This is a genomic window from Streptosporangium brasiliense (genome assembly GCF_030811595.1).
GTDB lineage: Bacteria > Actinomycetota > Actinomycetes > Streptosporangiales > Streptosporangiaceae > Streptosporangium > Streptosporangium brasiliense.
In genome coordinates this window covers 3,863,087-3,978,159 of the sequence record NZ_JAUSRB010000002.1, presented here as the reverse complement: position 1 = coordinate 3,978,159, position 115,073 = coordinate 3,863,087, and the positions used below count along the sequence as shown (strand labels likewise).

Annotated in this window: 98 protein-coding genes, 2 tRNA genes, 2 rRNA genes, 1 pseudogene and 1 riboswitch (2 of these 104 running past the window's edge); of the genes and pseudogenes, 48 read left to right on the top strand and 55 right to left on the bottom strand. The window is 71.0% G+C overall.

The window, feature by feature from the left end:
* The 8 genes from J2S55_RS26965 to J2S55_RS26930 form a co-directional block, all read right to left on the bottom strand.
* Positions 1-688 (bottom strand): 23S ribosomal RNA (locus tag J2S55_RS26965) (it extends 2,436 nt beyond the left edge of the window).
* Positions 689-1,103: 415 nt separating this feature from the next.
* Positions 1,104-2,626 (bottom strand): 16S ribosomal RNA (locus tag J2S55_RS26960).
* Together the 16S and 23S rRNA genes form the textbook arrangement of a ribosomal RNA operon.
* A 630-nt stretch (positions 2,627-3,256) precedes the next feature.
* Positions 3,257-5,842, bottom strand: a complete 2,586-nt coding sequence (locus tag J2S55_RS26955; protein ID WP_370879704.1) for a valine--tRNA ligase — start codon at positions 5,840-5,842, stop codon at positions 3,257-3,259.
* 211 nt (positions 5,843-6,053) lie between these two features.
* Positions 6,054-7,334: an ATP-dependent Clp protease ATP-binding subunit ClpX gene (gene clpX, locus J2S55_RS26950; protein ID WP_306866374.1), complete on the bottom strand. Its 1,281-nt coding sequence runs from the start codon at positions 7,332-7,334 to the stop codon at positions 6,054-6,056.
* A 193-nt stretch (positions 7,335-7,527) separates the two neighbouring features.
* On the bottom strand, positions 7,528-8,172 hold the full coding sequence (locus tag J2S55_RS26945) for an ATP-dependent Clp protease proteolytic subunit (RefSeq protein ID WP_306866373.1): 645 nt from the start codon (positions 8,170-8,172) through the stop codon (positions 7,528-7,530).
* Positions 8,173-8,183: 11 nt separating this feature from the next.
* Positions 8,184-8,828, bottom strand: a complete 645-nt coding sequence (locus tag J2S55_RS26940; protein ID WP_370879703.1) for a ClpP family protease — start codon at positions 8,826-8,828, stop codon at positions 8,184-8,186.
* A gap of 554 nt (positions 8,829-9,382) precedes the next feature.
* The gene (tig, locus tag J2S55_RS26935) at positions 9,383-10,774 is read right to left on the bottom strand and encodes a trigger factor (protein ID WP_306866372.1); all 1,392 of its coding nucleotides are present in this window, start codon (positions 10,772-10,774) and stop codon (positions 9,383-9,385) included.
* A 206-nt stretch (positions 10,775-10,980) separates the two neighbouring features.
* Complete coding sequence (locus J2S55_RS26930) at positions 10,981-11,847, bottom strand: Sco1979 family transcriptional regulator (protein ID WP_306866370.1); 867 nt, start codon at positions 11,845-11,847, stop codon at positions 10,981-10,983.
* 243 nt (positions 11,848-12,090) lie between these two features.
* Here J2S55_RS26930 and J2S55_RS26925 point away from each other — a divergent pair, with 243 nt between their 5' ends.
* Entirely contained in the window at positions 12,091-12,600 is a 510-nt protein-coding gene (locus J2S55_RS26925; RefSeq protein ID WP_306866368.1) for an ATP-binding protein, read from the top strand.
* A 198-nt stretch (positions 12,601-12,798) separates the two neighbouring features.
* Here J2S55_RS26925 and J2S55_RS26920 read toward each other — a convergent pair whose 3' ends face one another.
* Positions 12,799-13,014, bottom strand: coding sequence for a hypothetical protein (locus tag J2S55_RS26920; RefSeq protein WP_306866366.1), 216 nt, complete (start codon positions 13,012-13,014; stop codon positions 12,799-12,801).
* Between the two features lie 290 nt (positions 13,015-13,304).
* A tRNA-Pro gene (locus J2S55_RS26915) sits at positions 13,305-13,378 on the bottom strand.
* 89 nt (positions 13,379-13,467) lie between these two features.
* Here J2S55_RS26915 and J2S55_RS26910 point away from each other — a divergent pair.
* Positions 13,468-13,541: transfer RNA gene (locus tag J2S55_RS26910), tRNA-Gly, on the top strand.
* A gap of 103 nt (positions 13,542-13,644) precedes the next feature.
* Here the strand turns inward: J2S55_RS26910 and J2S55_RS26905 are convergent.
* The gene (locus J2S55_RS26905) at positions 13,645-14,469 is read right to left on the bottom strand and encodes a leucine-rich repeat domain-containing protein (RefSeq protein WP_306866365.1); all 825 of its coding nucleotides are present in this window, start codon (positions 14,467-14,469) and stop codon (positions 13,645-13,647) included.
* Between the two features lie 230 nt (positions 14,470-14,699).
* Between J2S55_RS26905 and J2S55_RS26900 the strand changes: the two genes are divergently transcribed.
* The 3 genes from J2S55_RS26900 to J2S55_RS26890 all read left to right on the top strand — a co-directional run bounded on the left by J2S55_RS26900 (position 14,700) and on the right by J2S55_RS26890 (position 19,521).
* Positions 14,700-16,085 (top strand): TrpB-like pyridoxal phosphate-dependent enzyme, encoded by a 1,386-nt coding sequence (locus tag J2S55_RS26900; RefSeq protein WP_306866363.1) that lies wholly within the window; start codon positions 14,700-14,702, stop codon positions 16,083-16,085.
* A gap of 104 nt (positions 16,086-16,189) precedes the next feature.
* A complete protein-coding gene (locus J2S55_RS26895) occupies positions 16,190-17,803 on the top strand; it encodes a phytoene desaturase family protein (protein ID WP_306866361.1) in 1,614 nt (537 codons plus the stop codon).
* Positions 17,800-19,521 (top strand): ATP-binding SpoIIE family protein phosphatase, encoded by a 1,722-nt coding sequence (locus J2S55_RS26890; protein ID WP_306866358.1) that lies wholly within the window; start codon positions 17,800-17,802, stop codon positions 19,519-19,521. The genes J2S55_RS26895 and J2S55_RS26890 overlap by 4 nt, the downstream gene beginning before the upstream one ends.
* 26 nt (positions 19,522-19,547) lie before the next feature.
* Here the strand turns inward: J2S55_RS26890 and J2S55_RS26885 are convergent, their stop codons facing one another.
* Entirely contained in the window at positions 19,548-19,697 is a 150-nt protein-coding gene (locus tag J2S55_RS26885) for a hypothetical protein (protein ID WP_306866355.1), read from the bottom strand.
* A gap of 201 nt (positions 19,698-19,898) precedes the next feature.
* Between J2S55_RS26885 and J2S55_RS26880 the strand changes: the two genes are divergently transcribed.
* Together J2S55_RS26880 and J2S55_RS26875 are read left to right on the top strand one after the other, a co-directional pair.
* Positions 19,899-20,528 carry a TetR/AcrR family transcriptional regulator gene (locus J2S55_RS26880; RefSeq protein ID WP_306866353.1) on the top strand — a complete coding sequence of 210 codons (630 nt, stop codon included), beginning with the start codon at positions 19,899-19,901 and terminating at the stop codon, positions 20,526-20,528.
* A gap of 3 nt (positions 20,529-20,531) precedes the next feature.
* On the top strand, positions 20,532-21,875 hold the full coding sequence (locus tag J2S55_RS26875; protein WP_306866351.1) for a dihydrolipoyl dehydrogenase family protein: 1,344 nt from the start codon (positions 20,532-20,534) through the stop codon (positions 21,873-21,875).
* Positions 21,876-21,911: 36 nt separating this feature from the next.
* Here J2S55_RS26875 and J2S55_RS26870 read toward each other — a convergent pair whose 3' ends face one another.
* The gene (locus tag J2S55_RS26870) at positions 21,912-22,967 is read right to left on the bottom strand and encodes an AI-2E family transporter (RefSeq protein WP_306866349.1); all 1,056 of its coding nucleotides are present in this window, start codon (positions 22,965-22,967) and stop codon (positions 21,912-21,914) included.
* A 156-nt stretch (positions 22,968-23,123) separates the two neighbouring features.
* Between J2S55_RS26870 and J2S55_RS26865 the strand changes: the two genes are divergently transcribed.
* Positions 23,124-23,696 (top strand): TIGR03086 family metal-binding protein, encoded by a 573-nt coding sequence (locus J2S55_RS26865; protein WP_306866347.1) that lies wholly within the window; start codon positions 23,124-23,126, stop codon positions 23,694-23,696.
* Here J2S55_RS26865 and J2S55_RS48375 read toward each other — a convergent pair whose 3' ends face one another.
* Together J2S55_RS48375 and J2S55_RS26860 are read right to left on the bottom strand one after the other, a co-directional pair.
* Positions 23,697-23,774 (bottom strand): 50S ribosomal protein bL37, encoded by a 78-nt coding sequence (locus J2S55_RS48375; protein WP_370879797.1) that lies wholly within the window; start codon positions 23,772-23,774, stop codon positions 23,697-23,699.
* Between the two features lie 66 nt (positions 23,775-23,840).
* Entirely contained in the window at positions 23,841-24,377 is a 537-nt protein-coding gene (locus J2S55_RS26860; RefSeq protein ID WP_306866344.1) for a PepSY domain-containing protein, read from the bottom strand.
* Between the two features lie 65 nt (positions 24,378-24,442).
* Between J2S55_RS26860 and J2S55_RS26855 the strand changes: the two genes are divergently transcribed.
* The 8 genes from J2S55_RS26855 (at position 24,443) to J2S55_RS26820 (ending at position 36,321) form a co-directional block, all read left to right on the top strand.
* The gene (locus tag J2S55_RS26855; RefSeq protein ID WP_306866341.1) at positions 24,443-25,039 is read left to right on the top strand and encodes an HD domain-containing protein; all 597 of its coding nucleotides are present in this window, start codon (positions 24,443-24,445) and stop codon (positions 25,037-25,039) included.
* An 84-nt stretch (positions 25,040-25,123) separates the two neighbouring features.
* Positions 25,124-25,924 carry a DeoR/GlpR family DNA-binding transcription regulator gene (locus J2S55_RS26850; protein ID WP_306866337.1) on the top strand — a complete coding sequence of 267 codons (801 nt, stop codon included), beginning with the start codon at positions 25,124-25,126 and terminating at the stop codon, positions 25,922-25,924.
* A complete protein-coding gene (gene galT, locus J2S55_RS26845) occupies positions 25,921-27,000 on the top strand; it encodes a galactose-1-phosphate uridylyltransferase (protein WP_306866335.1) in 1,080 nt (359 codons plus the stop codon). Before J2S55_RS26850 ends, galT begins: the two co-directional genes overlap by 4 nt.
* Before the next feature lie 71 nt (positions 27,001-27,071).
* A riboswitch (cyclic di-AMP (ydaO/yuaA leader) is annotated at positions 27,072-27,207 on the top strand.
* A 41-nt stretch (positions 27,208-27,248) separates the two neighbouring features.
* Positions 27,249-28,220: a coiled-coil domain-containing protein gene (locus J2S55_RS26840; protein ID WP_306866332.1), complete on the top strand. Its 972-nt coding sequence runs from the start codon at positions 27,249-27,251 to the stop codon at positions 28,218-28,220.
* Positions 28,221-28,954: 734 nt separating this feature from the next.
* Complete coding sequence (locus J2S55_RS26835) at positions 28,955-31,540, top strand: fibronectin type III domain-containing protein (protein ID WP_306866329.1); 2,586 nt, start codon at positions 28,955-28,957, stop codon at positions 31,538-31,540.
* Positions 31,541-31,734: 194 nt separating this feature from the next.
* A complete protein-coding gene (locus J2S55_RS26830) occupies positions 31,735-34,878 on the top strand; it encodes a hypothetical protein (protein WP_306866327.1) in 3,144 nt (1,047 codons plus the stop codon).
* Positions 34,879-34,972: 94 nt separating this feature from the next.
* Positions 34,973-35,728, top strand: a complete 756-nt coding sequence (locus tag J2S55_RS26825; RefSeq protein WP_306866324.1) for a GNAT family N-acetyltransferase — start codon at positions 34,973-34,975, stop codon at positions 35,726-35,728.
* An 86-nt stretch (positions 35,729-35,814) separates the two neighbouring features.
* Complete coding sequence (locus tag J2S55_RS26820; protein WP_306866321.1) at positions 35,815-36,321, top strand: DinB family protein; 507 nt, start codon at positions 35,815-35,817, stop codon at positions 36,319-36,321.
* On the opposite strand, the gene J2S55_RS26815 is transcribed toward J2S55_RS26820, so the two are convergent.
* Together J2S55_RS26815 and J2S55_RS26810 are read right to left on the bottom strand one after the other, a co-directional pair.
* Positions 36,308-36,829: a MarR family winged helix-turn-helix transcriptional regulator gene (locus J2S55_RS26815; RefSeq protein ID WP_306866317.1), complete on the bottom strand. Its 522-nt coding sequence runs from the start codon at positions 36,827-36,829 to the stop codon at positions 36,308-36,310. The genes J2S55_RS26820 and J2S55_RS26815 overlap by 14 nt on opposite strands.
* Positions 36,830-36,884: 55 nt before the next feature.
* A complete protein-coding gene (locus J2S55_RS26810) occupies positions 36,885-38,195 on the bottom strand; it encodes a M50 family metallopeptidase (protein WP_306866315.1) in 1,311 nt (436 codons plus the stop codon).
* Positions 38,196-38,384: 189 nt separating this feature from the next.
* On the opposite strand from J2S55_RS26810, the gene J2S55_RS26805 reads away from it, so the two are divergent.
* Positions 38,385-38,990: a response regulator transcription factor gene (locus J2S55_RS26805; protein ID WP_306866312.1), complete on the top strand. Its 606-nt coding sequence runs from the start codon at positions 38,385-38,387 to the stop codon at positions 38,988-38,990.
* Between the two features lie 129 nt (positions 38,991-39,119).
* Here J2S55_RS26805 and J2S55_RS26800 read toward each other — a convergent pair whose 3' ends face one another.
* On the bottom strand, positions 39,120-40,235 hold the full coding sequence (locus tag J2S55_RS26800; RefSeq protein ID WP_306866310.1) for a PP2C family protein-serine/threonine phosphatase: 1,116 nt from the start codon (positions 40,233-40,235) through the stop codon (positions 39,120-39,122).
* A 119-nt stretch (positions 40,236-40,354) separates the two neighbouring features.
* Between J2S55_RS26800 and J2S55_RS26795 the strand changes: the two genes are divergently transcribed.
* Together J2S55_RS26795 and J2S55_RS26790 are read left to right on the top strand one after the other, a co-directional pair.
* The gene (locus J2S55_RS26795; RefSeq protein WP_306866308.1) at positions 40,355-41,584 is read left to right on the top strand and encodes a GNAT family N-acetyltransferase; all 1,230 of its coding nucleotides are present in this window, start codon (positions 40,355-40,357) and stop codon (positions 41,582-41,584) included.
* A gap of 42 nt (positions 41,585-41,626) precedes the next feature.
* Positions 41,627-41,788, top strand: a complete 162-nt coding sequence (locus tag J2S55_RS26790) for a hypothetical protein (RefSeq protein ID WP_306866306.1) — start codon at positions 41,627-41,629, stop codon at positions 41,786-41,788.
* A gap of 129 nt (positions 41,789-41,917) precedes the next feature.
* Here J2S55_RS26790 and J2S55_RS26785 read toward each other — a convergent pair whose 3' ends face one another.
* Positions 41,918-42,385, bottom strand: coding sequence for a ribose-5-phosphate isomerase (locus J2S55_RS26785; RefSeq protein ID WP_306866304.1), 468 nt, complete (start codon positions 42,383-42,385; stop codon positions 41,918-41,920).
* 97 nt (positions 42,386-42,482) lie between these two features.
* Between J2S55_RS26785 and def the strand changes: the two genes are divergently transcribed.
* The gene (def, locus tag J2S55_RS26780) at positions 42,483-42,971 is read left to right on the top strand and encodes a peptide deformylase (protein ID WP_306866302.1); all 489 of its coding nucleotides are present in this window, start codon (positions 42,483-42,485) and stop codon (positions 42,969-42,971) included.
* A 62-nt stretch (positions 42,972-43,033) separates the two neighbouring features.
* Here def and J2S55_RS26775 read toward each other — a convergent pair whose 3' ends face one another.
* The 3 genes from J2S55_RS26775 to J2S55_RS26765 form a co-directional block, all read right to left on the bottom strand.
* A complete protein-coding gene (locus tag J2S55_RS26775; protein ID WP_306866300.1) occupies positions 43,034-43,498 on the bottom strand; it encodes a hypothetical protein in 465 nt (154 codons plus the stop codon).
* A gap of 345 nt (positions 43,499-43,843) precedes the next feature.
* The gene (locus J2S55_RS26770) at positions 43,844-45,253 is read right to left on the bottom strand and encodes an aldehyde dehydrogenase family protein (RefSeq protein WP_306866298.1); all 1,410 of its coding nucleotides are present in this window, start codon (positions 45,251-45,253) and stop codon (positions 43,844-43,846) included.
* Between the two features lie 273 nt (positions 45,254-45,526).
* Positions 45,527-46,147, bottom strand: coding sequence for a mycothiol-dependent nitroreductase Rv2466c family protein (locus tag J2S55_RS26765; RefSeq protein WP_306866296.1), 621 nt, complete (start codon positions 46,145-46,147; stop codon positions 45,527-45,529).
* A 219-nt stretch (positions 46,148-46,366) separates the two neighbouring features.
* Here J2S55_RS26765 and pepN point away from each other — a divergent pair, with 219 nt between their 5' ends.
* Positions 46,367-48,934, top strand: a complete 2,568-nt coding sequence (pepN, locus tag J2S55_RS26760; RefSeq protein WP_306866294.1) for an aminopeptidase N — start codon at positions 46,367-46,369, stop codon at positions 48,932-48,934.
* Between the two features lie 274 nt (positions 48,935-49,208).
* Positions 49,209-50,171 (top strand): hypothetical protein, encoded by a 963-nt coding sequence (locus J2S55_RS26755; protein WP_306866292.1) that lies wholly within the window; start codon positions 49,209-49,211, stop codon positions 50,169-50,171.
* Here the strand turns inward: J2S55_RS26755 and J2S55_RS26750 are convergent.
* Genes J2S55_RS26750 through J2S55_RS26735 form a run of 4 tightly spaced genes read right to left on the bottom strand, consistent with a single transcriptional unit; the run spans position 50,144 to position 53,038 of the window.
* Entirely contained in the window at positions 50,144-50,887 is a 744-nt protein-coding gene (locus J2S55_RS26750) for a Pycsar system effector family protein (protein ID WP_306866290.1), read from the bottom strand. The two genes, J2S55_RS26755 and J2S55_RS26750, sit on opposite strands and share 28 nt — an antisense overlap.
* A 20-nt stretch (positions 50,888-50,907) precedes the next feature.
* A complete protein-coding gene (locus J2S55_RS26745) occupies positions 50,908-51,282 on the bottom strand; it encodes a DUF5130 family protein (protein ID WP_306866288.1) in 375 nt (124 codons plus the stop codon).
* Positions 51,276-51,566 carry a hypothetical protein gene (locus J2S55_RS26740; RefSeq protein WP_306866286.1) on the bottom strand — a complete coding sequence of 97 codons (291 nt, stop codon included), beginning with the start codon at positions 51,564-51,566 and terminating at the stop codon, positions 51,276-51,278. The genes J2S55_RS26745 and J2S55_RS26740 overlap by 7 nt, the downstream gene beginning before the upstream one ends.
* 50 nt (positions 51,567-51,616) lie before the next feature.
* The gene (locus J2S55_RS26735; protein ID WP_306866284.1) at positions 51,617-53,038 is read right to left on the bottom strand and encodes an amidase; all 1,422 of its coding nucleotides are present in this window, start codon (positions 53,036-53,038) and stop codon (positions 51,617-51,619) included.
* A gap of 353 nt (positions 53,039-53,391) precedes the next feature.
* Between J2S55_RS26735 and J2S55_RS26730 the strand changes: the two genes are divergently transcribed.
* From J2S55_RS26730 to J2S55_RS26715, 4 genes are all read left to right on the top strand, one after another.
* Positions 53,392-54,015: a nuclease-related domain-containing protein gene (locus J2S55_RS26730; protein WP_306866282.1), complete on the top strand. Its 624-nt coding sequence runs from the start codon at positions 53,392-53,394 to the stop codon at positions 54,013-54,015.
* A gap of 533 nt (positions 54,016-54,548) precedes the next feature.
* Entirely contained in the window at positions 54,549-56,387 is a 1,839-nt protein-coding gene (gene ilvD, locus J2S55_RS26725; protein ID WP_306866279.1) for a dihydroxy-acid dehydratase, read from the top strand.
* A gap of 94 nt (positions 56,388-56,481) precedes the next feature.
* Positions 56,482-56,988 (top strand): helix-turn-helix transcriptional regulator, encoded by a 507-nt coding sequence (locus J2S55_RS26720; RefSeq protein ID WP_306866277.1) that lies wholly within the window; start codon positions 56,482-56,484, stop codon positions 56,986-56,988.
* Positions 56,989-57,045: 57 nt separating this feature from the next.
* Complete coding sequence (locus J2S55_RS26715) at positions 57,046-57,957, top strand: serine hydrolase (RefSeq protein ID WP_306866275.1); 912 nt, start codon at positions 57,046-57,048, stop codon at positions 57,955-57,957.
* On the opposite strand, the gene J2S55_RS26710 is transcribed toward J2S55_RS26715, so the two are convergent.
* The 3 genes from J2S55_RS26710 to J2S55_RS26700 are packed head-to-tail and all read right to left on the bottom strand — an operon-like array spanning position 57,954 to position 59,568.
* Positions 57,954-58,169 (bottom strand): FmdB family zinc ribbon protein, encoded by a 216-nt coding sequence (locus J2S55_RS26710; RefSeq protein ID WP_306866272.1) that lies wholly within the window; start codon positions 58,167-58,169, stop codon positions 57,954-57,956. The two genes, J2S55_RS26715 and J2S55_RS26710, sit on opposite strands and share 4 nt — an antisense overlap.
* 14 nt (positions 58,170-58,183) lie before the next feature.
* Complete coding sequence (locus J2S55_RS26705) at positions 58,184-59,005, bottom strand: GNAT family N-acetyltransferase (RefSeq protein ID WP_306866269.1); 822 nt, start codon at positions 59,003-59,005, stop codon at positions 58,184-58,186.
* A gap of 53 nt (positions 59,006-59,058) precedes the next feature.
* Positions 59,059-59,568, bottom strand: coding sequence for an HNH endonuclease (locus tag J2S55_RS26700; RefSeq protein WP_012893753.1), 510 nt, complete (start codon positions 59,566-59,568; stop codon positions 59,059-59,061).
* A gap of 333 nt (positions 59,569-59,901) precedes the next feature.
* On the opposite strand from J2S55_RS26700, the gene J2S55_RS26695 reads away from it, so the two are divergent.
* Positions 59,902-61,974, top strand: a complete 2,073-nt coding sequence (locus tag J2S55_RS26695) for a prolyl oligopeptidase family serine peptidase (RefSeq protein ID WP_306866260.1) — start codon at positions 59,902-59,904, stop codon at positions 61,972-61,974.
* 52 nt (positions 61,975-62,026) lie between these two features.
* Here J2S55_RS26695 and purU read toward each other — a convergent pair whose 3' ends face one another.
* Positions 62,027-62,881, bottom strand: a complete 855-nt coding sequence (gene purU / locus J2S55_RS26690; protein WP_306875578.1) for a formyltetrahydrofolate deformylase — start codon at positions 62,879-62,881, stop codon at positions 62,027-62,029.
* 412 nt (positions 62,882-63,293) lie between these two features.
* Here purU and J2S55_RS26685 point away from each other — a divergent pair, with 412 nt between their 5' ends.
* From J2S55_RS26685 to J2S55_RS26675, 3 genes are all read left to right on the top strand, one after another.
* On the top strand, positions 63,294-64,232 hold the full coding sequence (locus J2S55_RS26685) for an inorganic phosphate transporter (protein ID WP_306866257.1): 939 nt from the start codon (positions 63,294-63,296) through the stop codon (positions 64,230-64,232).
* Positions 64,229-64,861: a DUF47 domain-containing protein gene (locus J2S55_RS26680; RefSeq protein ID WP_306866254.1), complete on the top strand. Its 633-nt coding sequence runs from the start codon at positions 64,229-64,231 to the stop codon at positions 64,859-64,861. The genes J2S55_RS26685 and J2S55_RS26680 overlap by 4 nt, the downstream gene beginning before the upstream one ends.
* A 175-nt stretch (positions 64,862-65,036) precedes the next feature.
* The gene (locus J2S55_RS26675) at positions 65,037-65,531 is read left to right on the top strand and encodes an NUDIX hydrolase (protein WP_306866252.1); all 495 of its coding nucleotides are present in this window, start codon (positions 65,037-65,039) and stop codon (positions 65,529-65,531) included.
* Positions 65,532-65,616: 85 nt separating this feature from the next.
* Here the strand turns inward: J2S55_RS26675 and J2S55_RS26670 are convergent, their stop codons facing one another.
* Positions 65,617-65,826, bottom strand: a complete 210-nt coding sequence (locus J2S55_RS26670) for a hypothetical protein (protein ID WP_306866248.1) — start codon at positions 65,824-65,826, stop codon at positions 65,617-65,619.
* Between the two features lie 343 nt (positions 65,827-66,169).
* On the opposite strand from J2S55_RS26670, the gene J2S55_RS26665 reads away from it, so the two are divergent.
* The gene (locus J2S55_RS26665; RefSeq protein WP_306866245.1) at positions 66,170-67,045 is read left to right on the top strand and encodes a helix-turn-helix domain-containing protein; all 876 of its coding nucleotides are present in this window, start codon (positions 66,170-66,172) and stop codon (positions 67,043-67,045) included.
* 541 nt (positions 67,046-67,586) lie between these two features.
* Here J2S55_RS26665 and J2S55_RS26660 read toward each other — a convergent pair.
* The 3 genes from J2S55_RS26660 to J2S55_RS26650 all read right to left on the bottom strand — a co-directional run bounded on the left by J2S55_RS26660 (position 67,587) and on the right by J2S55_RS26650 (position 71,804).
* Positions 67,587-69,587, bottom strand: a complete 2,001-nt coding sequence (locus J2S55_RS26660) for a tetratricopeptide repeat protein (protein ID WP_306866242.1) — start codon at positions 69,585-69,587, stop codon at positions 67,587-67,589.
* A gap of 163 nt (positions 69,588-69,750) precedes the next feature.
* Positions 69,751-70,245: a GNAT family N-acetyltransferase gene (locus J2S55_RS26655; protein WP_306866240.1), complete on the bottom strand. Its 495-nt coding sequence runs from the start codon at positions 70,243-70,245 to the stop codon at positions 69,751-69,753.
* Positions 70,242-71,804: an NsdA family TPR-like regulatory protein gene (locus tag J2S55_RS26650; protein ID WP_370879702.1), complete on the bottom strand. Its 1,563-nt coding sequence runs from the start codon at positions 71,802-71,804 to the stop codon at positions 70,242-70,244. The genes J2S55_RS26655 and J2S55_RS26650 overlap by 4 nt, the downstream gene beginning before the upstream one ends.
* Positions 71,805-72,141: 337 nt before the next feature.
* Here J2S55_RS26650 and J2S55_RS26645 point away from each other — a divergent pair, with 337 nt between their 5' ends.
* From J2S55_RS26645 to J2S55_RS26630, 4 genes are all read left to right on the top strand, one after another.
* Positions 72,142-72,426 carry a hypothetical protein gene (locus J2S55_RS26645; protein WP_306866236.1) on the top strand — a complete coding sequence of 95 codons (285 nt, stop codon included), beginning with the start codon at positions 72,142-72,144 and terminating at the stop codon, positions 72,424-72,426.
* Between the two features lie 389 nt (positions 72,427-72,815).
* Entirely contained in the window at positions 72,816-73,823 is a 1,008-nt protein-coding gene (locus tag J2S55_RS26640) for a mechanosensitive ion channel family protein (protein ID WP_306866233.1), read from the top strand.
* A 46-nt stretch (positions 73,824-73,869) separates the two neighbouring features.
* Entirely contained in the window at positions 73,870-74,268 is a 399-nt protein-coding gene (locus J2S55_RS26635; RefSeq protein ID WP_306866231.1) for a globin, read from the top strand.
* Between the two features lie 23 nt (positions 74,269-74,291).
* Positions 74,292-75,827, top strand: coding sequence for a glycoside hydrolase family 13 protein (locus tag J2S55_RS26630; protein WP_306866228.1), 1,536 nt, complete (start codon positions 74,292-74,294; stop codon positions 75,825-75,827).
* Between the two features lie 159 nt (positions 75,828-75,986).
* Here J2S55_RS26630 and J2S55_RS26625 read toward each other — a convergent pair whose 3' ends face one another.
* Positions 75,987-76,568 (bottom strand): TetR/AcrR family transcriptional regulator, encoded by a 582-nt coding sequence (locus J2S55_RS26625; RefSeq protein ID WP_306866224.1) that lies wholly within the window; start codon positions 76,566-76,568, stop codon positions 75,987-75,989.
* Between the two features lie 115 nt (positions 76,569-76,683).
* Here J2S55_RS26625 and J2S55_RS26620 point away from each other — a divergent pair, with 115 nt between their 5' ends.
* On the top strand, positions 76,684-77,610 hold the full coding sequence (locus J2S55_RS26620; protein ID WP_306866221.1) for a zinc-binding dehydrogenase: 927 nt from the start codon (positions 76,684-76,686) through the stop codon (positions 77,608-77,610).
* A gap of 34 nt (positions 77,611-77,644) precedes the next feature.
* On the opposite strand, the gene J2S55_RS26615 is transcribed toward J2S55_RS26620, so the two are convergent.
* The 13 genes from J2S55_RS26615 to J2S55_RS26555 form a co-directional block, all read right to left on the bottom strand.
* Positions 77,645-78,085 carry an acyl-CoA thioesterase gene (locus J2S55_RS26615; protein ID WP_306866219.1) on the bottom strand — a complete coding sequence of 147 codons (441 nt, stop codon included), beginning with the start codon at positions 78,083-78,085 and terminating at the stop codon, positions 77,645-77,647.
* Positions 78,086-78,155: 70 nt separating this feature from the next.
* A complete protein-coding gene (gene ettA, locus J2S55_RS26610; protein ID WP_306866216.1) occupies positions 78,156-79,820 on the bottom strand; it encodes an energy-dependent translational throttle protein EttA in 1,665 nt (554 codons plus the stop codon).
* Positions 79,821-79,846: 26 nt separating this feature from the next.
* Positions 79,847-81,145 (bottom strand): GGDEF domain-containing protein, encoded by a 1,299-nt coding sequence (locus J2S55_RS26605; RefSeq protein WP_306866214.1) that lies wholly within the window; start codon positions 81,143-81,145, stop codon positions 79,847-79,849.
* Between the two features lie 505 nt (positions 81,146-81,650).
* Positions 81,651-82,352, bottom strand: coding sequence for a single-stranded DNA-binding protein (locus tag J2S55_RS26600; protein WP_306866210.1), 702 nt, complete (start codon positions 82,350-82,352; stop codon positions 81,651-81,653).
* Between the two features lie 133 nt (positions 82,353-82,485).
* The gene (locus J2S55_RS26595; protein WP_306866207.1) at positions 82,486-84,129 is read right to left on the bottom strand and encodes a GTP-binding protein; all 1,644 of its coding nucleotides are present in this window, start codon (positions 84,127-84,129) and stop codon (positions 82,486-82,488) included.
* A gap of 142 nt (positions 84,130-84,271) precedes the next feature.
* Positions 84,272-86,164: a GTPase gene (locus J2S55_RS26590; protein WP_306866204.1), complete on the bottom strand. Its 1,893-nt coding sequence runs from the start codon at positions 86,162-86,164 to the stop codon at positions 84,272-84,274.
* A gap of 1,880 nt (positions 86,165-88,044) precedes the next feature.
* Positions 88,045-89,277: a uroporphyrinogen-III C-methyltransferase gene (gene cobA, locus J2S55_RS26585; protein WP_306866202.1), complete on the bottom strand. Its 1,233-nt coding sequence runs from the start codon at positions 89,275-89,277 to the stop codon at positions 88,045-88,047.
* Positions 89,278-89,430: 153 nt separating this feature from the next.
* Positions 89,431-90,645: a nicotinate-nucleotide--dimethylbenzimidazole phosphoribosyltransferase gene (locus J2S55_RS26580; RefSeq protein ID WP_306866201.1), complete on the bottom strand. Its 1,215-nt coding sequence runs from the start codon at positions 90,643-90,645 to the stop codon at positions 89,431-89,433.
* Positions 90,646-90,685: 40 nt separating this feature from the next.
* Positions 90,686-91,513, bottom strand: coding sequence for a sirohydrochlorin chelatase (locus J2S55_RS26575; RefSeq protein ID WP_306866198.1), 828 nt, complete (start codon positions 91,511-91,513; stop codon positions 90,686-90,688).
* Between the two features lie 170 nt (positions 91,514-91,683).
* Positions 91,684-92,226, bottom strand: a complete 543-nt coding sequence (locus J2S55_RS26570) for a GNAT family N-acetyltransferase (protein WP_306866196.1) — start codon at positions 92,224-92,226, stop codon at positions 91,684-91,686.
* Positions 92,227-92,429: 203 nt separating this feature from the next.
* Positions 92,430-93,236: a LutC/YkgG family protein gene (locus J2S55_RS26565; protein ID WP_306866193.1), complete on the bottom strand. Its 807-nt coding sequence runs from the start codon at positions 93,234-93,236 to the stop codon at positions 92,430-92,432.
* Entirely contained in the window at positions 93,233-94,642 is a 1,410-nt protein-coding gene (locus J2S55_RS26560) for a lactate utilization protein B (RefSeq protein WP_306866190.1), read from the bottom strand. The genes J2S55_RS26565 and J2S55_RS26560 overlap by 4 nt, the downstream gene beginning before the upstream one ends.
* Complete coding sequence (locus tag J2S55_RS26555) at positions 94,639-95,373, bottom strand: (Fe-S)-binding protein (protein ID WP_306866189.1); 735 nt, start codon at positions 95,371-95,373, stop codon at positions 94,639-94,641. The genes J2S55_RS26560 and J2S55_RS26555 overlap by 4 nt, the downstream gene beginning before the upstream one ends.
* A gap of 69 nt (positions 95,374-95,442) precedes the next feature.
* Here J2S55_RS26555 and J2S55_RS26550 point away from each other — a divergent pair, with 69 nt between their 5' ends.
* Positions 95,443-96,279, top strand: coding sequence for a FadR/GntR family transcriptional regulator (locus J2S55_RS26550; RefSeq protein WP_306866186.1), 837 nt, complete (start codon positions 95,443-95,445; stop codon positions 96,277-96,279).
* An 84-nt stretch (positions 96,280-96,363) separates the two neighbouring features.
* Here J2S55_RS26550 and J2S55_RS26545 read toward each other — a convergent pair.
* Positions 96,364-97,707 (bottom strand): annotated as a pseudogene (locus J2S55_RS26545) (sulfatase family protein); the annotation flags it as partial.
* Positions 97,708-97,842: 135 nt separating this feature from the next.
* Here J2S55_RS26545 and J2S55_RS26540 point away from each other — a divergent pair.
* Complete coding sequence (locus J2S55_RS26540; protein ID WP_306866183.1) at positions 97,843-98,862, top strand: LLM class F420-dependent oxidoreductase; 1,020 nt, start codon at positions 97,843-97,845, stop codon at positions 98,860-98,862.
* Between the two features lie 5 nt (positions 98,863-98,867).
* Here J2S55_RS26540 and J2S55_RS26535 read toward each other — a convergent pair whose 3' ends face one another.
* From J2S55_RS26535 to J2S55_RS26525, 3 genes are all read right to left on the bottom strand, one after another.
* The gene (locus J2S55_RS26535) at positions 98,868-99,746 is read right to left on the bottom strand and encodes an ABC transporter substrate-binding protein (RefSeq protein WP_306866182.1); all 879 of its coding nucleotides are present in this window, start codon (positions 99,744-99,746) and stop codon (positions 98,868-98,870) included.
* A 261-nt stretch (positions 99,747-100,007) separates the two neighbouring features.
* Positions 100,008-101,963: an FtsX-like permease family protein gene (locus tag J2S55_RS26530; protein WP_306866177.1), complete on the bottom strand. Its 1,956-nt coding sequence runs from the start codon at positions 101,961-101,963 to the stop codon at positions 100,008-100,010.
* On the bottom strand, positions 101,960-102,691 hold the full coding sequence (locus J2S55_RS26525; protein ID WP_306866174.1) for an ABC transporter ATP-binding protein: 732 nt from the start codon (positions 102,689-102,691) through the stop codon (positions 101,960-101,962). Before J2S55_RS26525 ends, J2S55_RS26530 begins: the two co-directional genes overlap by 4 nt.
* Before the next feature lie 115 nt (positions 102,692-102,806).
* Between J2S55_RS26525 and J2S55_RS26520 the strand changes: the two genes are divergently transcribed.
* Positions 102,807-103,457, top strand: a complete 651-nt coding sequence (locus tag J2S55_RS26520) for a response regulator (protein WP_306866172.1) — start codon at positions 102,807-102,809, stop codon at positions 103,455-103,457.
* Between the two features lie 171 nt (positions 103,458-103,628).
* A complete protein-coding gene (locus J2S55_RS26515; protein WP_306866169.1) occupies positions 103,629-104,288 on the top strand; it encodes a DUF4328 domain-containing protein in 660 nt (219 codons plus the stop codon).
* 199 nt (positions 104,289-104,487) lie between these two features.
* On the opposite strand, the gene J2S55_RS26510 is transcribed toward J2S55_RS26515, so the two are convergent.
* Positions 104,488-104,754, bottom strand: coding sequence for a DUF6504 family protein (locus J2S55_RS26510; protein ID WP_306866166.1), 267 nt, complete (start codon positions 104,752-104,754; stop codon positions 104,488-104,490).
* 72 nt (positions 104,755-104,826) lie between these two features.
* Positions 104,827-105,582: a GntR family transcriptional regulator gene (locus J2S55_RS26505; RefSeq protein WP_306866164.1), complete on the bottom strand. Its 756-nt coding sequence runs from the start codon at positions 105,580-105,582 to the stop codon at positions 104,827-104,829.
* Between the two features lie 351 nt (positions 105,583-105,933).
* On the opposite strand from J2S55_RS26505, the gene J2S55_RS26500 reads away from it, so the two are divergent.
* From J2S55_RS26500 to J2S55_RS26470, 7 genes are all read left to right on the top strand, one after another.
* Positions 105,934-107,091 carry an ABC transporter substrate-binding protein gene (locus tag J2S55_RS26500; protein ID WP_306866162.1) on the top strand — a complete coding sequence of 386 codons (1,158 nt, stop codon included), beginning with the start codon at positions 105,934-105,936 and terminating at the stop codon, positions 107,089-107,091.
* Positions 107,092-107,094: 3 nt separating this feature from the next.
* Positions 107,095-107,973, top strand: coding sequence for an ABC transporter permease (locus J2S55_RS26495; RefSeq protein ID WP_306866160.1), 879 nt, complete (start codon positions 107,095-107,097; stop codon positions 107,971-107,973).
* A complete protein-coding gene (locus J2S55_RS26490) occupies positions 107,961-108,812 on the top strand; it encodes an ABC transporter permease (RefSeq protein WP_306866157.1) in 852 nt (283 codons plus the stop codon). Before J2S55_RS26495 ends, J2S55_RS26490 begins: the two co-directional genes overlap by 13 nt.
* Positions 108,809-109,891, top strand: coding sequence for an ABC transporter ATP-binding protein (locus tag J2S55_RS26485; RefSeq protein ID WP_306866156.1), 1,083 nt, complete (start codon positions 108,809-108,811; stop codon positions 109,889-109,891). The genes J2S55_RS26490 and J2S55_RS26485 overlap by 4 nt, the downstream gene beginning before the upstream one ends.
* Positions 109,881-110,753 (top strand): HAD family hydrolase, encoded by an 873-nt coding sequence (locus J2S55_RS26480; RefSeq protein WP_306866153.1) that lies wholly within the window; start codon positions 109,881-109,883, stop codon positions 110,751-110,753. The genes J2S55_RS26485 and J2S55_RS26480 overlap by 11 nt, the downstream gene beginning before the upstream one ends.
* A gap of 19 nt (positions 110,754-110,772) precedes the next feature.
* The gene (locus J2S55_RS26475) at positions 110,773-112,608 is read left to right on the top strand and encodes a serine/threonine-protein kinase (protein ID WP_306866151.1); all 1,836 of its coding nucleotides are present in this window, start codon (positions 110,773-110,775) and stop codon (positions 112,606-112,608) included.
* Between the two features lie 87 nt (positions 112,609-112,695).
* Positions 112,696-113,655: a quinone oxidoreductase family protein gene (locus tag J2S55_RS26470; RefSeq protein WP_306866148.1), complete on the top strand. Its 960-nt coding sequence runs from the start codon at positions 112,696-112,698 to the stop codon at positions 113,653-113,655.
* 127 nt (positions 113,656-113,782) lie between these two features.
* Here J2S55_RS26470 and J2S55_RS26465 read toward each other — a convergent pair whose 3' ends face one another.
* Complete coding sequence (locus J2S55_RS26465) at positions 113,783-114,385, bottom strand: helix-turn-helix domain-containing protein (RefSeq protein ID WP_306866146.1); 603 nt, start codon at positions 114,383-114,385, stop codon at positions 113,783-113,785.
* A gap of 67 nt (positions 114,386-114,452) precedes the next feature.
* On the opposite strand from J2S55_RS26465, the gene J2S55_RS26460 reads away from it, so the two are divergent.
* Positions 114,453-115,073 carry the 5' portion of an MFS transporter gene (locus tag J2S55_RS26460; RefSeq protein ID WP_306866143.1) on the top strand. It continues 615 nt past the right edge of the window, so 621 of the gene's 1,236 nt are visible here — the first part of the coding sequence; its start codon is at positions 114,453-114,455; its stop codon lies beyond the right edge, outside the window.

The window sequence follows — 115,073 nt, the reverse complement described above, 5'->3', positions numbered from 1 at the left end:
CTCGCAGGCTCATTCTTCAAAAGGCACGCAGTCACATCACAAACAGGCAAGCCTGTTTACGCTCCTACGGCTTGTAGGCACACGGTTTCAGGTACTATTTCACGACCCCTCACCGGGGCGCTTTTCACCTTTCCCTCACGGTACTTGTTCACTATCGGTCATCAGGGAGTATTTAGGCTTACCAGGTGGTCCTGGCAGATTCACACAGGATTTCTCGGGCCCCGTGCTACTTGGGATCCCCTCAAACAGTCGACAAGATTTCGCCTACCCGGCTCTCACGGTCTCCGGCGCAACTTCCCAGAAGCTTCGACTATCCCATCGATTTCTCACTGTTTGGAGGAGCGGCAGCTCCTCCCAGAGGGTCCCACAACCCCGCACACGCAACGCCTGCCGGCTATCACACGCATACGGTTTAGCCTCTTCCGCTTTCGCTCACCACTACTCACGGAATCACTAATTTGTTTTCTCTTCCTACGGGTACTGAGATGTTTCACTTCCCCGCGTTACCACCAACCGCCCTATACATTCAGGCGGAGGCAACACCACATGACTGGTGCTAGGTTTCCCCATTCGGACATCCCCGGATCAAAGTCAGGTTGGCGACTCCCCGGGGCTTAACGCAGCCTCCCACGTCCTTCATCGGCTCCTGATGCCAAGGCATCCACCGTGTGCCCTAAAAAACTTGGCCACAAAGATGCTCGCGTCCACTATGCAAATCTCAAACAACAAACAGCGACCGCACCCACCCCACCACCAAACACCCACACCAGAAGCTGAGGCAAAACCCCAACCCCGGCCAGGCCGGTATGACAGGAGGACGGTCCCGCACGAGGTCACACAGACCACGAAGCCCGCCACAGGCAGGCTCCGCATCCGGTCCGTTTCCTCAGGACCCAACAGTGTGTCCGGAACCCCGGAACCCCTCGACCCGCGTTCCCACTCCCGACCCCCGTGAGGAGGATGGGCGGTACTAGCCGGTCAGCGATCCCGCTGAACCGAGTAGCCAGTGCTCCACTAATGAGCGTGCCGAGCGTGAGACGTACGCTCACGGACCCGGCCTGGACCAGACCCTCAAAGCTGAGGATGTGGCCGATGCTCCTTAGAAAGGAGGTGATCCAGCCGCACCTTCCGGTACGGCTACCTTGTTACGACTTCGTCCCAATCGCCAGCCCCACCTTCGACCGCTCCCCCCACAAGTGGTTGGGCCACGGGCTTCGGGTGTTGCCGACTTTCGTGACGTGACGGGCGGTGTGTACAAGGCCCGGGAACGTATTCACCGCAGCGTTGCTGATCTGCGATTACTAGCGACTCCGACTTCATGGGGTCGAGTTGCAGACCCCAATCCGAACTGAGACCGGCTTTTTGGGATTCGCTCCACCTCACGGTATCGCAACCCTCTGTACCGGCCATTGTAGCATGTTTGCAGCCCAAGACATAAGGGGCATGATGACTTGACGTCATCCCCACCTTCCTCCGAGTTGACCCCGGCAGTCTCCAATGAGTCCCCACCACCCCACAAGGGAGCGTGCTGGCAACATTGAACAAGGGTTGCGCTCGTTGCGGGACTTAACCCAACATCTCACGACACGAGCTGACGACAGCCATGCACCACCTGTCACCCGATCCGAAGAGGCACCCATCTCTGAGTGTTTCCGGGCGATGTCAAGCCTTGGTAAGGTTCTTCGCGTTGCGTCGAATTAAGCAACATGCTCCGCCGCTTGTGCGGGCCCCCGTCAATTCCTTTGAGTTTTAGCCTTGCGGCCGTACTCCCCAGGCGGGGCGCTTAATGCGTTAGCTACGGCGCGGAAACCGTGGAAGGTCCCCACACCTAGCGCCCAACGTTTACAGCGTGGACTACCAGGGTATCTAATCCTGTTCGCTCCCCACGCTTTCGCTCCTCAGCGTCAGGTAAGGCCCAGAGAACCGCCTTCGCCACCGGTGTTCCTCCTGATATCTGCGCATTTCACCGCTACACCAGGAATTCCGTTCTCCCCTACCTACCTCTAGCCAGCCCGTATCGAATGCAGACCTGGAGTTAAGCCCCAAGCTTTCACACCCGACGTGACAAGCCACCTACGAGCTCTTTACGCCCAATAATTCCGGACAACGCTTGCGCCCTACGTATTACCGCGGCTGCTGGCACGTAGTTAGCCGGCGCTTCTTCTGCAGGTACACGTCAACTTCGTCCCTGCTGAAAGAGGTTTACAACCCGAAGGCCGTCATCCCCCACGCGGCGTCGCTGCGTCAGGCTTCCGCCCATTGCGCAATATTCCCCACTGCTGCCTCCCGTAGGAGTCTGGGCCGTGTCTCAGTCCCAGTGTGGCCGGTCGCCCTCTCAGGCCGGCTACCCGTCGTCGCCTTGGTAGGCCGTTACCCCACCAACAAGCTGATAGGCCGCGAGTCCATCCCCAACCGAAAAAACTTTCCACCACCATCCCATGCGGGAAGTGGTCGTATCCGGTATTAGACCCAGTTTCCCGGGCTTATCCCAGAGTCAGGGGCAGGTTACTCACGTGTTACTCACCCGTTCGCCGCTCGAGTACCCCGAAGGGCCTTTCCGCTCGACTTGCATGTGTTAAGCACGCCGCCAGCGTTCGTCCTGAGCCAGGATCAAACTCTCCAAACAATGTCTACAGAGTTGCTCCCGGCTGAAAGCACCCACCACCGGCAAAGGTGGCGGTGTCATCAACCAAAGGAATCCGTCCTCCCACACACGTGGGTGGGACGGGGTTGTGCTTCATGCACTGGCTTTTAACACACTGTTGAGTTCTCAAGAAACGGACGCGTTCTCCGTCACCGTGACCATGGTCCCGGCTCCGGGGCGTTCCATTCCGCTTTTCCATCTTATCAGGCCCGCCCGGTCTGTGTCAAACTGTCGCTTTCCGCGTCAGCCGTTCCAGACCCGCCGAACCCGCTAGGATGTCGACCACTCCGCTTCCGGAGCAACCCTTCTAACTTACTCCGACATCCAGCTCTTGTCCAATCGTGCGGACAGGTCCGGATTATCGGTTTCAGTTCAGAGGGGGGTGCAGGAGCTCGCCCTGCCTGAAGAACTCTAGCAGTCCGCCTGGGTTCTCATGACCCACATCGCGGTAACAACTAGGTCTTCCCTGGGTCAGGGACCTTCAAACGCGTGAGCCCGGAGCCACCGGCTCCGGGCTCACTGGTCCGACCCTGCGCCCGCGATGCGGCTCAGACGCACTTCAGATGCCTGCTCAGCCGTGCGGACGCCCCCGCCGCGTCGCAGGCGACCTGTTCAGCCGGCGGGGAGCGCCGCCAGCTGCGCGGCCAACCGCGTGATGTCCTGGTCGGCCTGGGCCGCCCGGGCCCGGACCTTGGCCACCACGTCGTCAGGCGCCTTCGACATGAACTGCTCGTTGCCGAGTTTGGCCGCCACCTGCGCGGCCTCCTTCTGCGCCACGGCGAGATCCTTCTCCAGGCGCTTGCGCTCGGCGGCAACGTCGATCGTGCCCGCGGTGTCGATCTCCACGACGATCCCGCCGACGTCGAGGCGGGCCGTGGCCGCGAAGGACTCCGACGGCTGGTCGAGCCGGAGGAGCGACCGGACCGCCCCCTCGTGCGGGGCGAGAGCCGTACCGGCGAGCGACAGGCGGGCGGCGACCCGCTGACCAGGCTTGAGGCCCTGGTCGGAACGGAACCTGCGGACCTCGGTCACCAGGCCCTGGACCGCGAGGATCTCCTCCTCGGCGGCGGCGTCGCGCAGCGACTCCTGGACCACCGGCCACGGCGCGACCACGATCGACTCGCCTCCCGTGACCGCCCGCCACAGCTCTTCGGTGACGAACGGCACCAGCGGGTGGAGCAGCCGCAGGAGAGAGTCGAAGACGTGGCCCAGCACGAGCCGGGTGTGCTCCTGCCCCGAGGCTATCTGGATCTTGGCGAGCTCCACGTACCAGTCGCAGACCTCGTCCCAGGCGAAGTGGTAGAGCAGGTCTGAGATCTTGGCGAACTCGAACTCCTCGAAGGCCGCGTCCACCGACGCGACGATCTCCTGGAGCCGGGAGAGGATCCACCGGTCGGCCGCGGTCAGTTCCTCGACCGGGAGCTCGCCGACCGCCGCGCCGTTCATCAGCGCGAACCGGGTGGCGTTCCAGATCTTGTTGCAGAAGTTGCGGGAGCCTCCGGCCCACTCCTCACTGATCGCCACGTCGGAGCCGGGGTTGGCACCGCGCAGCAGCGTGAAGCGGGTCGCGTCGGCGCCGAAGCGCTCGACCCAGTCGAGCGGGTCCACCACGTTGCCGAACGACTTCGACATCTTCTTGCCGTACTGGTCGCGGACCATGCCGTGCAGGGCCACGGTCCGGAAGGGAGGCCGGCCGTCCATGGCGTAGAGGCCGAACATCATCATCCGGGCCACCCAGAAGAACAGGATGTCGTAGCCGGTGACCAGGACGGAGGTCGGGTAGAACTTGGCCAGCTCGGGCGTCTCGTCCGGCCAGCCCAGGGTGGAGAACGGCCACAGTCCGGAGGAGAACCAGGTGTCGAGGACGTCCGGGTCCTGGACGTAGCCGGCGGGCGGCTCCTCGTCCGGGCCGACGCAGACGACCTCGCCGGCCGGGCCGTACCAGACCGGGATCCGGTGACCCCACCACAGCTGCCGCGAGATGCACCAGTCGTGCATGTCGTCGACCCAGTCGAAGTAGCGCTTGGCCAGCTCCGGCGGATGGATCTTCGTCTGGCCGTCGCGGACCGCGTCACCGGCGGCCTTGGCCAGCGGGGAGACGTTGACGAACCACTGGAGCGACAGGCGGGGCTCCACCACGGTCTTGCAGCGCGAGCAGTGGCCGACCGAGTGGAGGTAGGGCCGCTTCTCGGCGACGATGCGGCCCTGCTGGCGCAGGGCGGCCACGACCGCGGGCCGGGCCTCGAAACGGTCGAGCCCCTGGAACGGGCCGTGCGCGGTGATCACACCGCGCTCGTCCATGACCGCGATCGCCGGAAGCGAGTGGCGGCGGCCGATCTCGAAGTCGTTCGGGTCGTGCGCCGGGGTGACCTTGACCGCACCGGTGCCGAAGGCGGGGTCGACGTGCTCGTCGGCCACGACCGGGATCCGGCGCCCGGTGAGCGGGAGCTCCACCTCGCGTCCGACGAGGTGCGCGTAGCGCTCGTCGGACGGGTGCACGGCCACGGCGGTGTCACCGAGCATGGTCTCGGCGCGGGTGGTCGCGACGACGATGGAGTCTTCTCCCTCGCCGTAGCGGATCGAGACGAGCTCACCCTCGTCCTCGCTGTGCTCCACCTCGATGTCCGACAGGGCGGTCAGGCAGCGCGGGCACCAGTTGATGATGCGCTCGGCGCGGTAGATGAGCCCGTCGTCGAAGAGCTTCTTGAAGATCGTCTGGACGGCGCGGGAGAGCCCGGGGTCCATGGTGAAGCGCTCGCGCGACCAGTCGACGCCGTCGCCGAGCTTCCTCATCTGGCCGAGGATCCGGCCGCCGGACTCCTCCTTCCACTGCCACACCCGCTCGACGAACGCCTCCCGGCCCAGGTCGTGGCGGGACAGGCCGTCCCTGGCGATCTCTCGCTCGACGACGTTCTGGGTGGCGATGCCGGCATGGTCCATGCCCGGCAGCCAGAGCGTCTCCTGACCGCGCATGCGGGCGCGGCGGGTCAGCGCGTCCTGGATCGAGTGGTCGAGGGCGTGGCCGATGTGCAGGACACCGGTCACGTTCGGCGGAGGCAGGACGATGCTGTACGGCTCGCGTTCGCTGCTCGGGTCCGCGGCGAAGTGTCCCTCCGACACCCAGCGCTCGTAGCTCCGGGTCTCCACGTCGGCAGGGGTGTACTGGGTAGGCAGCTCTGGCGTCGTCACGGTGTCCAATTCTAGGGATGTCCAGATGGTCGATGGCCCATGGCCGCAAGATTGGAGGCCGAGCGGCTGGAGCTCGCCCCGGCGCCCGGGTCCACCACCTGACCCGCGTCCGGCTGCTGTCCGGCCGGGCGGCCCCCGGCGGTCGCTCCATCGGGCGGGGCCGGGAAACGACGGCGCCCCCGCAGAGACTCTCTGCGGGGGCGCCGGAGGTGCGGACGGGTCAGGCGGACTTCTCCCGGGGCGTCCGCTGCTGCTTGTTGAGCTGGTCGCGCGGCACGAGCGTCGGGTTGACGTGTTCGAGCACCGACTCGCGGGTGATGACGACGCGCGCCACATCCTGGCGGGAGGGCACCTCGTACATCACCGACTGGAGGACCTCCTCCAGGATGGCCCGCAGGCCACGCGCGCCGGTGCCGCGCAGGATCGCCTGGTCGGCGATCGCCTCCAGAGCGTCGTCGGTGAACTCCAGCTCGACGTTGTCCAGTTCGAGCAGACGGCGGTACTGCTTGACCAGGGCGTTGCGCGGCTCGGTGAGGATCTGGATGAGCGCGTCGCGGTCGAGGTTGTGCACGCTCGTGATGACCGGGAGCCGGCCGACGAACTCGGGGATCATGCCGAACTTCAGCAGGTCCTCGGGCATGACGGCGCGGAAGATGTCAGAGGTGTCGACGTCTTCCTTGGAGTGGATGATGGCGTTGAAGCCGATGCCCTTGCGGCCGACCCGGGACTCGATGATCTTTTCGAGGCCGGCGAAGGCACCACCGCAGATGAAGAGCACGTTGGTGGTGTCGATCTGGATGAACTCCTGGTGAGGGTGTTTGCGCCCGCCCTGGGGCGGCACGCTCGCCGTGGTGCCCTCCAGTATCTTCAGCAGGGCCTGCTGCACGCCCTCACCGGAGACGTCCCTGGTGATCGAGGGGTTCTCGCTCTTGCGAGCGATCTTGTCCACCTCGTCGATGTAGATGATGCCGGTCTCGGCCTTCTTGACGTCGTAGTCAGCGGCCTGGATCAGCTTGAGAAGTATGTTCTCGACGTCCTCGCCCACGTAGCCCGCCTCCGTCAGGGCGGTGGCGTCGGCGATGGCGAACGGCACGTTCAGCATCTTCGCCAACGTCTGGGCGAGCAGTGTCTTGCCGGAACCCGTCGGGCCCAGGAGCAGGATGTTGGACTTGGCCAGTTCGAGGCCGTCGTCACGCCCGCGCTCACCGGACTGCACCCGCTTGTAGTGGTTGTACACCGCCACCGAGAGAGCCTTCTTCGCCTGGTCCTGACCGATGACGTAGGCGTCGAGGAACTCGTAGATCTCCCTCGGCTTCGGCAGACTGTCCCACTTGAGCTCGGAGGATTCGCTGAGCTCCTCTTCGATGATCTCGTTGCAGAGATCGATGCACTCATCGCAGATGTATACGCCGGGCCCGGCGATGAGCTTCTTGACTTGCTTCTGGCTCTTCCCGCAGAAAGAGCACTTCAGCAGGTCTCCCCCGTCGCCGATGCGTGCCACCCCAGATACTCCTTTGCGTGGGACCGCCCTGGCTGCCGCGGTCCGTTTCTTCCGACCGGTCCGATACCCGGTGCGGAAAGTCATCCCGCTCAGGTTTCGACGTTACCGTCTTCTGAGCCCTCAGTGAGCCCCCTAGCGGCGAGTCGCACCGGAACGTGCCCAATTGGGCACCGTTCCGGTGCGATACGGCTCATTAAGAGGCTATGGCCTTGGCGAGCTTCTTGCGGGACGGGATGATGTCGTCGATCAGCCCGTACGCCTTCGCCTCCTCAGAATTGAGGATCTTGTCGCGCTCGATGTCCTTGCGGATCGCGTCGGGGTCCTTGCCCGAGTGCTGGGCCAGGATCGACTCGAGCTGCGAGCGCATCCGCAGGATCTCCCGCGCCTGGATCTCGATGTCGCTGCCCTGGCCGCCGCCCTCGGTGGAGGGCTGGTGGATCAGGATGCGGGCGTTCGGCAGGGCGAAGCGCTTGCCCGGCGTGCCGCCGGCCAGCAGCACCGCCGCGGCGGACGCCGCCTGTCCCAGGCAGACCGTCTGGATCTCCGGACGGACGAACTGCATCGTGTCGTAGATCGCCGTCATGGCGGTGAACGAACCGCCCGGCGAGTTGATGTAGATGCTGATGTCACGGTCGGGGTCGAGCGACTCGAGCGTCAGCAGCTGCGCCATGACGTCGTTGGCCGAAGCGTCGTCGACCTGCACGCCGAGGAAGATGATGCGGTCCTCGAACAGCTTGGCATACGGGTTCATCTCCCGCATGCCGTACGACGTGCGTTCGGTGAAGGACGGAAGAACGTAACGGCCGTTGATGTCTCCCGGCCGGATCAACTCACTCACCTTGTGCCCTTTCAGGAGACGGCGCCCGAGGAGGGCACCTGTCGAGCGCTGCGCACGACCTGGTCGATGAAACCGTAGTCCTTGGCCTCCTCGGCCGTGAACCAGCGGTCGCGGTCGGAGTCGGCCTCGATCTGGTCCAAACTCTGACCGGTGTGGAAGGCGATGCGCTCGGCAAGGGTCTTTTTGACGTAGAGCATCTGCTCCGCCTGGATGGCGATGTCGGCGGCGGTGCCGCCGATGCCTCCGGACGGCTGGTGCATCATGATGCGGGCGTGCGGCAGGGCGTAACGCTTGCCCTGTGCGCCAGCGCAGAGGAGGAACTGGCCCATGGAAGCGGCCAGGCCCATCGCGACCGTGCACACGTTGTTCGGCACGTATTCCATCATGTCGTAAATCGCCATGCCAGCGGTCACTGATCCGCCTGGCGAGTTGATGTAGAGCCAGATGTCCCGGTCGGGATCGTCCGCGGCGAGCAGGAGCAGCTCGGCGCAGATTCGGTTGGCGATCTCGTCGTTGACCTGAGTGCCCAGCACGATGATGCGCTCACGCAGCAGCCGCTGGTAGAGCTGGTCTTCGAGCCTGAACGAGCCGTTCGACTGGCTCATCGACTCGGGCCCGGAGCCGGTCGGCTGGTAGAAGGTCGGCGGGCTGGTCACAGCGTCACCTTCCGATGCGTCGTAATCGATTGGCTTTGCTTGTGACCTTAACGCGCGCCGCCTACCGGACATGCCCCCTCCACGTGCTGTTCGCTGACGGCGCATGCTCATCACCCCGTATCGGACTCTTTCCCGCGGCCCCTCGGATCCAGTTTCCGCCCGTGACCCCCAGCGTGTCGACACCGGTCCGGCCCCCGTGCCGCGGCCCCGTGAAGACCGGTCCAGGGGGTGCCGTACGGCCCTGTAGGGGTGTGGCCGGGGGGCACGCGGCCTCGGGGAGGACCGGGCCGGAGGCGTCCGGCCGGCTCCCGCTCCCTCCGCGGCGGCGGCCGGGGCCCTCGCTCCGGCCGGGACCGCGGCACACCCGGCCCGGACGGCGGCGCTCGCCCGGTCCGGACCGCGGCTCGCCGGGCCGGGAGCGGAGGAGCCCTCAGGACCGTCCAGGGAATCGCTCGCCCCTGACCGGTCCCCGAGGTGCGGCGGGGGCCGGAGACGCCGGACGCCCCCCGCCGTGCCGGGCACGGCGGGGGGCGTCGGGTGCGTCGTGGCGGGGCCTACTTGGCCTCAGCCTCGGCCTCGGCCTCGGCGGGCTCGTCAGCCGCCTCCTCCGCGGGCTGCTCACCGTTGATCTCGGTGTAGATGGCCTTGAGGTCCACCTCGTTGCCGGCCTCGTCGGTCACCTTGGCCGCGTCGCCGATGAGGCTCTTGGCCTTGTCGCGGACGATCTCGACCATGGCCAGCGTGAGCTGGTCGCTGTCGGCGAGGTGCTGGGCGAGGGTGTTCGGGGCGACGTTCATCTGCATGGCGCGCTGCACCACGAAGTTGGTCAGCTCCTGCTCGCTGACGCCGAGCTCCTCGGACTTGACGATCTTGTCGAGGACGAAGCCGGTCTTGAGCGCCTTGGCCGCGCTCTCGTCGAACTCGGCGAAGCGCTCCTCCTCGGTGGTCTGGTAGAGGCGGAAGAACGCCTCCTTGCTCAGGCCACTCTCGGCGATCTGGTGCTCGAGGTTGTGCTTGCGGCTGTCGACCTCGCGCTCGAACGCGCTGTCCGGCAGCGGGATGTCGATCTTGGCGAGGAGCGCCTCCAGGGCGTTCTCCCGGGCCTTGACGACCTGCTCGATCAGCTTGTTGCGGCGGGCCTGCTCGCGGACGCTGTCCTTGAGCTCGTCGAGGGTGTCGAACTCGCTGGCGAGCTGGGCGAACTCATCGTCGAGCTCGGGGAGGACCTTCTCCTTGACGCTCTTGATGGTGATGGTGACCACGGCCTCCTCGCCGGCGTTCTCGCCGCCGACCAGGTTGGTGGTGAACTCCTTGGTGTCACCGGCGGACATGCCGACCAGCGCGTCGTCGAGGCCCTGCAGCACCGAGCCGGCGCCGACCTCGTAGGAGACGTCGTTGGCCTGCTGCTCCTCGATGTTCACACCGTCGATCGCGGCGGCGAGGTCCATGACGACGTAGTCGCCGTTGGCCGCGGCGCGCTCGACGCCGGTCAGCGTGGCGAAGCGCTGGCGCAGGCCGTCGAGCTGGGCCTCGACGTCCTCGTCGGACACCTCGGCGACCGGGACGGTGACCTCGATGCCCTGGTAGTCGGGGACGTCGAAGTTCGGGCGGATGTCCACCTCGGCGGTGAACTCGACCTGCTCGCCGTCATCGATCTTGGTGACCTCGATCTCCGGCGGGCTGACCGGGAAGAGGTCGCTCGCGTCGACGGCCTGGCCGTACAGCTTCGGTACGGCGTCGTTGAGGGTCTCCTCCAGCACCACCGCGCGGCCGAAGCGCTGCTCGATGATCCGGGCCGGAACCTTGCCGGGGCGGAAGCCGGGGACGCGCACCTGCTGCGCGACCTTCTTGTACGCCGCCTGCAGGCTCTCGCCGAGCTCCTCGAACGGCACCTCGACAGTGAGCTTGACCCGAGTCGGGCTGAGCTCCTCCACAGCGGTCTTCACGGGGTGGTCTCCTTGATCAAGCTTCGAGTGATCGCGGGCGCGTCAAGTCGTACGGCTACCGCGGCAAGCTCGCGCGCCGCGCCCACATGAGCGGCACCGGGCACAGCCGTCGAGATGCGAGATTAGGGCATGCTCCACTGTGGCGGGTGTCCAGCGCCGCTGGCCAGTCTAGGGCAGACCTACACCTCGGGGCGACCGCCGCTCGTTCAGTTCTCCTTGACGATGCGCCGCAGGATGTCGGTGGTCTCGCCCGGGGTGGTGCTCACCGCGCACAGCCGTTCCATGACCTCGCTGTAGCGGTCGACTTCCTCTCGTTTGTCGAGGTAGAGGGCGCTGGCGAGCTGCTCGACGTATACCACGTCGGGGAGCTCGTGATCCTGGAAGCGCAGCACGCTGAAGGCCCCGCCCTCGGCGCTGTGGCCGCCGAAGCTGAACGGCATCACCTGAATCGTGATGTTGGGCCGGCGCATGAGGTCGAGCAGGTGTTCCAGCTGCGCCCTCATCACCTCCGCGCCGCCGATGGGGCGCCGCAGCGCGGCCTCGTCGATGACCGCCCAGAAGAACGGCCCGTCGGGCCGGTTGAGCACCTGCTGGCGTTCCATCCGTAGGTCGACGCGGCGCGTGATCTCCTCGGGGGCGATCCCGGCGCTCCCCGCGGTGATGACCGCCCTGGCGTATTCCTCCGTCTGGAGCAGGCCCGGCACGAACTGCACCTCATAGGTGCGGATCCGGGACGCCGCCTCCTCCAGGCCGACGTAGGTCTGGAACCACGAGGGCAGCAGGTCGTTGAAGCGGTGCCACCAGCCGGGCTCGTTCGCCCTCAGCAGGAGGTCCATCACCGCCGAGCGGGCCGCCTCGTCCTCCACCCCGTAGAAGGTGAGCAGGTCGGCGACGTCGCGTTCGCGCAGGCCGACCCGGCCGAGCTCCATTCTGCTGATCTTGGATTCGGAGCCCCGGATGAGATGGCCCGCCTCTTCTCGCGACAGCCCCTTGGCCTCGCGCAGCCGGCGCAGTTGGGAGCCCAAAAGGATACGCAGAGCTGTGGGACCTGATCCCTGTTGAACCTGCGTCACTTCGCCTCCCTCTTCACTTGGGCCAGCGCACACAGTGTCACCACTTCCGGCCGCGATGACAAGGTCCCATCCCCGTGTCCGATTCGCCAACGTGATGTCATAACCGCCCATGCGGCTGCACATTGCAACTGCACGTGCATTTGGGTCTTGCAGCGGACGTTCCGGTGACCCATGATGGCCTAGTGCATATTGGGCTTATGGTGCACAGGCTCTGAAAACTCACAACTGGCACGGAGACTCACGATGACAGCGGGAGGTACCGGCAGGATGGTGGAGGAGCCAAAATCGGCTGCCGACTACCTGCAGGCGACTCGCGACGTCGGCTTCGACGAACTGCTCGCGGCCAACCACTCCGGCGCCACGGCCTGCCCGCTCCCCCGGCAGGCCGACTCGGTGAAGACCGCCCGGGATGTGACCCGGTCCACGTTGAGCGACTGGGGATTGTCGGAACTGAGCGATGACGCAGCGCTAGTGGTTTCGGAACTGGTCACGAATGCGGTCCGTTACGCACTGTGTCCGGCCAGTCAGCCCGAGACCACCCCGATCACCCTGATGCTGCTGCACCTGTCGCCCCACGTGCTCCTGGCCGTGGCCGACCCCAGCAACGAGGTCCCCACCCCCAAGGAGCCCGACTTCATCTCCGAGAACGGCAGGGGCCTCTACATCGTGGAGACCTACAGCCAGTGCTGGGGCTGGGACCACCTCAACCGTGGGGGCAAGGCCGTCTGGGCCCTCTTCAGCGGCACCGTCTGACCCTCGGACACTTCCCGCACGGCACCCTCTGCCCCTCACGGCGCATCCGCACGGCAGACCTGAATCCTCGCGGCACATCCCGCACGGCAGACCTGAATCCTCGCGGCACATCCCGCACGGCGCCGTTGACCCTCGCGGCACGTCCCGCGACAGCCGCCCGGCCCGCCCGCCGTACATCCCGCCGGGCCGTCGCCCGGCCTACTCCACGAGTTTGTGCAGGGCCATGGTGACCCCACCGGCCGCGCCGCAGCCGCTCAGGGCGGCCAGCGGGAGCGGGACCTCTCCCAGGACCAGCAGGGTGGCCGCGCCGATGCCGGCCACCAGACCGGTGGCGAGTATCACCGCGACCCTCAGGGAGATCAACGACGAGCGCTGGGAGCCGCCGGAGTCGGACGGCCCGCTGGGTATGGTCATGGACGCTTCCTCCGTGGAGAGGGCCGGACGGCTCCCCGTGCCGGCGGGGGGCCGTCGCCGGTCGTGACGGCCGTGCCGTGTCCCCTGCGGGGACCGGTCGAAGGTATCGACGACTTTCTGCCCGGCTCGACCACGGGAAATTCATCGAGCGACACAACATTCGCTCTTTTGTTCGACTTCTTGACCTTGGCATGCCGTACGCGGGGGGCGAGCCCCTCCGGCCGGTCCCCCCGGAAGACAGATGAGGCCGTTTCCGGAGATCGGAAACGGCCTCTGTCTGCCACTACGTGTCGGGGTGACAGGATTTGAACCTGCGGCCCCCTGCTCCCAAAGCAGGTGCGCTACCAAGCTGCGCCACACCCCGTCCCGCCGGGTACGCGCTCGCTCCGGAACTCCGGTACGATTACGCCCTGACGACCGGATGAAGTCTAGACCAGACTGACACCGGCTCGCGCGGACGTAGCTCAATGGTAGAGCCCCAGTCTTCCAAACTGGCTACGCGGGTTCGATTCCCGTCGTCCGCTCCAACGAGAAAAGGTCAGGTCAGCCCATATGCGGCGACCTGGCCTTTTCGCTTCTCCAAAATTTCAGGATCTTTCGGGCCCGTCGACGGGTCAGCCGGCGACGGTGCTACCGCGGAGTCTTGGCGCGATGGCGCAGCCATTTGGGGAGGCCGGCCAGCAGGTCGCTCTCCAGGCGGAACCGGGTGAGGGCGGTGAGGTTGCCCAGCGAGCCGGGAAGGCCGGTCAGCTGGTTGCCCTCCAGGTAGAGCTCGGTGAGGGCGGTGAGGCCGCCCAGCGACTCGGGCAGGCTGGTCAGCCGGTTGTTCTGCAGGAAGAGGTGTCGGAGGGCGGTGAGGCCGCCCAGCGACTCGGGCAGGCCGGCCAACCGGTTGTTCATCAGGATGAGCGAGGTGAGGGCGGTGAGGCCGCCCAGCGACTCGGGCAGGCTGGTCAGCCGGTTGATTCCCAAGTAGAGGCGCTGGAGGGCGGCGAGGCCGCCCAGCGACTCGGGGATCTCGGTCAGCTGGTTCTTGCTCACGATGAGCTCGGTGAGGGCGGTGAGGTTCCCCAGCGAGTCAGGGAGGCCGGTGAGCTGGTTCCCTTGCAGGTAGAGGCACTTGAGGGAGGTGAGGCCGCCCAGCCACTCAGGGACCTCGGTCAACCGGTTGCCGTACACGTCGAGCGAGGTGAGGGCGGTGAGGCCGCCCAGCGACTCGGGCAGGCTGGTCAGCTCACCGTCCAGACGGAGATGGGTGAGGGCGGTGAGGTCACTCAGCCGCTCGGGGACTCTGGTGAGGTTCAGGCGGAGCTCGCGCAGGTGGGTCAGTTCACGTAGTTGCCCAGGCGGCGCGTCCAGGGGTATGTCGCTCAGGTCGAGCACGTCCGATCCGTTCCACAGGCACTTGTTGATCCGCAGTACAGCGGCTCTTGGGAGCTTCTTGTCCCCTGTCATGACTCCTCTTCCCGAGGTCGCCGACGTGACTCGGCCCGGTCGCACCGGCCCCGAACGGTCCGGTCGGCCGTCGGTGCCGGACCCGGCGGCCGGCGATCACTCTAGGCAGAGGCGTTGGAGGCCGACTTGTGGATCACTGGCGTCGCCTCTCCTGACGCCGGGGCGTGGAGTGTGGACCACCGAGGGCGATCGCGTGGACACTGGGTGGAGCCGATCCGTGGAGGCGCACGATGACCGGAGCCACCCGAGTCCTGCTCGACGAGTCCCGCACCCCCCGCACCTGGTACAACATCGTGGCCGACCTCCCCGTGCCGCCACCGCCGCCGCTGCGTCCGGACACCTCGCAGCCCGTCGGGCCGGACGACCTCGCACCGCTGTTCCCGATGGAGCTGATCGCCCAGGAGGTCTCCACCGAGCGGTTCATCGCCATCCCGGAGAGCGTCCGTGACGTCTACCGGCTCTGGCGGCCCACTCCGCTGATCCGCGCGCACCGGCTCGAACGCGCTCTCGGCACCCCGGCGAGGATCTACTACAAATACGAGGGCGGCTCGCCCGCGGGCTCGCACAAGCCGAACACCGCCGTCCCGCAGGCCTACTACAACGCGCGGCAGGGGATCAGGCGGCTCACCACGGAGACCGGGGCCGGCCAGTGGGGCACGGCGCTGGCGTTCGCGTGCGCGCAGTACGGCATCGAGTGCGAGATCTGGATGGTGCGCGCCTCCTACGACCAGAAGCCGCATCGCAGGAGCCTGATGCGGGTCTACGGCGCGACCGTGCACGCCAGCCCCTCTCCGCTGACCGTGTCGGGCCGGAGCGTCCTGGCCGAGCGGCCCGACTCGCCGGGCAGCCTGGGCATCGCGATCAGTGAGGCCGTCGAGGTGGCCGGATCCGGCCCCGAGGTCCGCTACGCCCTCGGCAGCGTGCTCAACCACGTGCTGCTGCACCAGACGGTGATCGGCGAGGAGGCGATCGAGCAGCTGGCCGCGTTCGGCGAGGTGCCGGATGTGATCGTGGGCTGCACCGGTGGCGGCTCCAACTTCGCCGGGCTGGCCTTCCCCTTCCTGCGGGAGAAGCTGGCCGGGCGGATGGACCCGGTGGTCCGGGCGGTGGAGCCGGAGTCCTGCCCGTCGCTCACCCGGGGCGTCTACGCCTACGACTTCGGCGACGCCGCCGGATTCACGCCGCTGCTGAAGATGCACACGCTCGGCCACGCCTTCGTCCCCGATCCGATCCACGCGGGCGGCCTGCGCTACCACGGCATGTCCCCTCTGCTGTCGCACATGTACGAGCTGGGCATGTTCGAGGCGGTGGCCAAGGGCCAGCGCGAGTGCTTCGAGGCGGGGCTGCGTTTCGCCCGGACCGAGGGGATCGTCCCGGCGCCCGAGCCGGCCCACGCGCTGGCCGAGACCATCGCCGAGGCACTGCGGTGCAAGGAGAGCGGCGAGCCGAAGGTCCTGCTGACCGCGCTCTGCGGGCACGGGCACTTCGACCTGAGCGCCTATGATCGCCATCTGGCCGGGGAGCTGGAGGACTACGCGCTCCCCCAGGACCGGATCGACGCGGCGCTGGCCGGGCTTCCCGTCCTGGAGTCGCCCGGATCTTCGGGACAATCTTGACGGCAGCGTCACAGATCGGGACCATGCTATTGAGATCAAGAAATATCCAGAAATCTCCGTCAAACCCGGACCCGAGCGTAGATCGTTCTTTACGATTCTCCTGAATGGCAGTCAAGGCGCAGGAGGAGAACGTGGCGGGGTTCGACGGCGTGATCATCGGCGGCGGTCACAACGGGCTCACGTGCGCCGCCTATCTCGCCAAGGCGGGCCTGTCCGTCGCGGTCGTCGAGCGCAACGACGAGGCCGGCGGCGGCTGCAGCACCCAGGAGCTGACCCTCCCCGGATTCCGGCACAACACCCACAGCAGCTACCACTTCCTGGAAGAGGGCCCGGTCCCGGCCGACCTCGAACTCCAGCGCCACGGCCTGCGCTACGTGTATCCCGAGACCCAGCACTCCACGATCTTCAGGGACGGCCGCGCGGTCACGGTCTACACCGACGCCAAGCGCACCGCCGAGTCCTTCGCCCGCTTCTCCCAGGCCGACGCCGACCGGTGGCTGGAGCTGCACGGGCGCTACGCCGAGGCGGCCAGGGACCTGATGAACGGCTTCCTGTACTCCAGGCCGCTGCCGCCGCACGTGCTCGCCGAGCGGCTCCAGGGCGACCTGGGCCGGGACCTGCTGAGCTACATGCCCCTGTCGCTGTATGAGGCGGTGGACAGGAATTTCGAGAGCGAGCAGGTCAGGGTGCTGTTCAAGTCCTTCCTGCACGCGATCTCGATCGAGGACGTGCCCGGGACCGGCGGCTTCTTCCCCCGCCTGCTCTCCCGCATCGCCAGGCTCGGCGTGCCGGTGGGCGGCTCGGTGAACGTCGCGAACGCGCTGCGCGCCGTCATCGAGGAGCACGGCGGCACCGTGATCACCGGTGCGCACGCCGACCGGATCCTGGTCGACGACGGCCGGGCCGTCGGGGTCAGGCTGGCCACGGGCGACGTCCTGAACGCGCGGCGGTTCGTGGCCAGCGCGGTGGACGCCCCCCAGACGGTACGGCTGGCGGGCCCGGAGAACTTCGGCTCGGAGATCGCGGCCAAGGTGGAGAACTACAAGTGGGCCGGGCACAGCCTGGTCACTCTGCACCTCGCGCTGGAGGAGGCGCCGCGCTACCGGGCGGCCGAGTTCGAGCCCGATGTGGACCGGGCCTTCCTGGTCGTCCTGGGCGCCGACGACAGCGAGCAGCTCGGCCGTACCTTCGACCAGATCCACCAGGGGCGGCTGCCCGACCGGCTGGCGGGCAACGGCGCCTGCCCCTCGCTGTTCGACCCCTCCTACGCCCCGGACGGCAAGCACGTGGCCTTCTGGTGGCCATGGGCCCCCTACGACCTCGGCGGCGACCCGGGCAACTGGGATCGGCGGCGTGAGGAGATCGGTGAGCGGCTGCTCGCCGAGTGGTCCGAATACGCCCCCAACCTCGCCGGAGGCGCCGTGTTAGGCAAACGGGTCTTCTCCCCGCTCGACATCGAGCGGCACTGCGTCAACATGGTGCGCGGCAGCCACCACGTCGGCGCCTACGAGCCCGCCCAGCTGGGCGGCAACCGGCCGGTCCCCGAGCTCGGGCAGTACCGCACCCCGATCGACGGCCTCTACCTCTGCGGGGCGAGCAGCCACCCCGGCGGCTCGGTCTCGGCGGCCCCCGGCTACAACGGCGCCAACGTCATCGCCGAGGACCTTGAGCTCACGACCTGGTGGACCCCGGTCCCGGCCCCCCGGTGGAGCGAGTGAACCGCCGGTTCGTGGCCAAGGACCCGGCGGCCGCGGCACCCCGGATGAGCAGCCCCGCCACCATGCACGAGCAGCTCTCGCTGCTCAACGCGGCGAGCAAGCGGATCGGCAGCACGCTGGACATGTTCGAGACCGGCAGGGAGCTGATGGACGTCGCCGTACCGCGCTTCGCGGACGCGGCGGGCATCCTCGTGCAGGACCGGCTGATGACCGACGGCGAGTTCCCGCAGCGCAGCACCGACGGCACGGCGCTGGTGCGGCGGATCGCGGTCGGCGTGTCCGACCCGGCGCCCGGCGAGTACGCCAAGGCGTTCCCGGTGGACGAGGTCGCCGTCTACGAGGCGTGGACCCCCTACGCCAGGTGCATGGCCACCGGCAACCCGATCCTCTACCCCCGCCTGGGCCGCCGGACCGCCGAGGAGATCGGGCGGTTCTGGAAGCGCGACTCGGTGTCCAAGGTGCTGGAGGACAGCTCGTTCCTGGTGGTCCCGCTGAAGGCGCGCGGCCGGGTGCTGGGCTTCGTCATCTTCACCCGCAGGCCGGACAGCGATCCCTTCGAGGAGCAGGACATCGCCCTCGCCGAGGAGCTGGCGGCCAGGACCGCGGTCTGCCTGGACAACGCCCGGCTCTACAACCGCGAGCGCCGTACCGCCCTGACCCTGCAGAGCAGCCTGCTCCCCGCCGACCTCTACCAGCCGCTGGGCCTGACGATCGCCTCCCGCTACCTGCCCGCCAGCGACCTGGTGGGGGTGGGCGGCGACTGGTACGACGTGATCCCGCTGCCCGGCTGCCGGGTCGCCCTCGTGGTCGGCGACGTCATGGGGCACGGCATCAGGGCGGCGGCCACGATGGGCCAGCTGCGCACGGCCGCCCGCACGCTGGCCAGCCTCGACCTCAGCCCGGCCGAGGTGCTGTTCCGGCTCAACCGGATGAGCCAGGACCTGGACGCCACCCAGATCGCGACGTGCGTCTACGCCACCTACGACCCGGTCACGCGGACCTGCGCGATCGCCTCGGCGGGACACGTGCCGCCGATCCTGGTACGGCCCGGCGGCAAGCCCGAGCTGCTGGAGCTGCCGCCGGGGCTCCCCCTGGGCATCGGCAACGACCCGGTCGAGATGCGCGAGCTCGTCCTCCCGCACGACGCCGTCCTCGCCTTCTACACCGACGGCCTGGTGGAGAGCCGCGACCGGGACATCGACGAGGGCATCGGCATGGTGTGCGACCTGCTCGCCGGCCGTAACCAGGACCTGGAAGAGGTCTGCGACCTCACGATCGACGCCCAGCGCCCGGGACACGAGCGCGACGACATCGCGCTGCTGCTGGCCAGGGTGCGCGAGCTGGGCGAGGACGACGTCGTCGACATCTCCCTGCCCTCCGACCCCCGCTCGGCCTCCACCGCCCGCCGTTTCGTCCGCGCCACCCTGACCGAGTGGCGGCTGGACGCGATCGCCGACGCCACCGAGCTCATGATCAGCGAGCTGGTCACCAACGCGATCAAGCACGGCTCCGGCACGGTCGGGCTGCGCCTGCTCCGCGGTCCGACGCTGGTGTGCGAGGTGACCGACCGTTCCCTGGCGATGCCGGTCATGCGCGAGGCGGGCAGCGAGGACGACACCGGCCGCGGGCTTCACCTCATCAACTGGCTCGCCCACCGCTGGGGCTCCCGTCTGACGCCCAAGGGCAAGGTTGTCTGGGTGGAGCAGAGCCTGCCGTGAGGCGCGGGGTCACGTGAGGCGCGGGGTCAGGAGAAGGCCCTGCGCCTCAGGGCCGGCAGGCGCCGGGCGGCGCGGAGGAAGGTCTTGAGACCGGCCCGGGCGACGGCGTTGTCGTCCACGGACTGCCTGGCGGCCCCGAGGGAGTCGCGCACGGCCGCGTAGCCGTACTCGCGCATCCGGGCCTCGTGGTCCGCGACGGCCGCGACGTGCTCCCGCCCGCCTTGCGCAGGCCCTGCGCAAGGCGGAGTCCGCCGATGCCGCCGCCGAAGATCGCGACCCGCTGCCCTGCCACGACCCCACTGTCAACCGGGCGGATGAAAGCGTCAACCATAAGGTTGATAGATTCATCCATATGGGTGACGGTGTTACGGTAAGACATGGACAAGACCCCTCGCCGAGCTCCGGCCGAACGGCGGCGCGACCCCGAGCGCACCCGGGAGCGCATCATCGAGGCCGCCAGGGCCGAGTTCTCCGCCAAGGGGTTCGCCGGGGCCAGGGTCAGTGAGATCGCCGCCCGGGCCGGGGTGAACAAGCAGCTCATCTCCTACTACTTCGGCGGCAAGGAAGGGCTGCTCAAGGCGCTCACCTCCCGGTGGCACAGCCGGGAGAGCGCCTTCGCCGGGGCCTCGTTCCCGCTGACCGAGCTCGTGCGCTTCCACGTCAGGGCGACCGTCAGCGACCGCGACTCCGCCAGGATCCTCATCTGGGAGGGGCTGGAGGAGAGCGGCGGCGAGAGCGCCGCGGTGGCGGAGGACATGCGGCGCGACGTCGAGGACATGCGGCGGCGGCAGCGGGCGGGCGAGTTCCCCGACGACCTCGACCCCGCCCACCTGCTGCTCATGCTCTTCTCCGCCTCGAACGCCGGGGCGGTCTTCCCCCAGGTGGCCCGTGCGATCTGCGGCGAGGACCCGGCCTCCGAGGAGTTCGCCGAGCGGTACGGCGAGCAGCTCGCCCGCCTGCTCGGCCACCTCCGAAACGTTCCCACGTCCGACGAAGGGCAAGGTTGAGGCATGGAATTCGACATCATCGTGCTGGGCACGGGTCCGGGCGGCGAGGACGCCGCCGGACGGCTGGCCGAGGCCGGCCTCCAGGTGGCCGCCGTCGAGGCGGCCCTGGTCGGGGGCGAGTGCCCCTACTGGGGGTGCATACCGTCCAAGATGATGATCCGCGCGGCCGACCTGCTCACCGAGGGCAGGCGCGTGCCGGGGCTGGCGGGCGACTCGACGGTCTCACCCGACTGGGCCCAGGTGGCCGAGCGGATCCGCAAGGAGGCCACCGACGGCTGGAACGACCAGGTCGCCGCCGACCGGCTCACCGGCAAGGGCGCCCGCCTGGTCAGGGGAGCGGCGAAGATCACCGGTCCTGGCGAGGTCACCGTGGACGGCCAGGTGCTGCGGGCCCGCCGGGGCATCGTGGTCGCCACCGGCTCGCAGCCCGCCGTGCCACCGATCGAGGGGCTGCGGGAGACCCCCTACTGGACCAACCACCACGCGATCGAGACCGAGAAGGCACCCGAGTCCCTGATCGTGCTGGGCGGCGGGGCGATCGGGGCCGAGCTCGGCCAGGTGTTCTCCCGGTTCGGCACGGCGGTGACCGTGGTGGAGGGCACGAACCGGCTGCTGCCTCTGGAGGAGCCGGAGGCGAGCGCGCTGATCACCGAGGTGTTCGAGGCCGAGGGCATCCAGGTGCGGACCGGCGCCAGGGCCCGGCGGGTGAGCCACGACGGCTCGGCGTTCACGCTGGAGGTCGAGGACGGCCCCGCCGTCCGTGCCGAGCGGCTGCTGGTGGCCACCGGGCGCCGCTCGGACCTCAGGGCGCTGGGCGTCGGCGCGGTCGGGCTCGACGAGTCGGCCCGGTCGATCGAGACCGACGGGCGGATGCGCGCGGCCGAGGGAGTCTGGGCGCTGGGCGACGTGACGGGCAAGGGCGCCTTCACGCACATGTCGATGTACCAGGCCGACATCGTGGTGCGCGACATCCTCGGCGAGCCCGTCCACGACGCGGAGTACCACGCGGTGCCCCGGGTGACCTTCACCGACCCCGAGATCGGCTCGGTCGGGCTGTCGGAGGCCCAGGCCAGGGAGCAGGGCCTGGAGGTGCGGACCGCCCTGACCCGGATCCCGGACTCGACCAGGGGCTGGATCCATCGGGCGGGCAACGAGGGGTTCGTCAAGCTCGTCGCCGCCGACGGCGTCCTGGCCGGCGCGACCAGCGCCGGCCCGGTCGGCGGCGAGGTGCTGAGCATGCTCACCCTGGCCGTGCACGCCAGGATCCCGGTCCGCCGCCTCCGCGAGATGATCTACGCCTACCCGACCTTCCACCGTGCGGTGGAGGCCGCGCTGAAGGAGCTCTGAGCCGGCTCCGTGGAGCGCGCCGGGCGGGCCCGGCCGTCAGGGGCGGCCGGCTGTCCGGCCGCTGACCAGGGGGATGGCCCAGCGTGTCACGGGGTCGGAGTCGAGCAGCAGCGCACGCGCCAGGGCGCTGAGCGGGACCGCCAGAATCGCCCCCAGGGCGCCGAGGACGTAGGTCCACACGAGCAGGGACAGGATGGTGACCGTGGTGGACAGCCCGGCGGACTCGCCGGTGAACTTGGGCTGGATCAGCGACTGGATGACGAAGTTCAGCACCGAGTAGACGGCCACCACGGCCACCATCGCGCCCGGCCCGGAGTCCAGCAGCGCCAGCAGCGCGGGCGGGAGGAGCCCCAGGACGAACCCGATGTTGGGGATGTAGTTGGTGATGAGCGCCAGCAGACCCCACAGCAGCGGCAGCGGCACTCCCATGATCCACAGGGCGATGGCGTCGAGCACCGCCACGATCAGCCCGAAGACGGTGGAGACGATCAGATAGTTGCAGGTCCCCCGGGCGAACTCGCCCAGCGCGCCGACCATGTGGGGCCGCGAGGCCCGCAGCGACCTGACCGCGTCGTGCGCCGCGGTGGCGTCCAGGCTCATCCCGAACAGCAGCAGCGTGATCAGGACGAGCGCCGAGCCGACGCCGAACAGGCCGCCCAGGAAACTCTGGACCAGGCCGATGAGCGAGCCGGGGTCGAGCTTGCTCATCGCCGACCTGACCTGCTCCTGGGTGATGCCGAGGTGGTCGATCTCCCGGGCGATCGAGTCGAGCAGCCGCTGGTACTGGCCGGCGTAGGAGGGCAGCAGCGCCACGAGCTGCGCCACCGAGACGACCAGCGCGCCGACCAGCGCGACGAGCAGCAGCAGGACCGTGAGCAGCGGGACCGTGACCAGCACCCACGGCCTGGCGCCCCGGCGGCGCAGCCAGACCCGCAGCGGGCTCACCGCGACGGTGAGGACGAGCGCCAGGAAGGCCGGGCCGGCGATGTCGGCCACCGCCCTGACCCCGGCCAGCGCCACCACCGCGGCGGCCAGCCCGATCACCAGCCTGAAGCCGCGCGAGAATCCAGCCGATCCGGATGCTTCCCCCATGGATGACACTATGGCGCGGCGCGCTCACGCAGAGCGCCAACCGCGCCGCCGCGCCCCCGGAGCACTCCTGCCCGCGCGCGCCGTCCGGTCCGGCCCACGGTCGCGATGACTCCGTACGACTCAGGAGTTACGGTCGAAATGACGACTCGGGAGGACATGATGACTATCGACATACGTGAGGCCTACCGACGCACGCTGGACGACTTCGGCGCTCTTGTGCACCAGATCAAGCCCGAACAGTGGGGGAACAGGACGCCGTGTGTGGACTGGGACGTGCGCGCGCTGGTCAACCATGTGGTTGGGGAGAACCGCTGGGCTCCGGAGCTGCTCGCCGGACGGACCGTCGCCGAGCTCGGCGACGCCTTCGACGGCGACCTGCTCGGTGACGACCCGCTGAAGGCATTCGACACCTCGGCGGTGGCCGCCGCCCAGGCGGCGGCCGGGGAGGGCTCCCTGACCCGCACCGTCCACCTGTCGTTCGGCGACGTGGCCGGGGAGGAATACATCACCGAGCTGTTCGCCGACGCCCTCATCCACACCTGGGACCTGGCCCGCGCCATCGGCGCCGACGAGCGGCTCGACCCCGAGCTGGTCGAGACCTGCGCGGTCTGGTTCGCCCGCACGGAGGAGGGCTACCGCCAGGCCGGCGTCATAGGAGAGCAGCAGCCGGTGGCCTCGGACACCGACCCCCAGACGAGGCTGCTCGCCTCGTGGGGCCGCCGCAGCTAGCTAGCGGGCCGTCGGCCGCCGGCCGTGGTTGGCCTTCCGCTTCCTGCGTGCCCGGCTCTTACGTGCCCGCCTGCCCATGCCGACCGCCCCTCTCCGTAGGGTCCGGCCTTCACATTCCTCCTCGGAGGCATGCCGTACAAGGGCTCAAGGGACGATTCTCGTGGCGGCGGTGGCCGCGTCCACCTCGATCTTCCTGGTCCGCCTGGCCGGGTCGACCGCCTCCATCGCCCAGACCACCCCGCCGCGTCTCTCCTCCAGCCCCGCGGCGGTGATCCAGCCGCCCGGCACGGCCTTGGCCGCGGCCTCCCGCGCCCCGGCGACGCCGATCTCGTCGCCGGCGACGAGGTGCGCCGCCGTGCCGGCGGCCTCAGGGTCGGCGGCCTGCCTGTCGACCACCTTCCCGGTGGTCGCGTCCACCCGCAGCTCGGCCAGCACCCCGTCTCCGCCCAGGACCGCCGCCAGCCACACGATCGGCGGCTGCGGGCCGTACAGGTGGAGTCTCGTGACCCGCCCGCCCCGGCCGTCCCTGGCCGCGATGCCGGCGGCCTCGTCGAAGGCGACCGGGGGCGGGGTGAACAGGGCGCTGGGCGTGGGGGCGGGCGGGGGCGACGAGGCCGTGCCGCCGCCGTTCCCGCAGGCGGTGACGGTGATCAGGACGAGCAGGACAGAGGTCAGTCGCATGACCGGATCCTCACCGTTCGCGGGGTGGCCGACACGAGCGCTGACCATGGTTTTAGGCTCCCCGCATGAGCGCAGAGCTGATGGACCGCTGGCGGTCCCTGGCCGGGCCCGAGGCCGAGGGCCTCGGGCGGGACCTGATCGGCCGCTACGGCGAGCCGCACCGCAGGTATCACACGGCCGACCATCTGGAGGCCATGCTGGCCCACATCGACACACTGGCGGGGAGCGCGGCCGACCCCGACCTCGTACGGCTCGCGGCCTGGTTCCACGACGCCGTCTACGACCCGTGCCGCAGCGACAACGAGGAGCGCAGCGCCCGGCTGGCCGAGCGCATGCTGCCCGAGGTGGGGCTGCCCGCCGGAGCGGTCGCCACGGTGGCCCGGCTGGTCAGGCTCACCGCCACCCACGACCCCGCCCCCGGCGACGCGGACGGCGCCGTGCTGTGCGACGCCGACCTGGCGATCCTGGCCGCTCCACCGGAGATCTACGCGGCCTACGCGGCGGCCGTGCGCCAGGAGTACTCCTTCGTCCCCGACGACGCCTTCCGGGAGGGCCGGGCGGCGGTGCTGCGCGCGCTGCTCGACCTGCCGGCGATCTTCAAGATCGCCGATCTTGAGGAGTCGGCCAGGGCGAACATCCATGCCGAGCTTGAGCGGCTGTGAGCAGCTATTCACCAGAATTCAACACCGATCACCCAGCTGCCCCGTGATAATTTGGTGGAATCTGTTTGATTAAGGAGTTGGTCAATGCTCGCCCAACAGCGGCAGCAGGCGATTTTGGAGCGGGTGCGCAGCAGCGGCGGGGTCCGGGTCGCCGACCTCGTCCGCGAGCTCGGCGTGTCCGACATGACGATCCGCAGGGATCTCGAGGTGCTGGCCGAGCGCGGCCTGGTGGAGAAGGTGCACGGCGGGGCCACCGTCGCCGGCCCCGGCTCGACCGAGGAGCCCGGCTTCGCCGCCAAGTCGGTGCGCCAGCAGCCGGAGAAGGAGGCGATCGCCCGGCACGCGGCCCAGCTCGTCCGGCCCGGCACGGCCATCGCACTGTCGGCCGGGACCACGACCTGGACACTGGCCGGTTCCGTGGTCGACGTGCCCGACCTGACGGTGATCACCAACTCGATCCGGATCGCCGACGTCTTCCACCGCTCCCCCCGCCCGGACCGCACCGTCGTGCTGACCGGCGGCGTCCGCACCCCCTCCGACGCGCTGGTCGGGCCGGTGGCCGTGGCGGCGATCCGCGGGCTCCATGTGGACACCCTGTTCCTCGGCGTGCACGGGATGAGCGCCCGCGCCGGGTTCACCACGCCCAACCTGCTGGAGGCGGAGACCAATCGCGAGCTGGTCGCCTCCGCGCACCGCCTGGTGGTGCTCGCCGACCACACCAAGTGGGGGACGGTGGGGATCAGCACGATCGCCGAGCTGGCCCAGGCCCATGTGGTGATCACCGACTCCGGCCTGCCGGAGGAAGCCCGCGACGAGCTCACCGCCCAGGTGCGCGAGCTGATCATCACCGAGCCGCAGCAGGAGAGCGAGGCGCTGAGCCGATGAAGCGCACCATCACCCACCTGGCCGACGGCCGGGAACTGTTCTACTTCGACCGGCAGGACAGTGCCGACCGCGGTGCGATCGACCAGCGGGACCTGCCGCCCCGCCCCGCGGCCTCCGAGCTGCGCTACGACCCGCTCACCGAGGAGTGGATCGCGGTGGCCGGGCACCGCCAGGGCCGCACCTTCCTCCCCCCGGCGAGCGAGTGCCCGCTGTGCCCGTCGACCCCCGGCCACCTGACCGAGGTCCCCTCAGCCTCCTACGACGTGGTCGTCTTCGAGAACCGCTTCCCCTCCTTCTCCTCCCAGATCGGCGAATACCACCAGGTCGGAGGGTTGAGCGAGGTCCGTCCGGGGGCCGGGCGGTGCGAGGTGGTCTGCTTCACCTCCGATCACGACTCCTCCTTCTCCGCGCTCTCGGCCGACCAGGTCGAGCTGGTCATGGAGGCGTGGATCGACCGTACGGCGGAGCTGTCGGCGATGCCGGGCGTGGAGCAGGTGTTCTGCTTCGAGAACCGGGGGGCGGAGATCGGGATCACCCTGGCCCACCCCCACGGCCAGATCTACGCCTACCCCTACGTGACCCCGCGCACCAAGCTCTCCCTCGCCGCGGCCGGACGCCACCGGGAGCGGACCGGCCGCAACCTGTTCGCCGACGTGCTGGCCGCCGAGCGGGAGGCCGGGATCCGCGTGGTCGCCTCGAACGAGCACTGGACGGCCTTCGTCCCCGCCGCGGCGCGCTGGCCCGTGGAGGTCCACCTCTACCCGCACCGCCAGGTCCCCGACCTGGGCGCGCTGGAGCCCGCCGAGCGCGCGGCGTTCGGTCCGCTCTACACGGAGGTGCTGCGCCGCCTGGACGGGCTGTACGGCGTGGTCATGCCGTACGTCGCGGCCTGGCACCAGGCGCCGGTGAACGTCGGGCGCGACCTCTCCTATGCGCACCTGGAGCTGTTCAGCATCCGGCGGGCGCCGAACAAGCTGAAGTATCTCGCCGGGTCGGAGTCGGCCATGGGGGCTTTCGTGAACGACGTCCTTCCCGAGGAGGCGGCGCGCCTTTTGCGAGAAGTTGTCACAGGATGATCACTTATTAGTCTCAGATTGGGGTCGCGTTACCTGGGGTTTACCACTACTATCCTCACACATCGGACCTGATGTCCGAAATGCCTAATTCCGGGCGCGTCGCCCGGGAGCCGGGGAACCACCGCACTTGGGGTGAACCACTTCGGTGGAAGGGCTTCCTCCAGCCCGAACCCGTCAGCTAACCCGGTAGGCGGATGGAGAGGAGAGTCGTGGCGGCTCTATCCCCCACGTTCCGTCGCCATGCGGCCTTGACCATTTCCGTGGTTTCGGTCCTCGCGTTCACCTCCGGCACGGCGACCGCGGGCAGCGCGGCCCCCAAGCCCAAGACCGCGGGCAGCGCGGCCCCCAAACCCAAGGAGTCCCAGCTCCGCGCCGAACTGGCCGACCTGAACAAGCGGGTCGACACGCTCATCGAGACCTACGCCGCCAAGCGCGAGTCCCTCAGGAAGGCCCAGGCCGCGGAGGTGGTCGCCAAGGCGGACCTGCGCAAGGCCGAGACCGCCTACCAGGAGGCCGACAAGCAGGTCGACTCCATCGCCCAGCTCCGCTACCAGAGCAGCACCGGCGACCTGCCGTCCCTGCTGTTCTCCACCAACGTCGACATGGGCGGCGCCGCGATCATGCAGCAGCTCACCGCCCAGCAGAGCGCCTACCTGCAGGGCTTCGCCCAGAGCCGGGACCTGAAGAAACAGGCGGCGGAGAAGGCGGCCGGGCTCACCGAGCAGATCGGCCAGGAGGCCGCGGCGGTGGCCACCCAGCGCAAGGAGGCCGAGAAGCTGATCGACGCCATCGAGAAGAAACTCGACGCGCTCGTCCCCACGGGCTCCGGCCGCCGGGCCGACGGCAGTTGGGCGCCCCAACTGCCCACGGGCGCCGACAACATCACCGACCGCACCCGGATCATGCGCGAGGCCATCGAGAAGCGCTTCGCCCTGCCCTACACGGTCGGCTGCTACCGGGCCGTGAACGACGGCGGCGAACACCCGCTCGGCCGCGCCTGCGACTTCATGATGAGCACCGGCGGTTCGATGCCCTCGGCCGCCCACGTCAAGCTCGGCGACGAGATCGCCGCCTGGGCCGTCAAGAACAGGGCCAGCCTCGGCGTCAAATACGTGATCTGGCGCCAGCGCATCAACTCCGGCTCCGGCTGGCGTCCCATGTCCGACCGCGGCGGCGTCACCGCCAACCACTTCGACCACACGCACATCTCGATGTACTAGCGTCCTGCTGCCCTGTCCCGTCCCGTCCTGTCCTGTCCTGTCCTGACCTGACCTGACCTGACCTGCGCCTGCGCCTGCGCCGCTGTGGCGACGGTCCTGACGGACACGCGGCGACCTTGATGCGGGCGGCGAGCCGCAGCGCGACACTTCCGGAAGCGGGACGTCACGCGGCTTGCCGCCCCTCGGCGGAGCGAGGACGCGCTCCTGCTTGCCGCCGAGCGGCTTGACCTGCCCACGCGCGTGGACGATGCCGCGCGGGCGCAGGCCGGGGCGCCCGACTGTTCCCGGACAGCCGGCTTGTGGGCGTATCCCACACGGCGACTTGCAGCGACTTGGGGCGAGTAGTGCTCGTTGAGCACTTCCTGCGACGCCTCCATGTATCTACCTTCTTCTCTCCCAGACGCTCTGTCGGGTTGTGTCCCCGGCTGTCCTGAAGTCGCTGGACACCCCAGGCAGCCTCCCCAGAGTGCGGACGGCGCTGCTGGAGCGCACGCGCTGTCACATGGCCGGCAGCGCCGCCCGGACAGGCTTTCCGGCGGTCCCAGTGGCCTCCAGTCGGTTTCCAGTGCGTGCCGCGACAATCGGCCCCTGATCGATCGGCCTTGGCGGAGCTGCTTGAGGGGTGCGTGGTGAGGGGGACCCAAGCCGGTTGCACGGCCGCGGAGCGCAGCCATCCGTGCCCGGCACGGCGGATCGGCTCCCTGTCAGAGATCGCCCCGATGAAGGGATGAAGGATGGACAGGTTGTTCCGGAGAAAGATCCACGGACTCGCGGCTGTACTGCTGATCCCGCTGCTCCTGGTGTCCACGGCCACTGTCGTGCATGCCGGTGCGCGGGCAGCGCCGTCCGCCCAGGCGGCGCCGCCCGACGGAAAGGGGACGGAGCGGGAGAAGCGGAGGGAGAAGGCGGAGGAGAAGCGGAAGGGGTCACCGGACGGCCTGGTGGACCTGCACATCACCGCCGCGCCACCCGAGGGGTTCAAGCGGCCCGCCCGAGTGCGCAAGCTCGTCGAGGGCAGAGCCCCGTCCCTGACCCTCGCATCGGCTCCGTACGGCGAGCTGGAGAGGGTCGAGCACCAGCCGGGGTGGGGAAACCAGGTGAAAGTCGTCGGCTGGGCCATGGACGACGCCTCGGCCACCGCGCCCAGCCAGGTGCTGGTCTACAACAGGACATCGTCCTGGTGGACCACCGCTGACGCCTATCGGCCCGATGTCGCACATTGGGGGACAGGCGACCGCCATGGCTTCGACCTGATGGTGCCGATCGCCAATCCTGGACGGAACACCGTCTGCGTGACGCTCTATGATCACACGGCCACCGTGCCCGGCCCGGAGATGTGCGCGGGTTTCACGGTCGCCGACCCGATCGGGGCCATGACCGGCCTGGGGTGGGAGGGCGACGGGAAAGTCACCGTCACAGGCTGGGCCATCGACCCCGACACCGCCGATCCGGTTCAGGTGAGGATCCTGGACGACGGCCGGCTGATCACCACCGTCACGGCTGACGGACCGTCGGACGACGACGTCCTCGCCGGATATCCCGCCTATGGCACGGACCACGGCTTCAGCGCGGAGATCTCCGCATCACTGGTCGAGGGCATCCACTCCGTCACCGCGGTAGCGGTCAACAGGGCAGGGCCAGGCTCGGACATCCAGGTGGGCCAGCAGTACTACGTGGCTCCCGGCGACACGACCGCGCCGGTGGTGAGCTTCGGAGGGGCCAAGGCCGCGGAGATGCGGGTCAACGTGGACACCGGAGAGGTCAACGTCTGGGTCCGGTTCGAGCAGATGGAGGTCACTCCGGACGGGAGCGGCCAGTGGGTCACCCGCGACAACCGCGCCAACCCCGACACCTACCTCTACACGCGCCTCAAGCCCGACACCCTCTACCGCTTCCGGGTCACCGCCTACAACTACCGCAGTGTCGCCCCGCCCGTGGTCCTCGAGCGGAGGACCCCGCGGTCGGCCGACCCCGTCGGCGGGATGACCGCGCTGTCGTGGGACGGCGGGGAGGAGATCACCATCAGTGGCTGGGCCATAGACCCGGACACCTCCGCTCCGATCCAGGTGAGGATCCTCGAGGACGGCCGGCCTGTCTCCACTGTCACCGCTGATGCCCCGATGAGTGAGGACATCGCCGCTCGGTACCCCGACCACGGGACGGGCCACGGCTTCACCGCGGTGGTCTCCGCATCGGCGACCGAGGGCATCCACTCCTTCACCGCGGTCGCCGTCAAGACACCGGAGATCGGCGGACCGGACACGGCGATAGGGCAGCAGTACTTCGTGGCGCCCGGCGACGCGACCGAGCCGGAGGTGAGCTTCGGCAAGACCACCAAGGCCACGGAGATGCGGGTCGACGTGGACACCGGAGAGAGCAACGTCATGGTCCGGTTCGAGCAGATGGAGGTCGCCCCGGACGGGAGCGGCCAGTGGGTCACCCGCGACAACCGCGCCAACCCCGACACCTACCTCTACACGCGCCTCAAGCCCGACACCCTCTACCGCTACCGCGTCACCGCCTACAACTACCGCAGTGCGGCCGTACCCGTCGTCGTGGAGCGCAGGACCATGAGGCCGGCGCCAGCCGCGGCGGGCGAGCTGACGGTGTCGAAGGTCGAGGACGAGGCCCTGACCGTGCAGTGGAAGGACAACAGCACCGACGAGGACTCCTTCGAGCTCCGGATCATGGACCTCGACTCCTCCGCGTCGCAGGTGAGGACCGTTCCGGCGAACGCGGGCAAGTGGCAGGTCAACTACCGCGTCGAAGGGCTGAGGTCGCTGGGCGACTACATGCTCAGCGTCCGGCCGGTCAGGGAGTACGCGGAGGAGCAGAACCCCGTCACGTACCAGGCCATGACCTCGGGGCCGGCCGGCATCAACGAGTTCGGCGCCACGCCGGTGTCGGTGTACGAGGGATGCCCGAACGGATTCCTCCTCTCGTGGACGGTGTCCAATACGACGCGAATCGTGATCAAGCGGAAGATCACCACGGAAGTGGTCCTGCTGGACGAGGCGCCCAGACCTCCGTCGGCGTGGAAGGGGCAGTACAAGGACAACTGGAACGACAGGTCGGCCAAGACGTACACCTTGATCGCCTACGATCCGAGCGGCCGGACGACCACCCGATCCGTCACCTACGGCGGCAGCGCGGTCGCGAAGGACGGCACCGCCACACCGCCGACCCGGCCCGCCGATGAGCCGCCGGCGCGACAGATGAGCTTCACGGGCTCCGGCGTCAGTGATCCCGGGCACCGGGCGCCGTCCCGGAACAGGCCGCCCGCCCGCCGTCCGGCGGACCTCAAGCCCGCCGTGTCATAGGGCGACCGGCCCCGCGGCCGCCACGAGCACCGCCCCGCGACCAGGCCCGCCCTTGCGGCCATGGGTCCGGCGGGGCGGCCGGTGCGGGTGGCGGACATCCATTCGAGGACGTTCGAGGACGAGAGAGTAGGGGTGCAGGAAAGATCATGGGTGCAGGAAGAAGCGTCCGCCTGTGGCGGAACAGGCGCGGGAGGATGAGCTCGCCCGGGCGCGTCCTGGCGATGGCTCTTGTCTTCGTCCTTGTGGCGCTGGTCGCGCCGCCGCCGGGTCTGGCCGCGCGGGCCAGGGCCGAGCCCTCGAAGGCCGAGTTGGACGAGAAGCTCCGGCAGCGGTTGTTCTCCACCCAGGTCCTCGTCACGGGCAGGACCGACAAGGTGCGGAACGCCTATACGTCGGTGTACATGATGGCATGGATGATAGATCACCCGGACGCGATGGCGGACGAGATCGACCAGACCATGCGTGTCGTGCTGGACACCTGGAACGAGGCCGAGTACGACACCACCGGGTCCGGAACGGCGAAGATAGCGTCCGGGGTCAAGAGCATCCTGGATCTGGCGAAATCCAGCGGCCCGGCTGCGGCCCTTCAGAAGCAGGGATCGACATGGCTCGAGGGTCAGATCCGCGAGTACGAGAAGTCGGCGGAGTGGAAGAAGAACGCCGCCGGCGATCGGCTCGCCGCCGATTACATGGAGATCCTCCTCCCCTACCAGGCGGAGATCTATGAGAAGGTCGCCGATTTCGCCGCGGTGAAGCCCGAGTTCGGTGCGGCCTGGGACCGCAACATCGGCCTGCCCATAGGGGTCAGCTCGCGTGCGTCGCTCGAAACCATCCAGAAGGACCCGAACATCAGTGCCTGGGTCAACGTCCCGGAGATCACCGGTATCGACTTCTCCAATGACCCGGAGGCGTTCCGGCACGCGGTGACGGTGCAGACCGAGCGGGTGATGAAGAAGCAGCGGGCGCAGGTCAAGGTGGCGCTGGTCGGGCTCTCGGGGCTGAAGATCCCCGAGCACGTGTCGCTGACGGACTACGCCCCGGCCATCGACTTCGACACCTACGGGGAGATCGTCAAGGACAAGGTCGACTGGGACCAGGCCCTGCAGAACTCCTACCTCGCGCTGAAGATCCTCGGTCAGCTGTCGGGCTGGGTCGACGCGGACTTCGGCAGGACCCTGGAGATCGTCGCCGGAGCGAGCTACCAGATCGGCAAGGCCATCAGCGACTTCCTGCCCGCGGCCGCCAGCATGGGAATGGGCGTGCTGAGCAATGTGGCCACCGCGAACATGCTCGGGGCGGTCATGGCAGGCGTCCAGGCTCTGCTGCCGCTGTTCACCGACTCCATGCCGGGCGGCGTCCAGGGCGAGATCATGGCACTGCGGGACGAGATCTCGGAGCTCGGGAAGCAGATGCAGGCCCGTTTCGACTCCGTCGACGCCCAGCTGTCAGTGATCTACACCGACATGGTGAACAAATTCGACGAGGTCATCCGGATGGGCCGGATCACCCAGACGCAGCTCTACCAGGTGAACCTGCAGATCTCCGCGTTGAGCTCCCAACTCGACAGCTGGGGCGCGGAGATCTTCGCCGCCCTGCAGGAGATCGCCCTCCATGACGCCTCGGCCGTGCTCGACGGGTACGTGCACTACGCCGCCGACCACAACGGGGAGCAGATCCCCAAGGAGCGGTATGTGCATGACGTCGAGATACCGCTCCATGCCGCACTCGTGCAGACGGTCACGAGTGCGCCTTTCACCGGCCCGGTCAAGGCCGACGGCGAGTGGAAGGAGAGCCAGATCGACGAGGCCCTGAAGGTCTACAAGGCCAACGGCGCCATCGCCTATCTGGACTGGTACGCGCGGCGGAAGTACGGCTTGGAGGGGCCGAGGCTCGGCACCGTGCCGAATCCGTCCGCGTGGCTTCCGTTCGCGCGCGGTTACGAGGTGCTGGAGTCCGAGAACGCCGGGTCGCACCGGGACATCTCCCCGTCCCGGGCGGCCGGCGTCGCGGCGCTGGGCCGGGAGATCCTCAAGGCCAACAGCTCCTTCAGCAAGCCGCTCTCCACGCCGCGGGCGGACGGAACCCGGACCAACCAGCTGTTCACCGGTCTGGTCAACGACTACAGAACGGCCGTGAACACGCTGAACGACCAGCTCCGGGACACCATGAAGGAGTTCGACGGCAACCACCTGTACGACCTCTTCGGCACCCCCGAACAGCCGGTGGAGAAGATGGGGGATCCGGGCTCCGTACGTCCGTGCTCACCGGCCGGCGAGGAGCGGGACGACCCGGCCCCGCTCAGCCGGCCGTCCAACGTGACCATCGCCAACATTTCGAGCCTGTACATCCTCGCGAGTCAGAAGCTCGACACGGCGGACGCCCCGCTCGTCTACCTGTGCCAGGACGTGGAGTATGTGAACGAGCGGTTCGTGCCCGCGGGCATGTACGGCTACCAGCGCTTCTCCGATGTGCGGGTCAGTTTCAAGGCACGGATGGAGCAGGGCTCGGTCGTCAGGGACATCCAGACCTGGGCGAAGATCTTTCCGGGAGTGCACCAGGGCTGTCTGACGAACTCCCCGCCGTGCAACTGGAGCGCCTACGCGCTTGTGAAGGCCGGGGTGCAGATCCCCCGCGACCCCCGCGAGCCAGACCCCCACAACACCGAGAGGTGGGACGAGGAGGGATGGAAGGAGAGTTTCGAATACTGCCTCCCCGTCACTGAGGACCCCAACGTCTACCCGGGGCTGCGTGGACAGGTGGTGCGGATCCTGGCCGGCAAGCAGAACGCCTACTACAGCAAGGTCGCCCGTGAACTCGAAACCGTCGGTTCCCCGCTGTACAACGCCAACAAGGCGGTGACCAGGGCCGCGACCCTGCTGCGGGAATACTCCAGGATCGGCTGGGCGAAGACGATCGAGCAGGACGATCTGATGAAGATGGCACTGTTCAGTGCACAGAGGATCCCGTCGGATCTGGGCGACGACCTCATGATCTCCAAGATGTTCCGGACCGCGCGGGACACCTACGCCTCGTGCCTGCCCGATCAGTCCCCCTTCGGAGACGGGCGGTGCACCTCCTCCCCCACGGAGTACGACCCGATGAACGGCCAGTCCCTGCCCGCCGCCTGTCCCACCGACGTCCCGGCGGACAAGCTCACCCCGGACCCGGTGGCCAACTGCCTGCTGGGCTTCGGCCTGGGCCGTTCCAGGGTGCTGATGGAGCGCTACGAGCAGGCGTCCAAGGCGATCGCCTCCCTCACCTATTCGGAGGACATGCCGCAGATCAGCCATGCCGTGGCCAGGTTGGAGAACACGGACACACTGCTCCACATCTCCTGAGCCGGTATGAGCGCGGTGGTGCGGGCCCGGAAGTCCCGGGGCCGCACCACCGCCCGCGGATGATCGGATCCGATGGTCTCGTAGGGTTGTCCCCGTGACCACTGAACCAGCGCTCGCCGGCCCCGTCACGGACATGACCTCGCTCCACCTGGCCACCCGGAACGCCGCCGCCTTCTGGAGCGCTCTCGCGCAGACCCGCGGGCACGCGCTGGTCCACCGGCCCGGTTTCGTCGGCGTGGACGGGAGCGAGCGCAGCGGCCTGCGGATCCTGCTGCTCTCGCCGGAGCCGGACGCGGACGATGTCGCCGAGCTGACGGACCTGGCCCGGCGCCGATCCACCGGCGGGGTGGTCGTCGAGGACCCGTTCAGCTCGCTCGACCTGGGCGGTTCGGGGTTGAGCCCCCGGCGGCTGCCCGTCATGATCCGCCGCCCCGGTCCGGTGCCCGCGCCGCCGGCCGTACAGGTCCGCCGGGTGGAGACGGACGACCAGCTGGAGACGGCGGAGCGGATCGTGGTCCACGGGTTCCCGCTGCCGGCCTTCCAGCCCCATCAGGCGGGCGAGGTGTTCCCCACGGGACTGCTGGGACGCGAGGGGATCGAGCTGTTCCTCGCCACGCGGGACGGGGTGCCCGCCGGGGCCTGCATGACGGTCGCCGACGGCGGGGTGGGCGGGGTCTACTGGGTGACCACCCTGCCCGAGCACCGCTCCCGCGGGGTCGGACGGGCACTCATGCACGCGGTCCTGGGACACCTGGAGGGTCCCGTCACCCTGACCTCCGCGACGGCCGGCAAGCCGCTCTACGACTCCCTCGGATTCGACACCGTCACCCACGCGACGTGGTGGTCGTGACATCCGGCCGCGCTGCCGCGGCGGCGCGGCCGGTCACGGCTGGACGACATGACAGCTACCCGGGCGTATCGGCATCATGAGGTCTCATGACCGACAGCCGTATTGATCCTCCCTATATCGCCGACGAGACCCCCATGCTGCACTCGTGGCTGGACTGGCACCGGGAGACCCTGGCCGTGAAGTGCGCCGGGCTGTCGCAGGAGCAGCTCCGCCTGCGCCCCTCGACACCGTCCACGCTCTCCCTGCTGGGCCTGGTCCGCCACCTGACCGACGTCGAGCGCCACTGGTTCCGCAACATCCTCAACGGCGAGGGCACCCCGGGGATCTACTGGTCCGACCGGGACCCCGACGGCGACTTCGACCTGGTGGAGACCGCCTCGGCCGAGGAGGCGTTCGCCCGCTGGCGGGCCGAGGTCGACCACGCCCGCGCGCTCTGCGCGGAACTGCCCGTGGACACCGTGGGCAAGCAGCAGCGCGGCGGAGAGAACGTCTCGCTGCGCTGGATCCTCATCCACATGATCGAGGAGTATGCCCGGCACAACGGTCACGCCGACATCATCCGCGAGCAGCTCGACGGCGTCACCGGAGAGTAGTGGGCTCCTCGATCACCTCGGCGATCACCTGGTCGAGGTTGGCCAGGTCGGCCGGGTGGGCCACGGCCGCCTCGGCGAAGCGGGTGATCAGCCGGGCGAAGGCCTCACGGTCCGCCTCGTCCCAGTCGGCGATCAGCCCGTCCAGGTAGGTGCGCCGGTAGTGGACGACCACCTCCAGCACCCGCCGCCCGCGCTCGCTGAGCACCAGGCGGGCCCGCCGGGCGTCGACCTCGGACGCCTCGCGCTCCACGAACCCCGCGCCGATCGCGTCGTTGACCAGCCTGCTGGCCGTGGAGGGGTCGATGTCCAGCTGCTCCGCCACGGCGCCGACGGTCACCTCGGGCACGTCCAGGCTCAGCTTGTGCACGGCGTGCACGACCATCACGTTGGACAGCTGCACCGGCCGCTGCGGATCTCCGAGCTTGCGCGCGCGCAGCGGCCGCGCCCAGATGCGGCGCAGCCGGAACAGTGCCACGTCGATCGCCGCCCCCGGCGTCCCGTCCTTCACGGAACAACCCTAGCGGCGAGCACCGCCACCTCCCGGACCGCCGTGGCCCGACGGGTCAGCCGGCGAGGCGGACCGGGTTCACCAGGTCCGCGTACAGGAGCAGGCCGAACAGGATGATCATCGTGAAGGCCAGCGCGTAGGTCAGCGGGAGCACCTTGGCGATGTCCACGTGCGCCGGCTCGGGCCTGCGGGTCACCCGGGCGAAGGCCCGCTTGAGCCCCTCCCAGAGACCGCCCGCGATGTGGCCGCCGTCGAGCGGGAGCAGGGGGATGAGGTTGAACACGCCGATGGCCAGGTTGAACCCGGCGAGCAGGCTCAGCAGGGCGACGAGCTTGTTCTCGGTGGGGGCGGCGGAGGCGGCGATCTCGCCGCCGATCCGGCCCGCGCCGACGACGCCGACCGGGCCGTTGGGGTCGCGTTCCTCACCGGAGAAGGCGGCGTTCCAGACGCCGATCATCTTCTGCGGCAGGTTGAGCAGCGACTCGGCGACCCTGCCGGTGAGATCCACCATGTGGCCGACCACGTAGCCGAGGCTCTGCTTCTCCATGACCTGTGTGGGCGCGACACCGAGGAAGCCGACGTTCTTCTCGATCTTCTTCGGGTCGTCGACCGCCGGCCGGTCCTGGGAGATCAGGGTGACGTTCAGCGTCTGCGGCCTGCCGTCGCGCACGATGCCGAGGGTGATGGGCCCGGCCCCGTTGGCCCGGATCTTCTTGGTGGCCTCCTCCCAGGAGGAGACCGGCACCCCGTTGAACGCGACGATCTCGTCGCCGGGCTTGACGCCCGCCTGCGCCGCCGGCGTGGGCGGGTCGGACTCGGTGCACGTGCGGCCCGGCTTCAGCGACTCGCTGTAGGGGATGACGCACTTGGTCATCCCCGACACGACCGGCTTGAGCACCGGGACGCCGAAGCCCATGATGACGACGGCGAAGAGGATGAACGCCAGCACGAAGTTCATCGCCGGGCCGCCGCTCATGATGATGACCTTCTGCCACCAGGGCTTGCGGTAGAAGACCCGGTCCTCGTCGCCCGGCCGGACCTCCTCCAGCGCGACCTCACGGGCGTTCTCGATCAGGCCCTGCCACGGCCCGGTGGAGACCGAGCGCACCTTGTTGGGATCGTCGGTGGGCCGGGGCGGCAGCATGCCGATCATCCGGATGTAGCCGCCGAGCGGGATCCACTTCACGCCGTATTCGGTCTCGCCCTTGCGCCGCGACCACATGGTCGGACCGAAGCCGATCATGTATTGCGTGACTTTGACGCCGAACAACTTCGCCGGCACCAGGTGACCGATCTCGTGCAGCCCGATCGACACCATCAACCCCACGAGGAAGACGATGATCCCGATCACGAAGAGCCAGCTCACAGGTTCATACCCCCGGTCACGGATTTACCGACAATGCCCCATAAGAGATTAGCCCAAGTGCCCGGAGCCAGGGCCCTCGAAAGCGGGCCTTCTAGATCGAGCCACTTGCGCATGCTGTGCCGAATGGAGACACTTTGTTAACGTTGAGCGATCATTTGATCACCCTTCGACAATGGGCAGAGGAGAACCTTGATCGGGATCCTGGTGGCCGAGCACCTTCCCCTGGTCCGGCGCGGCCTGGTGGCGTCGCTGCAGTGTGAGGCGGACCTGAAGGTCGTCTCCGACGTGGGCAGCGGAGAAGAGGTCGTCCCCTCCGCCCTGGAGCACGGACCCGAGGTGGCGGTCGTCGATCTGGACCTCCCCGGCGTCGACGGGTTCGCCGCGGCACTCCGGCTGCACGGCGACGTCCCCGGCTGCCGGGTCCTGCTGCTGTCACGCCACCCCAACCCCGGCCAGGTCCGCCGGGCCTTCGCCGTCCACGCGCTCGGGTTCATGAGCCTGGACGTGGCGCCCGAGCAGCTCGCCGACGGCGTCCGCCGGGTCGCGGCGGGCCGCCGGGCGGTGGACTCGGAGCTCGCGGTGGCCGCCCTGGAAGCGGCCGAGAACCCGCTGACCCGCCGGGAGCTGGACGTGCTCCGGCTGGCCGCCCAGGGGGCGCGCTCCAACGAGATCGCCGACCAGCTCTTCCTGTCGGTGGGAACGGTCCGGAACCACATGTCGCGGATCATGTGCAAGACCCACGCCCGCAACCGCCTCGACGCCGTGCGGATCGCCAGCGACTCCGGGTGGCTGTGACGCCGCGGACGGCCGGTGCTCCGGACGGCTGCGACATCGCGCCGCCGCGGCCGCCCCGGGCGGCGGTGACATCCGTGGCGGCGCGCCGCCGTGGCCGTCCCTGATGGCTGTGACATCGGGGCGCGGCGGTCAGGGGCGCCAGATGAGGATCAGGGCGCAGTCGTCGTTGTGCCCCGCCGACATCGAGGTGACCAGGTTGCGGGCGCCATGGCGGAAGCCGGAGGGCAGCAGCCGCTCGGCCTCCCCCAGCAGCCGGTCGAGGCCCGCGTCGATGTCGCGGCCGGGCTGCTCGATCAGCCCGTCGGTGTAGAGCATGAGGGCCTCACCCTTGCGGAGCGTCCCCCGGTCGGGCTCGCAGTGCAGGTCGGGGACGATGCCCAGGACCACGCCCTTGGCGGGCGAGACCCGCCAGGTGCCGGTGCCCGCCTCGAACTTGACCACCGGCGGATGACCGGCCGAGGTGATCACGTATTCGCCGGTGGCGAGGTTGAGCCGCACGTGGACGGCCGTGACGAAGCCCTCGGCCTCGCGCTGGCGGTGCAGGTAGGTGTTGCAGGCGGCCAGGAAGTCGTCGACCGAGCCGAGCAGGCCGCCGAAGGTCCCCGACAGCATCAGGGCCCTGGTGCCCGCGTCGACGCCCTTTCCGGACACGTCGACGAGGGCGAGCTCCACCGTGTCGCCCTCGCGCAGGGAGACCAGGAAGTCGCCGCCGAAGGAGGAGCCGCCGGCCTGCTTGAGCACCACCCGCGAGTCCCAGTCCTTGGGCAGCGCGGGCAGCTCGCTCTGGTTCTTGAGGCGGTCGCGCAGCTCCAGCAGCATCGCGTCGCCGCGCAGGCCCTGCACGCCCAGCTTGCCCCGGGTGCGGGCCATCAGCCCCGCCAGCACGGTGGTGAAGCCGAAGGTGACCAGCAGGCCCGGGCCGATCTGCCCCACCCCTCGCACGATGCCGATGTAGAGCAGGGCCGCGGCCACCGCGCACAGCAGCTTGGCCAGGCTGCGCAGCCGGAGCTGGAGCCCGCCGACGAGGGTGATCGGGATCATGAGCGCCGGGGAGAACCACTCCGTGGAGACCCGGGCGGCCAGGGCGCCGAGCACCAGGGACAGCGCGATGAGCGTGATGAGCAGGTTGCGGTCACGGGCCAGCGGCCCACGGCGCAGGAACCGCACAATGGGCACGAGAAGGGGGACCCGCACCAAGAACGCACGGAGCCCCGGAGGGATCAGTGGCACCGGGCGAGAACTCATGATGCGTTTGACTGTATCGGGCTATCCCCCATTTGGGCAGCCCACTTGACCAATGCCTTGATCATTAAGGACGGATATTGAATAGCCGGAACGGTTTGTCCCCCTCTACCGTAGGAAAAATGAGTCTTACCCTGCGCCCGATCACCGAGAACGAGTGGCTCGACTGGATCGCCGTCGACGAAGAGGCGTTCGGCAACACCCTCCCCCCGCACCGGGTGGAGCTGTTCCGGAGCAACGCCGAGCTGGACCGCTCGCTGGGGGCCTTCGAGGACGACCTGCTCGTGGGCGCCACCGCTGTGTGCAGTTTCACAATGACGGTGCCCGGTGGACCGATCCCGGTCGGCGGCATCACCGCGGTCAGCGTGCTGCCCTCGCACCGCCGCAGAGGGATCCTGTCCGCGTTGATGGGCCGCCAGCTCGCCGACCTGCGCGAGCGGGGCGAGGCGGTCGCCGCGCTCTACGCCTCCGAGGCGGCGATCTACGGCCGCTTCGGGTACGGCAGGGCCGCCGACAACCTCTTCTTCAACATCCCCACACACGGCTCGGCCTTCGGCCGGCACGCCCCGACCGACCCCGCGCTGCGGCTGCGCGTGGTCAAGCCCGCCGAGGCCAGGGCCGTCTTCGAGAAGGTCTTCGAGGCCGTGCTCGACAGCCGTCCGGGACTCTACGCCCGCACTCCCGCGCGCTGGGACGCGGTGCTGTCGGACCACGAGACCGACCAGGGAGGCTACGGACCGCTGCGCGCGGTGGTCGTCGAGGACGACGGGGGCCCCCGCGGTTACGCGCTCTTCCGGCTCAAGCAGAGCGTCACCGAGCATGACGTGCCGGACGGCGAGCTGCGGCTCAAGGAGCTGTTCGGCCTCGATCCGGCCGCCTACGCCCTGCTCTGGCGGCACGTCCTGGACCGCGACCTGATCGCGCGGGTCAAGGTCTGGCAGCGGCCGGTCGACGACCCGCTGATCCACCTGCTGGCCGAACCGCGCCACCTCAACGCCGGATGGCTGGACGACCTGTGGATCCGCCTCGTGGACGTCGAGCGCGCGCTGCCCGCGCGCCGCTACTCGGCGCCCGTGGACGTGGTGATCGAGGTCGAGGACGCGGTCTGCCCGTGGAACGCCCGCCGCTGGCGGTTGTCGGCCGACACCTCCGGCGCCCGCTGCGTGCCGACCGACGACCCTGCGGACCTGGCACTCCCGGTCACCGCGCTGGGCGCGGCCTACCTGGGCGGCCGTCCGCTCGCGGCGCTGCAGGCGGCCGGGGTGGTGCACGAGTTCCGGGCGGGAGCCGTACGGGAGCTGTCGGTGGCGATGTCGTGGGACCCCGCGCCCTGGGCCGGTCTGATCTTCTGAGCGGGCCGGGCACGCCCGCGCCGCGCGGGTTATGGTGGCCGCATGGCACTGCAGAGCTTGCAGATCGGCGCGGTCACCGCGATGCGGGCGCGGGATGTCTCCCGGCCCTCCCAGGAGCAGCAGGAGGCCGCCGACCGGCGGCCGCTGCGCGACGAGACGCCGCGCCGGGAGCCCGGGCGCAAGGAGCAGCCGCGCCGCAAGTGAGCGAGCACGGGTAGCGGCGGGTGAGAGACCGCGGGTAGGACCGGACAAGAGACCGCGGGTGACGGATCCGCCCGCCCGTGACGGGCGGGCGGGCGCACGCCCGGCCCCCCACGGGCCGGGCGGGCGGGACTACGGCAGCGGCGGGAGCTGGCCGATGGTCTCGTACGAGGTGAGCTGCGCGATCCGGCGGTTGTGCCGCTCGGCGCCCGAGTAGGCGGTGCCGAGGAAGATCTCGACGAACCGGGTCGCCTCCTCCTCCGTGTGCATCCGCGCGCCGACGCTGACCACGTTGGCGTTGTTGTGCTCGCGGGCGAGCTCTGCTGTCTCCTCGCTCCAGGCCAGGGCGGCGCGGATGCCGCGCACCTTGTTGGCCGCGATCTGCTCGCCGTTGCCCGAACCGCCGATGACGACTCCCAGGCTGCCTGGGTCCTCGGCGACGCCCTCGGCCGCGCGCAGCACGAACGGCGGGTAGTCGTCCTCCGGGTCGTAGACGGACGGGCCACAGTCCGTGACCTCGTGGCCGTGCTCCTTCAGCCAGGAGACGAGGTGGTTCTTGAGCTCATAGCCGGCATGGTCGGCACCGATGTAGACGCGCACCCGCCCAGTTTCGCAGGTGTATGTGGCCGGCTCGACCCCCACCCCGACTAGAGTAATGACCGCTTAGCCATCCGAACCCTTACAAGAGAGAGTCCCCATGCGTGACATCCGAGTGGTCGGGGATCCGGTCCTGCGCACGCCCGCCGAGCCGATCGTCGACTTCGACCGCGATCTGCGCCGCCTGATCGACGAGATGTTCGACGCGATGTACGCCGCTCAGGGGGTCGGCCTGGCCGGTCCGCAGATCGGCGTGTCGAAGCGGGTCTTCGTCTACGACTGCAGCAACCGCAAGGGCCACCTGATCAACCCCGTGCTGACGGTCGACGACGACGCGGAGGTCGTCGACGAGGAGGGGTGCCTGTCGGTCCCCGGCCGCGAGACCGGCACCCCCATCTACGCCAGGACCCCCCGGGCCGCCGGGGTCACCGTCCGCGGCTCCGACCGCCTGGGCCGGCCGGTCCAGGTCAAGGCCCGCGGCCTGCTGGCGCGCTGTTTCCAGCACGAGACCGACCACCTCGACGGGATGCTCTACGTCGACCGTCTCGCCAAGGACGCCGCCAGGAAGGTCCTCCTGCAGGCCCCCTGACCGAGTGCGGGCTCCCGCCGGGACGGTGGGGCCATGCCCTTCAGCCTCCCGCGATCCCCTCGTCAGCCTCCCGCGACCTCCTCGGTCCCCGTGGCCCCGGCGTCCCCCGCTGTGCGGCGGCGCAGGCGGACCAGGGGCCTGGCCGCCAGCCCGAGGCCGGCCACGAGGAGCAGCACGACCATGATCCACTCGTTGGAGCCGCCGGGGCCGTAGACGTGGCCCCGGCGGCCGGTGTCGAAGGCCCGCACCGTCTGGCCGGGGGTGAACGCCTCCCGGTCGGCGCCGTAGAAGGCGATCCCCTGGCGCGCCTCTCCGCCGGCCCGGAAGTCACCCAGCCAGGTGCACTGCTCGTGGCCGGGATGCTGGACGCACTCGACCCGCTGGGCGGTGAAGGTGCCCCAGGTGCCCTCGCCGCGGAGCGCGGCCAGCGCCGGTCCGAGGTTCTGCCCGGCGAGCAGCACCAGCACCAACCCCCCTGCGGCGATCACCAGGTCGAACGCGCTCAGACGCTTGGTGCCCGATCTCATTCGGCGCCTTTCGGAGGGGGCGAGGCCTTCTTGCGGAGGGGCGAGGCTTCCCATAGGACGGGTTTACCCAGAACCTCCGGTAAGGACAACCCTCCCCGGGCGGATAGGCAATCTCGGAGAAAAGGCGGCGGCCTTTGAACGGTGATGCCGACAGGCCCGCGGGGAACGGCGACGACGGCCCTGGACGGCCCTGTCCTGGCGGGCCGGGGGCACCGCGGGCCGTCGCGGCGACGCCCGCGCGAGGCGCCGCGGCCCGGGACCGGCCCATCGGGCCGCACCGGCCCAGCACCGGGCCAGGTCAGGCCCGGACCGGATCAGGGCCGACCAGGCCAGAGCCGGACCAGGTCAGAGCTGGACCGACTTGATCTCCAGATACTCCTCAAGCCCGAACTCGCCCAGCTCGCGCCCCAGCCCCGACTGCTTGTAGCCCCCGAAGGGGGCGCGGGGGTTGAACTGGCCGCCGTTGACGGACACCTGGCCGGTGCGCAGCCGCCTGGCGACGGCGACCGCGCGCTCCTCCCCGCCCGCCCACACCGCGCCGGCCAGGCCGTACGGCGTGCCGTTGGCGATGGTGACGGCCTCGTCCTCGCCGCGGGTGTAGGGGATGATCGTCAGGACCGGGCCGAAGATCTCTTCCTGCTCGATCACCATCCCCGGCTCCACCCCGGCGAACACCGTGGGCTCCACGTAGAAGCCCCGGTCCAGGGGCCGGTCGGCGCCTCCGGCGACCAGCCGGGCGCCCTCTTCCTGGCCCCGGTTGATGTAGCGGACGACCCGGTCGCGCTGGGCGGCGGAGACCAGCGGGCCGAGGCGGGTGAGCTCGTCGAAGGGGTCGCCGAGGGGGTATTTCCCCGCCGCCTCGACGGCGAGCCGGACGGCGTCGTCGTACTGGTCGCGGTGGACGATCATGCGTGTCCAGGCCGAGCAGGTCTGGCCCGAGTTGAGGAAGGCGTTGGCCACGGTCACCTTGACCGCCGCGGGCAGGTCGGCGTCCGGCAGCACCAGGCTGGCCGACTTGCCGCCGAGCTCCAGGGCCACCCGCTTGACCGTCTCGGCCGCGAGCGAGGCGACCCGCCGCCCCGCCCGGGTGGAACCGGTGAACGACACCATGTCCACGTCGGGGTGGGTGACCAGGGCCTCGCCCACCACCGGGCCGTAGCCGCTCACCATGTTGAACACCCCGGCGGGCAGCCCGACCTCGTCGAAGATCCCGGCCAGCGCGAAGGCCGCCAGCGGCGCCACCTCGCTGGGCTTGAGCACCACCGTGCAGCCCGCGGCGAGCGCCGGGGCCACCTTGCACACGATCTGGTGGAGCGGGTAGTTCCACGGCGTGATGGCGGCGACCACACCGGCCGGCTCCCGGAAGATGCGGGAGTTGCCGACCCGCCCGCCCTCGAAGTCGTAGGTCTCGGCCAGCTGGCCGTAGGAGGCCAGCACCCCGGCGGGCATCAGCGTCTGCACCTTCAGCGCCACGTTGTAGGGCGCGCCCATGTCCGTGGTGATGATCCTGGCTATCTGGTCGGAGCGTTCTCGTATCAGCTCGGCCGCCGCGTTGAGGACCTTGCCCCGTTCGGCCGGGGCCGTGCTCGACCACCCGGGCAGGGCCGCGCGGGCTGCGGCGACGGCGGCCTCGACGTCGGCGGGCGAGCCCGCCGGGACCCTGTCGATCGTCTCCTCGGTCGCGGGGTTGACGACGTCGATGCTCTCGCCCGACGCCGATGCCCGCCAAGCTCCGTTCAGATAAAGGTGACGCATGGCTCTCATCCTTGCGTGCCGACCGTCATAAGGCGAGAGCCCGTAAGGTCACGGAATACCTGCGCAATCGCATGAAGATCGCAATTTTGCCGGATGCGATCCACTGCCGCGACGGACATCGGATCGCGCTCTGCACGGGCAGAGTACGGCGGGGCGGGGTTGCGACCGATGGATTATCGAGATGTATAAAAATTCGTAATATCCGGATAAGCGCGGAGAAGTGATTCTCCGCGCTTATCCGGACGGCCAGGCACGGTGGCCGCGGGTCCGCGGTCAGTCGAAGATCGGCTGGCGGGTGCGGGAGCGCTTGATCTCGAAGAAGCCGTCGATGCCGGCCACCAGGCGGACGCCGTCCCAGAGCTTGGCCGCCTCCTCGCCCTTGGGCGCGGGCGAGATGACCGGGCCGAAGAAGGAGACGCCCTCCACCGAGATCACCGGGGTGCCGACCTCCTGGCCGACCCGTCCGATGCCGTCGTCGTGCGAGGCGCGCAGGGCCTCGTCGAACTCCTCGGAGTCCATCGCGTCGGCGAACTCCCGGTCCAGGCCCGCGGCCTCCAGCGCCTCCTCGACGGTCTCGCGGAGCCTGTCGAGCTCCTTGAGCCTGCCCTGGTTGTGAAAGCGGGTGCCGAGCTCGGTGTAGAGCCGGCCCACCGTCTCGGAGTCGTATTTCTCCTGCACGGCGGTGACCACGCGGACCGGGCCGATGGCCTTGGCGATCATCTCGCGGTAGCTCTCGGGCACGTCCTTGTCCTCGTTGAGCACGTTGAGGCTCATGATGTGCCAGCGCGGCTCGATGGGCCGCAGCTTCTCCACCTCCAGCAGCCACCGGGAGGTCATCCACGCGTACGGGCAGAAGGGATCGAACCACAGGTCGACCGGGGTGCGCTCAGTCATCTCTCAGCTCTCTGATCGGGAAGCCTGTCGTCGGCGACAACCTGTGGGACCGAGTTTCCTATTCCACGTAGGGATTATTACGTTGACGAGCGGCTTTATCCTCGAACGGAGCGGTCGGCTCGTCCCTCGGCCTCCGGGGCGGCGATCCTCTGCCTCACATGGCAGGATTCAGGCATCCCTTCGCAACGGAGCGGGGGAAGTTGTGACGAGGGAGCGGTAGTGGCAGGCAATCTGACCCGTGACGAGGCCCGTGAGCGCGCGCGTCTGCTCAGTGTGCAGTCATACGCGGTGGAACTCGACCTGACCGAGGGTGAGGAGCGCTTCGAGAGCGTCACCACGGTCCGGTTCACCAGCGCTCAGGCGGGTGCGGAGACGTTCATCGACCTGGCCGGCGCCAAGGTGCGCAAGGCCGTCCTGAACGGCACCGAGCTCGACGTGAGCAGCTACGACCTGGAGACCGGCCGGCTGCCGCTGCCGGGCCTGGCCGAGACCAACGAACTGCGCGTCGACGCCGACTGCTCCTACACGCGCACCGGCGAGGGCCTGCACCGCTTCGTCGACCCGGTCGACAAGAACGTCTACCTGCACAGCCAGTTCGAGACGGCCGACGCCCACCGGATGTACGCCTGCTTCGACCAGCCCGACCTGAAGGCCACCTTCGAGCTGACCGTGCTCGCGCCCTCCTACTGGGAGGTCATCTCCAACGCGGCGCCCGACTCCGCCGAGGAGCTGGAGGAGCACCACGGCCGCCACGGCGCGCTCCAGGCCGCCAAGCGCTGGCACTTCCCCGCCACGCCGGTGATGTCCACCTACATCACCGCCCTGTGCGCCGGCCCCTACCACAAGGTGACCTCCGAGCACGACGGCATCCCGCTGGGCCTCTACTGCCGGGCCTCGCTCGCCGAGCACCTCGACGCCGACAACCTCTTCGAGATCACCCGGCAGGGGTTCGACTTCTTCCACAAGATCTTCGGCGTCCGCTACCCGTTCGGCAAGTACGACCAGCTCTTCGTGCCCGAGTTCAACGCGGGCGCGATGGAGAACGCCGGCTGCGTGACCTTCCTGGAGGACTACGTCTTCCGCTCCCGCGTCACCGACGCGATCATCGAGCGCCGCGCCGAGACGATCCTGCACGAGATGGCGCACATGTGGTTCGGCGACCTGGTCACCATGCGCTGGTGGGACGACCTGTGGCTGAACGAGTCGTTCGCCACCTACGCCTCGGTGCTCTGCCAGGCCGAGGCCACCCGCTGGGGCCAGGGCGCGTGGACGACCTTCGCCAACGTGGAGAAGGCCTGGGCCTACCGCCAGGACCAGCTGCCCTCGACCCACCCGATCGCCGCCGACATCGTCGACATGCACGCGGTCGAGGTCAACTTCGACGGCATCACCTACGCCAAGGGCGCCTCGGTGCTCAAGCAGCTCGTCGCCTACGTGGGCCTGGACAACTTCCTGGCCGGCGTCCGCGACTACTTCAACGAGCACGCCTGGGGCAACACCACGCTCGCCGACCTGCTCGGCGCGCTGGAGCGCACCTCCGGCCGCGACCTGTCCTCCTGGTCCAAGGAGTGGCTGGAGACCGCCTGGGTCAACACGCTGCGCCCGTCGTTCACCACCGACCCCGAGGGCCGTTTCCTAGAGTTCAACGTCCTGCAGGAGGCCCCGGCCGACTACCCGACGCTGCGCTCGCACCGCGTCGCCATCGGCCTGTACTCCCTGCAGGGCGACGCCCTGGTCCGCACCAAGCGGGTCGAGCTCGACGTGGTCGGGGCACGTACGGCGGTGGCCGAGCTGGTCGGCGAGGTCCAGCCGGACCTGGTCCTGATCAACGACGACGACCTGACCTACGCCAAGGTCCGGCTCGACGAGCGTTCGCTGCAGACGCTGGTGAACGGCGGCATCGCCAGGTTCACCGAGTCCCTGCCCCGTGCCCTGTGCTGGTCGGCCGCCTGGGACATGACCCGCGACGCCGAGATGTCCACCCGCGACTACGTCGCCCTGGTCATCTCCGGCATCGCGTCGGTCAAGGACATCACCGTCGCGCAGACGGTGCTCCGCCAGGCCCGCCTGGCCGTCCAGCAGTACGCCGACCCGGCCTGGCGGGCCGAGGGCCTGGCCCTGCTGGCCTCCGCCCTGCGCTCCCTCGTCGCCGGGGCCGAGCCGGGCTCCGACCACCAGCTCGCCTACGTCAACGCCCTGTCCGCCGTGGCGACCTCCGCCGAGGACCTGGCGTTCGTCAAGGGCCTGCTGGACGGCTCGGAGGTGCTCGGCGGGCTGACCGTGGACACCGACCTGCGCTGGACGCTGATCCAGTCCCTGGTCTCCGGCGGCGTGCTCGGCGAGGAGGACATCGCCGAGGAGCTCCTGCGCGACGCCACCGCCACCGGCGAGCGCTCCGCCGCGCTCTCCCGCGCCGCGATCCCGACGGCCGAGGGCAAGGCGAAGGCCTGGGGCGTCATCATCGAGGGCAAGCTGAGCGGCGCCCTGCTCCGCTCGACGGTCCTCGGCTTCATGGACCCGCACCACCCGGACCTGCTTGAGCCGTACGCCACGGAATACTTCAAGGAGATCGGCCGGATCTGGAAGACCTGGACCTTCGACAGCGCCCAGAGCTTCGCCAACGGCTGCTACCCGGCCCTGGCCATCTCCCCGGAGACCGTCGCCCGGACCCAGGACTTCATCTCCGCCGAGCAGCCGCCGCACGCCCTCAAGCGCCTGCTCCTGGAGGGCGCCGACGGCGTCAGCCGCGCCCTGCGGGCTCAGGCCAAGGACACCTCGGCGGCCTGACCCGGCCCCGGCCCCGGGCGGATCCGCCCGGCTCCTGACGCCCCCCGCCGTCACGGCGGGGGGCGTCCGCGCGTCCCGGGTCCGTGCCTACCTGGCGGCCTACCGTCCCCAGCGGTGCCGTCCGGGCCGGGCGGGCGGGCCGCGGCGCCGTGATCGGTGCGCCGGCCACCGCCAGTTGATGGTAAAAATGGTCCCTACCTGCAAGAACATGTCAACATCCCGCTATGGCCGGATAAGGTGACCCGGGATCCGCGCCCCGTGAGAAGGTGATCAAGTGGAATCAGCACGCGATCTACTCGTCTCCCTGGCGCGCAGGCACGCCTTCGCCGACCTCGGGGCACTCGCCGTGGACGTCGTCGAGGACGCCGGCGACATCGAGGCGGTGTGCGAGTTCGGGCAGCGGCTGCTCTCCCTCGACGCGGAGGACTTCGCCGCCGAGGCGCGTGCCGTACCCAGCGACCTGAGGCGCCGGGCGCGGGCGTGCACCATGCCGCAGACGCCGCGGGAGCAGCCGCGCGGCGCCCTGGAGTCGCTGCGGCCCGCCTACGGGCTGCTGCTGGAGGTGATCGCGGTCCGGTGGCACCGGCGCGAGCTGAGCCCCATGGTCGCCGCCATCCACATCGCCAGCGAATACCTGCCGCTGCTCGCCTTCGAGCCGCTGCTCGGCAACGCGGGCGACCCGGCGCGCTGGCCGCGCGGGCTCAGCGCGCCGGGCAGCAGGTTCGGCGTGATCGGCGAGCGCGAGTGCGACCACACGAAGTCGGAGCAGTCGGCCACCAACCGGACCCTGCGGGTGGCCGGGGAGCCGGCCGAGGGCTGGCGGGCCTACTTCGACCGGCAGCACAGCCAGGTGGCGGGCGCGCTCGCCACCTGCGTGGCCACCTGCCGCACCCCCTGCACCGCGATGGACTGGGTGGAGCCGGAGCGCCGCGAGGACCTCGGCGTGCGCGCCCGCGCCGCGCTGGCCTTCGCCGACACCCCCCTGGTACGGCTGCGCCACGCGGCCCCGGTGGGCCACGGGTTCGGTGTGCCCTCCCCCGAGGAGGTCCTTGACGCCTGGCAGCGCAGCCGGGCGATCCTCGGCAAGAACGCGGTGGGCGAGGAGGCCGCCAGGGACGACGGCTTCCCCCTGCCGGGATTGCCCAGCCTGTTCTCCGCCGTCGCCGCCGCGCCCCTGGCCCCCTCGACCCTGCTGACGGACATCAGCACCTATCTGGTGAAACTGCTGCGGGCCTGACCGTAGGAGGACCTGTCACAGGTGCCGGACGGGACGCACGGACCCGCCGCGGGCGTCGGCTGGACGGCGGGGGCCATGGGCCTGCCGAAGAAGTCCCACGACGTCATGGCCTGGCCGACCGTCACCGAGAGCGCGCAGCAGCAGAGGGAGATCACCAACAGGATCACGCCCCTGCGGACGTAGCGTTTCTTGGCGTCGGCGACGGAGCTGAGCCTCCTGATGTCCAGCACGAGCCGGTCGGCCCGGACCCGGGTGTCCTGGGCCGCCGTGCGGGCCCTCAGGTCGGCGAGCGCGCTGCGGGCGAACGCGCCGGCGCGGGAGTCCTCCACCGGGGCCTCGCCGGCGTGGGGATCCTCGTCGTAGAGCCGGCCCGCGTAGGAGCGGCGGCGCTCCACCGCCTGCCCGGCGAGCCGCGCACTGCGGGGGTAAAGGGCGCCGGCGAGCATCAGGACCCCCATCGCGCAGAAGAAGACGCCCGCCCACCAGAGCCACTCCACCTGGCTGGGCAGCCCGTCCGGCCCGTAGCGGTTGCCCAGCAGCACGCCGAGGACGGCCGCTGCCGCCAGGACCGCGGCCTTGCGGTCCGCCCTGCCGATGTCGCCGCGCACCTCGGCCAGGACCGCCGCGATGTAGGCGACGACCTCGTCCTGCTCCTGCCTCACCGTGCCTCCCCCGGAGACGTGACCCGCCAGCGTGTCGCGCACGATCTTCAGCACTACCCGATTATGCGAGAAGGTCATCTGCGGCGCGAAGCGAGATCCGCCAGCAGCCCCACGCCGGAGACGAGCCCGCCCGCCAGATCTCCCGCACCGAGGGCGAGCGCCATCGACGTCGCGGCCAGGCGGCACTCCCGGTCGGGGAGCCGCCGGCCGGCGTGGAGACCGGTGACGATCTCCAGCGCCCGCCCTCCGGGGTCCACGAAGACGAGCACGGCCCTGTCGGCCTCCTCGCCCAGCGCGGCGTGCAGCCGTTCGGCGAAGTGACGGCGCGGGCCGATGGCCGGTCCGAGGTAGGCCGCGAAGCGCAGGCCGCTGCGGCGGTCCGCGGCGCGCAGCGCCTCCCGGAGGTCGTCGGCCTGTGCCGGGCTCAGGGCCGGCAGCACCGTCACCATCGCGCCGACGCCCCGCCGACGTGCCGGCCCGGCTCGGCGAGCTCGGCCAGCGAGACCCAGTCGCCCCGCGGCTCCCGGGGAGCCCCCCGGTCCACCAGCACCGGACCGGGGGCGACGCCACCCTGCTCGCCGCCGTGCGGGCCGCCGAACCACACCGCGCCCGCCGAGGTGGTCCGGGCCGCACGCGCGCGCATCCTGCCGGGCAGCATCACCAGCAGGGTGATGAACAGGAACAGTCCCGCGGAGGCTCCGACGAGAAACCCGAGGACCCGGATCGCGTCCACACGACCAACGGTAGACCCGCGGCGAGATGTCGTCGAGACCTGTTCGAGACCTACCAGACGGCCGGTCTGCGCTCTCCCCAGAAGCCGCCGCGGGCCGCCTCCACCTGCGCCGAGAGCGAGATCAGCGTGCCCTCGTCGCCGAACCGTCCGGCCAGCATGACGCCGACCGGCAGGCCGTCCGGCGTCCAGTGCAGCGGGAGGTTGACCGCGGGCTGGCCGCTGACGTTGTAGATGGCGGGGAAGGCGGCGAAGCGCTTCATCCGCTCGAAGGTCTCCTCCGGCTCCGCCACGTCCTCGAACCAGCCCACCGGCCGGGGCGGCTGGGTGACGGTGGGGGTGAGCACCGCGTCGTACTGGTCGGTGACCATCAGCCCGAACCGGGTGGCCAGCTGCAGCGCCGACTGGGCCTGCAGGAAGTCGGGGGCCGGGGTGGCGAAGCCGCGCCCGCGCAGCCAGGCGGTCAGCGGCCGGAGCCGCTCCTGCTTGCCCAGGTCCACCGGGTGCATGCAGGCGAAGGCGTACCAGAGCGTCACGAACTGCGGCACCAGGTCCGGGGTGAACGGCGGCGCGATGTCCACCACCTCGTGCCCGAGCGCGGCCAGCTCCGCCGAGGCGTGCTCGTAGGCGGCGAGCACCTCGGGGTCGACCTCGGCGCCGGGGACGAGCGGCTCGGCGTAGCGGGCGATGCGCAGGCGGCCCGGGTCCCGGCCCACGTACGCCGTGAACGTGCCCAGCTCCGGCGGCGGGGCGTAGTAGAGGTCGCCGGGGTTGTCGTGCGTCATCACGTCGAGCAGCGCGGCGGCGTCGGCCACGGTACGGGTGATCGGGCCGTTGGTGGACAGGCCGGCGAGGTCGGGGATGATCGGCGCGGAGCTGATCCGGCCCCGGGTGGGCTTGATGCCGTACAGCCCGCAGACCGAGGCGGGGATCCGGATCGAGCCCGCGCCGTCACTGCCCTGCGCCGCGGGGGCCAGGCCCGCGGCGACCGCGGCGGCGGCTCCTCCGCTGGAGCCGCCGGCGGAGCGGGAGAGGTCCCACGGGGTGCGGGTGGGCGGGGAGAGCGAGGTCTCGGTGTAGCAGGGCAGTCCGAACTCCGGGGTCGCGGTCTTGCCGAGCATGACGGTCCCGGCGTCCCTGAGCCTCTCGACCACGCTGTCGTCCACCGGCGCGACGAAGTCCTCGTAGGTGGCCGAGCCGAAGTGGATCGGCACGTCCTTGACCAGGTTGAGGTCCTTGATCGGGATCGGCACCCCGAGCAGCGGCGGGAGCTCCTCCCCCGCCAGCACCCTGGCCTCGGCCTTGCCCGCCTGTTCCAGGGCCATCTCGCGGGTGACGGTCACATAGGCGCCGACCTCCGGGTCCAGCCGCGCGATGCGGTCGAGGTAGTGTTCGGCGATCTCGACGGGCGAGATCTCCCCGCTCCGCACGGCCGCCGCCTGCTCAAGGGCGGTAAGATCATGTATGTGGGCCACGTCCCGCACAGTAGGCGCAGACGGCCCGGTTATCTAGAGAGGAAATGAGTAGATACCCGGATCAGGACGGCGCCAAGCGAGTGATGGTGGTCACAAAAGTATGAGATACCCAATACTAGGCACCCCAATGGACGTCAGCTACCGTGAGTTACGTGGATTCCGGTCAGGTACCAGAAGACGGTAACGCTACGTCACCTATTTGGGTCAGTGACCGACCGGCCGAGGACAGGCCGACGTCTCGACCCACCGCGCCCGCGTCTACGTACGCGCCCGTTGAGCGCGCTTCCCTGCGCAGTCTGCTCGACCATCCCAAATATCGCCATCTGCGGCGCCGTGCCCTGATCGCGGTCGGCGTGGGAGTGGTCGCGGGCATCCTGCTCGCGAGCTGGCGGCTGGGGGTCACCGCGGCCGTCGTGGCCACGATCGTCGACACGGTGCTGCACGCCCGGTCCAACTCGACGGTGCCCGCCTGGCGGCGCGCCTCGGTCGCGGAGCGGCGCACGGAGGCCCAGCTCAAGCGGCTGGAGCGGGGCGGTTACCGCACCCTGCACGCCCGTGCGATCCCCAACAGCGAGGCCCAGATCGACCACCTGGTCGTGGGCCCCACCGGGATCTACGCCGTCGACTCGGAGAAATGGGACAAGCGCCTGCCGGTCCGCGTCCAGTCGCACCGCAAGCTGTTCCACGGGCCGTTCAACCAGAAACCCCGCCTCGACGAGGCGCGCTGGGAGGCGTCCCAGGCGGCAGAGCTGATCGGGGAGGCGCTCGGCCACGAGGTCACGATCGTCCCGTCCCTGGCGATCTACGGCCCGGCGATCCCGTGGAAGATCCTCAACGTCCGCGAGGTCGACGTCTTCGACGGCAGCCGTGTCCGCAAATGGATCACCAAGCGGGAACGGTCACTCACCGACACCGAGATCGACGAGATCTACCGGGCCGCCGAGCAGGTCCTGCCCGCGCGCTACCCCGAATCCTGACCCCGGAGGCGCCCCGGCCCCCGGGAGCGACCCTCCGTAACCCCTGACGGGAGTCTCCGGCCGGGCGCCGGCGGCTCCCGTCCTTCATGCCCGCACCCTTTCCCTCCCCCCTCCCCCGGTCCCCTCCCCCGCGTACGCGCCCGCCCTCCCCACGCCCGGGACCCGGCGCCCTCCACGACCGGGATCCGACGCGGCCGCCTCCGTGACCGACGCGGCCGCCTCCATGACCCGACACGGTCACCGACGGCCGTGGGGCGTCCGGCGCGGGGCGTTCGGTAAGGTCGGTGGCAGGGCCGGGCACACCTCGGCTCCACCGGTCGCCGCCTCAGCGCTCCCGCCGCTCCGCCGGCGGCCGGAGACGTTCCCGTCGACGTCCGGACACCTTCGCGGCACGCCACCGGGGAGCGGCTCCGCGCCGCGACCGCCCACCAGGCGGTCGACGGCCGCGCGTCTCGTGTTGTGGACAGCCGTCTCAAGCACCGGGCGGTAGCCGTACCATTTGAAGACTCGGTTTCGATGATGGGAGAAGCCTCATGCCCGCCCTCAGGTCTCGTACGGTCACTCACGGCAGGAACATGGCCGGAGCCCGGGCCCTGCTCCGGGCGACGGGTGTAGCCGGCGGTGACTTCGGCAAGCCCATCATCGCGGTGGCCAACAGCTTCACCCAGTTCGTCCCCGGGCACGTCCACCTCCGCGAGGTCGGCGACGTGGTGGCCGGGGCGATCCGCGAGGCGGGCGCGATCCCGCGCGAGTTCAACACGATCGCGGTCGACGACGGCATCGCGATGGGCCACGGCGGCATGCTCTACTCGCTGCCCAGCCGCGAGCTGATCGCCGACGCGGTCGAATACATGGTCAACGCGCACTGCGCCGACGCGCTCATCTGCGTCTCCAACTGCGACAAGATCACCCCGGGCATGCTGCTGGCCGCCTTCCGGCTCAACATCCCCACGGTCTTCGTCTCCGGCGGCCCGATGGAGGCCGGCAAGACACCGGGCCGGAAGCTCGACCTGATCGACCCGATGATCGCCTCCGCCGACGACGGCGTCTCCGACGCCGAGCTGCTGGAGATGGAGGAGAACGCCTGTCCGACCTGCGGTTCGTGCAGCGGGATGTTCACCGCCAACTCGATGAACTGCCTCGCCGAGGCCATCGGCCTGGCGCTGCCGGGCAACGGCACGATCCTGGCCACGCACAAGGCGCGCAAGAAGCTGTTCCAGGACGCCGGGCGCCGGCTGGTGGACATCACCCGCCGCTACTACGAGCAGGACGACGAGACGGTCCTGCCGCGCAGCATCGCCACCAAAGACGCGTTCGAGAACGCCATGGCGCTGGACGTGGCGATGGGCGGCTCGACGAACACGATCCTGCACATCCTCGCCGCGGCCCGCGAGGCCGAGGTGGACTTCGGGCTCAAGGAGATCAACGAGATCTCGCTGCGGGTGCCCTGCCTGTGCAAGGTCGCCCCGGCCACCGCGAAATACCACGTCGAAGACGTCCACCGGGCCGGCGGCATCCCCGCCATCCTCGGCGAGCTCGACCGGGCCGGCCTGCTCCACCGTGACGCGCACACCGTCAACGGCGGCACGATGGGCGACTACATCGACGCCTGGGACCCGTGCTCGGCCACCGCGCTGCCCGAGGCGCTGGAGCTCTGGCACGCCGCCCCCGGCAACGTCCGCACCGTCAAGCCCTACTCCCAGGAGGCCCGCTGGGACTCGCTGGACCTCGACCGGTCCGAGGGCTGCGTGCGCGACTTCGAGCACGCCTACACCCGTGACGGCGGCCTGGCCGTCCTCTACGGCAACATCGCCACCGAGGGCTGCATCGTCAAGACCGCCGGAGTCGACGAGTCGATCTGGCGCTTCTCCGGGCCCGCCGTGGTCTTCGAGTCCCAGGACGACGCGGTCGAGGGCATCCTGAACAACAAGGTCAAGGCCGGCGACGTCGTGGTGATCCGCTACGAGGGCCCGAAGGGCGGGCCGGGCATGCAGGAGATGCTCTACCCGACCTCGTTCCTGAAGGGCAAGGGCCTGGGCAAGGCCTGCGCGCTGGTCACCGACGGGCGCTTCTCCGGCGGCACGAGCGGGCTGTCCATCGGCCACGCCTCCCCCGAGGCGGCCGAGGGCGGCACCATCGCCCTGGTCGAGGACGGCGACCTCATCGAGATCGACATCCCCGGCCGGTCGATCGAGCTGAAGGTCTCCGAGGAGGAGCTGTCGGCCCGCCGCGAGCGGCTCGTCGCCGACCTGGGCGGCTACCGGCCGCGCGACCGTCACCGCCCGGTGAGCGCCGCGCTCCAGGCCTACGCCGCGATGACCACTTCGGCCTCCACCGGCGCCTCCCGGGACCTGTCCCAGCTCTCCCGCTGACGCCGCTTCACCTGTCGGACTTACCTGTCGGGTACGGTCCCCGTACCCGACAAGAAGTTCGAAAAATGTCGGTGCCCGTCCCTATGATCAGGGTATGGCTAACGTCATGAAGCCCTCCGCCAGCCCGTTGACGACCGCCGAGATCGCCGCCCTCGCCCTGTCCCTGGCGCACCTGGGTTCGGGCCCGCAGGCCAACGCCGCCCGCAGCGGCCTGCGCCACGCGTTCGAGCACATGGAGCTCGACGACGAAGTCATCGCCACCACGCTCTCGACCCTCGTCGACCCGATGCCCGACCCGGTCGCCGACCGGGCCCGGACCATCGCCAACGCCATCACCTCCCGTCTCGTGGTCCGCCTGCACTACCGGGACGTCACCGGCCGGATCACCGTCCGCGACGTCGACCCGGTGACCTGCATGGTCCACCGCGACTACTGGTATCTCGTGGGCATGTGCCGCCTGCGGCACGGCATCAGGGCCTTCCGGTTCGACCGGATCGTCGCCACCGAGCCCACCTTCCAGCCCGCCCGCCCCTACCTGGCCGACCGCTTCCTGCCCTTCCAGGGCAGGCGGCGCGCCCTGCAGAACGAGCGCGCCGCATAGCCGGACCTTGACCTGTCACTCGGCCGGATCAGGCCGGCCGGGTGACAGACTCCGGCCATGAGGGTTCGGTGGGCCTCCCTCGTCGTCGCCGTGACGACGGTCGCCGCCTGTTACGCGTGGGCACCGGCCGCCGGGCCGGCAACCGCACCGGCGCGGAAGGGGTGGCGGGCGCCGCCCCCCGCCGCCGCCACGTCCGGCGGTGGCGCGTCGGTCCCCGGCCCCGCCGAGCGCCGCGACCTCACCAGGGCGCTGGACGACTATCTGGAGGACCGGCCCGGCCGCGTGGCGGCCGCGGCGTTCGACCTGGTCACCGGGGCCGGCTACACCTACCACGACAGCGGACCCTTCCTGCTGGCGAGCGTGGCCAAGGCCGGCATCCTGACCGCGCTGCTGCTCAGGGCCCAGGCGGCCGGGCGCCCGCTGACCCGCCACGAGCGTTCCCGCGCCGGGGTGATGATCAGGCGGAGCGACAACCAGGCCGCGAGTGAGCTCTACGCCGCGGTCGGCGGCCGGCGTGGGCTGGCCCGGGTGCTGCGCGGGCTCGGGGCCACCGCCACCTGGCCGGCCCCGTGGCCCTACTGGGGCGCGACCAGGGGTGGGCCGTCGGAGCAGCTCAGGGTGCTCTGGGCGCTCAGCTCACCGGCCGGGCCGGTCAGCGCGGCCAACCGGCGTTTCGCCATGAGGCTCATGTCGTCGGTCGTCCCCGGCCAGGCGTGGGGCGTGAGCGCCGCGGCGTCCGCCGGGGACCGCGTCTCGCTGAAGAACGGCTGGCTCCCGGCCCGGGTGCACGGCGGCCTGTGGACCGTCAACAGCATCGGCAGACTCCGCTCGGACGGCCACGACCTGCTGGTCGCCGTGCTGTCGGAGCGCAGCCCCGGCAAGGACACGGGGATCGCCACGGTCGAGCGCGTCGCCCGGCTCGTGGTCGGCACGCTCAGGAGGGACCGGGAGCCCCGGCGGGGAGCCTAGCCGCAGCAGCCGCCCCCGCAGCAGCCACCGCCACCGCCGCCCGGCCGGGGTGCCGGGGCGCCGGATCCGCCGGTCACGGCGACCGTGGACAGCAGCTTGACGGTGTCGTCGTGGCCCTGCGGGCAGAGCGCGGGCTCGCCGGAGCGGGCCATCGGACGGGAGAGCTCGAAGGTGGATCCGCAGGCGCGGCAGCGGAAGTCATAGCGCGGCATGACAGACAGGTTACTCACGTGAAGCTGATGGAGGCATAGTCGGCGACCGGGCGGTAGCCGATCGCCTGGTAGATCGAGTTGGAGGTGGGGTTGGACAGGTCGGTGAACAGCAGCACCTCCGTGGCGCCCGCGGCCAGCGCCTCGGCCGTCGCGGCGTGGGCGACCGCCGCACCGTATCCCCTCCGGCGCAGGTCCGGGGGCGTGTAGACGGGGCCGACCCGGCACATGCCGGCGATGGGTGAGGAGAGCCCGGCGAACGCGACGGGCAGCCCGTCCGCCTCCCACAGCACCAGCTCCTCGCGGTTGATCCTGCTGGCCACCAGCGCGGTCAGGTCAGTGGGCAGGACACCGCCGGCCTCGGCCAGGAAGTCACCGAACCACCCGACCAGCCGCCCGAGGTCGTCGATGGTGGCCGTGCGGGGGGCTCCCCGGGCCGGCGGCCGCGGCGGGACGGGCGCGTCGAGCCGGTAGAGGCGCTCGGAGCGGCGCCCGGCCTCGGGCCGCCACCAGGCGTCGGCGAACGCCTCGGCCTGCGCGAGCGGCCCGGACACTCCGGGGATCACCCGTTCGTCCTCGATGAGGCGGGCGGCGAGCCCGCGGACGGTCTCCGGGGGGACGTCGGCGAGCAGTAGCGGATGGGGCGGCGTCTGGCTCGCCGCGGCGACGGTCTCGCCGTCGCGTTCCAGCCAGGCCAGCAGCACGTCGTCGCCCCACAGGCCGCTGCGGATGCCGCGCAGGACCGTGAGCGGGACGGTGTTGCGGACCGGGTCCTTCAGCAGCCACGGCTCCGCCGCCCCGGCATACACCTCGGCATCGGAGGTGAACGTCCATCCCATACGTCGATTGTGCCGAACCGGATGGGCCGGGGCGAACGGATGTCAGGCCGCGGTCAGGCCGCGCTCTCCGCGAGGTAGGGCGCCCACAGGGGGTCGCCGACGCTGTGCGCGCCGATCAACCGCCAGTGGACGCCCCGTGGCACCACCGGGACGACGCTCAGCGTCCATCCCAGCTCCTCCAGCATCCGGTCGGCCTTGCGGTGGTTGCACGAGGTGCACGAGGCCACGCAGTTCTCCCACGTGTGCGGGCCGCCCCGCGAGCGCGGGATCACGTGGTCGATGGTCTCGGCCCGCTGGCCGCAGTAGGCGCACCGGTAGTCGTCCCGGCGCATCAGCGCGGTCCGGGTCAGCGGGATCCGTGACCGGTAGGGGATACGGACATATCGGCGAAGCCTGATCACCGACGGGACGTCGAGCGTGCGGCTCGCCGAGCGGAACACGGCGCCCCGCCCGTCGCGGTGCACGACGTCCGCCTTCTCCCTGAGCACGAGCACGACCGCGCGGTGCAGGGAGAGAGTGGTCAGGGGTTCGTAGGTGGCGTTCAACAGCAGGACTTGGCGCATCAGCGGGCCTTTCCCGCTGCACGGCGCGTCAGTTGAGGGGGCACGCCGTCGCGTGCCCCGAATGGCGGCCCCTCCTGGGGCCCTGGTGCTTCCGTCACGAGGACCTCCGCCGGACGGCCCAGCGGATGGTCACCACGGCACCGTCCTCAACCAAGTTTGGCTTCTGCATCATCGTTCCCGCCACTCATAAATGAGCCACCCATAAATGACTGAAGGGACGCCTGGTACGTTTTATGCCCGCATTACTAGTTTTTAACTCCTCCGACGGCAGATCGAATACGCCTCTCGCGCAATGGGTCCGCACCGTCGCCGGGAGGTCGTAGGGTTCCTGCCATGACGCGACAGCCATACCCTCCTGCCAGCCGTGACGCCCTCGTCGACGACCTGCACGGCACCCCCGTCCCCGACCCCTACCGATGGCTGGAGGACCCCGACGATCCGGCCACCACGACGTGGCTGGCGGAGGAGGAGAAGCTCTTCGCGGCCGAGATGGGGGCGCTCGCCGGACGAGAGGCGTTCAAGACGCGGATCGCCGAGCTGCTCAGGTCCGGCTCGGTCGGCGCACCGGTCTGGCGCGGGGAGCGCCGCTTCTTCATGCGGCGGACCCCGGAGCAGGAGCACGCGGTGCTCTACACCGTCGACCCCGACGGCACCGAGCGGGCGCTGCTGGACCCGACGGCGCTCGACCCCACCGGCCTCACCACGCTCGACTCGTGGCAGCCCGACAAGGAGGGGCGCCTGCTCGCCTACCAGATCTCGGTGGGCGGCGACGAGGAGTCGAGCCTCTACCTCATGGACGTCGCGACGGGCGCCCGGATCGAGGGTCCGATCGACCGGTGCCGCTACTCCCCCGTGGCCTGGCTGCCCGGCGGGAAGGCCTTCTACTACGTGCGCAGGCTCCCCTCCACCGAGGTGCCCGACGGTGAGGAGCAGTTCCACCGCCGCGTATACCTGCACCAGGTCGGCACCTCCACCGAGGACGACGTCCTGATCTTCGGTGCCGGCATGGAGAAGACCAACTACTACGGTGTCGCGGTCTCCCGCGACGGCCGCTGGCTGCAGATCTCCGCCTCCCGCGGCACGGCGCCGCGCAACGACCTGTGGGTGGCCGACCTGTCGGCCTCCTCCCCCGAGGCGCCGGACCTCGTCGTCGTCCAGGAGGACGTCGACGCCCAGACCGCCCTGAGCTTCGGCCGCGACGGCAGGCTCTACGTGTTCACCGACCGCGACGCCCCGCGCGGGCGGATCTGCGTGACCGACCCCACCGCCCCCCAGTACGAACACTGGCGCGACCTGATCCCGCAGGACCCGGAGGCCGTGCTGTCGGACTTCGCGATCCTCGACGATCTGGACCGGCCGGTCATGCTGGTCGGCTGGACCCGCCACGCGATCAGTGAGATCTCCGTCCACGACCTGGTCGCGGGCGAGCGCGTGGGGCAGGTGCCGACGCCCGGCCTGGGCACCATCGGCGGCATCAGCGAGCGCCCCGAGGGCGGCCACGAGGCGTGGTTCGGCTACACCGACAACACCACGCCGCCGACCATCCAGCGCTACGACGCCCGCACCGGCGAGACCAGCCTCTGGGCCTCCTCCCCGGGCGCCGTCGAGGTGCCCGCCGTCGACACCGAGCAGGTGACCTACCGCTCGGCCGACGGCACCGAGGTCCACATGCTGGTGATCTCCAAGCCCGGCGTCGAGGGGCCGCGCCCGACCATCCTGTACGGCTACGGCGGCTTCGGCATCTCGATGACCCCCGGCTACTCGGCGTCGATCCTGACCTGGGTCGAGGCGGGCGGCGCCTACGCCATCGCCCAGCTGCGCGGCGGCGGCGAGCAGGGCGAGGAGTGGCACCGGGCGGGGATGCTCGCCAACAAGCAGAACGTCTACGACGACCTGCACGCGGCGGCCGAGCACCTGATCGCCACCGGCGTCACCACCGCCTCCCAGCTGGCCATCTCCGGCGGCTCCAACGGCGGCCTCCTGGTCGGCGCGGCCCTGACCCAGCGCCCTGACCTGTACGCCGCCGTCGCCTGCTCGGCCCCGCTGCTCGACATGGTCCGCTACGAGCTGTTCGGCCTCGGCGCGACCTGGAACGTCGAGTACGGCTCGGCCGAGAAGCCCGACGAGTTCGCGTGGCTGTACGCCTACTCGCCCTACCACCACGTCCGCGAGGGCGTGTCCTACCCGGCGACGCTGTTCACCGTCTTCCAGTCCGACACCCGGGTCCACCCGCTGCACGCCTGGAAGATGTGCGCCGCCCTCCAGCACGCCCAGTCCTCCGACCGGCCGATCCTGCTCCGCAACGAGACCGAGGTGGGCCACGGCGCCCGCGCGGTGAGCAAGACCGTCGAGCTCGCCGCCGACCAGCTCACCTTCCTCGCCCACCACACGGGCCTGACGGCGTAGTCGCCGCCCGGCGCGCCCCCGCCGGGGGGCGCGCCACGGTCACGGCGCCCGGCTAGCGCGGGAAGACGATGGTCCGGTGGCCGTCGAGGAGCACCCGCTGCTCGGCGTGCCACCGTACGGCGCGGGCGAGGGCCTGGCACTCGACGTCGCGGCCGATGGCGGCCAGGTCCTCCGCGGAGTGGGTGTGGTTGACCCGGGCGACCTCCTGCTCGATGATCGGCCCCTCGTCGAGGTCGGCGGTCACGTAGTGGGCGGTCGCGCCGATCAGCTTCACCCCTCGGGAGTGGGCCTGGTGATACGGCTTGGCCCCCTTGAACGACGGCAGGAACGAGTGGTGGATGTTGATCACGTTGCCGGCAAGCTTGACGCAGAGGTCCTCCGACAGCACCTGCATGTAGCGCGCGAGCACCACCAGGTCGGCCTGGTAGTGGTCGACCAGGCTCAGGATCTCCGCCTCCTGGCGGGACTTGGTCTCGGGGGTGACCGGCAGGTGGTGATAGTCGATGCCGTAGGACTGGGTCAGCGGGCGCAGGTCGGGGTGGTTGGAGGCCACCCCGACGATCTCGATGTCGAGCAGGCCGGAGCGCGTGCGGTAGAGCAGGTCGTTGAGGCAGTGCCCGAACTTGCTGACCAGCACCAGCACGCGCGGCTTGACGGCCAGGTCGCGCAGCCTGAACTCCATGCCGAGCTCGGGGGCGAGCGCGGTGAAGGCCGTGCGGAGATCGGCGTGGGAGAGCGGGGAGACGAACTGTACCCGCATGAAGAAGCGCTCGGAGACGGGGTCCCCGAACTGCTGGCTCTCGGTGATGTTGCAGCCCCGCGCGGCCAGGAGACCGGAGACCGCGGCCACCACGCCGGGCCGGTCCGGGCAGGACAACGTCAGCACGTACTGGGCGGCGGAGCTCATGCGCTCGCCCCCCTCCGGTGTCCCGGAGCCCGTGCCGGGCCTTCTGACTCGCTCGTTCATGCCTTCACCCTCGAAGAGGTCGGATCGTCCGGTGCTTCCGCACCGACCTGGGCAGAGTACAGCGCGCCGGCCGTCTCCACCCGCGCCACGCCCGCCTCCGGGTCAGCGGCGCGGGTGCGGGATGCCGGGCGCCTTCGTGATCTTGACGCGCTGTGAGGTGCACGCCGGTCCCGGGTCCAACAGAATGAACTCTCCATCCATCATCCACTCGACCTCTGGGTAGGTATGTCCCTATCGGGGCACTGGGGACGCTACCCATGGACCACGAGCGAGGGCAGCCGTCATCCGCCTGTGGCCGCCACAGCCGGGCCGGCCTTGTCCTTCACCTGTTGTTCAGTTGGGATGTGGAAGCGTGAGCCTGGTCGCCCTGACGTCGCTCGCCGGACTCTTCGCGGTCGTCACCGGGGTCAACGACGGCGGCGCGCTCCTGGCGATCGGGCTGAAGATCCCCAGCATCCCGCCGGCGACCGGCGTGATCATGATGATGGTCACGGTCGCGCTGATGCCCCTGGTGACCTACCAGGTCGCCAAGACCTTCACCACCAGGCTGACGAGCATGGAAGGCCCCTACGGCCAGATCACGTTGACCGTCGCCGTACTGGCCGCGCTGGCCGTCGTCGCGGCCCTCAACAACCAGGGGCTGCCCACCAGCCTGACCCTCGCCATCGTGGGCGCCCTCACCGGTGCGCGCCTGGGCTGGGATCTGCCCGTCTCGGGCGGCGCCGTGCTGTTCGTGCTCGCGGTCGCGATGGCCGCCCCGTTCGTCGGAGGGCTGCTGGCGGTCCTGACGATCCGGCTGCTCGTACGGCTGGCGCACGGCCGCACGCTGCGGCAGTGGCACCGGGCCGGGTTCACCCTGCAGTGCCTGGCCTACGCGGCCAACGACGGCCAGAAGATGCTGGCCGTCTTCATGCTCACCCTCGGCCTCTCCAGCCCTCCGTTCCCCGTCTGCCTGGCCGTGGCGGCGCTGTTCGGGATCGGCGCCCTGTACGGCCTGCCGCGTGCCGGCCGTACGCTCAGCCGGGGGATCATCGCCTCGCGCCCGCTGCACGGCGTGACCGCCGAGCTGGCCAGCGGTGCCGCCGTGATCGGCTGCTCGGCGATCGGCGCACCGGTGAGCATGACCCAGACGATCGCCGGCGCCCTCATCGGGGCCGGGATGGCCGAGAGCGCCGGCCGGGTGCGCTGGCACGCCGCCACGAAGATCGTCTTAGCCTGGATGCTGACGCTGCCGGTGAGCGGGCTGCTCGCCGCGGCGGCGGCGCTCATCCTCCGGAGGGTGATCGTGTGAAGCGGCTGCGGCGGGTGCGGGATCTGATGGCGGGCCGCATGGACAGCGTACTCGTCGAGGCGCTGATCGGGCAGCTGGAGGCCACCAAACAGGGGGCCTGGCTGGCCATGGCCATGATCGGGGGTGACATGGGCCGGACCGACGCCCACGAGCGGATGCGCTCCATCGAGCACCGCGGCGACACCGAACGCGCCCGTCTGGTGGAGGAGCTGTCGGGCTCCCTGGTGACGCCGATCGACCGCGAGGACCTGTTCCGGCTGTCCCGCTCGATCGACGACGTGCTGGACTCCCTGCGCGACTTCGTCCGCGAGTCGCATCTCTACCGCGTCCGGGACCAGCAGCGCTTCGCCCCCATGCTCGACCAGGTGATCGTCGGCATCGAGGCCCTGGAGTCCGCGGTCCACGGCCTGGCGTCCCGCCCCTCGGTGATCACCCATGACGCGCTGGAGGCGAAGAAGGTCGGCGGCACCATCCGGCGCATGTACCAGTACGAGATGGCCCGCATCTTCTCCGACCCGATCAGCGCCGAGACCCTGAAGGAGCGCGAGCTGGTCCGGCGCCTGGAGATCGTCGGCATGGCGATCAGTGAGGCCGCCGACGCCATCGCCGACGGCGCGATGAAACGCTGACCCGCGCGGCACCGCGCCGGCGGACGGCCGGAGCACTCCGGCCCTGCGCGGGGACCTCCGGCACGGCTGACCGCGTAAGGCTGTCAGGTTGGGGACGTCTCCGCAGGTCATCCTGCTTTTCGGTAGGCGTTGTGGAAGGATTGGACCCGATGGACGGTGATAACGTCCCGGACTTATGAGCGACTCTCAGACGGACGGGGACGGCTTGCGGACGGACGGCTCCCCGGTGAGCGACCGGGCCGCGGCACGGGTGGTCTGCGTGGACGGCGACGGCCGCGTGCTGCTGCTGCACTGGCATGACCCGGTCAGCGGCAGGACCCTGTGGGAACCGCCGGGCGGCGGGATGGATCCGGGTGAGACGCCCCTGGAGGCGGCGCGGCGGGAGCTGACCGAGGAGACCGGGCTGCCGGGCGAGGCGGTGCTGGACCTCTGGGTGCCGGTGCCCCGGGAGTTCGACTGGCTCGGCACCCACTACGCCAAGACCGAGCGGTTCTACCTGGCGAGGTTCGAGGGCACTCCCGCGGTGGCCCCCGGCGCGTTCACCGCCGAGGAGAGCGACACCTTTCTGGGCTCCGGCTGGTTCTCCCCGGCGGAGCTGGCCGGGCTCCCCGACCCGCTGGAACCGCCGGACCTGGTGGAGGTCGTCTCCCGGATCACCCGGCTGGGCTGACCACGCTCGCGTCCGGCCGCTTCAGCGTGCGCCCCGTGGCCGCGGTCCCATACGCGTCTCTCCTCTCAGTGACGGTGGGAGCCTCTCAGTGACGGTGGGAGCCGCCGCCGCTGTTGACGGCGCCGTTGGAGCCGCCGCTGCCGTTGGCGGCGCCGTTGGCACTGCCGCCGTCACTCTGAACGGTGACAACGGCCTCAGTGCCGGCGCCGGCGGACTGGGCCGGCGTCGTCGCGGGCACGATGAGGGCGAAAGCCATCATCGTGCCAGCCGCGAGAGCGTTCCTGAGCTTGATCATGGTGGATCACTCCATACCGGATCGGTCACGTCCCGGGCGATGCCCGGGCCGGTGGAGCACCGGATCGGTACTGCGCAGCGCACCGACACGGTGCCTGGATCCCACGCTAGGCGGGGTGCCCTCCAGGAGGGTAGGAGTGTCACTCCCAGGGGTGGACCTCGCCGCCGACGGATGCCTCGGAGTGCCGGCGAGGAAGGGCGGGGAAGAGCGCGCACGCTGCGCGTCGAGGCCGTCACCGCCTCCGTTGGAGGGGCCGGCCCGGGAGCCGCGGAATACGGCACCTGGTCAACCGGTTTCTGCCACAAAGTGATGAATCCAAGCACACGCTTCACATGGTGATGAAATGGACAATCACAATCTTCTGGGTGAGTTCCTGCGCGCTCGACGCGAGGTCACCGCCCCCGAGCAGGTAGGACTGCCGCACTCCGGTCTCCGCCGGACTCCGGGACTGCGCCGGGAGGAGGTGGCGATGTTCGCCGGGGTCAGCACCGACTACTACATCCGTCTGGAGCAGGGGCGCGAACGCCATCCGTCCGAGCAGGTGCTCGACGCCCTGGCACGGGCGCTGGACCTCGACCCCGACGCCGCGGCGCACCTGCACGGACTCGCTCATCCCGGGCCACGGCGCAGGACGGCCGACGGGGCGGAACGGGTCAGCCCGGACCTGCTGCGGCTGATCTGGAGCTGGCCGTACACCCCGGCGCTGGTGATCAGCCGCCGGATGGACGTGCTGGCCGCGAACCCGCTGGCCACCGCCCTCTACGAGGGGTGGGAGCACGCGGACAACCTACTGCGGATGGTCTTTCTGGCCCCCGCCGCGCACGAGTTCTACCGTGAGTTCGGCCTGGACTGGGAGCAGGTCGCCCGCTCCAAGGTGGCGCACCTGCGCGCCGCCGCAGGGGCGGACCTCGACGATCCTCAGCTGACCGAGCTGGTCGACGAGCTCTCCTCCCAGAGCGCGGATTTCCGCCGATTATGGGCGCGGCACGACGTGTCCCCCGTACCGCACGCGGCCATGCCCCTCCGCCACCGCGAGGCCGGCGACCTGATCCTCACCTGCGAGGTGTTCGACGTCAACAGCGCTCCCGGCCAGCAGCTGGTCACCATTGACGTCGAGCCCGCCGGCGCCGCCGAGCGGGCCCTGGTCCTGCTCGGCGGGGACGTGACGCCGTCCGGCCGGGAAGCCCTCGGCCACGCGCTGCAAGCGGCTCACCGCTGACGCGGCAGGCCTCACCGCGTGCCGCCCGCGCTCACAAGGGGGAATTGACCGATGTCCTCCACAGGAAGGGGCTACGGCGCTCTCCCTGTGGAGCGGATCGACAAATGACGCGCCGGCCGGGCCCCGTCACTGGGGTAGACATATGTGCGACGTCGGCGACCGCACCGGCCCTGCTCCCCCTCAGCGCCTGCGGCGGCTACGACGGCGGGTGCCGACGGGACTTCCGCCCCGGTGCAAGACATATCCACCCGGAGAGAAGACAGCACTCCCTCCGGGAGAGGATCCTCACCCCAAACGGGGAAGGTGTGGATAAATCCTTACTTAGGGTAAAAATCAACACCTGCGATTCATCGGGAGGAGAAAAGCTCACCTCGGAGGGGCTGACCTCTCCTCCAGTGGGGTTTCTGTCCACCTCGCCCCAGTCTCTCCCCGCCCAAGCCACCTCACCCCGCCTCACCTCACCCAAGCCACCCCACCCCACCCCCTCCCACCCAAGCGGCACGGCTCAGCGTGGACCCCGGCCACGTCCGGGTCTTCCCGTTTAGAGCCCGAGGGCCTCACGGATGGCCGGGTCGTCGGGGTCGAGGTCGAGGGCATGGCGCAGATCCTCCTGCGCCGCCTGTTCCCTGCCCAGGGCCTGGAGGGCGGTCGCCCGGTTGAAGTACAGCTCCGGGCTCTCCTCGATCTCGATGGCCCTGGACAGATCGGTCACCGCGCCCTCGGCATCACCGGTCTCGTAGCGGAGGATGCCCCGGTTGGCCCAGGCGGCGCCGAGGGCGGGGGCGCTCTCCAGGGCGGTGTCGAAGGCCCGCGCGGCCTCCTCGAACCGCCCGGACGCGGTGTCGAGCTGCCCCTTCACGGTCAGCAGGTGGGGATTGCCCGGCATGAGCGCCAGCCCGGCCGCGACGTCGGCCCGCGCCTCGGCCTCCAGTCCGAGCACCGCCCGCACGCCCGCCCGGTTGATGTAGGCGTCCAGGTAGTCCGGGTCCAGCTCCAGCACGTGGTCGAGGTCGGCCCGACCTCCCTCCAGGTCCCCCAGCGCGAGCCGGAGCTCGGCCCGGTTGTAGTACGCCTCGGGCAGGGGCGGGCTCACCCGGATGGCGGCCTCGTAGTCGGCCAGCGCCTCATCGGTCAGCCCGAGCCGGAACAGGAGGTTGCCCCGCTCCAGGTAGTGGTCGGCGAAGAACGGGTCGAGGGCGATCGCCGCCGAGTACTCCTCCAGCGCCTCCTTGGCACGGCCCAGCTCCGCCAGGAGTCGGCCGCGGTTGGCGTGCAGCACCATCCGGTGCACCGGGTGCCGTCCCGGCGGCAGATCCTCCTGTGCCAGCTCGATGGCCGACTCGACCAGTGCCAGCGCCTGACGCGGCCGGCCCAGGCGCGTCTCGACGAGAGCCTGGCCGTTGCGGTCGAACCCCAGCTTGAAGGCCCGCTCACCCCGGTCGGGCAGCAGGGTGGAGATGGCGACGGCCTGGTTGATCCAGCCCGTCGCGCGCCCCAGGTCCCGCTGGGCCGGGTCGGGATGGCGGGCGTCGAGCATGGCCGTGCCGTAGGCCGAGGCCGCGTGCACCGCGGGGTCCTGGCTGCCGCGGCGGGCACGCTCGTAGAGGTCACGGGCCTCCTCCTGGCGGGACAGGGCCCCCAGGGCGGTGGCCGTACGCTGGATGAAGCGCCACCACAGGTCCGAGCCGGGCTCGGCCAGCCGCGATCCGCGCCGCCCCAGCTCGGCCACCGCGTCCAGGAAACCCTCCCTGACACAGTGGTCGACGGCGGTCCAGAGCGCCCCGGCCCCGCGTCCGCGGGGGTCGGAGCCGTGCTCACGGTGGAAGGGGACGGCGCCCAGGCGCGCGGAGAACTCACCCGCGGCCTCCAGCTCGTCGGCCCGCAGGTCGTGCAGCAGGGCCCGCTCCGCCGGGTCCAGCGCCTCGTAGGCGGCCCGCGACCACTCGTCGGTGCACTCGGAGGCCACGTGGGCGGCGGCGACGGCATCCGGCGGCATCCCGTCCGGGCCCGCGGACACCCGGGCGGGCACCGGTCCGCCGGAGCCCGCCACCCGGCCGCGGAACCAGGGCGGTGGCGCCTGTCCCGAACAGAGCACCATCGTCAGCAGCGCGGGATCCAACCGCCTGACCAGCACCGCGAGCAGTTCGAGGTCGGTCGGGTCGGCCTCGTGGACGTCCGTCACGACCAGCGTGCGGGACCCGCGCAGGCAGGCGCTGAGGAACTCCGCCACCCCGTTGGCGAGCCGCAGGGTGCGACGGGGCGCGGGCACGAGAATCCGCTCGTCGTCATCGATGTGCGCGTCCACGCCCTGCCGTCGCGCGGCCACCCGATCCCGGAGATCGGGGGCCACGCTGCGGATCTCGATGTCGTGGGCCGCGACCTGCGCCGGAGCCCTCTCCAGGACCTCGGGGACGACCTCGCGCAGGATCGCGCCGCCGACCGTGTAGGGGCCCCGCGACCGCCGGTGCCCGTGTACCACGAGGGCCGACGGATCCGTGCGGTCACCGGGGAACGACCCGGTCAGCCAGAGATGCTCCCTCACCCCTTGTGGATGACGCTGGCGGCCCCGCTCAACGTGGCGGTGCCGGGTTTACGGACAATGATCTTTTTCATCGTACCCCCCACGGGAAATGACTACAGGTACGATGAATAAGTATTCTGGCATTTCGCCGGATCGCAATGCTCAGCGTTAAATCAGTCTTAGGTCACTTAAATGGAGCAAGCTGCGACATGACCTCAACGAGATCTTTTTCCCCATAAAGCACGATGCACCCCCCGCGCTCTTCCCGTCCGATCTCCCGCCAGCCATACTTGCGGTAGAGCTCGATGGCGGCCGGCTGGTTCATTGTGGTGTCCCCGCGCAGGCGCACGTAGCCCAGCTCGATCGCCCGCTTCTCCAGCGCCTCGACCATCCGGGCGCCGAGCCCCCGCCGCTGAAACTCCGGATGGACCCGCAGGCGGCACATCTCCACCGTCCGGTCGTCGACACGGCGGAGCCCGCCCATCGCGATGACGCGTCCACCGGGGACCTCACCCACCAGGAACTCCCCCCGGTCGGCGATGTAGATCTCGTTGATCTGCGGGAAGTCGTCCTCGTAGTAGACGCCGTCCCCCGGCGCGAGACCTACCTGAGCGAGACAGATCTGATGCAGTGCCCAGACGGACTCCAGGTCGGACCAGCGATAGCGCCGGAGCCTCATGTAGCGGCGTCCGCGACGGGGTCCACCGCCGGTGTGGCGCGCAACGTCTCAAGGTAGTCCTTGAGCGCGGGGTGGCCGGGGGCCCTGGCCTCCGCCGCCCTGGCCACCTCGTGGGCGCGCTGCATGAGGATGTCGGGCCGGCAGCCCTCGCCCAGCCCCGCGAGCGCCGTCTTGGCTATCACCAGCGCCTCCTCCAACTCGCCTTCGAGGAGCTTGCAGGTGGCCCGGTCGAACTTGATGATCGTGGGATCGAGCCAGTCTCCCGGGCCGTATTTGGTGAGGGCCTGCTCCAGGATGAGATCGGCCTCCATCGCCTGCCCCAGCTTCACCAGCGCGTCACCCTGGTGGAAGTAGAGCTGACGCTCGGTGTAGCCGAAGGTCGCGTCGTCCTGGTCGGCCGCCGTCATCTGGGAGAAGGCCGCCCTGGCCCGCGACAGCGCCCGCTTGGCCTGGTCGACCACGTCCTTCTTGCCCGCCCCCGACATCATCGCCAGCGCGCGGGCCTCGAAGACCGGGGCCATCGCCTGGGCGGCGCACGGCGTCTGACCGGCCAGGTCCCGGCTCTTCCTGGCGAGGTTGAGGGCCTCGCGCGGATCCCCGTAGTAGAGCGGGACCAGGGCCTCCCTGGCCAGGACCCAGGCGCGGAGCGCGCGGTCCCCGGTGTCGTCGGCGGCCGTCCGGCCGGTCCTGAAGAAGGACCGGGCCATCCTGTGGTCGCCGAGGTTCACCATGATCATGCCGCTGAGCCCGGCGAGCTGCGCCGCCATCCGGCACAGCCGTTCCTGCAGGTCCACCGGCTGGCGCCGCTCCATGGCCTTGCGCACGGCGCTGAACTCCAGCAGCACGTCGCACAGCAGCCGCAGCGGCGGTGTGTTCATGTACTGCCGGCCGAAGCCGATGGTGGCTTCCTCCCACTGGTCGAGCATCGCAGGCGAAACGGTGGCCGAAACCAGGGTCTCGTCCATCCTCCTGCGGATGTTCTCCACAGATCCAAGCACCTGTCCGTCCAGCGCCACGCCGGTGCCGGCCAGGAGCTGCAAAAGCGTCCTCCGTAGCACGTTCTCGTCCTCCTCGCCCCCGTCCGCGGAAGGGTCGCCACCGGTCGGCTTGATCGACAGCTCGCGCGGACCAGGGGAAGTGTCGGGTCTTCCATCCTGGAGATCACCTCGGCCGGTGCCGGGCATCTTGTGGCCGTGGCCGCAGATGCACGGACCGTCGTATCCGAGGGAGGCCGGCTCGACCCGGTAGGCGGAACACAGGTAGTGGAGGTATTCGGGCCCCGGACGCTTCAGCCCGCTCTCATAGGCGGACAGGAGCGTCTCTCCGATACCCGGCGCCGACTTGCCGTCGCGTTCGAACAGCGCCCGTATCTGTTCGATCACGTCGGCGAGAGCGACACCGTGCGCGAGGCGATGACCCTTGATCCGCGTGGTCCCGAACTGGGGACCGCACCTGTCGTGGATCTCCTCGGCGATCTGAGCCGGCTCGCGCCCCGCCGCCAGACCTCTGGCCCGGATCTGCCGCGCCAACTCCGTCTCCCTGTGCTGCCTGCCGGACATACCGGCCCCTCTCTCGCGGCCAGCTGGGCTGGCTGGCACACTAGTCCCGACCGGTCCTCTCCCGCTGACTCAGTGTGATTTAGTTGTCGCACTGTGCCTACCGAGAATGATGGACCAACTTTGGCTCACCAGGAACGCGCGAATAGAGCCATCGGCTAAGGATCGTCCACCAGCGGACTGCTTCTTTCAACCTACTTGGGAGAAGGCGCATCCTGATCTTGGTCTCCCCTCCGTTGACCCATCGGCCCAGGTGAGTCATCTTTGGCCAACCAGCACTGATCCGTGTAATCAAACGGACACGATCCGGTGCGGGACAGGCGATATGAGGAGGGACGAGGTGGGGGAAGACGACTTCGGACACCTGGAGCGATTGGTGTCAGAACTCGACTCGCGCGGACTTCACGCCCGAGTGGTGCGGACCCAGGCGGGGCGCGCCTTCGTGCGCGTGATCAACCCGAACGCCACCAGCCTGGCGGAGAACGTCACCTGCCGAGCACAGGCCGCCCCCAGCCACCGGGACTGGTACTACTGGTGGTCCTGGGGAGAGCGGATGCACACGGCGAAAGACCCGGCCGGTGCCGCGACCAAGGTCGCACGCGTACTCGCCGCGGTGGGGGAGTGAGATGAGCGGTGGCCCGGAGGGAGTCGCAGCCCTCCGGTCCGCCGCCCCCACCGCGGCTCGGCGGGGCCGGCGGGGTGACCGGTGCGGAGCGTCCTCGGACGCTGGGCACCCCACCGGCCCCGGAACATCAAACGCAGACTGCCGTCCGGATCCGTCCGGACGGTGATCGGAGGGATCCCCCTCGGAAACGGCACGGGACACGCTTCCGGGTGCGTGCCCCGTCCGAGCCGCCCGTCACCGGAGTGTCCGGCCCCGCCCCCCGCGGCCCCGGGCCCGGACCTCCCGTCTCCCCGGCGTGATGTGACGGCGGCCGGTTCGGTCGGCAATATGGGTAGGCAACGCGAGTTGCCCGTTCTGCCCACCGATCCGATCCGAGAGGGATCTGCTCCGTGTTCTTGCTCGCCCCCACCCCCGCACCCACCACCGACGCCACCGGCGCACCCGTGGTCGATGACATTCTCAGGATGGGCGCCGGCCTGACCAACGGGTGTGAGAACGGCGGCGGGGTAATCTGCAGCCTCATGCAGTCCGTCCTGCCCGCCGCCTGGGCACCTGTGATCGCGAGCGCGATCGCCATCGTTCTCATCGTCGCCATCGCCCTCCTCCTGCGCAACGTGGCCAACCGGCTGATCACCCGCGTGGTGAAACGCGCGTCCTCGGCCAACGGCGGCTCGATCGCCGGCCGGCTGCGCGGCAAGCAGATGGTGACGCTGGAGGGGCTCGACGCCGTCGCCGCCGAGCGGCGCAGGCAGCGCGCGGAGACCATCGGCTCGGTGCTGCGGCCCGTCGCCTCGATCGTCATCCTCGGCACGGCGGCCCTGACCGTCCTGGAACGGCTCTCCGTCCCCATCGCCCCCCTGCTGACCAGCGTCGGCATCGTCGGCGTGGCCGTCGGCTTCGGCGCCCAGGAACTGGTCAAGGACTTCATCGCCGGCATGTTCATGCTCCTGGAGGACCAGTACGGCGTGGGCGACGTGATCGACGCGGGCGCGGCGGTCGGCACCGTCGAGGCGGTCACCCTGCGCATCACCCGCCTGCGCGACCTCGACGGCCGGGTCTGGTACGTCCGCAACGGCACCATCACCCGCGTCGGCAACGAGTCCCAGGGCTGGTCCCGCGCGACCGTGGACGTCCCGGTGGCCTACGCCTCCGACATCCCGGCGGTCCGCGACCTGCTCAAGGACGTGGTCGAGGACATGTGGAACGACTCCTCCTACCGCGACAGCATCATGGTCGAGGAGCCCCAGGTCTGGGGGATCGAGCAGATCTCCGACACCGCCCTCGTCTTCCGGATCAGCGCCAAGACGATCCCCTCCCGGCAGGCCGAGGTCGCCCGCGAGCTCCGTATCCGGATCAAGTCCGCCCTCGACCGCGCCTCCATCGCGATCGCCGGCTGACCTCGCCCAGGCATGGGGCCGGCCGGAGTCGCTTAGGCTTGGGGGCGTGTCCGCTATCCCCGAGGAACCTCAGTCCTTCTACGACGCGGTCGGCGGCGAGGAGGCCTTCCGGCGTCTTGTCCACCGCTTCTACCAAGGCGTCGTGGACGACCCACTGCTACGACCGCTCTATCCCGAGGACGACCTCGCCGGGGCCGAAGACCGGCTCCGGCTCTTCCTGATCCAATACTGGGGTGGGCCCAACACCTACAGCGCCCAGCGGGGGCACCCGCGGCTGCGGATGCGGCACAACCCCTTCGTCATCGGCTCGGCCGAGCGCGACGCCTGGCTCAAGCACATGCACGACGCGGTGATCTCGCTGGAGCTCCCCGACGACCTGGAGAAGCGCCTGTGGGACTACCTCGTCTACGCAGCGCACAGCATGGTCAACGCCCCTGACGCATAAACCCCGCCAGGTGAGGGCAATCCATGCACATGGAGACCCCCTGGTGGCGTGATGCCGTCGTCTACGAGATCTATGTTCGCAGCTTCGCCGACGCCTCAGGAGACGGCGTCGGCGATCTCACCGGTGTCCGGCAGCGCCTTCCCTACCTCGCCGAGCTGGGCGTGGACGCGATCTGGCTGACCCCTTTCTACCGCTCCCCCATGGCCGACGGCGGCTACGACGTGGCCGACTACCGCGACGTCGACCCGCTGTTCGGCACCCTGACGGACTTCGACGCGCTCGTTGCCGACGCCCACGCCCACGGGCTGCGGGTGATCGTGGACATCGTGCCCAACCACAGCTCCTCCGAGCACGAGTGGTTCAAGGCGGCGCTGCGCGGTGAGGGTCGCGAACGCTACCTGTTCCGGGACGGCGGTGAGCTGCCGCCCAACAACTGGCAGTCGACTTTCAGCGGCCCGGCCTGGACCAGGACGCCCGACGGGCAGTGGTACCTCCACCTGTTCGCCGCCGAACAGCCCGACTTCAACTGGCGCAACCCCGAGGTGCAGGCCGAGTTCCTCGACGTGCTGAGGTTCTGGCTGGACCGGGGGGTGGACGGGTTCAGGATCGACGTGGCGATGGGCCTGCACAAGGCCGAGGGCCTGCCCGACACCCCGGCGGAGGGCCAGGCCTTCAAGGCCGAGTCGCCGATCTGGGGACGGCCCGAGGTGCACGAGGTCTACCGCGAATGGCGCAAGGTGCTCGACTCCTATCCGGGCGAGCGGATGGCCATCGGCGAGGTGTGGACCGACTCCGCCGAGGACCTCGCCCGCTACGTCCGCCCCGACGAGCTGCACCAGAGCTTCAACTTCGCCTGGCTGGAGGCGCCCTGGTCCGCGACGGCGTTCCGGAAGGTCATCGATGACACCCTGGCCGCCGTGACCGCGCCCACCTGGGTGCTGTCCAACCACGACGTGGTCCGCCACGTCACCCGGTACGGCGAGGGCCTGGACAACTCCACGACGGGCCTGGCCCGCGCCCGGGCGGCGCTGCTGGCCATGCTCGCCCTGCCGGGGTCGGCATACCTGTATCAGGGAGAGGAGCTCGGCCTCCCCGAGGTCAAGGACCTTCCCCCGGAGTCGCGCCAGGACCCCATCTTCGCCCGTTCCGAGGGGAAGCTGCCCGGCCGGGACGGCTGCCGGGTCCCCATCCCGTGGTCCGGCGCCGCCGAGCCGTACGGCTTCTCACCCGACGGCGCCCGGCCGTGGCTGCCCCAGCCGGTCGAGTGGGCCGCGCTGAGCGCCGACCGCCAGGCGAGCGATCCGGGGTCGACCCTGAGCTTCTACCAGGAGGCCCTGCGCACCCGCCGCGAGCTGCGCGGCTCGCTCACCGACGAGATCATCTGGCTCGACTCCCCCGAGGGGGCGCTCTTCTTCACCCGTGGCCCCCTGACCTGCGTCATCAACTGCGGATCCGAGGCGGTGCCGCTCCCGGCGCACGACCGGGTGCTGATCGGCAGCGCCCCCGTCGACGGCTACCTGCTCCCGCCGGACACGGCTGCCTGGCTCAGCACCTCCTGAGAGCCGTCCCCGGCGCACACGTCCCGGACCGCCGTCGGCGCACCCGCCCCGAGCCGCCGGCGGCAGGTCCGGCGCGGGTCTCGCCGTACGGCCCGGCGGCGGAAGAGTGCCCCGGGGCCCGGCGGTCGGTGGCGGAGGAGTGCTCCGGGCGTCCGGCGGTCAGCGGCGGGGCGGCGAGGTCAGCAGGGCGATGACCATCTCCTGCACGGACGCGGTGAAGCGCCGTGGATCGTCGCGTGTCAGATGCCTGATCAGTTTGCCGTCGAACACCGAGAGCAGCGCGTGGGCGAGGAACTCCGTGTCGAGGTCGGGACGCTCCTCGGCCAGCAGGTCGCGGATGTGGCGGTGCCAGAACCGGTAGCTCGGGTCGGCGTGCTTGTCCTCCGCGCACGCCTGCTCGTGGGCGGTCAGGAGGGCGGCGTTCTGCTCGGCGATGCCCCCCAGCCCGTCGAGGAAGGCCAGCAGGCGCTCTCTCGCGGGCGCCCCCGGGCCCAGCGGCGGCGGCCCCTGGCTGACGGCCTCCCGTAAGGCGAGCGACCGCTCTTCGAGGAGCGCCTGCATGAGGCCGGCGCGGCTGCCGAAGCGGCGGAAAACAGTGCCCTTGCCGACACCGGCGAGAGCCGCGACCCGGTCGAGGGAGACGTGTTCGTCCCCGCCCTCCTCCAGCAGCCGCTCCGCTGCCTGAAGGACCGCTCGCCGGTTCCGTGCCGCGTTGGCGCGCTCGTGACGCTCTTCGGCCATCCGTTGTCCTCCAGTTAGCGGACCGTCAGTCCGATATGATACAACCGCTCCCTAGCGGACCGCCGGTCCGGTAACGGCGTCAGGACAGAGATCCGTCGCCTCACGAGGAGGACCAATGAGCATCCGTGCGCTCGTCGTCGACCCGACCGCCCCCGCGGCCCTACGGGTGGACGATGCCGCCGAGCCCGCACCGCGCCCGCACCAGGCAGTGATCGACGTGCGTCACATCTCTCTCAACCACGGAGAGATCGCCTTCGCCCGGCAGCAGGAGCCGGGGACCGTGTCCGGCTACGACGCCTCCGGCGTCGTGGCGCAGGCCGCCGCGGACGGCAGCGGCCCGGCCGTCGGGGCCCGCGTCGCGGCCTTCGGACCGGGCGCCTGGGCGCAGCGCATGGCCGTCGACGCCGACTCCGTCGCCGAGGTCCCGGACGGAGTCGACCTGGCCGACGCCGCGGCCCTGCCGATGGCCGGCGTCACCGCGCTGCGCACGCTGCGGGCCGCCCCGATCCTGGGCAGGCGCGTCCTGATCACCGGCGCCTCCGGCGGCGTCGGCCGGCTCGCCGTCCAGCTCGCGGCGCTGGGCGGTGCGCATGTCATCGCGTCGGCCGGCTCGGCGGCGCGCGCGGAGGGCCTGGCCGAGCTGGGCGCCCACGAGGTGGTCATTGGCCTGGAGGGCGTGGACCGGCCGGTGGACGTGATCCTGGACAACGTCGGCGGGCCCCAGCTCACCGCCGCGTGGGCGCTGCTCGCTCCCGGCGGGAGCGTCCAGAACATCGGCTGGGCCTCCGGCGAACCGGCCGTCTTCGCGCCGTACTCGTTCTTCTCCCTCGGCCCGTCCAGGTCGATGAACAGCTTCGGCGACACCACCCCGTTCGGCGCCGACCTGTCCACGCTGCTGCGATTCGTCGCCGACGGCAGGCTCCTGCCCGAGGTCGGCTGGCGCGGCCCCTGGGAAGGCATCGCCGACGCCGCCCAGGCACTGCTCGACCGGAAGATCCCCGGCAAGGCCGTACTGGACGTCAGCCCTCGGACCACCGGCTGACCACGGCCGCCGGAGCAGAGGCTCCCCCGGCCCGTTACTCGGCGGCGAACCTGCGCAGGTAGCTCAGCTCATAGGGGTTCAACCGCCGGGGAGCGGCCTTCTGCACGTCGTAGGCGACCATCACGGAGCGGGCCCGCACGAAGACCTCTTCGCCGTCGCGGATCTCGTAGTCGAGGGTGAAGCGCACCGGCCGGATCTCCGTCACCCACGTCTCCACCCGGACCGGGTCGGCGCGGAAGGTCAGTGGACGTCTGTAGTCGATCTCGTGCCGGGCCACCACGAGCCCCCGGAAGGGCGCCGCCCCCTCCCGGTGGAGGTCGATGTGGAACATCTCCAGGCGGGCGTCTTCGAGGTAGTCGAAGAACCGGACGTTGTTGACATGGCCCAGCGAGTCGATGTCGGCGAACCTGACCGCTCTGGGGAACACATGCCGGTGGGTACGGCTCACGTCGCCGGTCACGCTCTGTCCAGACACATCGGAAACGGTAGCGGGCCTCCGGCCCCCGCTGTACGGCGGGGCGCCGGAGGCCGCTTGAGGCCCCGCGTCAGTCGCGGGTGAGCTTACGGTAGGTGACGCGGTGCGGACGGGCCGCGTCGGCTCCCAGCCGCTCGATCTTGTTCTTCTCGTAGTCGGCGAAGTTGCCCTCGAACCAGAACCAGTTCGAGCCCTCCTCCCACGCGAGGATGTGGGTGGCGATGCGGTCGAGGAACCACCGGTCGTGCGAGGTGATGACCGCGCAGCCCGGGAAGTCCAGCAGCGCGTTCTCCAGGCTGGAGAGCGTCTCGGTGTCGAGGTCGTTGGTCGGCTCGTCGAGCAGCAGCACGTTGCCGCCCTGCTTGAGGGTCAGCGCCAGGTTGAGCCGGTTGCGCTCGCCGCCGGACAGGACGCCCGCCTTTTTCTGCTGGTCCGGGCCCTTGAAACCGAACGCCGCGATGTAGGCGCGAGACGGCATCTCGACCTGCCCGACCTTGATGTGGTCGAGCCCGTCGGAGACGACCTCCCAGACGTTCTTCGTCGGGTCGATGCCACCGCGGCTCTGGTCGGCGTAGGAGATCTTCACGGTGTCGCCGACGACGATGCCGCCGTCGTCCGGGGTCTCGCTACCGGTGATCATCCGGAACAGTGTGGTCTTGCCGACACCGTTGGGACCGATGATGCCGACGATGCCGTTACGCGGCAGGTCGAACGAGAGGCTGTCCATCAGGACGCGGTCCTCGAAGCCCTTGGTGAGCTTCTCGGCCCGGATGACCGTGGTGCCCAGGCGCGGGCCCGGCGGGATCTGGATCTCCTCGAAGTCCAGCTTGCGGTGCTTGTCGGCCTCTGCGGCCATCTCCTCGTAGCGCTGCAGACGCGCCCGGCTCTTGGTCTGGCGGGCCCGGGCGTTGGAGCGGACCCACTCCAGCTCCTCCTCCAGGCGCTTCTTGCGCTTGGCGTCCTTCTGGCCCTCCAGCTTGAGCCGCGCCGCCTTGGCCTCCAGGTAGGTGGAGTAGTTGCCCTCGTAGGCGTGGCAGCGGCCGCGGTCGAGCTCCAGGATCCAGCCGGCCACGTTGTCCAGGAAGTAACGGTCGTGGGTGACGGCCAGGACGGTGCCGGGGTATTTCTCCAGGTGCGCCTCAAGCCACTGGACGCTCTCGGCGTCCAGGTGGTTGGTGGGCTCGTCGAGCAGGAGGAGATCGGGCTGCTCGAGCAGGAGCTTGCAGAGGGCGACCCGGCGCCGCTCACCACCGGAGAGCTGGGTGACCTCGGCGTCCGGCGGCGGGCAGCGGAGGGCGTCCATCGCCTGCTCGAGCTGGCTGTCGAGATCCCAGCCGTTGCGGTGGTCCAGCGCGTCCTGCAGCTTGCCCATCTCGTCGAGCAGCTCGTCGCTGTAGTCGGTGGCCATCAGCTCGGCGATCTCGTTGAACCGATCGAGCATGGCCTTGGTCTCGGCGACGCCCTCTTCGACGTTGCCGAGCACGGTCTTGGATTCGTTGAGCGGGGGCTCCTGCTGAAGCATGCCGACGGTGAAGCCGGGCATGAGCCGGGCGTCGCCGTTGGACGGCTGCTCCAGACCCGCCATCATCTTCAGCAGCGTCGACTTTCCGGTGCCGTTGGGACCCAGGACGCCGATCTTCGCGCCCGGCAGGAACGACAGCGTCACGTCGTCGAGGACGACCTTGTCGCCGTGCGCCTTGCGCACGCGCTGCAGTGTGTAGATGTACTCCGGCATGCCTTCTAGCTTAGGGCCTGTCAGCCTTAGCTAGGGGCGGCCTCGGGACCCGGCCTGCGGGCCGGGGGCACGGTGGTGACGGGTAGGCAGATCCGGTCGCGGCCGAGCTCCTTGGCACGGTAAAGGGCCAGGTCAGCAGCGGCGAGCAGCTCGATCAGGTCGTCGCCGTGCATGGTCATGACCGCGACGCCGGCCGAGATGGTCACGGTGACCATGTTGTCGTCGGCCGGGACCGCCATCCGCCCGATGCGCGACCGCAGCCGCTCGGCGACCCGGCGGGCCTCGGTCACGTCCGCCCGGGGCAGCAGGACGACGAACTCCTCGCCGCCGAACCTGCCCACCACGTCGTAGTCACGGAGCTGGCTGCGGATGGTGGCGGCCACCCCGACCAGGACCTGGTCGCCGATCAGGTGGCCGTAGGTGTCGTTGACCCGCTTGAAGTGGTCGATGTCGACGATCAGCAGGGCGAGCGTCTCGCCGGTGCGGCGCGCCCTGACGATCTCGGTGTCGGCCTCGCGCTGCCAGGCCGCGGCGTTGAGCAGGCCGGTCTTGGAGTCGGTGCGGGCCGCGGCCTGCAGCTGGGCGTGGAGCAGGCTGCGCTGGAGCAGGACCACCGGCGGCAGCGCCAGCAGCAGCAGCGCCAGGTTCAGGCCGCAGGTGATGGCGACGAGGACCCCGAGGCAGAGCTCGACCACGTCGAGCAGCAGGCTCTCCCGGTTCCACAGGACCTCCCGCCAGCGGCTGTCGGGGGCGGCGGTGTGCGCGGCGACCGCGATCAGCGCCGTGTTGAGCACGGTGAACAGGACGGCGCAGCCCACGGCGACGAGGATCGGCCCCCCGGCCCCCGCGGTGAGGGCGGTCAGGTCGCCGACGACGGTGTGGAACAGCACCGAGGCCGCGCACCCGGCAAGGCCGATCGCGGCCGAGCTGAAGACCCTCCGGTAGACGACCGTCTCGCGCACCCGTTTCTGCAGGAGGATCTGTAGCGGGATGGGGGCCAGAAGCGCGTAGACGGGGGGCAGGAGCAGCGCGGCGGGCAGCCACCAGGCGGACAGCAGGTCACGGGAGACCCCGGCGGGCATGCCCAGTCGGCGGGTCGCCTCGATGCAGACGGCTCCGCACGCCATCAGCGCGGCGAAGGTGAGCAGGTCCTGCCGGCGGAAATCGGTCGACAGGGCGGAGAACCCGATCGCCACCAGATCCAGCGCCACGATCCCGCAAAGGTAGACGACCAGCGCACGGCGCTGCCCAAGCAAGGGCCACCGATTGGCCAAGGCCGCCACGCCGCCGCGCCGTTTGACCGAGGTGTGAATGGGTGCCGCCATGTCGCCCCCTTCTCCGACTAACGATGTGTAACACGATAGTTGCGGAGTGTGCGCCGCGCGACAGCAACCGCTACCTTTGGCAGAGTGGGTCTCCCATCAGGTGGCCCACGACTGGGAATCGCTCACTCCGCGAGCGGACCGTGTGGGAAAGGAGCAGCCATGCTGCGGGGCGTGACCTGGACCTAACAGGTGCTTCGGGCATCTGACACGGGCAAGACCATCGGCCGTTTCCTCGGCGTCTCCGCGCTCGTCCGGCGGGGCACCGACCGCGCTCGGCCGATGCCCCCTCCTCTTTCGCTCCGGTCCCCTTCCGGGACACACCTCACTTCACTCCTCGCCGGAGATGCGCGAACCGCCGTCGGGAAGCCCCTGCCTTCCGGCTGCCGGAAAGCCTCTGCCCCGCCTGCCGACAGCGCCCCTGTCGGCGGCGGCCCGTCTCGGGCGCCGTGCGCGCCCCTCGCCGGCAGTGGTCCGTCCAGGCCGTCATGCCTCAGGCCACCATGTCTCAGGCCGCCATGCGCGCCTCCGTGGGCCACGGCGTCTCGTCCGTGGAATCTCCGTCGGTCATGTCCGCCCCCCTGGCGATCATCTTCTCCTGTTCGGCCCCCGTCTCCCCCTCGGACACGCCGTGATCTTCCGTGTTCGGCCCGGTCCCGGCGGCGCCCGCCCACGTCAGGCCCCTCCCCGCCCCGGCCCTCTCCCCCTCGTCCGGCCCGTCCTTCACCAGGCTCAGCGCGCCGGCGGCCCCGGCCGCCGCGGGGACGGCACCGCCCATGGCCCAGTCGTAGGTCTCATGGTCGAGCTCGATCCGCTCCTCGCGCCCCAGCGAGGGGGCCACCCCCTGCCGCTGCGGCTTGCTGAAGCTCCCCAGGCCCCAGCGCAGGTCGTGCCCGAGCGAGCCGGCCTCCACCTCGGGCATGAAGCGCCGCTGGCCCTCATGGGTGAACTCGCGGATCCGCAGTCGCCCCTGGACCACGATCGGCTGGCCCACGTGGACCGACTGGGCGACGTTGTCGGCGAGCCCGCGGAAGCAGCGGACACCGAAGTAGGTCGTCTCACCGTTGCACCACTGCTGCTTCTCCCTGTCGAAGTAACGGCTCGTCGAGGCGACCTTGAGCGAGGTGACCCGTGAGCCGTCGGGGAAGGTGTGCTGGCGCGGCGGAGCCGCGACGTTGCCGGTCAGCGTGACGTAGATGTCGTTCATCATGTCTCCCTTGAGAGCGGGCGGACTGCCCGTGGCCTGGGAGACACGATGGCCCGGGCCGCCCCCGGCACAGGCCGCCGAATCACGCTCTGTGGATTACCGCCGGCGCCGGACGGGAGCTGTGGACGGCGCGGGCTCAGCCCTGCACGCCCCGCATGGCGGAGTAGAACTCGTTGTATCGGGCCAGCTCGCGCTCCACCGGCTCGATCACCATGCTTCCGGCGACCCCGCCGACCCTGCGGCGCATCTCCCGCTCCAGCCGGTCGCGCTCGCCGCCCGCGCCGAGCGCGACGAAGTTACGGCTGGCCACCGCGGTGAGCAGGCCGAGCCCGAGGACCGAGAGCGCCATCAGCCCGACCCACGGCAGCGAGGCCGCCTCACCGAACACCGCCAGGCCCGCCGGCAGCGTCCCGACGCCGAACACACCGTAGGCGAGAGCCGTACCGCACCAGGCGAGACCCGCGACGAACAGCAGGACCAGCAGGTACTGCCAGATGAGGAGCAGCCGCCACCAGGAGGGGACCCGGTCCAGGCGCGGGGCGACCTCCGACAGCTCCTCCGACAGCACCTGCGGCAGCTGGAGCGAGCGGGAGCGGGCGGCGTCCCTGATCCCGTTGCGCCAGGCCTCGTGCATGCCGGAGGTCAGCCCGTCGACGAGAGCCTGCACCGCGTTGTCCACCTCGGCCGGCTGCGCGCTGACCGAGCCGCCGGTGAGACCCCGGATCTCGTCCCTGAGGTCGCCCAGCCGCAGGCTGTTCAGCGGGTCGGGCCGGAGCTTGGCGGCCCAACGGGTGTACGGCCAGCCGACCCACTCCATGGACCGCACGCCGTAGACGTTCTCCATCGCCTCGCCGACCGCCGGCACGCCGACGGCGTCGCAGAGCGCGTCGGTCAGGCCGATCCGGCGGGCGTCGTCGATGGAGGCGGAGGCGGCCGGGACCTCACCGTCCGGCATGATCTTCGCCAGGCGGAGCGTGAGCCGGTCGAGGTCGGCCTCCAGCCGCTGGACCGCGGCCCGGCGCCTGGTCACGGTCTCGGCGAGGACCGCCTTGAGGCCGTCCACCCCCCTGCCGGTGATCGCCGAGGTGGTGACGATGACGGGATTCTCGACGCCCTCGCGGCGGAGCAGGTCCTCCAGGTCCGCGACGCACTCGGCCAGCTCCTCCGGCTCCAGCCGGTCGGCCTGGTTGAGCACGAAGATCGTCACCGCGTCGTGCCCGGCCAGTTCGGTCACGTAGCGGCGGTGTGTGGAGGCGTCGGCGTACTTCTGCGGGTCGAGCACCCACACGACGAGGTCGGCGACCTGGATCAGCCGGTCGGCCTCGGTGTCGGTGAGCGCCCGGATGGAGTCGTGGTCGGGCAGGTCCAGCAGGATCAGCCCGTGGAGGCGGCCTTCGCCCTTGTCCAGGGCGCTGGCCCGGGCGAAGCGGTGCCGCCACTGGATCTGCAGCCAGTCGAGCAGCGGGCCGGCGCCGTCCAGGCCCCAGACGCAGGCGTGGGTGCGTGCCGTGGTCGGGCGGCGGACGCCGGTGGGCGACAGCTCCAGCCCGGAGACCGAGTTGAACAGGGTGGACTTGCCGCTGCCGGTGCCCCCGGCGAGCGCGACCACGGTGTGGTCGGAGGAGAGCTTGAGCCTGTCACCGGCGCGCAGCAGCAACTGCCCCGACTCGGCCAGGAGCTTGGGGTCGACTCTGCCCGGCCCCAGCTCCACGATCCGGGCCAGCGCGGCGAGCCGGCTGCCGATCCCCTGGCGCGTCTGGGTGGTGCCAACAGTGGTCATGCTCGCTTACCGTTCCTCGTCCGCTGCGCGGATCGCTCGTATCTCACGGGCCGTCGTGCCGGAGGCACGCTCCGGGAACACTCCGCTCACCACGCCGGGCCCGCTCCCCGCCGCGGGCCGCTCCCCGCTCCTGGCCGGCTCCTCATCGGGCGACCTCAAGACTGTAGGTCGCCTGGTGAAGGCGGGTGGCGGCGGACCCGTCGGGGATGCCCGCCCCGTCGAGGGCCTGGACGTAGCGCGACATCTCGTCGTCGAACAGCATGCCGATCCGGGCGCGCAGATCGCTGCGGGCCTTGGCGCCGATGTTGCGCAGCGACTCCGCGCCGAGGAGCGCGTGGACCAGCCGTTGCGGCAGCGCGCCGGTGACGGCGTTCTCGCCCTCGGCGGCGCCGTCGCCGAGCAGCCCCACCGCGAAGATCAGCGACAGGGACTCGACGTCGAAGGAGACCAGCCTGGCGACCGCCCGCTTGGTGACGCCCTCGGTGCGGATCAGCTCGATGATGTGCTCCTGCCAGGCCGCGACGGTCCGGCCGGTCCGGCGCAGGAGCTCGTCGGAGGCACGGCCGAGCCCCGGGACGGCGGCCAGGCTCTCCCCGGCGCCGGGACGGTGCAGCCACCGGGCAACGGCCTCCTCCGCGGCGCGCTGCGCCGCCGAGATGACAACGGACTCCACCGCGGCGCGGAGCGCGGACTTCAGCGCGCTGAGCCGCTCGGGGGCCTGGTGACTCGCCTTCCCGGCGAACCGGCCCGGCTTGCGCAGGTGCAGGGTCCTCATGAGATCGCCCGAGCCGGCGAAATCCTGCCAGCGGGCGAGCACCTCTCCACGCAACAGCGAGCCGTCCCTGGTCGCCCCCTCGATCTCGGCCAGCGCGCCGGCGTAGGCGGCGTCCACGTCCGCGCGCAGCTCACTCCGGAAGACCACCTGGGCCTCAAGCTGCCTGGCCAGAGCCGGGATCCGGGTGCGGAAGCTGTCCAGCACCCCGGACAGGGTCGCCTGTACGGCCTGCGCCCGGCGGCGGTCGTCGACCGACAGCTCGGTCAGCCAGAGCCGGAGCTCGGTGACCTCGTGGTCGGGGAGCATGCCACCGGTGACCTTGCTCTCGTCGACGACGAAGCGGTCGACCTCGCCGAGGCCGTACTCGGCGAGCATCCTGAAGAAGTGCTTGGTGACCACCTCCCGGGACCTGGGGGGCACCCGGGACAGCACGATGGCCAGCCTGGCGCCGCGCTCCTTGGCCAGGCGGAGGAGCCGCCAGGCCGGGGCGTCGGCGTAGCGGGCGGCGGTGGTGACGAAGATCCACAGATCGGCCGTGTCGAGCATCCGGTGGGCGATCTCGTGGTGCTCCTCGACGACCGAGTCGATGTCGGGGGTGTCGAGCAGGGCCACGCCCGGGGGGAGGCGCTCGGCGGAGGCGAGCACGAGGCTGCCGGGATCCGCCTGGGGGTCGGGCGCGTCCCGCCGCCGCAGGCTGCCGAGCAGGTTTCCCCCGGCGAACCACTCGTGGTCGTCGGGGTGGCAGACGAGGACCGGTGTGCCGGTGGTCGGGCGGCGCACGCCGGTGGCGCTGACCTTGGCGTTGGCCAGGGTGTTGATGAGCGTGGACTTGCCCGCGCCGGTGGATCCGGCGACCACGACGAGCGCCGGCGCGGTGCTCATGTGGACCCGAGGGATCACATAGTCGTCGAGCTGGGCCAGGATCTCGCTCTGGGTCCGCCTGGCCTCCTCGGCTCCGGGAAGGTCCAGGCCGAAGCGGAGGTCGGTGACGCTGGTCCGCAGGACGTTGAGCGCGTTGGTCAGGGCCGCCGAGACGGCATCGGGCAGCAGCACCTCCCGCACCCGGTCGTCCCACGCCTCCTCGGCCGCGTAGGTGCCGTCCGGGTCATCGTCGACGGAGCCGCCGGGCCCGTCCGGACCGGAGGGCTCCTCCGAGCCCTGCGGATCGAGGGAGGCCGCGCCGTCCGGGGAAGCATCCGGGGCGGAGAAGCCTGCGTCGTCCAGGGAAGCGCCCGAGGCGGAGGAACCTGCGCCATCCAAGGACGCGTCCCGGACCGAGGAGCCTGCGTCATCGAGACCCGCGCCCGGGGCAAGGAAAGCCGCGCCGTCCAGGGAAGCACCCGGGGCGGAGGAACCTGCGCCGTCCAAGGACGCGTCCGAGGCGAGGAAGGCCGCACCGTCCACGGACGCGTCCCGGACCGAGGAACCTGCGCCACCCAGGGACGCGCCCGGGGCAAGGAAAGCCGTGTCGTCCGGGGACGCGCCTGGGACTGATCCGGTGTCGGTGGCCTGGTCTCCCGTTCTGGCATCGGTGCCGGCCGGGACTCCGGCTCCGGCTCCGGCTCCGGCTCCGGCTCCGGGAAGACCTGCCCCGGTCTCTCCGTCCGCTCCGCCCATCCGCTCCGCGCGGAGCGGAGGAGCGTCACGACCGGCGCGGGAACCGGCGGGGTCACCGTCCAGGGATGGAGCGGCGGGACTCACGGCAGGGAGCCCCGTGTCGACGCCGGATGCCCGTCCGTCACTCCCCACCTGGGAAGAAGGGCCTTCGGCGTCCGCGCCAAAAGGGGTGAACACCTCGGCCGGCGGCGTGGCACCGGCCTCGCCCGCCGTACGGGAGGCGGCCGCGGCGGCGCCCCGAGGCGAGCCTGTGGCACCGTGAGGCGGGCCTGCGGTGTTGCTCCCCTCTCGGGGAGCGGGCGTCCCGCCGGTCAGGGAGGCGATGGTGGCCTCGGCGGCGGCCGCGGCCGCCCGGAAGGCGGCGAAGGCGTCGTCCGGAGCCGGAGCGGCGGCCCCACCCGCCCCAGGGACGACGGCGCCGCCTGGAGACGGCGCGGAGGCACCACCCGACTCACCGGAACCGGCCGCACGACCGCTCGGAGCGGGAGCGGAAACGTCGCGACCCCACACGGAACCGGCTCCGCCGGCCGGAGGCGAGGACGGGAGACCAGCCCGCTCACGAGGAGTGACCGCACCACCGGCTGGAGAAGGCGCCGCGGGCGCGGCACCCCGCTCGCGAGGACCGGCCGCATGACCGCTCGGCGCGGGAGCAGCTGGAGCAGCGACGCCATCCCGCGCGGAACCGACCGCATGACCGCTCGGCGCGGGAGCGGAGGCGCTGTCCCGCTCGCGGGGACCGGCTGCGCCGCCCGGAGACGGAGTGGGCGTGTCACCGGGCCGGGGAGCAGCGGGTGTCCCGCCGGTCAGGGAGGCGATGGTGGCCTCGGCGGCGGCCGCGGCCGCCCGGAAGGCGGCGAAGGCGTCGTCCGGGGCCGGAGCGGCGGTCCCACCCGTCCCGGATGGGACGGCCTCACTGCCCGGGGGCGGGGCGGACACCTCGCCTCGCCACGCGGAGCCCGGCCCACCGCCCGGCGAGGGCGGAACGCCGCCCCGCTCACGGGGGCCGAGCGCGCCACCGGCCGGAGCAGCACCCGCGGCCGTGACACCCCGATCATGTGGACCGGTCGCGTGCCCGCCCGGGGAGGACGCGGGGGCGCCACCGCCGCGTGCGGGACCGGTGGCCGGGGACAGACCGGCTCCGCCGTCCCGCTCACGGGGACCGGCCGCGCCGCCCGGGGACGGAGTGGGCGTGTCACCGGGCCGGGGAGCAGCGGGTGTCCCGCCGGTCAGGGAGGCGATGGTGGCCTCGGCGGCGGCCGCGGCCGCCCGGAAGGCGGCGAGGGGGTCCTCCGGGGCCGGAGGCGGGGCGGCGGGGCGGCCGGTCTCGTGGGTGGCCTGCGGGCGAGGGGTGAAGGCGTGAAGGGGCGCCGCGTCATCGTCGGGCGGGATGGCGCTGAAGATGACCGTCTGCTCGCCGGGAGACTCGGCGTCGTCCGACGAGATGTCGTCGGACGACTCCTGAGAGGCGCCGGCGAGGCGGTGGTCGCGCTCGCTCGGATGAGTGGGCTTGTTGGCAGCCGACTTCACGGTACCCGCTCCGCTCGAACCATCTCGACCTCCTGGCCGACCTTCACGACATCGCCGACGATCACGATCGCAGGTGGCCGAATCCCAGCCGCGGTCACGCGCTCGGCCACGGTGGAGAGCGTGGCGTAAAGAGCGCGTTGGGTGGGAAGAGTACCGTCCTGTACCACCATTACGGGAGTTTCTGGCGAACGTCCGTCTCGGATAAGCGTTTCGGCGATTGTTCCGATCCGTTCGACGGCCATCATGAGCACCAGGGTTCCGCCGGACCGTGCCAGATTCGGCCAGTCGACGGTGGATCTGGCATCGCCGGGCGGAACGTGCACGGAGATCACATGGAACTCCTGGCTCACGCCACGGTGCGTCACCGGCACGTTGGCCGCGGCGGGCACCGCGACCGGGCTGGTGATCCCGGGGACGACGAGGACCGGGATGCCCTCACGGGCGCAGGCGAGCATCTCCTCGCCGCCCCGGCCGAAGACGAACGGGTCGCCCCCCTTGAGCCGGACCACGAACTTGCCCTGCTTCGCGTGCTCGATCAGCAGCTCGTTGATCTTCTCCTGGGCCATGTAGCGGCCGTAGGGGATCTTCGCGGCGTCGATCAGCTCGACGTCCGGGGAGAGCTCGTCGAGCAGGGCCTGCGGGGCGAGGCGGTCGGCGATGACCACGTCGGCCTGGGCGAGCAGCTGCCGCCCCCGGACGGTGATCAGGCCGGGGTCGCCGGGACCGCCGCCGACCAGGGCGACGCCGACCGGCTTGGTGCGGTTGCGCCGGGCGTCGACCGTGCCGTCGCGGAGTGCTCCCACGACGGCGTCCCTGATCCCCGCGGCGCGGCGGGGGTCGCCGCCGGCGGTGATCGCCACGCTGATCTCGTCCACCCGGCCGCTGGCGGGGGTCCAGGCCGCCGACGCGTCCTTGTCGTCGGCGCGCACGCACCAGACCCGCTTGGCCTCCGCCTCGGCCGCCACCGCGGTGTTGACCGCGCGGTCGTCGGTGCAGGCCTGGACCAGCCAGGCGCCGTCCACGTCACCGACCTGGTACGGCCTGGCCTCCCAGGTCACGCGGCCGGTCGCGATGAGATCGTCGAGGGCGTGGGTGACGCTCGTCGAGACGATGGTGACCAGGGCACCGGCGTCCAGCAGCGCCGGGACCCGCCGCTGGGCGACGCGTCCTCCGCCCACGACGAGCACCCGCCGCCCGGAAAGTTGCAAACCGAGCAGGTAGGGCGACATGGTGACAGATCTCCCGTTCGCGATGAATGGTGAAGCATGGCGTCTTAAGAGGTAAACCTACCGGCTAATGGTCTGCTGTTTGCTGCCCCCGTGTTAACAGGGTAAAGAAAGGGCTGACCGCGATTCACCGGTGGTGTCCGGACCGTGCGCAGGTCACGCCTCCTTGTCGGTGACCCCGGCCGAATCGAAGGTCGCCACCTCGTGCATCACCCTGACGGCGGCGCAGACGATGGGGTGGGCGAGCAGGCCGCCGGTGCCCTCCCCGAGCCGGAGTTCCAGCTCGACCAGGGGACGCAGGCCGAGATGAGCGAGCGCGGCGGCGTGGCCGGGTTCGGCCGAACGGTGTCCGGCCACGCAGTGGTCCACCACGGCGGGGGCCAGCGCCGCCGCCGCCAGCGCCGCCGATCCCGCGATGACGCCGTCGAGGATGACCGGCACCCTGAGAGCCGCCCCGCCCAGGATGAACCCGGCGATCGCGGCGTGCTCCAGGCCGCCCACCGCGGCCAGGATCTCCAGCGCCGGCACCGCCCGGCCCTCCGCGGACGCGCCGCCCGGCCCTGTCGACGGGCCCTCCCCGGACACACCGCCCGCTCCTCCCGGAAGGCCCTTCGGAAGGCCCGCCGCGGACACGCCATCCGACCCTCCCGGCAGACCCTCCCCGGACGCGCCGCCCGCTCCTCCCGGCAGGCCGTTCGCCCGCAGGGCCCGCCGGACCACCTCGACCTTGCGGGCCAGGGTCTCGTCGTCGACCCCGGTGCCCCTGCCGGTCACAGCGGCCGCGTCCCGGCCGGTGAACGCGCAGATCAGCGCGGCCGAGGCGGTGGTGTTGGCGATGCCCATGTCCCCGGTGACCAGGCAGCGGGCGCCCTGCTCCACGAGGTCGCGGGCCACCGCGATCCCGGCCTCCAGCGCCGCGACCACCTGCCCGGCGGTCATCGCCGGCCCGAGGGACAGGTCGGCGGTGCCGTAGGCGACCTTGCTGACCGTCAGGCCCGGCGCGGGGGGCAGGTCGGCGGCCACGCCGACGTCCACCACGGTCACCGAGGCGCCGATCTGGGCGGCGAAGGCGTTGGCCACCGCGCCGCCGGCGAGGAAGTTGCCGACCATCTGCACGGTGACCTCCTGCGGCCACGGGGTCACGCCCTGGGCGTGGACGCCGTGGTCGGCCGCGAAGATCGCCAGAGCCGCCGGGACCGGGAGCGGCGGCGGGCTGACGCCGGCGGCCCCCGCCAGCCGTACGGCCACCTCCTCCAGCACGCCCAGGGCGCCCCGGGGCTTGGTCAGGCTGTCCTGGTGGGCCCGGGCCCCGGCGAGAGCCGCCGGGTCGGCGGGCCGGATCGCGGCGACGGTCTGCTCAAGGATGGTCATACCGTCTAGTGTCCCCTGGAAACGGGGCCTCCCGGGAGGGTCACCAGGCGATGCCGCTGAGCGCCTCCTCGTAGCGCTCGATGACCACGTCGGCCAGGCCCTCGCAGTCGCCGATGACGTCGGCGCAGCGGACGTCCAGCTCCGGGTGGCCCGCGGCGTAGGCCATGGCCTGGGCCCAGACGCGATCCAGCACGCCGCCGGCGAACAGCAGGTAGGGCACGACGATCACACGCTTGGCGCCGAGGCGGCGGCAGCGTTCGATGCCGCCCGGGACGCCGGGCGGGGTGAGGGAGACGAAGGCGGTCTCCACCGTCATGTATTCGTGGGCGTGGGTCTCCCAGAACAGGCGGGAGACCCGGTGCACGTCGGCGTTGGAGGCGGGGCTGGTGGAGCCGTCGCCGACCAGGACCACCGCGGTCTCGCCGATCTCGATGCGCTCGGGCTCGTCGTCCAGCGGTCCCGCGGCCGCCGGGACCAGGCGGAGGCTGGCGACCTCGGCCGCGGCGTCGGCCAGGCGCTCGGCGAGCAGTGCCAGGATGCGGGGGTCGGAGCCCAGGGGACGGCCGTAGTCGCAGGTGAGCATGGGGTGCCGCGCGTGCTCGCGGGCCATCGCCGCCGGGATGTCGGCGTCGATCCGGGCGTCTCCGGTGAGGGTCAGCGGCAGCGCCACCATGCGGTGGTGCCCGTGCGCGATCAGCGAGGCGATCGAGTCGCTGAGGCGCGGCCTCGCCTTGGAGACGTATCCGCCGGACACGGCGGCGGCCGTCTGGTCCAGGCGGCAGCGGAGCCGGTGGACGAACCTGCCGAATTCAGCAGATCCGTTGTCGTCGTGTGAGCCCTGCCCGATGAGCAGCAGCGGCGGCTTCATAGAAACGGGACTCCAATGACCTTGACCTGGGAATACGCAACGGCGACTCGCGAGGATATCCGATAACGTCGCGGCATGGACAGGTAACGGATATGTAAAGACGACCGGGACACGGCCGGACGCTCCCCGCCGGCGGCGCCGCGGACGGCACCGGCACGGCGCGCGCCCGATCAGGCCAGGTCGCTTCTGAGCAGGCCGAACACCACGACGTCGTGCGGGCCGTCGTCCTCCATCTCCGCGGCGCGCAATACGCCCTCCCTGACGAACCCGGCCTTCTCCGCGACCCGGAGGGAGGCGGTGTTGTCCAGGTGGGCGCGGAGCTCGATCCGGCGCAGGGCGGTCGTCTCGAACGCCCAGCGGGTCAGGCCGCGCACGGCCTCGGGGGCGTAGCCGCGCCCCCGGTGCAGCGGGTGCACGCCGTAGCCGATCTCGGTGGTCCCGGCGCCCCACAGGGTCTTGAACAGGCTGATCGCGCCGACGATGAGCCCGTCGGCGTCCATCGCCAGGTGCACGCCCTGGCCGGAGCGGCGCAGCTCGTGCACGCCGTGGGCGAGCCACTGGGCGATGCCGGACGGGTGACCGGGCGCGCCCGGCGGCAGGAAGGCGTGACGCGCCCCGATCACGGCGCGGATCCGGCCGGCGTCGGCCGGGGCGAAGGGGCGGAGCGTGAGCCGTCCGGTCCGGACGGACGTGTCGGGTGCTAAGGCGGTCACATGCCCTCCCTGCCACGCGGAGCGGGTGTCCCACGGCCCGTCGCCGGGCACGTATCCCAGCTCACCGCAGCCGGGCGCGCCCGCGCAACCGGGTGCCCGCCCGCCGAGGGAGCCGAGGAGGCCGGGGAACGGGTGAGGGGCCGGTCCGGACGCGGAGGAACGGTGCGGAGGAGCGGAGGAACGGTGCGGAGGAAGGGTGACGGTCAGCGGGCGATCACGACCTCCAGCGTCCGGGGGCCGTGCACGCCCTCGACCCGGTTCAGCTCGATGTCACTGGTCGCGGAGGGACCGCTGATCCAGGTCAGCGGCCGTAACGGGTCGAGCCGGCCGACGGCCTCGGGCACGCCCGCGACGATCTGGTCGGCCCGGACCACGCACAGGTGGTAGTCCGGCACCAGGGTCAGCGCCCGTCGCCCCTGCCCGGGGCCGGCGTCCAGCACGATCGTGCCGGTCTCCGCGATCCCCACCGCGCAGGAGGTGACCACGCCGTCGGCCGCGTCCAGCTCCGCCGCGCTCAGCGCGGGCGCGTCCCGCATGATCGCGGCCGCTCCGGCCCCGGACGTTCCTCGCCCGAGGGGTACGGCTCCCGCCTCGACGGCCGACCGCACGGCCCGCGCCCACTCCTCCGGCAGCCCGTCGGGGACGACCACCCGGCCGGCCGCCCGGCGTCCCAGCGCCGCCGTGATCGCCCCGGCCACCTCGTCCGCGTCCACCACGTGCACGACGGCCCGGTAGTCGGCCACCCGCTCGGCGAACAGCTCCACCGCCCCGGCCTGGTCCGGCGACGTGCGGTAGGCGCGGGTGATCCCGGGCTCCGGCGCCCCGGCCACCGCCGCGCGGATCCGCGACAGGATCAGCTCCCTGCTCCCCGTGCCGGGGCCGCCCGTGGCCGCGCCCGTGCCGGGGCCGCCCGTGGCCGCGCCCGTCCCGGGTCCCGTCCGGCCGCGCGGGTCCGGGCCCGCCGCGTGCGCCCGCGCCGTCGGGTCTGGTCCGGCTGCTCCGCCGCTCATCGGGCGCCTCCGTCGGTACGGTCCCACCAGTCGCGGAACGACTCGGCGGGAATGTCGGGGATGTCACGGGTGTCGGTCCAGCCGGCCAGCGGGCCGGGCAGGCGTCCGGGGACGAACCTGCGCAAGCGTGCGCCGAGCCGCTGGGCGCCGGCCAGCCGTGCCGGGCGGTCGAACACCCATCCGGCCGCGCGCATGCCCAGCCGTTCGGCACGCGGGTGGCGGGCCTTGCCGCGCAGGTGGACCAGGACCTCGGGGATGTCGATCGCCACCGGGCAGGCGTCGAAGCAGGCGCCGCAGAGCGTGGAGGCGTAGGGCAGTGAGGCGTCCAGCGCCGAGCCCATGCCGCGTAGCTGCGGGGTGAGGATCGCGCCGATCGGACCGGGATAGACCGAGCCGTAGGCGTGACCGCCCGCGCGCTCGTAGACCGGGCACACGTTCAGGCACGCCGAGCAGCGGATGCACCGCAGCGCCTGGCGTCCGACCTCGTCGGCGAGGACCCGGGTGCGGCCGTTGTCGAGCAGGACCAAGTGGAACTCCTGCCCCTCGACCGCGCCGGTCCAGGTGGAGGTGTAGGGGTTCATCCGCTCGCCGGTGGAGCTCCTGGGCAGGAGCTGGAGGAAGACCTCCAGGTCCCGCCAGCTCGGCAGGAGCTTCTCGATGCCGACCACGCTGATCAGCGTCTCCGGCAGGGTCAGGCACATCCGGCCGTTGCCCTCGGACTCCAGCACCACCAGCGTGCCGGTCTCGGCGATCATGAAGTTGGCGCCGGAGACGGCGACCTTGGTGGACAGGAAGCGTTCCCGCAGATGGAGCCGGGCGGCCTCGGCGAGGGCGCGGGGCTCGTCGGTCAGCCCCTCGGGGGCCGCGCGGCCGTAGGAGGCCATCTTCTCCTGGAAGATCTCGCGGATCTCCGAGCGGTTGCGGTGGATGGCGGGGACCAGGATGTGCGAGGGCCAGTCGTCCCCGAGCTGCACGATCAGCTCGGCCAGGTCGGTCTCGTAGGCGGTGATGCCCTCCTCCTGGAGGGCCTCGTTGAGGCCGATCTCCTGGGTGGCCATCGACTTGACCTTCACCACGCTGGTCTCGCCGGTCGCCTTGACGAGGTCGGCGACGATCCGGTTGGCCTCCGCGGCGTCGGCCGCCCAGTGGACGTGGCCGCCGGCCGCCGTGACGGCCTCCTCCAACTGGAGCAGATAGCGGTCCAGGTTGCGCAGGGTGTGGTCCTTGATCTCCTTGCCCGCGGCCCGGAGCTCCGCCCAGTCGGGCAGCTCGGCCACCACGGAGGCCCGCTTGCCGCGGATCGTGTGCGTGGCCTTGCGCAGGTTGAACCTGAGCTGCGAGTCCTGTACGGCCGCCGCGGCGTTGCGGGGGAAGGCGGGCATGCCGAGGAAGGTGCCGCCGCTCATCGGGTGGCCTCCGTGGCGGCGAGGATCTCGGCGAGATGCATGATCCGGACGCCGGTGCGCTGGCGCTTGAGCGTGCCGCCGATGTGCATCAGGCAGGAGTTGTCGGCGGCGCAGAGCACCTCGGCGCCGGTGCCCGCGACGTTGCGCACCTTGTCGCCGCACATGGCGGCGGAGACGGCCGGGTTCTTCACCGCGAAGGTGCCGCCGAAGCCGCAGCACTCCTCGGCGCCGGGGAGAGGGACCAGCTCCAGCCCCCTGACCTGCTCCAGCAGGCGGGTGGGACGGTCGCCCAGGCGCAGTCCGCGCAGGGAGTGGCAGGTCGGGTGGTAGGTCACGCGGTGTGGGAAATAGGCGCCGACGTCGGTGACGCCGAGGACGTCGACCAGGAATTCGGACAGGTCGTGGACCTTCGGCACCGTCTCGGCGACCTCACCGGCGAAGGAGGCGTCCCCGGCGCGGGCCAGGCGCGGGTACTGCTCGCGCACCATCGCGGCGCACGACCCCGACGGCGCGACGACCGCGTCGTACTCGGCGAAGACGTCCACGAAGTGCCGTGCCAGCCGTCTCCCCTCCTCGGGGTATCCGGTGTTGACGTGCATCTGACCGCAGCAGGTCTGCGCCTGGGGGAACTCCACGTCACACCCGAGGCGGCGCAGCAGCGTCACGACCGCCCGCCCGGTGCCGGGGAACAGGGTGTCGTTCACGCAGGTGATGAACAGGGCGACACGCACGGCACTCCTTCCGTTCTATGGTCTGACCACAGTATGGTCTGACCATATTCGGTCACAAGAGGAGGTTCCTTGAGCGGATGGCAGCCCGTCCGGCGCACCCGGGCGTTCGAGGATGTGATCGCCCGGATCGAGGAGCGCATCGCCGCCGACGGCCTCACGGTCGGCGACCGCCTGCCGGGCGAGCGCCAGCTCGCCGAGCAGCTCCAGGTCAGCCGGTCGTCGGTGCGCGAGGCGATGCGCGTGCTGGAGACGTTGGGCGTGGTGTCCTCGCAGGTCGGCCGGGGCCCCGACGCGGGGGCCGTGCTCACCTCGCGGCCCGCCGGAGCACTGACCGACCTGCTCCGGCTCCACCTCGGGCTGGCGAGCCTGTCGCTCGAGGAGGTCATCGACGCCCGGTTGATGATCGAGCAGTGGTCGGCCGCGCGCGCCGCCCGGCAGGGGGCCGACCTGTCGGCCCTGAGCGGCGCGCTGGAGCGGATGGAGCGCGCGGCGACGGCCGAGGAGTTCGTCGAGCACGACACCGCCTTCCACGTCGCCATCGCCGAGGCGTCGGGCAACCGCCTGACCGCCGCCATGATGCGCTCCCTGCGTGACTCGGTCCGGCGCTACGCCATCGAGGCGGTCGAGCGCCTCGGTGACACCGGCGGGCTCATGGCCGACCACCGCCTCATCCATCGGGCCATCGCCTCCGGGGATCCCGGGAAGGCGTCGGCCGCCGTCGAGACCCATCTACGGCGCGCCTACCCGGACATCTCACGGGCCCCGGTCATCTCAGGGGCCGGCCCCGAAGACCGGGGTCGGTTCGAGGACCGCCGACGGGCCGAGGAAGGGGGGCGGGTCAAGGACGGAGGGCGGGGCGAGGACCGCGGGCGGTTCGAAGAACGACGAGGGTCCGAAGAACGATGACGGCGCGGTGAACGAGGGCGGCCGGACGGAGTCGGCCGTACGGCAGTTCGCGCCGGAACACGCCGTCAGGGCGTCGAGCTGCCGGTCGAACTGGGTGATCACCGAGGGCGGGACCTTGGCCGCGAGGTTGTGGAGCTGGTAGGGGTCCTTGACCAGGTCGTAGAGCTGGTACTCACCGGTCGAGTAGCGGACGAAGGTGTTGCGCGCGGTCCGCATGCCCTGGTAGGCGGGGACCGGGGTCTGGCGGGCCGACGCCTGGCTGGTCGGGCGGTAGAACTCGAGCAGGACGTTCTGCCGCCACGGCGCGGGCGTCCGGCCCCGCAGGAGCGGGACCATCGACCTGCCCTCGGCGAAGTCCGGCAGCTGGGCGCCGCCGAGCTCGGCGAAGGTGGGGGCGAGGTCCACGTTGGCGCACAGCTCGCCGATCGCCCCGCCGGCCTGGATGCCGGGCCCGCGGGCCACCAGCGGCACCTTGATCGACTCTTCGAACGGGGTCGTCTTGCCGTGGGCGAGCCGGTGCTGGCCCAGGTGGAACCCGTTATCGGAGCCGAAGAATATGTAGGTGTCGTCCAGTTTCCCGGTGGCCCTCAGGGTCCCGATCAGAGCGCCGACCATGTCGTCCACGCCGAGCATGGCCCGCATCCGGCGGCGGTAGCGCTCGTCGATGCCCTCGATCGCCCTGGCGCTGAAGCGCGGGCGCGAGCTGAGCCAGCGGGGCTCGGCGCTCACGTCCGGCTGGTCGAAGGACGGGGGGCGGGGCGCGGTGGCGCCGGCGAAGGCGTCGGCGTGCCGGGGCGCGTAGTTGGCCGGGTTGTGCGGGGCGACCGGGGCGAGATAGAGGAAGAACGGCTCGGTGCCCTGCCGGGAGACGAACGCTCCGGCCTTCTGGCTGAGCACGTCCGTCAGATAGTCCTCCGGCGCGGAGCCGTGCGCCGTCAGCAGGCCGTTCTCGTTGAGGGTGTAGTCGTACTCGTCGTAGAGCCGGGTCACCGGCACGGCCCAATCGTCCCAGCCCGGCGGGACGTAGGTGGGCGCGGCGACGCCGCCGGGATAGTGGTTGAGGTATTTGCCCATCAGCCCGGTGCGGTAGCCGGCCGACTTCATCCAGGTTCCGAGCGTGGAACGTTCCAGATCGGAGTCGTGGAATTTCGTGAAACCACCCTCGGGCGCCGTATTGGTCAGCACGCCGTGGCTGTGAACGTACTGCGAACGGAGAATCGACGAGCGTGAGGGGCAGCACCAGGAGTTCGTGACGAAGAAATTATCGAAACGTGTACCTCCGCGGACAAGATAGTTCCAGATATTAGGAAACTTCTGCAGGTCCACTGTGTCCAGATCATCTGCGAGGATGAAGATGATGTTCGGCCGCCCGGCCGCCTGCGCTCTCACGGGACCGATCCCCGAGGCGCCGACGATGAACAGCAACATCAGACACAGAGCCTTGCGGACAGCACTAAGCACAGGTTCAGGTTTCCCGGAAACGGGAATACTGACACCTCGCTCTCGACCGGCCAATCTAGAACGTGTTCTAATCGCGGTGCGCATATCTGCATGGAGGCCCCGATGAGCACCGATCTGGAACTTGGCCTGAATCTCGGTTACTGGCAGCGGAACGCCGACGACGCCACCGAACTCGTCCAGGCCGCGGAGCGGCTGGGTTACGGGTCCGTCTGGACCGCGGAGGCCTACGGCAGCGACGCCTTCACCCCCCTGGCCTGGTACGGCGCGCGGACGTCCCGCATCAAACTCGGCACCTCCGTGGTGCAGATCTCGGCCAGGACCCCCGCGGCGACCGCGATGACCGCGATGACGCTGGACCACCTGACCGGCGGGCGGCTGCTCCTGGGCCTCGGCGCCTCCGGGCCGCAGGTGGTCGAGGGCTGGTACGGCAGGCCGTTCCCCCGGCCGCTGGCCCGCACCCGCGAGTACGTCGAGATCATGCGCAAGATCTGGCGCCGCGAGGAGCCGGTGACCAGCGACGGCGAGCACTACCCGCTCCCCTACCCGGGCGGGGCGAACCTCGGCAAGCCGCTGAAGCTGATCACCCATCCGCTGCGCGAGGAGATCCCGCTCTACCTGGGCGCCGAGGGCCCCCGGAACGTGGCGCTCGCCGGTGAGATCGCCGACGGCTGGCTGCCGCTGTTCGTGTTCCCGGAGAAGGTCGAGCAGATGTACGGCCCGTCGCTGGCCGGGGCCGGGCCGGACTTCGACATCGCCGCCATGGTCATGACTCTGATCACCGACGACGTCCGCGCGGCGCTGGACGGCGTGAAGATGATGCTGACCCTCTACATCGGCGGCATGGGGGCCAAGAGCCGCAACTTCCACGCCGACATCATCGGCAGGATGGGCTACGCCGAGGCCGCCGAGGAGATCCAGGCGCTCTACCTGGCCGGCCGCAGGCAGGAGGCGTTCAACGCGATCCCGGACGAGCTGGCCGACGGCATCTCCCTGGTGGGTCCGGCGGGCCGGATCCGCGAGCGCCTGGAGGCCTGGCGCAAGAGCCCGGTCACCAGCCTGCTGGTGATGGGCCCCCGCGACGAGACCTCGCTGAGGACGATCCGCGATCTGGTCCTGGGCTGACCCGGTCAGGCCACGACCTCTTCCAGCTCGGCCATCACGATCCGGTTCAGCGACGGCACGACCGCCGCCGCCGGGTCGACCCGGGCCACGAGGAAACCGGCGTCGTACAGCACGTCCGCGGCCGCCCGCTGCTCGGCGACGACCTCGGTGGTGACCGGCTCCAGCGTCCACGGCAGCCGCTTGAGCGCGGTCGTCCAGGAGTCCACGGACCCGCCCACCGCCTCGACCGTCAGCCGGGCGGCCTCGACCGGGTGCTCCCGCGCCCACCGGCCGGTCTCGCGCAGGGCGCGCACGGCCGCGGCGACGGCCTCCGGGTCCGACTCGGCGTAGGAGGCACGGGTGTGGAACACCGAGCGGTCGGCGATGATGCCGGCGGTGCCGCGGAGCCGGGCGAAGTGCCCGGAGCGCTCGGCCTCGACGAGTTCCGCCCCCTCGGCGACCCAGCCGGACACCACGCCGTCGCGCAGCCAGAACCGCGCCTCGGAGGCGGCCGGGCGCGGTTCGATGTCCTGGTAGGAGAGCCCGGCGTCGGCGAGCACCTTGGCCAGGAAGTGGGTCTGCCAGGAGCCCACGCGCAGCGAGACCGGCCGGTCCCGCAGGTCGGCCACGGTCATGACCGGGCCGGTACCGGACACCAGCAGCGCGCCGTAGCCGGGACGCGGGGCCGACACGGCCGCGTAGGCGACCGGCAGGCGCGCCGCCTGGGCGGTCAGCGACGAGGTGGACCCGGCGCCGCCGAAGTCGATCACCCCTGCGGCGAGGAGCTCCCCGGTGCGGGCGGCGTCGGCGTAGCGGTGGACCTCGATGCCGTCGAGCAGGTGGTCGAGGCGGGACAGCAGGTGCAGCCAGGGGTTGTGGGCGTGCACCCCGATGCGGATCGCCATCGAATCGCTCCTAGGTCTTCTTGAGGGCCCCGAAGAGGAGCCGCCGGGCGAGGGGGCCTCCTGCCCGCCGGCTCCGTCCTCGTGAGCGGCACCCGTGACCATGAGGTCCGCCCCCGTTCACGGGAACGCCCGGCCGGGAGGTCTGCGCCCGCCGCGCGGGTCCGGCCCCACGACTCCTCCGCCGGCCGGGGTCCCCGTGCTCCTGACGGTAACGATCCGCCTCCATATTTGCAAGTTTCCCTACTGGTTAAATAGGAATCTCTAGTCCGGGCGAGGCGCGGGGTCGGCGGTCACCGAGCGCAGGAGCGGGGCACTCGCCGCTCCGGCCCCGACCACCCCGGCGAACCCGAGTGCCACGCAGACCAGCAGGGTGACCACACCGGTGACGTTCATCGCCGAGATGGCGAACGGGGCGGCGCAGAACATGCCGACCGCGATGGCGCCGCCTCCCATTACCGCCAGCGGGATGAGCGTCTCCGCGCGGCGGGCCCTGTCGAGCACCTCCAGCGGGGTGCCCGCCAGGCGGAGCAGGGCGTAGGTCTGCCTGCGGTCCAGGATCGAGGAGGCCGCGGTGATCCCGGCGCTGGCGATCGCCACCAGGAACGAGACCGTGAGCACGGTCACCGTGCCGGTGCCGATGTCCTCCAGGACCTGGATGCCGGAGCGGTCGTCGTCGGCGGCCGAGGTGGCCACGTGCCCCGGGACCAGGCCCTCGAGCGCGGTGCGCGCCCGGTCCACCGACGCGGCGTCGCGCTCGCGGAGCGAGGCGGTGAGCAGCCTGCTCCCGCCCTCCCCACCGGCCTTGACGGTGGCCGGGACGCCCGCCGCCGACAGCCGCTCGCGGGCCCCGGCGGTGACCTCGGCCACCTGGGCGGCGGGGACCGACAGCCGCAGCTCGGCGGGGTCGGCGTCGCCGAACAGGCCGCTGCCCGGGCTGAGCAGGCCGATGAACCCCGCCACGAACCCGGTCAGGGCGACGCCGCTCACGGTCCGCCAGGCCGCCTTGGGGTCGTCCACCAGGCGGCGCCCGGCCAGCAGCCGGGCCGGACCGCGGGCCATCCGCGAGACGATCCGGCCCAGCATGCCGACCACCCACGGGCCGGCCAGGTTGATGGCGAGGAAGGCGAGGCCGAGGACCACCGCGACCACCCCGACAGCGGCCCCCAGCCCGAGCGCGGGCACCACCGCGAGGATCGCCAGCAGCGCGACGACCCGGACGAAGCGCATCGCCGGAGGCGTCTCCCGCTTGGCGACGCCGAGCGGGCTGACCACGACCCGGCGCAGGCCGACCACCGCCGACAGGCCCACCAGCAGCGGCACGGCCACCAGCACGCCGAGTACGGCGAGCACGCCGGGCCACAGGTCGGACAGGAACCAGGAGCCGCCCGCGATCTCGATCCCGGTCAGCAGCGGGACGCCCAGGCCGTACAGCGCCATGCCGAGCACCGCGCCGCCGAACGCGGTGATCACCGCCTCCGCGACGGTCATCGCGACCACCTGGCCGGGGGTCGCGCCCACCAGCCGGAGCGCGGCCAGGCGCTGGTCCCGGCGGGCCACGGTGAGCCGGGCCGCCGCGCCGCCGAACACCAGCAGCGGCACGACCATGAGCACGCTCGCGATCAGCCCGAGCGCCATGTACGCCTGCGCGTCACCCGTCGGCTGCCCGGCGAAGCCGGAGATCCTCACCGGTCCGATGCCGGCACGCGGATCGTCCGCCGGCTCGACGGTCATGATCGGGGCGTCCGGGACCTGGCCGCGGACCGCGACGAGCTCGCCGGGGTGGACCAGTGCCTCGTCGCCGACCGTCCCGCCGACCTTCTCGGGGAAGCGGCCGGCGAGCTGGCCCGCCGGGAGCTCCCCGGCGAGCTCGGCCAGCGCCGGGGAGAACCAGACCTCGCCGGGCGCGGGGAAGCGCGCCAGGCCCGGCGGCGGGGCCGCCCCCGGCTCCAGCGCCGCCAGGTCCACGACCGTGATCCGCCGGTCCCGCACGTAGTCGGCGTGCACGGCCTCGACCGCCACGGCCTTCCCGGTGGCCGCGACCGGGTTGCGCCACGCCTCCCGGTCGGCCCGTCCCTGGAAGGCCATGTTGACCGCCACGGCGAACAGCAGCAGCGCGGTGGAGACCGCCACCGCCGCCACGGTCAGCCCCGCGCCCAGCAGGCCGCGGCGGCCGCCGCCGCGCAGCAGCCGCCAGGTCAGGCCCATCAGCCCGCTCATCCGGTCACCCCGGGGAGGACCTGGGTCGACGGCTCCTGACCGGCGGCCGGCTGCGCGCCGTACCGGCCGGGGAGGATCTGGCCGTCGCGGACCTCGACCGTCCGGTCGCACCATCGGGCCACCTGGGGGTCGTGGGTGACGACCACCAGCGAGGCGCCGTTGTGCTTGGTGGCCTCCACCAGCAGGCGCATCGTGTCGTGGCCGGTGCTCTGGTCGAGCGCGCCGGTCGGCTCGTCGGCGAAGATCACCGCCGGCCGGGTGACCAGCGCGCGGGCGATCGCCACCCGCTGCGCCTGGCCGCCGGAGAGCTCGCCGGGGCGGCGGCCCTCCATGCCGCCGAGGCCGAGCGGGCCGAACCATCCGCGGGCCTGCCGTACGGCGTCGGCCCGGGACACGTTGCCGAGCATGAGAGGCAGCGCGACGTTCTCCTCGGCCGGCAGCTCCGGCAGGAGCTGGCCGAACTGGAAGACGAACCCGAACCGGGTACGGCGCAGGGCGCTGCGCTCGCGCTCCCCCAGCCCGTCGATGCGCCGGCCGAGCAGGTGCACCTCGCCCGCGTCCGGCTTCATGATCCCGGCGAGGCAGTGCAGCAGGGTCGACTTGCCCGACCCGCTCGGTCCCATGATCGCCACAGCCTCGCCGGCACCGACGGCCAGCCCGACGCCGCCCAGCGCCACAGTGGGGCCGAACCGCTTGACCAGACCGGCCCCTTCAAGAACAACACTCATGGCGACGACTCTCCCTCGCGGGGGCACCGCGGCGGATCAGCCGACCGTCCGATTAGCGGGCGGGGCCATCGTCCGAAAGTCCGATGCCACATTTCGAGCTGGCAGAATCCATCAGGTGACGATTCGGGTGCTCATCGCTGACGACCAGGAGCTGGTGCGGACCGGCTTCCAGATGATTCTGGACGCCCAGGAGGACATGGAGGTCGTGGCGACCGCCGGCAACGGCGCCGAGGCGGTCGAGCACGCCAGGCGGCTCCGGCCCGACGTGTGCCTGCTCGACATCCGGATGCCCAAGCTGGACGGCCTGGAGGCCACCCGGATCCTGGCCGGCCCCGGCGTCCCCGACCCCATGCGGGTGGTCATCGTCACGACCTTCGACCTGGACGAATACGTCTACGGGGCGCTGCGCGCGGGCGCGACCGGGTTCCTGCTCAAGGACAGCGGGCCGACACTGCTGATCGAGGCGGTCCGGGCCGCGGCGGCCGGGGACGCGCTGGTGTCGCCGTCGGTGACCGTGCGCCTGCTCGAACACCTGGCCCATCCCCGGGCCGGGACCACCCGGCCGCTCAGCGAGCCGCTGACCGAGCGCGAGCTCGACGTCGTCCGCCTGGTGGCCAGGGGACGGACCAACCAGGAGGTCGCGGCGGAGCTGTTCGTCTCGCTGTCCACGGTCAAGACGCACCTGGGGAGCATCCAGGCGAAACTCGGCGCCAGGAACCGGGTGGAGATCGCGGCCTGGGCGTGGGAGTCGGGTGTGGTGAGCTGATCCGCCCGGCGCGGACAGGCAGATCGACGCAGGCGCGGGAGGGAGCAAACAGGCAGATTAGCGCAGGCGCGGGAGGGATAGGAAAGGGGCAGGTCCTTCAGCGCATGGCGGGGGGAGATATACATGCGCTCCGTCCCATCCCTACCTAAAAAGTCTGCTTCAGCCGTATATGTGACCCTCACCGCCCAGGTGGCCGCCACCGCCGCCCTGGTGGTGTTCGAGCAGGCCCGTGGCCGGCGGCTGGCCCGGGAGATCTCGGCACTCGGCGGCGACCCCCATGCCCCCGGCGCGCAGGCCCTCGCCGGCGCGGTCAGCGTCTTCGCCGTCCTCGTCATGCTCGCCGCCGCGACGACCGTCGCGGCCGTCGCCGCCTACCTGACCTGGCTGGTCCAGGCCCGCCAGAGTGCCGTCCCCGGGGCGCCGGCGGGCCGGGTGCTGGCCGCCTGGGCCGTGCCGGCGGTCAACCTGATCGCCCCGCCGGCGCTGGTGCACCGCCTCTGGCGTGACTCCCGGCCGCCGGTCGGCCACCACGGCCGCTGGGCGGCGCTGCTGGCCGCCTGGTGGCTGAGCTGGCTGACCCTGCTCGCCCTGGTGCTGACGCGGCCGCCGCTCGGCACCCCGGGTGACAGCGAGCTGACCGGCCTCGGCCCGGCCGAGCTAGCCACCGTCACGGTCTCGGCCCTGCTGTGCGCGGCGACCGTCCGGCAGATCACCCGGATCCAGACCATGGGCGCCGGCCGGGCCCGCCGGGCCCCGGCGGGCCCGGCCGCGCCGCAGGCCCTCTCACGGCTCCTCACCGAGCAGGGCGCGGCACAGCAGGCCCAGCACTGACAGCCCCTCACCGAGCGGGGCGCCGTACGGCAGACCCAGCACTGACGGCCCCTCACCGAGCGGGGCGCCGTACGGCAGGCCCAGCACTGACCGCGAGGGCGCCCCGGGAGGGCCGCGGCGGGCGGGACCGTCAGTCCCGCGCTCTCAGCGCCGTCAGCCCCACGCTCTCAGCGCTGTCAGTCCCGCACCCTCAGCACCGTCAGTCCCACGCCCTCATCAGCAGCCAGCCCTCACCCGCGGTGTCGAAGCGGAGCTCGTAGGTGCCGATCCTGCTGCCGGGGTCGGCCTCGACCCGCCAGAACCGGCGCTCCCCCGGATCGCTGTCGGAGGTCTTCCACCACTCGCGCGAGACCACCCAGTGGTCCACCACCCGGCGGACGGCGTGCAGCCGGTCACGCCAGACGAACTGGACCGGCCGCCCCTCCCGGGTCCACACCTCGATCGGGTCACCGTAAAGTCTGCTCACGACGCTTCTCCCCCTGCGGATTCCGGATCGGCACCCGGGGGAAGACGGGGCATGTCTATCGAACATACGTTCTCACTGAGCCGGGCGCAAGTCCCCCACCTGCCGCACCAGCGGATTGGCGTCCACCGAGTTACGGATGCTGAAGGTCACGCTGCCCGCGCGGTAGCGGTCGTCGGACAGCTCGACCGGGCGGCCCTCGTGGGTGGTGGTGACCCGCCGCTGGCGCAGCAACGGGCTGCCCCGCCGCACGGCCAGCAGCCGGGAGTCCTCGGCCCCCGCCGCGACCGCGTCGATGAGATGCTCGCCGTAGGCGATGACGAGGCCGACGCCGTCGTAGAGGGCCTGGGTGACCGACTCGCACCCGGGGTCGATCCGCTCGACGGCCGGAGCGATCCATCCGGCGTAGACGGTCCGCTCCAGCAGCACCGGCTCGCCTTCGAGCGAGCGCAGCCGTAGCACCGACAGCACCGGATCGCCCGGCTGGAGCGCGAGCCGGGCCGCCTCGGCGGCGTCCGCGCCCCGGCGCCGCTGCTCCAGCACCCGCCCGCTGACCCGGTGACCCATCGCCCTGGCCCACTGCGCGAAGCTGTTCAGCTCGGCGAAACTCTGGCTGCGCTCGCGGCCGAGCACGATCCGCCTGGCCCCCTGCCGGGAGCCGACCAGCCCCTCGGCGGCGAGCACCGCCACCGCCTGGCGGACCGTGCCCCGGGAGGCGGCGAAACGGGCGGCGAGCTCGGCCTCCGAGGGCAGTTGCGCCCCCACGGCGTACTCGCCGCGCACGATCGCCTCCCTCAGCTCGGCCGCGATCCCCACGTAGCGCGCCGTCATGATCGCCTCCACCCGGACGCCCGGCCGGGCATCCGCCGGCCGCGCGATCTCGCCTCGTCCCTCAAACTCCCGCCCTTCACCCCGGCCGGCCTCCGGCTCCACCCGGTCCGACTCCGGCTCCACCTGGCCGGCCTCCCGGCGGGAGCTCCTTCACTGCGCACACCGGACGGCCGTCCCACCTCCACCCTAAACAAGCCGGAAACCCCTATGAATCCCCAGCTCTCGCATTCCACTGACGTACTCCTGGCGTTCATCGGAAGGAAACCGATTGCCGACCTACTGGGTCTAGCTTGTTTGTACAAGTTCGCTTAATTTCATGGCATATCGCGCGACACCCCCTTGGGAGACAACGTGATCGCATCCCGAATCCGCTCCGCGGGCCTGACCGCACTTCTGCTCGCAGGCGCCACGGCGTGCGGGGCGGCCCCGACCACCGCCACGCCCTCCGGCAGCGGCTCCGCGGCCGGTGTGGACGCCCGGACCGCCGCCTCCGCGGCCGACTTCGGCGGGCTGGACAAGCTCGTCGAGGCCGCCAAGAAGGAGGGCAAGCTCCACGTCATCGCCCTGCCGCCCGACTGGGCCAACTACGGCAAGATCATCGAGGCGTTCACCGCGAAGTACGGCATCGAGATCGAGAGCGAGACCCCCGACGCCTCCAGCGCCGACGAGATCAACGCGGTGAAGACCCGCAAGGGTCAGGACCGCGCCCCCGACGTGCTCGACATCGGCCAGTCCTTCGCCATCAGCGGTGCCGCCGAGGGCCTGTTCGCGCCCTACAAGGTCCAGACGTGGGACAAGATCCCCGGCAACCAGAAGGAGCCGGGCGGCCTGTGGTTCAACGACTACGGCGGCTACGTCTCGATCGGCTGCGACGCCAAGAAGATCGCCAAGTGTCCGGAGACCTTCGCCGACCTGCTCAAACCCGAGTACAAGGGCAAGGTCGCGCTGAACGGCAACCCGACCAAGTCCGGCTCGGCGTTCGCGGGCGTCTACGCGGCGGCCCTGGCCAACGGCGGCTCCTTCGACGACATCCAGCCCGGCCTCGACTTCTTCAAGAAGCTGAAGGAGACCGGCAACTTCAACCCGGTGGAGACCACCCCCGCCACCATCGAGAAGGGCGAGACCCAGATCAGCATCGACTGGGACTACAACAACGCCGCCTACGCCCCCAAGATGGCCGAGAAGGGACTCGACTGGAAGACGGTCATCCCGACCGACGGCAAATACTTCCAGCTCTACGCGCAGGCGATCAACAAGGACGCCCCGCACCCGGCCGCCGCCCGGCTCTGGCAGGAGTTCCTCTACAGCCCCGAGGGCCAGAACCTCTACCTCGGCGGCTTCGCCCGCCCGGTGCTGCTGCCCGCCATGAAGGCCGACGGTTCGGTCGACAAGGCCGCCGAGGCCAACCTGCCCCCGGTCGAGGGCGAGCCCACCTTCCCGACCGAGGCCCAGGTCAACAAGGCCAAGGAAGTCCTGGCCGGCGGCTGGGGCGCCGCCGTCGCCGGCTGACCCGTGACGACGACCGACGCGGGCACGGCCGTACGGGGCGGCGGCCGCGCCCGGACCGGGAGCTGGCCGGCCGCCCTGCCCCTGCTGGCCTTCATGGCACTGGCCTTCGGGATCCCGGCGCTCGCGCTGCTGCTCGGCGCGTTCACCGTCAGGGACCCGCAGACCAGGCTCTCCTCCTTCAGCACGGCCAACGTGGTCGAGAGCCTGCGGGGCGCCTACCTCACCACCCTCCTCAGCAGCGTGCGGCTGTCGGCGCTGGTCGCGGTGGCCGGCGCGGTCCTGGGCACCTTGCTCGCCCAGGCCGTGGTCACCTCCCGCTTCCGGGCGCTGCGCGAGAGCGTGCTGACCGCCTCGGGCGTGCTGGCCAACTTCGGCGGCGTGCCGCTGGCGTTCATCTGGATCGCCACGCTCGGCAACTCCGGTGTGGTCACCACCGCACTGGGGCTGGGCTCGGGAGTGCTGTACAACTTCTGGGGCCTGGCGCTGGTCTACATGTATTTCTCGGTCCCGCTGATGGTCCTGGTCGTGACGCCGGCGCTGGACGGCCTGCGCCCGCAGTGGCGGGAGGCGGCGCACAACAGCGGCGCCACCACCTGGCAGTTCTGGCGGCACGTCGGCGTCCCGGTGCTGACCCCCGCGCTGCTCGGCGGCGTCGTCCTGCTGTTCGGCGGGGCCTTCGCCGCCTACGCCACCGCCGCGGCGATGGTCGGCAGCACGGTCCCGCTGGTCACCCTGCAGATCGCCGACGCGCTCACCGGCGACGTGCTGATCGGCCACGAGAACATCGCGCTCGCCCTCAGCCTCGACATGATCGTCATCGCGGTCCTGGTGATGGCGGTCTACCTGCCCCTGCAGAGGAGGAGCTCCCGATGGCTGCGGTAGCCACCGTGCCGGAGTCCGCCCCCGGCCCCGTCGCCCCGCGCCCCCGGCGGGTGCGGTTCTGGCGGGGGGCCGTGCTGGGCGTCGCCGCGCTCTACTTCCTCGTCCCGATGGCCGTCTCGTTCTGGTTCACCGTCCACACCGAGGGGAAGGGAATCTCCCTCGGCGTCTACGGGCGCATCCTGTCGGCTCCCGGGTTCCTCCCGAGCCTGCTGGTCTCCCTCGGGCTGGCCGCCGCCACGATCGTGACGGTGCTGCTGCTGACGCTCCCGGCGATGCTGGCCGTACGGCTCGGCGCCCCGCGGCTGGGGCCCGTGCTCGAAGTGGTCGCCACGCTGCCGCTGGTCGTGCCGCCGATCACCTACGTGGTCGGCATCGGCACGGCGCTGCGCGGCGGCACCGAGGCGCTGGCCGCCACCCCGTTCTGGGCGACGATGATCGCGATCCAGAGCGAGCGGTTCCCGGTCGTGCTGGTCCTGGCCTACGTGGTGCTGACGCTGCCGTTCGTCTACCGCTCGCTGGACGCCGGGCTCCGCGTGATCGACGTGCGGACCCTGGTGGAGGCCGCGCGCAACCTGGGCGCCTCGTGGCCGCACGTGATGCTGCGGGTGATCGTCCCCAACATCCGCTCCGCCATCGCCGGCGCCTCCTTCCTCACCCTCGCCCTGGTGCTCGGCGAATACACCGTCGCCGCCCTGCTCGGCTACCAGACGTTCCCGGTCTGGATAGTGACCGTCTCCGGCAACGACGGGCAGCTTTCGGTGGCCCTGTCCGTCATCAGCCTGCTGCTCATCTGGCTGCTTCTGCTCACCGTCTCGGGAGCGGGAAGGAAGCGTTCATGACCGTCGAACTCCGGGGGCTGCGCCGCGCGTTCGGCCGCACCGTCGCCCTGGACGGCCTGGACCTCACCGTCGAACAGGGCGAGCTGATGGCCCTGCTCGGCCCGTCGGGCTGCGGCAAGACCACGGCCCTGCGCTGCGTGGCCGGCTTCGAGCACCCCGACGCCGGGGCGGTGCTGGTGGACGGCCGGGACATCACCCGGGTGCCCGCCAACCGCCGGGACGCGGGCATGGTCTTCCAGTCCTACAGCCTCTTCCCCAACCTCAACGCCCGCGACAACGTGGCGTTCGGGCTCCGGGTCCGCAAGGTGCCCGCCGCCCGGCGGCACGCCCGGGCGGCCGAGCTGCTGGAGCTGGTCGGACTCCCCGCGCACGCCGACCGCTACCCGCACCAGCTCTCCGGCGGCCAGCAGCAGCGCGTCGCGCTGGCCAGGGCGCTGGCGCTGGAGCCCCGGGTGCTGCTGCTGGACGAGCCGCTGTCGGCGCTGGACGCCAAGGTCCGCGTCACGCTGCGGGAGGAGATCCGGCGGCTCCAGCTCGACCTCGGCATCACCACCGTCTTCGTGACCCACGACCAGGAGGAGGCGCTGTCGGTCGCCGACCGGGTCGCGGTGCTCCGCGACGGACGGCTGGAGCAGTGCGGGGCCCCGGCCGAGGTCTACGACCGGCCCGCCACGCCGTTCGTGGCCGAGTTCGTCGGCACGATGAACCACATCCCCGGCCGCGTGTCCGGCGGCGAGGTCGCGGTCCTGGGCCGGTCGCTCCCGGTGGACGGCCCGTCGCCCGCCTCCCCCGACGTGGACGTGCTGGTCCGCCCGGAGGCGGTGCTCGTCACGCCGGACCCGGAGGGCGGGGCGCTGGTCGTGGCGTCGTCCTTCCGCGGCTCCTCCGCGCGGCTGCGGGTGCGGCTGGGCGAGCTGGAGGTCCTCAGCGACGTGCCCGGCCACGACGCGGTACGGCTGGCCCCCGGCACGCGGGTGGCCCTCGGCCTCGTGCAACGGCCCGTCCTGGTCGCCGAGCGGGCCGCGGCCGCCACCGAGCACGCCCCCGCCGGGACGGAGGCTCCCGCCGGTGCCGGCTGAGCTGCGGGCCGTCCTGTTCGACATGGACGGCACGCTCGTGGACACCGAGGGGCTGTGGTGGCAGGCGTGCGCGGCGGTGGCGGCCGAGCTCGGCCTGGAGCTGGCCGGGGCCGACACCGACCACGTGCTCGGCCGGCCCGTCGAGCACACCGCCGCCCATCTCCTACGGCGCGTCCGCGCCGGGCAGGCCCCCACGCGGCAGGACCACAGGCGGCGGGGCGGCACGCGGCAGGGACGACCCTGCCCCGACGGGGTGCCCGCGCGCCCCGGCCCGCCCCTCCTCGGCCCGTCCGTCCCCGGCCCGCCCGTCCCCGGCCCGGCTCCCTCCGGAACCGCCGATCTCCCCGGAACCACCGGTCTCCCTGAAGCGGCCGGCGCGCGGGCCGCCGGGACATCCGCCGAGACCGTGGGCGCGCGGCTCACCGGGGCCTTCGCCGAGCGGATCGCCGGCGGGGTGACACCGCTGCCCGGCGCGATCCGGCTGCTGGACGAGCTGCGGGCGGCGGGCGTGCCGACGGCGCTCGTCACCGCCTCCCCCCGGCGGATCGTGGACATGGTGCTCCGCACGGTCGGGGCGGAGCGCTTCCGCCTGGTCGTGGCCGCCGAGGACACCGCGCGCGGCAAGCCGTCGCCGGATCCCTACCTGAAGGCGGCCGCGGCGCTGGGGGCCGACCCCGCCGAGTGCGTGGCGGTGGAGGACAGCCCCGCCGGACTGGCCGCCGCCCGCGCCGCGGGATGCCGGGTGGTGGCGGTGCCCGGCGACGGGGCGGTGCCGTACGGCGTGCTGGCCGTCGGCAGCCTGGAGAAAGTCGACCTGTCACTGTTGCGGCGGCTGGCCGCCGGGAAGATCTCGGTAAGCTGAGCCACTTCATTGACGGTAAATGCGGTTAGGTATGACGGTGAACAACCTCACTCCGGGCGATCCCCTACAGATCGGTCGATACCGCGTGCTCAGCCGGCTCGGCCGAGGCGGTATGGGCACGGTCTACCTCGGTGAGTCCCCCGAGGGGCAGCAGGTCGCCATCAAGGTGATCAACTCGGAGTACAGCCAGCACGAGCAGTTCAGGATGCGGTTCCGCCGTGAGGCCGACGCGGCCCAGCGGGTCCGCCGCTTCTGCACCGCCGCGGTGATCGAGGCCGCGCTCGACGGCGACCAGCTCTACGTCGTCACCGAATACGTGGCCGGCCCGAACCTGGAGGACGCCGTGCAGTCGGGGGGGCCGCTCCGCGGCTCCAGCCTCGACGCGCTCGCGGTCGGCGTGGCGACCGCCCTCACCGCCATCCACGGTGCCGGGGTCGTGCACCGCGACCTCAAGCCGTCCAACGTCCTGCTCTCCCCGGTCGGTCCCCGGGTGATCGACTTCGGCATCGCCCGCGCCCTGGACACCCTCAGCGGCATCACCGGCACCGGCGAGATCGTCGGCACGCCCCGCTACATGGCGCCCGAGGTGCTGCGCGGCGAACCGGTCTCCCCCGCGTGCGACGTGTTCTCCTGGGGCTGCCTGATGGCCTTCGCCGCCAGCGGCCAGGCGCCGTTCGGCGGGGAGGCGGTGGCCGCGGTGGTCTATCAGGTGCTCAACACCGAGCCCTCCCTGGAGGGCATGGACCCCGCGCTGCGCGAGCTGGTGACCTACGCGATCGCCAAGGACCCCCGTAACCGGCCCACCTCCCAGCAGGTCCTCGACCACCTCGTCGGCCGCTCGGCCGCGCCCGAGCAGACCGTCCGATCGGTCCAGACCGTCTGGCAGCAGAGCCCGCCCGCGGTCCACCAGATCCAGCCGACCTGGCAGCAGAACCCGCCCACCCTCCACCAGAGCCAGCCCACGCTCCAGGGGACCGCCCAGTGGCCGGGAGCCGTGCCGCCGGGGCAGCACACCGGCCCCGGCGGCGCCGGCCCTGGCCACACCGGCCCCGGCCACACCGTCACGGCCGTGCCCGCCGGGCGCTCCACCGGGCGGAAGAAGCTGATCGTCGGGGCGGCGGTGGCGGCCCTGGTCGCGGTGGGCGGCGGCTCCGCCCTCTATCTCTCGCTCGCCGCCGGCGGGCCGCCCGCCAACCTCGACCTGCTCTACCAGAACGACTTCACCCAGACCGGGAGCGGCTGGAGCGGCGGCACCTACGACGGCAGCGACAACAGCGGCTACGCCCCCGAGGGCTACTACGCCATCGACGTGGACGGCGACGACTCCGTGCTGCGGGAGAAGGCGCCGGTGCCCTTCGCGACCGCGCCCCCGGCCACCCCCGACCCCTCGGCCAGCCCCACACCGCTGCTCCCCGCCCGCCTGCTGCTCGGCGTCGACGTCGGGATCCGCGACGGCAGCACCGGCCTGGGCGAGTACGGCCTGTTCTGCCGGGGCGAGGACACCTACGAGGCGACCCGCTACGAGTTCCTGCTCGACACCGCGGGCAACGCCCGCATCCGCAAGAGCGTCAAGAGCGCCGGAGGGGAGCTCACCAAGCCCGTCCAGGTCACGCTGCCCAAGGACGGGCCCGTCCATCTCCAGGCCGAGTGCTCGGACACCCCGGACGGCGTGCAGTTGGCCATGTGGGTCGACGGCGACCGGGTCCAGTCGTTCGTGGACTCCAACCCGCTGCCCTCCGGCGAGGTCGGCTTCATCGCCCGGGTCGGCGAGGACGGCAAGGCCAAGCTCCTGACCTCCTTCGACAACTTCACCATGCACGGCGCCAAGGACGAGGCGGCCGCCGGCAAGCCCTGACCGGGAACAACGAGTGATCACCGTGGGGTTGGGGAGGATCGAAGCACTCGACTGAGCGAACTCGACTGAGCGAAGGAGTCCGGCACCATGCGCGCCATAGTCGTCTCCGCCACCGGCGGCCCCGAGGTCCTCACCTGCACCGACCATCCGGACCCCCAGGTGAACCCCGGTGACGTGCTGATCGACGTCGCGGCCAGCGGGGTGAACTTCATCGACGTCTACCACCGGATGGGCCGCTACCCGCTGTCCCTGCCCTTCGTCCCCGGCAACGAGGGCGCGGGCACCGTCGTGGCGGTCGGCGAGGACGTGCGGGACTTCTCCCCCGGCGACACCGTGGCGTGGGCGAACGTGATGGGCAGCTATGCGGAGCGCGCCGTGGTGCCCGCCTCCCGCCTGCTCTCCGTGCCCGACGGCGTCCCAGCCGACGTCGCGGCGGCCGTCATGCTCCAGGGGATGACCGCGCACTACCTGACCCACTCCACCTACGAGGTGAAGCCGGGCGACGACGTGCTGGTGCACGCCGCGGCCGGCGGCATGGGCCTGCTGCTCACCCAGATCGCCAAGCTGCGCGGCGCCCGGGTGATCGGCACGGTCTCCACCGAGGAGAAGGAGAAGCTGGCCCGCCAGGCGGGCGCCGACGAGGTGCTCCGCTACGAAGGCTTCTCCGAGGCGGTCCGCGAGCTGACCGGCTCCGGCGTGCACGTGGTCTACGACGGCGTGGGCGCGGCCACCTTCGACGGGAGCATCGCCTCACTGCGCCCACGCGGCATGATGGCCCTGTACGGCCAGGCCAGCGGCCCGGTCCCGCCCGTCGACCCGCAGACCCTCAACACGCACGGCTCCCTCTTCCTGACCCGCCCCACCCTCACCCACTACGTCGCCACCCGCGACGAGCTGGTCCGGCGGGCCACCGACCTCTTCGGCTGGGTGGCCTCAGGACAGCTCCAGGTGCACATCTCCCGCCGCTATCCCCTCGCCGAGGCCGCCCGCGCCCACGAGGACCTGGAGGCGCGCCGGACCACGGGCAAGATCCTGCTCATCCCCTGATCCACCTCGCTGATCCCCCCTGATCCGCCCCCCTGATCCACCCTGAGCCGCCCCCTGAGCCGCCCCGCTGATCCGCCCTGATCCACTCCGCCGGCCCCGGCCGCCGCCCGCACGGCGGCGGCCGCTCTCATTCCGGCCGGTCCCGTTCCGGCCGGTCCCGCTCCCCGAGCCCGACGGGGAAGGCGTCGAAGTGGACGATGACGCGTGCGGTGTCCGGGACCCCCTCGCCCCTTTCCCGGGCCCTGTCGTGGTAGGCGTCGAGGACCTGGGTGACGTCACGCACGAGGTCGGCGAGCTCCTCCCTGGTCAGGCGCACCGCCACGCGGGAGTTGACCCCCGCCTCGATCCACGGCCGCGGGGTGGTCCGTGACTCCTCCAGCCAGTTGGCGAGCTCGGCACGCCGCTGGCGGACCATCTCCGCGAGGAGGAACTCGGCGGCCTCCGCCGTATCGGGGTCATGGCGGAGGCGGTCACCGTCGAAGGCGAAGCTACGGGTGCGCCACCAGCGCTCCTTGCCCTTACCGCGCTCCGGTATGTCCTCGATGAGCCCGTGCCGCTCCAGGCGGCGCAGGTGGTAACTCGTGGCCCCGGTGTTCTCCCCGGTCAGGGCGGCGAGCTGGGTCGCCGTCGCCGGGCCGTGACGGTCCAGCAGATCCAGCAGGCGGAGGCGGGAGGGGTGGGCAAGCCCCTTGAGCGCCGAAGCGTCAAGGCCGTGGGTCTTGTCATCCATCACGTGCAGCCCTACCTTTGCAAAGGATTGTTTGCACACTTTTCTTTACACGATACCGGAGGCTCGGATGACTGGGCGATCGTTCCGCTGGTTGTGGGCCGCATCAGGCCTGTCGAACATCGGCGACGGCGTCGCGGTCGTCGGCGTCTCCCTGATCGCGGTGACCCTGACCAGATCGCCGTTCCTGGTGTCCCTGGTCAGCGCGGCGGCGACGCTGCCCTGGCTGCTGCTCGCACTGCACGCGGGTGCGATCGTCGACCGGCACGACCGGCGCCGGATCATGGTCACCGCGAGCTGGGCCCGGGCCGGCGTGCTCGCGGCCCTGGCCGTGACCGCCTGGCTGGGGGCGTTCAGCCTGCCGGTGCTGCTCGCCGGAGCGCTCCTGATCGGCGTCGCCGAGGTCTTCTCCGACACCTCCGCGCAGTCCGTGCTGCCGATGACCGTCCCGCGCGACCGCCTCGGCAGCGCCAACGGGCAGCTCATCGCCGCGCAGACGGTCGGCAACAACTTCCTCGGCGGCCCGCTGGCCGGGCTCCTGATCGGATCCGGCGCCGCCGCGGTGCTCGGGGTGCCCGCCCTGCTCTACGCCGTGGCGGGACTGGCCCTGACCGGCATGCGCGGGCGGTTCCGGGTCGAGACCCCGTCGAAGCGCGCCCTGCGCGCCGACATCGCCGACGGGCTGCGCTAC

What these genes read in the sequence shown, in the direction of transcription:
- J2S55_RS26875 (WP_306866351.1), top strand. Translation starts at nt 20,532, where the DNA reads ATGGAATTCGACATCATCGTGCTGGGCACGGGTCCGGGCGGCGAGGAC.
- J2S55_RS26650 (WP_370879702.1), bottom strand. Translation starts at nt 71,804, where the DNA reads ATGTCCGGCAGGCAGCACAGGGAGACGGAGTTGGCGCGGCAGATCCGG.
- J2S55_RS26620 (WP_306866221.1), top strand. Translation starts at nt 76,684, where the DNA reads ATGAGCATCCGTGCGCTCGTCGTCGACCCGACCGCCCCCGCGGCCCTA.
- def (WP_306866302.1), top strand. Translation starts at nt 42,483, where the DNA reads ATGCGTGACATCCGAGTGGTCGGGGATCCGGTCCTGCGCACGCCCGCC.
- J2S55_RS26905 (WP_306866365.1), bottom strand. Translation starts at nt 14,469, where the DNA reads ATGACAGGGGACAAGAAGCTCCCAAGAGCCGCTGTACTGCGGATCAAC.
- ilvD (WP_306866279.1), top strand. Translation starts at nt 54,549, where the DNA reads ATGCCCGCCCTCAGGTCTCGTACGGTCACTCACGGCAGGAACATGGCC.
- J2S55_RS26700 (WP_012893753.1), bottom strand. Translation starts at nt 59,568, where the DNA reads ATGCGCCAAGTCCTGCTGTTGAACGCCACCTACGAACCCCTGACCACT.
- J2S55_RS26655 (WP_306866240.1), bottom strand. Translation starts at nt 70,245, where the DNA reads ATGAGGCTCCGGCGCTATCGCTGGTCCGACCTGGAGTCCGTCTGGGCA.
- J2S55_RS26745 (WP_306866288.1), bottom strand. Translation starts at nt 51,282, where the DNA reads ATGGTGACGGTGCTGCCGGCCCTGAGCCCGGCACAGGCCGACGACCTC.
- J2S55_RS26625 (WP_306866224.1), bottom strand. Translation starts at nt 76,568, where the DNA reads ATGGCCGAAGAGCGTCACGAGCGCGCCAACGCGGCACGGAACCGGCGA.
- J2S55_RS26605 (WP_306866214.1), bottom strand. Translation starts at nt 81,145, where the DNA reads ATGGCGGCACCCATTCACACCTCGGTCAAACGGCGCGGCGGCGTGGCG.
- J2S55_RS26860 (WP_306866344.1), bottom strand. Translation starts at nt 24,377, where the DNA reads ATGCGACTGACCTCTGTCCTGCTCGTCCTGATCACCGTCACCGCCTGC.
- galT (WP_306866335.1), top strand. Translation starts at nt 25,921, where the DNA reads ATGAAGCGCACCATCACCCACCTGGCCGACGGCCGGGAACTGTTCTAC.
- J2S55_RS26870 (WP_306866349.1), bottom strand. Translation starts at nt 22,967, where the DNA reads ATGGGGGAAGCATCCGGATCGGCTGGATTCTCGCGCGGCTTCAGGCTG.
- J2S55_RS26795 (WP_306866308.1), top strand. Translation starts at nt 40,355, where the DNA reads ATGAGTCTTACCCTGCGCCCGATCACCGAGAACGAGTGGCTCGACTGG.
- J2S55_RS26485 (WP_306866156.1), top strand. Translation starts at nt 108,809, where the DNA reads ATGACCGTCGAACTCCGGGGGCTGCGCCGCGCGTTCGGCCGCACCGTC.
- J2S55_RS26880 (WP_306866353.1), top strand. Translation starts at nt 19,899, where the DNA reads ATGGACAAGACCCCTCGCCGAGCTCCGGCCGAACGGCGGCGCGACCCC.
- J2S55_RS26540 (WP_306866183.1), top strand. Translation starts at nt 97,843, where the DNA reads ATGAGCACCGATCTGGAACTTGGCCTGAATCTCGGTTACTGGCAGCGG.
- J2S55_RS26600 (WP_306866210.1), bottom strand. Translation starts at nt 82,352, where the DNA reads ATGATGAACGACATCTACGTCACGCTGACCGGCAACGTCGCGGCTCCG.
- J2S55_RS26885 (WP_306866355.1), bottom strand. Translation starts at nt 19,697, where the DNA reads ATGCGCGAGTACGGCTACGCGGCCGTGCGCGACTCCCTCGGGGCCGCC.
- J2S55_RS26490 (WP_306866157.1), top strand. Translation starts at nt 107,961, where the DNA reads ATGGCTGCGGTAGCCACCGTGCCGGAGTCCGCCCCCGGCCCCGTCGCC.
- J2S55_RS26465 (WP_306866146.1), bottom strand. Translation starts at nt 114,385, where the DNA reads ATGGATGACAAGACCCACGGCCTTGACGCTTCGGCGCTCAAGGGGCTT.
- cobA (WP_306866202.1), bottom strand. Translation starts at nt 89,277, where the DNA reads ATGTCGCCCTACCTGCTCGGTTTGCAACTTTCCGGGCGGCGGGTGCTC.
- J2S55_RS26855 (WP_306866341.1), top strand. Translation starts at nt 24,443, where the DNA reads ATGAGCGCAGAGCTGATGGACCGCTGGCGGTCCCTGGCCGGGCCCGAG.
- J2S55_RS26695 (WP_306866260.1), top strand. Translation starts at nt 59,902, where the DNA reads ATGACGCGACAGCCATACCCTCCTGCCAGCCGTGACGCCCTCGTCGAC.
- J2S55_RS26530 (WP_306866177.1), bottom strand. Translation starts at nt 101,963, where the DNA reads ATGAGCGGGCTGATGGGCCTGACCTGGCGGCTGCTGCGCGGCGGCGGC.
- J2S55_RS26475 (WP_306866151.1), top strand. Translation starts at nt 110,773, where the DNA reads ATGCGGTTAGGTATGACGGTGAACAACCTCACTCCGGGCGATCCCCTA.
- J2S55_RS26720 (WP_306866277.1), top strand. Translation starts at nt 56,482, where the DNA reads ATGGCTAACGTCATGAAGCCCTCCGCCAGCCCGTTGACGACCGCCGAG.
- J2S55_RS26710 (WP_306866272.1), bottom strand. Translation starts at nt 58,169, where the DNA reads ATGCCGCGCTATGACTTCCGCTGCCGCGCCTGCGGATCCACCTTCGAG.
- J2S55_RS26470 (WP_306866148.1), top strand. Translation starts at nt 112,696, where the DNA reads ATGCGCGCCATAGTCGTCTCCGCCACCGGCGGCCCCGAGGTCCTCACC.
- J2S55_RS26800 (WP_306866310.1), bottom strand. Translation starts at nt 40,235, where the DNA reads ATGAGTTCTCGCCCGGTGCCACTGATCCCTCCGGGGCTCCGTGCGTTC.
- ettA (WP_306866216.1), bottom strand. Translation starts at nt 79,820, where the DNA reads ATGCCGGAGTACATCTACACACTGCAGCGCGTGCGCAAGGCGCACGGC.
- J2S55_RS26535 (WP_306866182.1), bottom strand. Translation starts at nt 99,746, where the DNA reads ATGGCGATCCGCATCGGGGTGCACGCCCACAACCCCTGGCTGCACCTG.
- J2S55_RS26830 (WP_306866327.1), top strand. Translation starts at nt 31,735, where the DNA reads ATGAGCTCGCCCGGGCGCGTCCTGGCGATGGCTCTTGTCTTCGTCCTT.
- J2S55_RS26675 (WP_306866252.1), top strand. Translation starts at nt 65,037, where the DNA reads ATGAGCGACTCTCAGACGGACGGGGACGGCTTGCGGACGGACGGCTCC.
- J2S55_RS26820 (WP_306866321.1), top strand. Translation starts at nt 35,815, where the DNA reads ATGACCGACAGCCGTATTGATCCTCCCTATATCGCCGACGAGACCCCC.
- J2S55_RS26575 (WP_306866198.1), bottom strand. Translation starts at nt 91,513, where the DNA reads ATGAAGCCGCCGCTGCTGCTCATCGGGCAGGGCTCACACGACGACAAC.
- J2S55_RS26565 (WP_306866193.1), bottom strand. Translation starts at nt 93,236, where the DNA reads ATGAGCGGCGGAGCAGCCGGACCAGACCCGACGGCGCGGGCGCACGCG.
- J2S55_RS26580 (WP_306866201.1), bottom strand. Translation starts at nt 90,645, where the DNA reads ATGACCATCCTTGAGCAGACCGTCGCCGCGATCCGGCCCGCCGACCCG.
- J2S55_RS26835 (WP_306866329.1), top strand. Translation starts at nt 28,955, where the DNA reads ATGGACAGGTTGTTCCGGAGAAAGATCCACGGACTCGCGGCTGTACTG.
- J2S55_RS26705 (WP_306866269.1), bottom strand. Translation starts at nt 59,005, where the DNA reads ATGGGATGGACGTTCACCTCCGATGCCGAGGTGTATGCCGGGGCGGCG.
- J2S55_RS26920 (WP_306866366.1), bottom strand. Translation starts at nt 13,014, where the DNA reads ATGACCATACCCAGCGGGCCGTCCGACTCCGGCGGCTCCCAGCGCTCG.
- J2S55_RS26900 (WP_306866363.1), top strand. Translation starts at nt 14,700, where the DNA reads ATGACCGGAGCCACCCGAGTCCTGCTCGACGAGTCCCGCACCCCCCGC.
- J2S55_RS26505 (WP_306866164.1), bottom strand. Translation starts at nt 105,582, where the DNA reads ATGACGGCGCGCTACGTGGGGATCGCGGCCGAGCTGAGGGAGGCGATC.
- J2S55_RS26665 (WP_306866245.1), top strand. Translation starts at nt 66,170, where the DNA reads ATGGACAATCACAATCTTCTGGGTGAGTTCCTGCGCGCTCGACGCGAG.
- J2S55_RS26525 (WP_306866174.1), bottom strand. Translation starts at nt 102,691, where the DNA reads ATGAGTGTTGTTCTTGAAGGGGCCGGTCTGGTCAAGCGGTTCGGCCCC.
- J2S55_RS26595 (WP_306866207.1), bottom strand. Translation starts at nt 84,129, where the DNA reads ATGACCACTGTTGGCACCACCCAGACGCGCCAGGGGATCGGCAGCCGG.
- J2S55_RS26850 (WP_306866337.1), top strand. Translation starts at nt 25,124, where the DNA reads ATGCTCGCCCAACAGCGGCAGCAGGCGATTTTGGAGCGGGTGCGCAGC.
- J2S55_RS26865 (WP_306866347.1), top strand. Translation starts at nt 23,124, where the DNA reads ATGATGACTATCGACATACGTGAGGCCTACCGACGCACGCTGGACGAC.
- J2S55_RS26670 (WP_306866248.1), bottom strand. Translation starts at nt 65,826, where the DNA reads ATGATCAAGCTCAGGAACGCTCTCGCGGCTGGCACGATGATGGCTTTC.
- J2S55_RS26770 (WP_306866298.1), bottom strand. Translation starts at nt 45,253, where the DNA reads ATGCGTCACCTTTATCTGAACGGAGCTTGGCGGGCATCGGCGTCGGGC.
- J2S55_RS26925 (WP_306866368.1), top strand. Translation starts at nt 12,091, where the DNA reads ATGACAGCGGGAGGTACCGGCAGGATGGTGGAGGAGCCAAAATCGGCT.
- J2S55_RS48375 (WP_370879797.1), bottom strand. Translation starts at nt 23,774, where the DNA reads ATGGGCAGGCGGGCACGTAAGAGCCGGGCACGCAGGAAGCGGAAGGCC.
- J2S55_RS26715 (WP_306866275.1), top strand. Translation starts at nt 57,046, where the DNA reads ATGAGGGTTCGGTGGGCCTCCCTCGTCGTCGCCGTGACGACGGTCGCC.
- J2S55_RS26765 (WP_306866296.1), bottom strand. Translation starts at nt 46,147, where the DNA reads ATGACTGAGCGCACCCCGGTCGACCTGTGGTTCGATCCCTTCTGCCCG.
- J2S55_RS26560 (WP_306866190.1), bottom strand. Translation starts at nt 94,642, where the DNA reads ATGAGCGGCGGCACCTTCCTCGGCATGCCCGCCTTCCCCCGCAACGCC.
- purU (WP_306875578.1), bottom strand. Translation starts at nt 62,881, where the DNA reads ATGAGCTCCGCCGCCCAGTACGTGCTGACGTTGTCCTGCCCGGACCGG.
- J2S55_RS26895 (WP_306866361.1), top strand. Translation starts at nt 16,190, where the DNA reads ATGGCAGTCAAGGCGCAGGAGGAGAACGTGGCGGGGTTCGACGGCGTG.
- J2S55_RS26790 (WP_306866306.1), top strand. Translation starts at nt 41,627, where the DNA reads ATGGCACTGCAGAGCTTGCAGATCGGCGCGGTCACCGCGATGCGGGCG.
- J2S55_RS26630 (WP_306866228.1), top strand. Translation starts at nt 74,292, where the DNA reads ATGCACATGGAGACCCCCTGGTGGCGTGATGCCGTCGTCTACGAGATC.
- J2S55_RS26775 (WP_306866300.1), bottom strand. Translation starts at nt 43,498, where the DNA reads ATGAGATCGGGCACCAAGCGTCTGAGCGCGTTCGACCTGGTGATCGCC.